Annotated in this window: 91 protein-coding genes and 4 tRNA genes (1 of these 95 cut by a window edge); 57 read left to right on the top strand and 38 right to left on the bottom strand. The window is 42.1% G+C overall.

The window, feature by feature from the left end; genetic code table 11:
* On the top strand, positions 1-1,352 hold the 3' portion of the coding sequence (locus IEX80_RS12635; protein ID WP_188833097.1) for a hypothetical protein. 754 nt of this gene lie to the left of the window's left edge; the window shows 1,352 of its 2,106 coding nt (coding positions 755-2,106); the start codon falls outside the window, past its left edge; the stop codon is at positions 1,350-1,352.
* 5 nt (positions 1,353-1,357) lie between these two features.
* Here IEX80_RS12635 and IEX80_RS12630 read toward each other — a convergent pair whose 3' ends face one another.
* Positions 1,358-1,807 carry a hypothetical protein gene (locus IEX80_RS12630; protein WP_188833096.1) on the bottom strand — a complete coding sequence of 150 codons (450 nt, stop codon included), beginning with the start codon at positions 1,805-1,807 and terminating at the stop codon, positions 1,358-1,360.
* Positions 1,808-1,913: 106 nt separating this feature from the next.
* Between IEX80_RS12630 and IEX80_RS12625 the strand changes: the two genes are divergently transcribed.
* The 13 genes from IEX80_RS12625 to IEX80_RS12565 all read left to right on the top strand — a co-directional run bounded on the left by IEX80_RS12625 (position 1,914) and on the right by IEX80_RS12565 (position 17,864).
* Positions 1,914-3,962: a hypothetical protein gene (locus IEX80_RS12625; protein ID WP_188833095.1), complete on the top strand. Its 2,049-nt coding sequence runs from the start codon at positions 1,914-1,916 to the stop codon at positions 3,960-3,962.
* A gap of 102 nt (positions 3,963-4,064) precedes the next feature.
* The gene (locus IEX80_RS12620) at positions 4,065-4,637 is read left to right on the top strand and encodes a hypothetical protein (RefSeq protein ID WP_176623305.1); all 573 of its coding nucleotides are present in this window, start codon (positions 4,065-4,067) and stop codon (positions 4,635-4,637) included.
* Positions 4,638-5,068: 431 nt separating this feature from the next.
* Positions 5,069-7,498 carry a hypothetical protein gene (locus IEX80_RS12615; RefSeq protein ID WP_188833094.1) on the top strand — a complete coding sequence of 810 codons (2,430 nt, stop codon included), beginning with the start codon at positions 5,069-5,071 and terminating at the stop codon, positions 7,496-7,498.
* Between the two features lie 154 nt (positions 7,499-7,652).
* Positions 7,653-7,892, top strand: a complete 240-nt coding sequence (locus IEX80_RS12610; RefSeq protein ID WP_112575215.1) for a hypothetical protein — start codon at positions 7,653-7,655, stop codon at positions 7,890-7,892.
* Positions 7,893-8,214: 322 nt separating this feature from the next.
* Positions 8,215-9,417: a head maturation protease, ClpP-related gene (locus tag IEX80_RS12605; protein WP_188833093.1), complete on the top strand. Its 1,203-nt coding sequence runs from the start codon at positions 8,215-8,217 to the stop codon at positions 9,415-9,417.
* Between the two features lie 114 nt (positions 9,418-9,531).
* Positions 9,532-10,740, top strand: a complete 1,209-nt coding sequence (locus IEX80_RS12600; RefSeq protein WP_188833092.1) for a hypothetical protein — start codon at positions 9,532-9,534, stop codon at positions 10,738-10,740.
* 107 nt (positions 10,741-10,847) lie between these two features.
* Complete coding sequence (locus IEX80_RS12595; RefSeq protein WP_188833091.1) at positions 10,848-11,435, top strand: hypothetical protein; 588 nt, start codon at positions 10,848-10,850, stop codon at positions 11,433-11,435.
* Between the two features lie 87 nt (positions 11,436-11,522).
* The gene (locus IEX80_RS12590; protein ID WP_188833090.1) at positions 11,523-11,771 is read left to right on the top strand and encodes a hypothetical protein; all 249 of its coding nucleotides are present in this window, start codon (positions 11,523-11,525) and stop codon (positions 11,769-11,771) included.
* Positions 11,768-13,051, top strand: coding sequence for a hypothetical protein (locus IEX80_RS12585; RefSeq protein WP_188833089.1), 1,284 nt, complete (start codon positions 11,768-11,770; stop codon positions 13,049-13,051). Before IEX80_RS12590 ends, IEX80_RS12585 begins: the two co-directional genes overlap by 4 nt.
* Before the next feature lie 177 nt (positions 13,052-13,228).
* Positions 13,229-13,843 (top strand): DUF6712 family protein, encoded by a 615-nt coding sequence (locus IEX80_RS12580; protein ID WP_188833088.1) that lies wholly within the window; start codon positions 13,229-13,231, stop codon positions 13,841-13,843.
* Positions 13,844-14,265: 422 nt separating this feature from the next.
* Entirely contained in the window at positions 14,266-16,713 is a 2,448-nt protein-coding gene (locus IEX80_RS12575; protein ID WP_188833087.1) for an SGNH/GDSL hydrolase family protein, read from the top strand.
* A gap of 21 nt (positions 16,714-16,734) precedes the next feature.
* Positions 16,735-17,457: a GDSL-type esterase/lipase family protein gene (locus tag IEX80_RS12570; protein ID WP_188833086.1), complete on the top strand. Its 723-nt coding sequence runs from the start codon at positions 16,735-16,737 to the stop codon at positions 17,455-17,457.
* A 155-nt stretch (positions 17,458-17,612) separates the two neighbouring features.
* Complete coding sequence (locus IEX80_RS12565) at positions 17,613-17,864, top strand: hypothetical protein (RefSeq protein ID WP_090523711.1); 252 nt, start codon at positions 17,613-17,615, stop codon at positions 17,862-17,864.
* Positions 17,865-17,883: 19 nt separating this feature from the next.
* On the opposite strand, the gene IEX80_RS12560 is transcribed toward IEX80_RS12565, so the two are convergent.
* A tRNA-Leu gene (locus IEX80_RS12560) sits at positions 17,884-17,967 on the bottom strand.
* 64 nt (positions 17,968-18,031) lie between these two features.
* Positions 18,032-18,115: transfer RNA gene (locus tag IEX80_RS12555), tRNA-Leu, on the bottom strand.
* A 140-nt stretch (positions 18,116-18,255) separates the two neighbouring features.
* Here IEX80_RS12555 and IEX80_RS12550 point away from each other — a divergent pair.
* The 4 genes from IEX80_RS12550 to IEX80_RS12535 all read left to right on the top strand — a co-directional run bounded on the left by IEX80_RS12550 (position 18,256) and on the right by IEX80_RS12535 (position 20,831).
* Positions 18,256-19,278, top strand: a complete 1,023-nt coding sequence (locus IEX80_RS12550; protein WP_090523709.1) for a WD40/YVTN/BNR-like repeat-containing protein — start codon at positions 18,256-18,258, stop codon at positions 19,276-19,278.
* Between the two features lie 133 nt (positions 19,279-19,411).
* A tRNA-Lys gene (locus tag IEX80_RS12545) sits at positions 19,412-19,484 on the top strand.
* A gap of 87 nt (positions 19,485-19,571) precedes the next feature.
* Positions 19,572-19,644: transfer RNA gene (locus tag IEX80_RS12540), tRNA-Lys, on the top strand.
* 158 nt (positions 19,645-19,802) lie between these two features.
* Entirely contained in the window at positions 19,803-20,831 is a 1,029-nt protein-coding gene (locus IEX80_RS12535; RefSeq protein WP_090523582.1) for a LacI family DNA-binding transcriptional regulator, read from the top strand.
* A 43-nt stretch (positions 20,832-20,874) separates the two neighbouring features.
* On the opposite strand, the gene IEX80_RS12530 is transcribed toward IEX80_RS12535, so the two are convergent.
* The 8 genes from IEX80_RS12530 to IEX80_RS12495 all read right to left on the bottom strand — a co-directional run bounded on the left by IEX80_RS12530 (position 20,875) and on the right by IEX80_RS12495 (position 37,386).
* Positions 20,875-24,108: a GH92 family glycosyl hydrolase gene (locus IEX80_RS12530; RefSeq protein WP_188833085.1), complete on the bottom strand. Its 3,234-nt coding sequence runs from the start codon at positions 24,106-24,108 to the stop codon at positions 20,875-20,877.
* 105 nt (positions 24,109-24,213) lie between these two features.
* Positions 24,214-25,341, bottom strand: coding sequence for an acyltransferase family protein (locus tag IEX80_RS12525; protein ID WP_090523577.1), 1,128 nt, complete (start codon positions 25,339-25,341; stop codon positions 24,214-24,216).
* A gap of 13 nt (positions 25,342-25,354) precedes the next feature.
* Complete coding sequence (locus IEX80_RS12520; protein WP_090523575.1) at positions 25,355-28,312, bottom strand: beta-galactosidase; 2,958 nt, start codon at positions 28,310-28,312, stop codon at positions 25,355-25,357.
* Positions 28,313-28,377: 65 nt separating this feature from the next.
* Positions 28,378-30,573, bottom strand: coding sequence for an alpha-N-acetylglucosaminidase (locus IEX80_RS12515; RefSeq protein WP_090523573.1), 2,196 nt, complete (start codon positions 30,571-30,573; stop codon positions 28,378-28,380).
* A gap of 74 nt (positions 30,574-30,647) precedes the next feature.
* Positions 30,648-32,126 (bottom strand): RagB/SusD family nutrient uptake outer membrane protein, encoded by a 1,479-nt coding sequence (locus IEX80_RS12510; protein ID WP_090523568.1) that lies wholly within the window; start codon positions 32,124-32,126, stop codon positions 30,648-30,650.
* A 4-nt stretch (positions 32,127-32,130) separates the two neighbouring features.
* Positions 32,131-35,499, bottom strand: coding sequence for a TonB-dependent receptor (locus IEX80_RS12505; protein WP_090523564.1), 3,369 nt, complete (start codon positions 35,497-35,499; stop codon positions 32,131-32,133).
* A gap of 195 nt (positions 35,500-35,694) precedes the next feature.
* Positions 35,695-36,762, bottom strand: a complete 1,068-nt coding sequence (locus tag IEX80_RS12500) for a FecR family protein (protein WP_188833084.1) — start codon at positions 36,760-36,762, stop codon at positions 35,695-35,697.
* A gap of 84 nt (positions 36,763-36,846) precedes the next feature.
* A complete protein-coding gene (locus IEX80_RS12495) occupies positions 36,847-37,386 on the bottom strand; it encodes an RNA polymerase sigma-70 factor (RefSeq protein ID WP_175489876.1) in 540 nt (179 codons plus the stop codon).
* A 391-nt stretch (positions 37,387-37,777) separates the two neighbouring features.
* On the opposite strand from IEX80_RS12495, the gene IEX80_RS12490 reads away from it, so the two are divergent.
* From IEX80_RS12490 to IEX80_RS12470, 5 genes are all read left to right on the top strand, one after another.
* Positions 37,778-38,800, top strand: coding sequence for a sensor histidine kinase (locus tag IEX80_RS12490; protein ID WP_090523546.1), 1,023 nt, complete (start codon positions 37,778-37,780; stop codon positions 38,798-38,800).
* Positions 38,781-39,542 carry a LytR/AlgR family response regulator transcription factor gene (locus IEX80_RS12485; RefSeq protein WP_090523543.1) on the top strand — a complete coding sequence of 254 codons (762 nt, stop codon included), beginning with the start codon at positions 38,781-38,783 and terminating at the stop codon, positions 39,540-39,542. Before IEX80_RS12490 ends, IEX80_RS12485 begins: the two co-directional genes overlap by 20 nt.
* A 309-nt stretch (positions 39,543-39,851) precedes the next feature.
* On the top strand, positions 39,852-40,652 hold the full coding sequence (locus IEX80_RS12480; protein WP_090523536.1) for a DUF1223 domain-containing protein: 801 nt from the start codon (positions 39,852-39,854) through the stop codon (positions 40,650-40,652).
* Between the two features lie 233 nt (positions 40,653-40,885).
* Positions 40,886-41,308: a hypothetical protein gene (locus IEX80_RS12475; RefSeq protein ID WP_090523531.1), complete on the top strand. Its 423-nt coding sequence runs from the start codon at positions 40,886-40,888 to the stop codon at positions 41,306-41,308.
* A gap of 27 nt (positions 41,309-41,335) precedes the next feature.
* On the top strand, positions 41,336-42,016 hold the full coding sequence (locus tag IEX80_RS12470; RefSeq protein ID WP_090523527.1) for a metal-dependent hydrolase: 681 nt from the start codon (positions 41,336-41,338) through the stop codon (positions 42,014-42,016).
* 97 nt (positions 42,017-42,113) lie between these two features.
* Here IEX80_RS12470 and IEX80_RS12465 read toward each other — a convergent pair whose 3' ends face one another.
* Entirely contained in the window at positions 42,114-42,590 is a 477-nt protein-coding gene (locus IEX80_RS12465) for an organic hydroperoxide resistance protein (RefSeq protein ID WP_188833083.1), read from the bottom strand.
* Positions 42,591-42,868: 278 nt separating this feature from the next.
* Here IEX80_RS12465 and IEX80_RS12460 point away from each other — a divergent pair, with 278 nt between their 5' ends.
* The 6 genes from IEX80_RS12460 (at position 42,869) to IEX80_RS12435 (ending at position 49,441) form a co-directional block, all read left to right on the top strand.
* Complete coding sequence (locus tag IEX80_RS12460) at positions 42,869-43,417, top strand: hypothetical protein (protein ID WP_139159899.1); 549 nt, start codon at positions 42,869-42,871, stop codon at positions 43,415-43,417.
* A 187-nt stretch (positions 43,418-43,604) separates the two neighbouring features.
* On the top strand, positions 43,605-44,165 hold the full coding sequence (locus IEX80_RS12455) for a carboxymuconolactone decarboxylase family protein (protein ID WP_090523513.1): 561 nt from the start codon (positions 43,605-43,607) through the stop codon (positions 44,163-44,165).
* 34 nt (positions 44,166-44,199) lie between these two features.
* Entirely contained in the window at positions 44,200-46,968 is a 2,769-nt protein-coding gene (locus tag IEX80_RS12450) for a TonB-dependent receptor (RefSeq protein ID WP_188833082.1), read from the top strand.
* A 6-nt stretch (positions 46,969-46,974) separates the two neighbouring features.
* On the top strand, positions 46,975-48,249 hold the full coding sequence (locus IEX80_RS12445; RefSeq protein WP_090523507.1) for an MFS transporter: 1,275 nt from the start codon (positions 46,975-46,977) through the stop codon (positions 48,247-48,249).
* A gap of 74 nt (positions 48,250-48,323) precedes the next feature.
* Complete coding sequence (locus IEX80_RS12440; RefSeq protein WP_188833081.1) at positions 48,324-48,869, top strand: carboxymuconolactone decarboxylase family protein; 546 nt, start codon at positions 48,324-48,326, stop codon at positions 48,867-48,869.
* 17 nt (positions 48,870-48,886) lie between these two features.
* A complete protein-coding gene (locus IEX80_RS12435) occupies positions 48,887-49,441 on the top strand; it encodes a carboxymuconolactone decarboxylase family protein (RefSeq protein ID WP_188833080.1) in 555 nt (184 codons plus the stop codon).
* A gap of 375 nt (positions 49,442-49,816) precedes the next feature.
* On the opposite strand, the gene IEX80_RS12430 is transcribed toward IEX80_RS12435, so the two are convergent.
* Positions 49,817-56,299, bottom strand: a complete 6,483-nt coding sequence (locus IEX80_RS12430) for an alpha-2-macroglobulin family protein (RefSeq protein ID WP_188833079.1) — start codon at positions 56,297-56,299, stop codon at positions 49,817-49,819.
* A 213-nt stretch (positions 56,300-56,512) separates the two neighbouring features.
* On the opposite strand from IEX80_RS12430, the gene IEX80_RS12425 reads away from it, so the two are divergent.
* Positions 56,513-57,853: a polysaccharide deacetylase family protein gene (locus IEX80_RS12425; protein ID WP_188833078.1), complete on the top strand. Its 1,341-nt coding sequence runs from the start codon at positions 56,513-56,515 to the stop codon at positions 57,851-57,853.
* Between the two features lie 77 nt (positions 57,854-57,930).
* Here IEX80_RS12425 and hmpA read toward each other — a convergent pair whose 3' ends face one another.
* The 7 genes from hmpA to IEX80_RS12390 form a co-directional block, all read right to left on the bottom strand.
* Positions 57,931-59,145 (bottom strand): NO-inducible flavohemoprotein, encoded by a 1,215-nt coding sequence (gene hmpA / locus IEX80_RS12420; RefSeq protein ID WP_229701615.1) that lies wholly within the window; start codon positions 59,143-59,145, stop codon positions 57,931-57,933.
* A 42-nt stretch (positions 59,146-59,187) separates the two neighbouring features.
* Positions 59,188-59,574, bottom strand: a complete 387-nt coding sequence (locus IEX80_RS12415; RefSeq protein WP_176623258.1) for a group III truncated hemoglobin — start codon at positions 59,572-59,574, stop codon at positions 59,188-59,190.
* Between the two features lie 369 nt (positions 59,575-59,943).
* Positions 59,944-60,381 carry an RrF2 family transcriptional regulator gene (locus IEX80_RS12410; protein ID WP_090523487.1) on the bottom strand — a complete coding sequence of 146 codons (438 nt, stop codon included), beginning with the start codon at positions 60,379-60,381 and terminating at the stop codon, positions 59,944-59,946.
* Between the two features lie 86 nt (positions 60,382-60,467).
* Positions 60,468-61,586 (bottom strand): PAS domain-containing sensor histidine kinase, encoded by a 1,119-nt coding sequence (locus IEX80_RS12405; protein WP_176623256.1) that lies wholly within the window; start codon positions 61,584-61,586, stop codon positions 60,468-60,470.
* A 22-nt stretch (positions 61,587-61,608) separates the two neighbouring features.
* Positions 61,609-61,953 carry a hypothetical protein gene (locus IEX80_RS12400; RefSeq protein WP_188833077.1) on the bottom strand — a complete coding sequence of 115 codons (345 nt, stop codon included), beginning with the start codon at positions 61,951-61,953 and terminating at the stop codon, positions 61,609-61,611.
* Positions 61,953-62,360 (bottom strand): hypothetical protein, encoded by a 408-nt coding sequence (locus IEX80_RS12395; protein WP_188833076.1) that lies wholly within the window; start codon positions 62,358-62,360, stop codon positions 61,953-61,955. The genes IEX80_RS12400 and IEX80_RS12395 overlap by 1 nt, the downstream gene beginning before the upstream one ends.
* Before the next feature lie 163 nt (positions 62,361-62,523).
* Positions 62,524-63,345: a sensor histidine kinase gene (locus IEX80_RS12390; protein WP_176623250.1), complete on the bottom strand. Its 822-nt coding sequence runs from the start codon at positions 63,343-63,345 to the stop codon at positions 62,524-62,526.
* A gap of 655 nt (positions 63,346-64,000) precedes the next feature.
* On the opposite strand from IEX80_RS12390, the gene IEX80_RS12385 reads away from it, so the two are divergent.
* The 3 genes from IEX80_RS12385 to IEX80_RS12375 are packed head-to-tail and all read left to right on the top strand — an operon-like array spanning position 64,001 to position 66,776.
* Complete coding sequence (locus tag IEX80_RS12385; RefSeq protein WP_188833075.1) at positions 64,001-64,873, top strand: AraC family transcriptional regulator; 873 nt, start codon at positions 64,001-64,003, stop codon at positions 64,871-64,873.
* A gap of 58 nt (positions 64,874-64,931) precedes the next feature.
* Positions 64,932-65,171: a hexameric tyrosine-coordinated heme protein gene (locus IEX80_RS12380; protein WP_176623248.1), complete on the top strand. Its 240-nt coding sequence runs from the start codon at positions 64,932-64,934 to the stop codon at positions 65,169-65,171.
* A gap of 57 nt (positions 65,172-65,228) precedes the next feature.
* The gene (locus tag IEX80_RS12375; RefSeq protein ID WP_188833074.1) at positions 65,229-66,776 is read left to right on the top strand and encodes an FAD-dependent monooxygenase; all 1,548 of its coding nucleotides are present in this window, start codon (positions 65,229-65,231) and stop codon (positions 66,774-66,776) included.
* Between the two features lie 23 nt (positions 66,777-66,799).
* Here the strand turns inward: IEX80_RS12375 and IEX80_RS12370 are convergent, their stop codons facing one another.
* Positions 66,800-67,240, bottom strand: a complete 441-nt coding sequence (locus tag IEX80_RS12370) for a hypothetical protein (protein ID WP_090523456.1) — start codon at positions 67,238-67,240, stop codon at positions 66,800-66,802.
* Between the two features lie 167 nt (positions 67,241-67,407).
* Here IEX80_RS12370 and IEX80_RS12365 point away from each other — a divergent pair, with 167 nt between their 5' ends.
* Positions 67,408-67,998: an HD domain-containing protein gene (locus IEX80_RS12365; protein WP_188833073.1), complete on the top strand. Its 591-nt coding sequence runs from the start codon at positions 67,408-67,410 to the stop codon at positions 67,996-67,998.
* On the opposite strand, the gene IEX80_RS12360 is transcribed toward IEX80_RS12365, so the two are convergent.
* The 5 genes from IEX80_RS12360 to IEX80_RS12340 form a co-directional block, all read right to left on the bottom strand.
* On the bottom strand, positions 67,995-68,576 hold the full coding sequence (locus tag IEX80_RS12360; RefSeq protein ID WP_188833072.1) for a Crp/Fnr family transcriptional regulator: 582 nt from the start codon (positions 68,574-68,576) through the stop codon (positions 67,995-67,997). The two genes, IEX80_RS12365 and IEX80_RS12360, sit on opposite strands and share 4 nt — an antisense overlap.
* 67 nt (positions 68,577-68,643) lie before the next feature.
* Positions 68,644-69,501 (bottom strand): SDR family oxidoreductase, encoded by an 858-nt coding sequence (locus IEX80_RS12355; protein WP_188833071.1) that lies wholly within the window; start codon positions 69,499-69,501, stop codon positions 68,644-68,646.
* 258 nt (positions 69,502-69,759) lie between these two features.
* Positions 69,760-70,809 carry a glycoside hydrolase family 43 protein gene (locus tag IEX80_RS12350; protein ID WP_188833070.1) on the bottom strand — a complete coding sequence of 350 codons (1,050 nt, stop codon included), beginning with the start codon at positions 70,807-70,809 and terminating at the stop codon, positions 69,760-69,762.
* Positions 70,810-70,917: 108 nt separating this feature from the next.
* Entirely contained in the window at positions 70,918-71,952 is a 1,035-nt protein-coding gene (locus IEX80_RS12345; RefSeq protein ID WP_176623234.1) for a LacI family DNA-binding transcriptional regulator, read from the bottom strand.
* Positions 71,953-72,139: 187 nt separating this feature from the next.
* Positions 72,140-73,237 carry a DUF922 domain-containing protein gene (locus IEX80_RS12340; RefSeq protein WP_188833069.1) on the bottom strand — a complete coding sequence of 366 codons (1,098 nt, stop codon included), beginning with the start codon at positions 73,235-73,237 and terminating at the stop codon, positions 72,140-72,142.
* 272 nt (positions 73,238-73,509) lie between these two features.
* On the opposite strand from IEX80_RS12340, the gene IEX80_RS12335 reads away from it, so the two are divergent.
* From IEX80_RS12335 to IEX80_RS12305, 7 genes are all read left to right on the top strand, one after another.
* On the top strand, positions 73,510-76,602 hold the full coding sequence (locus tag IEX80_RS12335; protein WP_188833068.1) for a tetratricopeptide repeat protein: 3,093 nt from the start codon (positions 73,510-73,512) through the stop codon (positions 76,600-76,602).
* 28 nt (positions 76,603-76,630) lie between these two features.
* Positions 76,631-78,502 carry a porin family protein gene (locus tag IEX80_RS12330; RefSeq protein WP_188833067.1) on the top strand — a complete coding sequence of 624 codons (1,872 nt, stop codon included), beginning with the start codon at positions 76,631-76,633 and terminating at the stop codon, positions 78,500-78,502.
* Positions 78,503-78,542: 40 nt separating this feature from the next.
* The gene (locus tag IEX80_RS12325; RefSeq protein ID WP_188833066.1) at positions 78,543-79,610 is read left to right on the top strand and encodes an HU domain-containing protein; all 1,068 of its coding nucleotides are present in this window, start codon (positions 78,543-78,545) and stop codon (positions 79,608-79,610) included.
* Positions 79,607-80,320 carry a MotA/TolQ/ExbB proton channel family protein gene (locus IEX80_RS12320; protein WP_090523416.1) on the top strand — a complete coding sequence of 238 codons (714 nt, stop codon included), beginning with the start codon at positions 79,607-79,609 and terminating at the stop codon, positions 80,318-80,320. Before IEX80_RS12325 ends, IEX80_RS12320 begins: the two co-directional genes overlap by 4 nt.
* Positions 80,317-80,718 carry an ExbD/TolR family protein gene (locus IEX80_RS12315; RefSeq protein WP_090523411.1) on the top strand — a complete coding sequence of 134 codons (402 nt, stop codon included), beginning with the start codon at positions 80,317-80,319 and terminating at the stop codon, positions 80,716-80,718. The genes IEX80_RS12320 and IEX80_RS12315 overlap by 4 nt, the downstream gene beginning before the upstream one ends.
* Positions 80,719-80,943: 225 nt before the next feature.
* Positions 80,944-81,762 (top strand): energy transducer TonB, encoded by an 819-nt coding sequence (locus IEX80_RS12310; protein WP_188833065.1) that lies wholly within the window; start codon positions 80,944-80,946, stop codon positions 81,760-81,762.
* Between the two features lie 152 nt (positions 81,763-81,914).
* Positions 81,915-83,225, top strand: a complete 1,311-nt coding sequence (locus IEX80_RS12305; RefSeq protein ID WP_188833064.1) for a bifunctional folylpolyglutamate synthase/dihydrofolate synthase — start codon at positions 81,915-81,917, stop codon at positions 83,223-83,225.
* A 135-nt stretch (positions 83,226-83,360) separates the two neighbouring features.
* Here the strand turns inward: IEX80_RS12305 and IEX80_RS12300 are convergent, their stop codons facing one another.
* Positions 83,361-83,852, bottom strand: coding sequence for a lipocalin-like domain-containing protein (locus tag IEX80_RS12300; protein WP_091163108.1), 492 nt, complete (start codon positions 83,850-83,852; stop codon positions 83,361-83,363).
* A 106-nt stretch (positions 83,853-83,958) separates the two neighbouring features.
* Between IEX80_RS12300 and IEX80_RS12295 the strand changes: the two genes are divergently transcribed.
* The 4 genes from IEX80_RS12295 to IEX80_RS12280 all read left to right on the top strand — a co-directional run bounded on the left by IEX80_RS12295 (position 83,959) and on the right by IEX80_RS12280 (position 88,570).
* Positions 83,959-84,306: a winged helix-turn-helix transcriptional regulator gene (locus IEX80_RS12295; RefSeq protein WP_091163107.1), complete on the top strand. Its 348-nt coding sequence runs from the start codon at positions 83,959-83,961 to the stop codon at positions 84,304-84,306.
* A gap of 80 nt (positions 84,307-84,386) precedes the next feature.
* Positions 84,387-85,379: an L-glyceraldehyde 3-phosphate reductase gene (mgrA, locus tag IEX80_RS12290; RefSeq protein ID WP_188833063.1), complete on the top strand. Its 993-nt coding sequence runs from the start codon at positions 84,387-84,389 to the stop codon at positions 85,377-85,379.
* Positions 85,380-85,501: 122 nt separating this feature from the next.
* Entirely contained in the window at positions 85,502-86,473 is a 972-nt protein-coding gene (locus IEX80_RS12285; RefSeq protein WP_188833062.1) for a Gfo/Idh/MocA family protein, read from the top strand.
* A complete protein-coding gene (locus IEX80_RS12280) occupies positions 86,474-88,570 on the top strand; it encodes a M48 family metallopeptidase (protein WP_188833061.1) in 2,097 nt (698 codons plus the stop codon).
* Positions 88,571-88,650: 80 nt separating this feature from the next.
* Here the strand turns inward: IEX80_RS12280 and IEX80_RS12275 are convergent, their stop codons facing one another.
* Positions 88,651-88,827, bottom strand: coding sequence for a DUF6496 domain-containing protein (locus IEX80_RS12275; protein ID WP_167516215.1), 177 nt, complete (start codon positions 88,825-88,827; stop codon positions 88,651-88,653).
* A 333-nt stretch (positions 88,828-89,160) separates the two neighbouring features.
* Between IEX80_RS12275 and IEX80_RS12270 the strand changes: the two genes are divergently transcribed.
* The 4 genes from IEX80_RS12270 to IEX80_RS12255 all read left to right on the top strand — a co-directional run bounded on the left by IEX80_RS12270 (position 89,161) and on the right by IEX80_RS12255 (position 93,420).
* The gene (locus IEX80_RS12270; RefSeq protein WP_188833060.1) at positions 89,161-90,255 is read left to right on the top strand and encodes an AI-2E family transporter; all 1,095 of its coding nucleotides are present in this window, start codon (positions 89,161-89,163) and stop codon (positions 90,253-90,255) included.
* Positions 90,256-90,604: 349 nt separating this feature from the next.
* Positions 90,605-91,567, top strand: coding sequence for an MBL fold metallo-hydrolase (locus IEX80_RS12265; protein WP_188833059.1), 963 nt, complete (start codon positions 90,605-90,607; stop codon positions 91,565-91,567).
* Between the two features lie 19 nt (positions 91,568-91,586).
* Complete coding sequence (locus tag IEX80_RS12260; protein WP_176623218.1) at positions 91,587-92,471, top strand: alpha/beta hydrolase; 885 nt, start codon at positions 91,587-91,589, stop codon at positions 92,469-92,471.
* A gap of 61 nt (positions 92,472-92,532) precedes the next feature.
* Positions 92,533-93,420 carry an alpha/beta hydrolase gene (locus IEX80_RS12255; protein WP_090523363.1) on the top strand — a complete coding sequence of 296 codons (888 nt, stop codon included), beginning with the start codon at positions 92,533-92,535 and terminating at the stop codon, positions 93,418-93,420.
* 303 nt (positions 93,421-93,723) lie between these two features.
* Here the strand turns inward: IEX80_RS12255 and IEX80_RS12250 are convergent, their stop codons facing one another.
* On the bottom strand, positions 93,724-94,293 hold the full coding sequence (locus tag IEX80_RS12250) for a tetratricopeptide repeat protein (protein ID WP_229701614.1): 570 nt from the start codon (positions 94,291-94,293) through the stop codon (positions 93,724-93,726).
* A 61-nt stretch (positions 94,294-94,354) separates the two neighbouring features.
* Positions 94,355-94,891 (bottom strand): GNAT family N-acetyltransferase, encoded by a 537-nt coding sequence (locus IEX80_RS12245; RefSeq protein WP_188833057.1) that lies wholly within the window; start codon positions 94,889-94,891, stop codon positions 94,355-94,357.
* Between the two features lie 204 nt (positions 94,892-95,095).
* Here IEX80_RS12245 and IEX80_RS12240 point away from each other — a divergent pair, with 204 nt between their 5' ends.
* Both IEX80_RS12240 and IEX80_RS12235 read left to right on the top strand, forming a co-directional pair.
* Entirely contained in the window at positions 95,096-96,166 is a 1,071-nt protein-coding gene (locus IEX80_RS12240; protein WP_188833056.1) for an NADH:flavin oxidoreductase/NADH oxidase, read from the top strand.
* A gap of 114 nt (positions 96,167-96,280) precedes the next feature.
* A complete protein-coding gene (locus IEX80_RS12235; protein WP_090523343.1) occupies positions 96,281-96,700 on the top strand; it encodes an OsmC family peroxiredoxin in 420 nt (139 codons plus the stop codon).
* A gap of 162 nt (positions 96,701-96,862) precedes the next feature.
* Here IEX80_RS12235 and IEX80_RS12230 read toward each other — a convergent pair whose 3' ends face one another.
* The 3 genes from IEX80_RS12230 to IEX80_RS12220 form a co-directional block, all read right to left on the bottom strand.
* A complete protein-coding gene (locus IEX80_RS12230; protein ID WP_188833055.1) occupies positions 96,863-97,228 on the bottom strand; it encodes a hypothetical protein in 366 nt (121 codons plus the stop codon).
* A 197-nt stretch (positions 97,229-97,425) separates the two neighbouring features.
* Positions 97,426-99,012, bottom strand: a complete 1,587-nt coding sequence (locus tag IEX80_RS12225; RefSeq protein WP_188833054.1) for an AGE family epimerase/isomerase — start codon at positions 99,010-99,012, stop codon at positions 97,426-97,428.
* Between the two features lie 4 nt (positions 99,013-99,016).
* Complete coding sequence (locus IEX80_RS12220) at positions 99,017-101,515, bottom strand: glycoside hydrolase family 9 protein (protein ID WP_188833053.1); 2,499 nt, start codon at positions 101,513-101,515, stop codon at positions 99,017-99,019.
* Between the two features lie 312 nt (positions 101,516-101,827).
* Between IEX80_RS12220 and IEX80_RS12215 the strand changes: the two genes are divergently transcribed.
* A complete protein-coding gene (locus IEX80_RS12215) occupies positions 101,828-102,988 on the top strand; it encodes a hypothetical protein (protein WP_188833052.1) in 1,161 nt (386 codons plus the stop codon).
* Between the two features lie 102 nt (positions 102,989-103,090).
* Here the strand turns inward: IEX80_RS12215 and IEX80_RS12210 are convergent, their stop codons facing one another.
* The gene (locus IEX80_RS12210) at positions 103,091-103,639 is read right to left on the bottom strand and encodes an inclusion body family protein (RefSeq protein ID WP_090523319.1); all 549 of its coding nucleotides are present in this window, start codon (positions 103,637-103,639) and stop codon (positions 103,091-103,093) included.
* A 412-nt stretch (positions 103,640-104,051) separates the two neighbouring features.
* Between IEX80_RS12210 and IEX80_RS12205 the strand changes: the two genes are divergently transcribed.
* The 5 genes from IEX80_RS12205 (at position 104,052) to IEX80_RS12185 (ending at position 107,718) form a co-directional block, all read left to right on the top strand.
* The gene (locus IEX80_RS12205) at positions 104,052-104,600 is read left to right on the top strand and encodes a hypothetical protein (RefSeq protein ID WP_139159894.1); all 549 of its coding nucleotides are present in this window, start codon (positions 104,052-104,054) and stop codon (positions 104,598-104,600) included.
* Positions 104,601-104,623: 23 nt separating this feature from the next.
* The gene (locus tag IEX80_RS12200; RefSeq protein WP_139159893.1) at positions 104,624-105,289 is read left to right on the top strand and encodes a hypothetical protein; all 666 of its coding nucleotides are present in this window, start codon (positions 104,624-104,626) and stop codon (positions 105,287-105,289) included.
* Entirely contained in the window at positions 105,273-106,079 is an 807-nt protein-coding gene (locus IEX80_RS12195) for a sensor histidine kinase (RefSeq protein ID WP_090523309.1), read from the top strand. The genes IEX80_RS12200 and IEX80_RS12195 overlap by 17 nt, the downstream gene beginning before the upstream one ends.
* Positions 106,080-106,105: 26 nt before the next feature.
* Entirely contained in the window at positions 106,106-106,753 is a 648-nt protein-coding gene (locus IEX80_RS12190) for a response regulator transcription factor (RefSeq protein ID WP_090523305.1), read from the top strand.
* 269 nt (positions 106,754-107,022) lie between these two features.
* Positions 107,023-107,718: a Crp/Fnr family transcriptional regulator gene (locus IEX80_RS12185; protein ID WP_090523301.1), complete on the top strand. Its 696-nt coding sequence runs from the start codon at positions 107,023-107,025 to the stop codon at positions 107,716-107,718.
* A 287-nt stretch (positions 107,719-108,005) separates the two neighbouring features.
* Here IEX80_RS12185 and IEX80_RS12180 read toward each other — a convergent pair whose 3' ends face one another.
* The 4 genes from IEX80_RS12180 to IEX80_RS12165 form a co-directional block, all read right to left on the bottom strand.
* Positions 108,006-108,947, bottom strand: coding sequence for a helix-turn-helix domain-containing protein (locus IEX80_RS12180; RefSeq protein WP_188833051.1), 942 nt, complete (start codon positions 108,945-108,947; stop codon positions 108,006-108,008).
* Between the two features lie 247 nt (positions 108,948-109,194).
* The gene (locus IEX80_RS12175; protein ID WP_188833050.1) at positions 109,195-110,724 is read right to left on the bottom strand and encodes a RagB/SusD family nutrient uptake outer membrane protein; all 1,530 of its coding nucleotides are present in this window, start codon (positions 110,722-110,724) and stop codon (positions 109,195-109,197) included.
* Between the two features lie 24 nt (positions 110,725-110,748).
* Positions 110,749-114,021 (bottom strand): SusC/RagA family TonB-linked outer membrane protein, encoded by a 3,273-nt coding sequence (locus tag IEX80_RS12170; protein WP_188833049.1) that lies wholly within the window; start codon positions 114,019-114,021, stop codon positions 110,749-110,751.
* A 378-nt stretch (positions 114,022-114,399) separates the two neighbouring features.
* Positions 114,400-115,278: a hypothetical protein gene (locus tag IEX80_RS12165; protein WP_188833048.1), complete on the bottom strand. Its 879-nt coding sequence runs from the start codon at positions 115,276-115,278 to the stop codon at positions 114,400-114,402.
* Between the last annotated feature and the right edge of the window lie 65 nt (positions 115,279-115,343).

Below are 115,343 nucleotides of genomic sequence, written 5' to 3'. Positions count from 1 at the left end.
CCAATTTTAAAGACACCAATACAGGTTTGGTTAAAGTCAAGGAAGGGGATAAAATCTATCTGAATACGAACGCTTATAAAGGAGTTTATACCATTGAAAAAGTAACCGGCACCAATAGCATAGTGATTGATACTTCCTTTATAAACGGTGACACTACCGGTTTTATTAATATCAACAGCATGTACCCGTATTATGAGCTACATACCCGCATTACCTATAACGATCCGCTTACCAATAACCTATCCGCTATAAAATCAGTAAACCGGCCGGATAATACCGGCTTAGTAAAAGCGGACCTGTCAAACTTTTTACAGAGTTTGCTGCGCCCGGCCGACAGCAGCGATTACAACCAGGTTGATCATCGCGATACCAATCTCTGCGCCGCTTATACGGTTGAGTACGCCCAGCATTATGATGATGGCTCAAACGAAGGATTTACAAGCAGCTTCAGTCAAATTCGGTATCCGTACTATGTGGTTTATGCGGCCAAACAGCTCGGGGATAAATATGGCGGCAACCTTGCAGCTTATGTACCAAACGTTAACTCACCTGCACAATGGATAACAGATTTTAAAGAACCTGTGTATTCGGCCGGGTACCCATTCGATATTGGGTTTATCTGCACCGATGAGATGGCCGGCCTCCAACCCTATTGCCTGCTTACTTTGCTTGATATTAACCGGAACCCGCTACCGGGTGGTTCACAACCCGATTATTTACAAAACGAAGATGATTCATGGATATTGAATGAAGATGGCAGCAAATTTAGTATTGGGAACCAGACATCTTTTATCATGCCTTTAACAGGTCCCGCCGGCCTGCACCGGCTTATGGTTAATGCAAACTTCCCGGCCGTGGCCTATTACTTCAATATCCAGATCAGGTATGATGATGAAAATGGCTCGCATTCGTTAACCAAAGCACAAACTATACGGATAGATGATGCTGTTGATGATAATTCAGTATACCTGAGATGGATCGGGCTTAGTGGTTCCTGGAATTACTATCGTTTTGTATTTAACCAGGAAATAAGCCTGGATGTTCAAAATGCTGTTATAATTAAAAACTTTGTACAAAACTGGCAAACCCAGGAAGGAATTGAAGAAGTGATCAGCAAAAGTGCAGGGCAAAAAATGAAGGTTATGGCCGAAGACCTTTCTGTAAATGATATCCGCGGGCTGCAGTCAATTAAATATTCGCCAAAGGTACAAATGCTGGTAAATAAAAATCCTGTCAGGTGGCAAACCATTGTGATAAATACGGCTACCTACAGCGAATATGAAACCCGCAACGGGCAGGCCCCGTTTAGCGTAACATTCAACATGCCGTCGATAAATATTCAAAGCCAGTAACCGCCCTATTCTTTCGTAAAACTAATGTTATCAATCCCATAGTAATAATCACCATCAACAGTTATACTACTTTCATAACTTACTTCAAGTGCATTTTCGCTAAGTGTATTAACGGTATAAGTGCCTTCATAAAATGCCGGTGTTGTTTTACTTATGGTTAATACTTTATCCTTCAAAGTGTATTGATATTTAATAAGCGCCGTTTCGCCCGACGGAGTGCGGTTTGACGTATAACCTGAACCATCATTATTAAAAATTTCAAAATCAGCAGCCGAGTAATCTGTACGGGCAGTATCTCTCAATAGTACATTGTTTTTATAACTGCGGGTATGATATTTTTTCAGGTACCATTTACCTGTAATAGTAACTACAGGGTTAGCAGCCTTATCATCTTTTTTGCATGATACCAGGCAACATACCAATATGGCAATTATCAAAAGATACTTTACATGCATTGAATGCTGTTTCAGGTTAATTGGTCGGGATCATAAACTTAAATAAATTATTGATAATAAACCAATTGTTTTAAACAACGATCAACAACTAACATTTGCTAATTTCATGAATCAGATACAACTTTATATTAATGACCAAGTGGTTGATTTAACTGATGACAGCCCTATTGCGCTTACCTTCCAGATCAATAACCTGGCCGAAGTTAAAAACCAGCAGGGCAATACCAGCAACCAGTTTAAGATCCCGCTAACACAGCGTAACCGTCAAATCCTGGGTTTCCCGGATGATATAGCTTTTACTACTATGCTCCCTTATGATAATTACCAGGCAAAAATCATCCAGGATGGGCTGGAGATTATTCCTTACGGGCTGGCTGTACTTAACAGCATTGAACAGGATATGGCCAACATCACCATACTAAGCGGTAACGTTGATTTTTTTGATGCGTTGGAGGGAAAAATCTATGACATGGGCGATAGCAGCAGCCCAACATCCAATTTGGGTAAAAACCTGCCGTGGCAGGCTTTTGACCACCCCTGGAATCTGGATACTATTATCGCCTCACAAAAAAAGGCAGACGGCTGGATATGGCCCGTTGTGGACTATGGATCGATAAACGAAGTTTATTTTGATAAACCTTTAGATGTGTACACCATGCGCCCCGGCTTTTTCATTAAAACAGCAATCGAACTAATGATCAAAAACACAGGTTATAAAGCAACAGGCTCCTTGCTTAAAAATGAGTTATATCCTAAACTTATTTGCCAGTTTGCCAATGACGAATTTGAGCATGGCTCAGATTTTCAAAATTCTGTTGAAGGCTTGAGTAAATCAGCATCGATGTTGTATGTAACAAATAACGACCTCGTAATAGATGGCGGGCAATTAGGCATGCATGCTAACAACAATACGGATAGAACATTACCAATTGGGTTTCAGGAATACCACGCAAAAGAGCGGGTTAACGGAACAGCAAGCCTGATATTGGATTTGGATATGCATGGTATTGCCAATACTGGCGATAATGGGTATTTTGAACTCATTATCAACTATCGCGATGCAAATGGGCATGAAAATGTTTCAACAAAACAAACGATAAACTTTACCGACAAGGCCTATCCGCCTAACACCAGGGAGCGCACAGAACCGGTTAAGAACTTAAAACTCACATACGATTTTGAACTTAATAAAGGGGATTCGGTTTTTATCTCTTATCACCTGCACCGTTACAATACAACGGTATTCATTCACAAAGGTGCTGCATTTAGGTTTGATGTTGACCAGAAACCAATTTTATACGGTCAACAGGTTCAATGCGAACGTATTTTTCCGGATATTAGTCAGAAGGATTTATTGAAGGATACGCTACAACGTTTCGGCATTGTATGCCAAACAGATAACAGTACCCGCACCGTGTCGTTTAACTCATTTGCTGATATTGTAGATAATATCCCAATCGCAAAAAACTGGACCAGCAAATGCATCGATCAGGGCAAAACTATTAGCTTCCAGCTTGGTGGCTATGCACAGGTTAACTACATGAAATACAAGGATGATGATAATGTACTGCCTAAAAAGTTTGCCGACGCAGAAATTGTGGTTAATGACAAAACCTTGCCGGCCAGTGCAGATTTGTTTGAAAGCCAATTTGCCCCTACCCTTAACCGGGCTTTTACTGGTGGAACCATAGCTCAAATCAAAAAACTCGATCCTGACAGCGATAACAACGATTTTAGTATCGGGACATCGCCAAGAATATTGATAGATCAAAAGTTAAACCTGCTTAGTCTTAAAAACTACCCTACTGTAAAATTTACCGATGGCGAGAAAACTGTTGAGGTAAATGACGTTGTATCGGTACCTTATTTTTATAAACCCGACGGTGAATTTAACCTTTGCTTTAGCGATAAACCGGGAGTTAACGGTAGCATACAGTCTGGCTTAAAAACAAAGTATTATCCGCAGCTCGAAAAAATACTTACGCAAACCAAAAAGGTAGTCAGATATTTTTTGCTTACACCCCGCGATATCCTTGAGCTCGATTTACTTATTCCTGTTTATCTTGAACAGGATAGTTGTTATTACTACATCAACAAAATTGATAGCTGGCGAAAAGGACAGCCGACGAAGGTTGAATTGGTGAAGTTGGGATGATAATTATTAATTGTTAAATAGCATTTGTATGATATTATATAAATGGTATATTTACCAAAAAAATTAGCATTTTATTGTACAATAAATCAATAAACCTACATCATGAAATTATCACGATTAATTCCCGTTTTGTTTTGCCTTGCTGCTTGTAGTGATAGTACACAACAGGGAGACCAATTGAAAAACATGCCTGCTCCGGAACTGGCCCTCATTAAAAGAGTTGAAATTGCCGACTCCGCTAAAGTAGTTAACGATAACCCAATCAAAAAAGGCGATGCCGTCAAATACCATAAAGCGGCTATTTTAAAATTTGTACAAGATACTTTGCAGGGGAATGTAAAACAATGGTTAGCGGTTATAGAGACAATAAAAACGACACCGCTTGTAGACGATGATTATGATACCAGCGTAAGATTATTGATTCCGAGGAATAATTATTTAGACGAAAAAGTTCCTGAATTTGGTACAATAATATTTGATGCTCAAATTGATAGCGCAGGCGCAGTAAAAAATGCCTTGAAAGAAATGAAAGACGGAGACAGAGTAATTGTTTCAGGAACCTTTGTAAGGGATATCGTAAACAATATTGATTTTGATAATATCATCGATTTACATGAAGGCTTTAACAGCCCTACGTTTAAATTTAATATTCAAAGCATAACCAAACGACCATGATTTAAACCGTTAAGAAAAACTGCTGGCTAAATGATTTAGTGTACGTAATTATAGGATATTACCTCATAAATAGTAAATGGCTATGGTCACACTACAGGTTAATCCATGCTATTTGTTTGTTCATTCCAATTTACTTCTTCCGTCAAATAAGCCATAACTTGAGATGGCAAATTTTCTAAAAAACCACCAAACCTGATGTATTTAACGGCGTAATAAATATGCCATATGGAACTACATTCATAAGCATAAAACCCGTTCAGTAGTCACAAACAATTGGCTTACAAGCAAAAACGACATTAACATCTTTAACTCAAACAGAAAACCCTCTTTCCATCCTGCAAAACGCATACCGACAGTAGCTCTTTCCAACACCTCCTACCCCTCATTCCTATTTCCAACAACGATCAACCAATTAAAACAACTTACATTATATGCCAGATGAAAAAAAAATAACCGTCGATGTTAAGGTTAACAGCGATGGACAAAGACAGCTCGACCTATATACCAAAGCCTTTGTCAACTTCCGCAATGCTATAGCTGATATGTCAAAACCTTTGAATACTTTAAGCTCCGATCTTCCTAAACTGACTGATGCCATTGACAAATTAAATACTCAAAATCTCAAACTGGCTGATTCAGGCGACAAAGTTGCCAATAAGATCCCTGATATGATTAGCGCGTTTCTTAACTGGAAAGACATACTGGACTTAATTAAAAAAGGCTCAGAACTGGCTGAGGGAGCATTCACACTTTTTGAAGGCGCATTAACAGGAGGTTTGGCTATCCTGGCGGTATATGGCCCCGAAATAATTAACTGGGCAATGGCTCTTTTTAAAGGAAAAGAAGCTATTGATGTTGCCACGCTTAGTTTAAGCAATCTTAACAAGGGATTAGCATCAACTGACTATTCACATGCTATCGAAAATGTTGATATGCTTCGCATCAAAGTGGGACTTGCAAGGAAGGAAATGATTGACAAATCAGAAGTTGTAAAAGAATATAATAGCACCATCGGGCAAACCATTGGGCAGGTTAAAACCCTTGATGAGGTTGAAACCATATTAAAAAACAATTCTGCAAACTATATTAAATCAATGATGTACAAGGCGGCAGCGATGGCCGCTGTTAAAGAAGCCGCTGAAAATCAGGTTTTGGCTGCAAAAGAAAGGGCAAAATCCGATGAAGAAAGCAGTAACTATTGGGACAGTGGGTTAGCCAACTCAAGTGACCCTAAAATAAAAAAGATTTATCAGAAACGTGCAGAAAAAAACAGAAACGACGCAGCAAAGCCTTATGAAGACAAAGCTAATGAATTGTTGGCAGCTGCCGCAGACCTTGAGACAAAATGGGCCAAATTTGATCAGCAAAGCCCAATTAATAAAATAAAAAAACAGATTGAGGAGTTAAAAAAACAGACCGATGCAGGTGTCATAGGTTCAAAGACATTTGTAAACTTGCAAAACTTACAAAAGCAACTTGATCAGTTGAATGGTATCGAAACAGATTCGGATAGTAATAAAAACTCGTCTAATTACGGTACATCTGTTAAAATACATATAAGCGAAGAAGAACACGCTAAACGAAGAAAAAAGACAGCATCTTCACGAAGTACTGAGATGCTACAAGCTAAAGCAATTGACTTTACCAAGCAAGTTGAGCTTGATAAACAAAATTATGATAGGGAGCTTAATCTGTTAAATGAACAACTCAATAAAAAATTAATCAGCCAGGAAGAATACAACAAAAAAAGTGAACAACTTCAGGAAAAACTTCACCTCGCTATTGGCGATAAGATCCAGTTTTTCAATAAGAATGATTTCACAGAAGCTCAAAAGCAAATGCAGGCCGTAATAGATGCCCATCAACACGAGGATACTATGGCAAAGGATGAGAAAAAGGTTGACAAGGCCTTGCTGCCCGGTCAGAAATTAGAAGCTGAAAAACAACTCATTGATGATAAATATAGTTACGAGATTAAACTGGCCGCCGGCAACGTCGACAAGATTAAAGAATTAGAAGATCAAAAGCAAAAGGATATTACAGCGTTAACTCAGCAATACGAGCAACAACGTAAAGAGTTTGCATTGCAAAGCGCACAACAAGTGGCCGATAAAGCTTTTTCTATCATTCAAAACAACATTAAAACTCAAAGCGATGCCAGGATAAGAGGGTTGGAAAAAGACAAATCAGCCGAACTAAGCAATAAAAACCTGACAAACACCCAGAAAAAAGCGATTGAAGATAAGTATCAAAAAAAGGAAGCTGCAGAAAAAGTCAAGGCCTTTAAGGCAGAACAGAAAGCATCGATATTACAAGCCGTTATTAACGGTGCATTGGCCATTACCAAAGCAACGTCACAAACGGGTATACTTGCTCCCTTTGTTATACCAGGCATCATCGCCTCTACAGCTATACAAGTAGCCACTATTGTAGCTCAAAAACCACCTCAATATGCTAAAGGCGGCTTACACTATCAGTCCGACGGTCGGGGGGCATTATTGCCCGGTTATAGCCGTACCGATAATACAAACGCATACCTCCGTTCGGGTGAAGCTATTGTTGTGTCTGAAGCCATGCGTAATCCCTGGGCCCGTAATTTGGTAAGTGCAATTAACGTGGCGCATGGTGGTCGTGACTTTTCGATACCCAATCCAAGCCGCGGTTATGCCATAGGAGGTATATTTACCGACGGAGGCAACGCTAACCGTTATTATAATCAACCAGTCAATGATGTGAAGGACCTGGCCAATACCCTCGCTTACCAAATGATCAATAACTTCCCTCCTGTTTATGTGGATGTTAAGGATATTAACAACCAGCAAAATATTCTCGCTCAAACTATAAACAGGGTAAATTTGTAGCAAACTATGCCAATTATCATAGTTAACATACCTCTAACCTCTAACCTCTAACCTCTAACCTCTAACCTCTAACCTCTAACCTCTAACCTCTAACCTCTAACCGCTAACCGCTAACCGCTAACCTCTAACCTCTAACCTCTAACCTCTAACCGCTATGGATATTCAAATCGCAAACACCCTGTTTGATGAAGGCATTTTCTCGGCCATGTATAAAGCAGGGTTCATCACTACTAAAGTATTTGTGTATCGTGAAATTTATTTATGGGTAAATGCCCAGCAACAAACGCGCGGTATTTCTAAAAATCAGGCAGTACTTGAAGCCGAAATCAAGTTTAATAAAGACGAACGCACGATTTGGCGGGCACTCAACTGTTTTTCTGAAAAAGCAGCTTAAAAATTCTTCCACTGACAAAACACTGTCACCAGATTAAAAGAAATTTGTATCGACATTTGTTATATCAATCAGCTAAACAAAAAATAGCCCATAGCCAGAATCAGCCGAAGCAAATTCAATTCATTCAAAAAATTCGGGGTCAGATAAACAACTGACAAAACACTGTCACCATCCAAACAAAAAATAACAACGACCTTTGATACATGCCAGCCGGCGTTATAAGACGTAAAAAAAACGGCCGCTATTACAAGCTAATTAACAATCCCCAGTCCATCTTCAGGACTTTCTGACTTCCCGACTTTCGGACAAAAACAATACCTATATGAGCTACAAAATTTATTTATACGATACCGAAACCGACTGCATTGGTTCGGGTAATTTATCATCAGTTTACATACAAACCCAACTTGGGGCGGCAGCGGGCGATGACGTTGAAGTACACATCAGTTCGGTAGGCGGCAGTGCATTTGATGCCATCGCTATTTATGATCTGCTTAAAAAGTATCCCGGTAAAGTTACTACCTATATCGACGCGCTGGCCGCCTCGGCAGCTTCAGTTGTTGCAATGGGCGGCAGAAAAGTGATCATGAGCAAATACGCATTGCTTATGATTCACAAACCTATGGTTGGCACAGGCGGCAACGCCGATGAACTCTTAAAAGATGTACAAATGTTAAATGTAGTTCAGGAGCGCCTGGCACAGATCTACATGGACAAATCCGGGTTAGACGGAGTTACCGTAAACAGCTTGATCAACTCCGTCACTTGGATGACTGCCGATCAGGCCCTTGATCTCGGCTTTATCAACCAAATAGAAGATTATCAAACAGAGATCACTAACAGCGCGCTTATTAAAAACTATACAAACGCTGCCCCAGCAGTTTACCAGCGATGCATCAACAAAATCTTAAACATAAATAACAACAGCATGAACATCGAAAACAAAGAACTCATTGAAAAGACCACATCGGTATTAGACAAGATCATGAACTTTTTTAAAAAAGTGGTAAACAAGCAAACCATCACCGATAAGGGAACGCTCCATCACGCAGGCCAAATTGAAGAAGGCGCCGAGGTTTATCAGGACGAAGACATGACTACACCTGCCATAAGTGATACTTATACCTGCGCCGATGGCAAACAACTGGACGTTAAACAGGGAAAGATTCAGACAGTAACACCTGCCGATCCCGAAAATGCACCGGAAGCAGAAGACGAAGACGAGGATCTGCCGGAAAGCAAATCTAAATCAGCTAAAAAGCCTGCCGATGTGCAAAACCGCATGCAACAATTAAAAGCCCGCTTACACGCGCAAAACGCACTGTTAACAGAAGCCCGTAGCGCGCTTGAGGAAGCCAACAACCGCCTGCAGAAAACACGTACTGAAGTAAAGAACGAAATCAAATCAACCTTTATACCCGAAAGCTCAAAGCGCAGCAATAAAACCCACTCAGAGCCCGCTCCGTTTTTTGCCCCGCAAACTGAAATCGCGAAAAACGCGGTTAAAAAAGCAATAGCTTCCTAAAGCTACTACCACATTACCTTATCCTTCTCATATCTAATTAACCCATTCTCACTATCCCTATACGTTTAAAACAATCAAAAGCTCTCCCTTTAGGGGGCCGGGGGGCTAAACTTTATGGCTCAATTTACATTTACAAACAACACCTACGCCGGCGAAGCGCTGGCAGGATTTATGGCAAGCACATTACTCGAAGCAGATTCGGTTAAGCGTGGCCTGCTCACCGTAATTAACGACGTAAAAGCCCGCAAGGTGATCCTTGATGTTGATGACGACGTTGTACTGCAAAACCCTTCGGGTATCTTTACCGATCAGGGTACAACCGCTCACCAAACCGAAAGCTATCTTGACCCCGTGGTTTACGAATTTATGAAACAGGAACAATGGGATAAGCTGGCCCAAAGCTGGGAAGCCCAATCCCTTAAACCAGGAGCCTTTATGGATTATGAAGGTGTGGTTGACCTGTCGGACTTTATGGTGCAGCGTTATTTAACAAAAATCCAGATTGCTAACGAACGCTTGTACTGGCTTGGCAAAGGTGCCACTAAAGAAGCAGCCTTTACCGCCGATTTCCCCGGCCTGCTCCCATCAATAGCTGCGGCTTCAGGCGTTTATAAGGTAGGTTTAAGTAAACCTGCCACCTCATTAGCAGCCACCGCAATTGATGCGAATGGCATTGTAACCGTGGCCGATACCTCAACCCTCGCTGATGGCGATGTTGTTACAATCACCGCGGTAACCGGCACCAGCAAGGATACTACCAATGGCGCGCCAGGTATCGCTGTTCAGGGCCAATCTTACTTTATTCAGGTAGCGAATGCCACCTCGTTTAAGCTGGTGCGTAACTACAACGAGGTTAACAGTCGCAAACCTGCAGCTTTTAGCGGCACAGCTACCGCGGCTATAGTAAACTACATTAACGTAAGCAATGTATTGCAGGTGCTGGGCAGCGTTTATGCCCAGCTTGACCCTGCCGATAGGATTCAGGAAGATTTTAACTTACAGATTCCTTTACATGTGGGTTATGCGTATGCCCAGGCGCAGGCAAACAAGGCATTAAACGTTATCAACGCCTTTACCGATATGAAAAAGATGGATTACCTGGGTATCCCGCTTCAGATCATGAACCACTGGCAGGCTAATACCATTTTAGGTGCAAGGTCGTCAAACCTGTTCCTTGGTGTCGACCTGTTAGGTGATGCTTCTGAGCTATCAACCGTTTACCTGAAGCCTTACACCAACGATAACGTGGTACGCATGAAAGCCCGTATGAAAGCGGCCGTAAATTTCAAATTTGCCAACGAACTGTTCTACCTCTCTGCTTAGTGAATTGTTGATTGGGTTGGTTAGGTGAGTGGTTATTAACTCTTTACCCTATCCCTAACTAACCCAATCAACTTAATCAACCATTAACTTAATCAACCAATAATAACATGTCAATTTATAATAAAATAAACGCAGGTTTTAGCCTGGGCACTGATGAACCTATTACCTCGGGTATTGAGGATGTGATCTATATTTTCAATGCGGATGATGTTGTGCTCACTTATGACACTACCAACCCGCTTATTGTTAAAGGATTAACCGCTGTGAGCAATGCCAAAGTTTACAAATTTGAAGGAACAAATAACAGTTTCAATACTACTTCCAAACAAACAAAAACACAGGTAGGCCCGCGTTATACCGAAGAGATAGATTTCAACATAGCAGGTTTATCTGTTGATATCAAAGGCCAGCTTATGGCCATGGGATATGGCCGTGTACGCGCCATAGCGGTTAACAATTACAAATCGAGTGATTCAGCTATTGAACTTTTTGGCGCGGTAAACGGATTGATACTAACCGATGCCGAACGTAATGCCGCAGACGAATCACTTGACGGTGGTTACAAACTGAAGCTTACCAATCCTGATAAAATGAAAGAGCCCTACCCTCCCCGCGCGGTATCTATTGCTCCCGGCACCGGCAGTGCCACTTATGCCAGCACTTTATCAGCTATCGAGGCGCTGGTTACAGCATAATCATTGTGTCATGAGGTCATTAGTCATTGTATAATGGCTAATGACCATTAAAAGATCTTTTTTCTATAACCTAAAACTAATGACCAAATGACTGATGACGCAATAACAAAGAAATACATGCTTAAACCCGACTTTCATCAATTTGTACCTGGTTCGGCAGCAATACATTGCAATGAAAACCTGAGCGATGAAGAAGCAGAATGGTACTTACAACGATATCCACATATAGAAGCGCTGTTTGCCCCCCGTCACCCTGAAGGGGGAGTTATAATCCAATCTAAGAATAGGCGCAAATCAATGGCTAATAAAGATTCAAACAAAGGAGGTTCAAAATGAAAACCTACCTTCCGCAAATTGAACGGCGAATACTGGTAAGGCCAAACCAAACCTATGGTATTCTTAATTATGACCTGGATAATGCTTATCCGCAGCGCATGCTCGAGTTGGTAGCCGGATCACCTACAGCAAAAGACTGCTGGAACAAACGAACAAAATTCATTGCCGGTAACGGGTTTGAACAAAGGGACCTCGGCAAACAGGTAATTAACTCTAAAGGCTTGACCCTTGCCAAACTATTAAAGGCATTGGCTACCGACAAAGCACTTTTCACTGGTTTCGGCATTCACCTAAATTACAATGCTGATTTTAAGATTGTATCAGTAAGCTATGTGAAGTTCGAAGATATCCGCATGGGTGATACTGATGCCCCGGAAACAGCCGATAAATACGCACTATACTCGGATTGGGGCCGCAAAACCTGGAAAAACATCATGCGCAGCAAGATCACGTTTTTAGACAGGTATAATCCTGATCCGCAGGTGATCCGGGAACAGGTATCCCGGGCCGGCGGATGGGAACATTACAAAGGACAGTTGTTTTATTTTAATCCGGAAGTTGATGATTACCCGTTAATTGAAGCAGATTCGGTATGGGAAGATTTTGAAACCGAGGCCGGGATCAAGATTTTCAACAACAGGGAGGTAACCACCGGGTTTCTGCCATCAACCATGCTTTTTATGCAGTCGCGCCGCGAGGAGGCCGAAAACACCAGGCCTGATGCCGATGAGTACTCAGCGGCCAATATCCCATCGCAGCTTGAAAAAGACCTCGGCGCATTTCAGGGTGCAAAAAGCGCGCAAAAGATCATCGTAATTGAATATGAAGATGAAAACTCAAAACCGGAATTCAAAGCCTACCCTATTCAGAATAACGATAAGCTGTTTGAAACGACGGAACGATCTGTCGAAGCCCGCATCATTAAAGGCTTTTCGGTACCAAAAGAATTGATTAACGCCGAAAAATCATCAGGGTTAAGCAACGGCAGCGAAAAGAAGCAGGCAATTCTTGAGTTCAATGACAATACCGCGGCCGACAGGCTTGACCTGTCAGAAACTTTAGCTGAAATTTTCAATCGTTTTTACAGAAATATAAATCCCGGTAATAACTGGAACATCGTACCCGTAACAGCGATAGCAGCCGATGATAGCCCGGGTATCAAGGCCGGAAACGCCATCAACGGGCTCCTGCAATCGGCCATTCCTCAAAAAAACAAAATAGCTGCGTTGATATACGCCTATGGTTTTAAACAAGCCGAAGCCGAAGCAATGTGCGCTTAATTAAGTCATCAGTCTTTAGTCGTAAGTTCTAAAAGCTGCTTAAGCCTTATCATTTTCATCATTCTAATTTAAACAAAAAACGACTTAAGACTTCCAACTCAAGACTTAGAACTAAGACTTAAACACAATCATAAACAACATTTTCAAATCCCGTAACGGGAGTTAGGAGGCCATGCTATGATCTATTTAATCAATCAAACCATATTTCAGCAATACGAAGACATTAACATAAATATTAAACCCGAACGGCTCAAAGTATTTATCAAAAAGGCCCAGGAGCTTGACCTAAAACCATTTTTAGGATATGCTTTGTACTACCAGCTAATAACCTATTGCAATGATGACGGCACTATAAAAGATGATGCGCCGCAGGCTTATAAAGATCTGTTAAACGGCAGCGAATATCTTGACGAGTATGGCCGCATCGTATTATACGAAGGCCTCGCTCCCGCCCTGGTTTATTTCACCTTTGCCCGCTTTATTGAAAACGACGCTGTACACTACACTGCAACTGGACCAGTTATTAAACGCCACGATAACGGCAATGCCCTTTCATCGCCCGAGATTGTAAAACTGGTGCAGCAGCAGCGCAGTATAGCCAATGCTTATGCCAATGATATAGAAAAATTTTTAAGAGATAACCAGGAAAACTTTCCGCTTTGGCGCTACAACGAAAAGAATAAAAGCAGCCGCCAGTCCGGTCCACGGATTCGTGGTATCGACAAAAATGATTTCAACTATCCGGGCACAATTAACAATTACAATTTACCAATAACCGAATTTTTAAACTGATGGCGAACGATAAAAAAATAAGCGAGCTCCCGATAGCAGAAACTATAAATACCGAAGACAGATCAATCCTGATCAGCAACAATGCCGATTATCAATTCGATTTTGCCACCCTGCTTCAATTTATCAATTCAGGGCTAAACGCCGGAGCTAACCTAACCTTCGGCCCGGTGCTTCCGCAAAACACAAGCGGTAAAAACGGGGACGTATTTATAAACACTGCAGCAGGCTCCTTTGCGCAAAAAATAGCAGGTGTTTGGACAATTGTTTACACCATAGCCACCGGAAGCAGCGGCGATACCACCGTGCTATACGGCACAACCAGCCCCAGTTCGTCAACCGGTAATAATGGCGATACATTTATAAACACCGTAAGCGGCATATTTTACAAAAAGACCGCCGGAGCATGGAACCAGGTATTCTCCATGCAAACAGGCCCGCAGGGACCACAAGGAGCAAGCGGAACGGATGGTACCAATGGTACAAACGGCAAAACCATATTAAACGGAACAACCAATCCGGCAAACAACCTGGGTACCGACGGCGATTTTTATATCAATACCTCCTCTTATTACTTTTTCGGCCCCAAGACCGCCGGTATCTGGGGCAGCGGAATTTCATTGATAGTTTCGGGCGCACAATTTGAGGAAATTGAAAACAAAAATACACCCAACGGCTATGCGGGTTTAGATGGCAGCGGAAAGATTTCGGCAGCCCAACTCCCCGGCTATGTTGATGATGTACTGGAGATTGCCAATTATGCATCCCTGCCGGCGCTCGGAGAAACCGGAAAAATCTATATTACTACCGATACCAACAATGAATACAGGTGGGGCGGATCGGCATACATCCAAATTGTCGCGTCGCCCGGTACTACCGATGCTGTACCCGAAGGCGCGACAAACAAATATTTCACGGTATCGAGGGTTTTAAACGCTGTACTTACAGGTATCGGATTCGGAAGCGCCTCGGCAATATCAGCAACCGATAGCATTTTACAGGCATTAGGGAAGCTGCAGGCTCAAATTACCGGTTTATTTAAGATTCCTTCGGGAGGGGCAAGTGGGCAGATCCTGGCAAAAAACAGCAATACTGATGGTGATTTGCATTGGATTAATGCGCCTTCCGGTAGTGGCGGGGGCGGCTCGTCTGAACCATCCGGGCAGATTAAATCTTTCAGGGTTGATTATGGAGCTGTTGGGGATGGTGTGACGGATGATACGGCGGCGGTTAATGCTGCTTTGGCGGTAAACACTGTAATTTTCGATACTGGTGACTTTTTAGTAACCAATTTGGTTAATAAATATGGATGTAAAATATTAGGAGGTGCAAGGATATTACAGCAAACAATTAATACAAAGCAGCAAACTAACACTGCCTACGCCGATTCTCCAATGATCTTTGGCGAAGAATATTTATCAGCTTTCCATAAAAAACTAATAGCAAAAACCGCTACAACAATTGTGTTGTCAGGTGATAGCACTACTTACGGTAATGGGTCAACAACAGGATATGACCCAGTTAGTTTATTAAGAGATATGACAGCTCGTCAATATGTTCAATCAGCAGTTACATATGTTAATAATGGGCAGTCAGGAAAAACGACACAACAATGGTTGGATACTTATTTAGCAGCGGACTTGGCAGCGAACCCAGATGTATTAATTTTAAGGTGGGGAATAAATGATGGTTGGATACATCCCGGAACATCAAAAGATGTCATTGATCGTATTGATACTGGCTTATCGATAATTAGGACAAATGCTAGCTTTACGCAGGATAAACTTTCCATTATCTTGCAATCACAAAACACCACGCAGGATGATAATATGGATCACCGCGGTCAAATATGGAATGAGGAGTTGAATAATGGCTTAAGGGCTCTGGCTCGTAAATATCAATGTTGTTTTATGGATATTTACGGGATACTTCAAGATAGCAAAAATTCTGATGATTATTTACTTGTTTATAGTAATGGTAATATCCATCCAAAAAACACGCTTTACGTAGAAATTGCAGCCAAAACATTTGAAGTTTTGTTTCCTATATATTATCGAAATGGCGGAGTTAATAACAGGGGAGCGACCGGAATTACAAATGCAGCAAAGCCGTCTACTTATCCATTAGCCATATCATTGGATTTTGTTTTAGTATCGAATGGCTTTCCCATCAATGGCCTTATGATGACAACAAGGGGTGGACAAGGAAATAGTCAAGTCATACAAAGATTGAATAGTTATGGAGGTAGCGAATCTGTTGAATATTTTAGAACTGGATTTGCTGAACAGGGTGATACTTTTACCCCTTGGGAAAAAGTACAGAAAGTTGTAACTCCCACGTATATTGACAGTGGTAATTCCGGGAAAACATTAACGACAGCGATGTCTACTTATCCGTTTGGTATATCGGTGGATTTTGTTTTTAATAGTGACGGATGGCCAATTAGCGGAATGTTATTAACAACAAAAGGGGCTTATGGAGCAGTTGCTGCTATTCAAAGATTGACAAATTATCAAAATCCTACAGTTGAGTACATACGGGTTGGTTCTTATGATAACTTCGGAACGAGTGGCTGGCAAGATTTTAAACCGGTTCAATTAGCAGCGCCTGTTCAGACGTATTTTGATAGCGGTATGTCAGGCATTACCGCTACAAAATTACCTAATCTTTGGCCTAACGGCTATTCAACTGATTTTGCTCTAGCAAGCGATGGCTTTCCTATAAACGGGTTGCTTACCACTGTAAAATGTGCTTCGCAATTAGTTAGGCAGGAGCTAACTACATATGATACCGCTACAGTTATGTATATCCGCGTCGGTTATACGGGTTTAGGCGGTAGTTGGCAGGCTTGGAAACAAATAACCTTGGTATAACAACGATTGTTATATTTGACTATGAAAAAAATGCTTTTGGCATCTATTGTCCTAAATATTATTTGCTTGCCTCTGGCCAGTATGTATCTAGTTAGGAAAATTCAATTCTATAATAGTTTAGCACCGAAGTCTACAAATTTTCCAAATGAAAATATCATTTGGAAAATTCGGAACTCTGAATTTAAAGCCTTTGAAATAGATAGTAATTCAATTGTTTTTATTGGTGATAGTCAAACTCAAAATTTTGAAATTGCAGAAGCGTTTAATGATATTCATGTTAAAAACAGAGGCATAGCTTTAGACGGCACCGCCTCTGTATTAAGTAGGATCAATTACATAGTCGATAAACACCCTCGAAAGATATTTATCCAAATCGGAATAAATGATTTATTAAGTGGTGTTCAGCCGCGGATTGTTACAAACGACGTTAACAAGATGATTAAGCAAATAAAAAGCGTGTCACCTCAAACGTTGATCTTTATTCAAAGTGTTTTTCCGACAAGCTGGAATAAGTATAAAGATCAGAAGCCTGTTTTAAATAATATAGTTGAGCTGAATAAGCACCTACAAGCGTTAAGTGATAAAAGTGATTGTATCTATGTCAATTTGTTTAGCTTGTTATTAAAAGGAAACGGATTAAACCCGCGATATGACTGCGGCGATGGTTTACACCTGAATGGGCAGGGATATCTTTTGTGGAGAGATTGTATTAAGCAATTTATTAATGGTTCAATTGCGTTTTAAAATACAAATACTTTTACTGTTTTAACATAGCCAAATTACCTCACCTACGGGTACAAGTCACAGGAATAAATGCCCCTCCAATAAATTCAGGGAGCATCCACAACCATTATAGCACAAATGCTGTGCTTCTTTAACCAATTTATAATATCTACATCATGACAACATTTGAACACAGAGAGATCAGGGGCATTACCATAAAGAATATGATAGTCACCATAGCCAGCACCGTAAGCATTGTTGTTTCGGTAATGACAGGCTACTTCCAATTGAAAGGCGACATTAAAGATATCCGTTCATCGCAGGAAACACAAAGCAGGATCAATGAGATCAGGTTGAAAGTACTGGAAGGACAAGTTAATGTATTACAACAGGAAGTCAGTGGATTAAAAGAGGGGAAGAGATCTTAAATAAATTGTTTAAGAGGTGTGCCCAGAACGAGATTCGAACTCGTACATCCTTACGAATGCCACCCCCTCAAGATGGTGCGTCTACCAATTTCGCCACCTGGGCTTTTAATAAAATGTGAGAATCTTTCAATTCTCACATTCTAATTTTTCTTACTTTAAAAAAGGCGTGCCCGAAGAGAGACTCGAACTCTCAAGAGACAATTCTCAACGGCTTCTGAGACCGCAACGTTTACCAATTTCGCCATCCGGGCTTATCGTTTTATTAACAAGCGTGCAAATATAATCGTTTCCGGCAAATTGCAACTTAATAAATTAAAAAATCAATATTATGTTGTTTAACGGCCTTTGAAAATCTAACTTAGGTTTCATAAAACTCTTTATATCAAACGTAATGAAACTAAACCGCATTTTTATTTCAGGCACCCTACTTTTTTCTTTGTGGTTCAATTCTGCCCTGAAAGCACAAACTATTACCGTTTTACAACAGGATAAGCCAACAAGCATCCGCGGTTTATCTGTAGTTGATGATAATATGGCATGGATAAGCGGCAGCAAAGGATACATCGCCAAAACAAACGACGGCGGCAAAACCTGGAGCTGGCAACAAATAAAGGGTTATGAAAAATCCGACTTTCGGGATATTGAAGCTTTCAACGACAAAGAGGCTGTAATCATGAGTTCGGGCACGCCGTCCCTCATCTTGAAAACAATTGATGGCGGACAAACCTGGCATGAAAAATATCGAAAAACGGATACTACCTATTTTTTAGACGCTATGGATTTTGCCGATAACCTTCATGGCTACATCTTGGGCGACCCGATCAACAATAAATTTTTATTGCTGGAAACCAAAGACGGCGGTGAAACCTGGAACGAGTCGAATAATGCCCCAAATGCACTGCCGGGAGAGGCATCGTTTGCCGCAAGTGGCACATGCCTCAGAGTATCGGGCAAAGAGGCGATATACATCGTTTCAGGGGGTAGTAACGCCAGGCTTATTTCCTTACAGCCTCACAATAATCAATGGCAGTATTCAAACCTTCCACTTACACATGGAAAAAGCAGTGAAGGCGCTTTTTCAATATCGATAGGGCAAAATGCCGGTATTATTGTCGGAGGTGATTATGCCAGTGATAAAAAAACAGATTCAGTGGCGACTATCCTGGCGGTTCACCCTGTCCTCACATTTACACCACCCCAAACAGGGCCGGCAGGTTTTCAATCAAGTGTTGAGCACATAAAATCCGGGATATTTCTTTCCACAGGCACACCCGGGAGTAATATTACTACTGACGGCGGCCAAACATGGAAACAAATAGATAGCACAAGTTTTAATGTTTGCCGCAAGGCAAAACATGGTAAGCTTGTATTATTAGCCGGGAATAGTGGTAAAATAGCCGTTCTAAAATTGTAGTTTACTGGTTTTTAACGGCTTAAAAAAACCTTAATATTAATTTAAAAAATAGCTTGCAGGGAATAATTAAGAACCCTATATTTGCACCACTTTAAACGGAAACGGTTAACCGAACCAAAGAAGTTTAAAGAATGATTCCGTAGCTCAGCCGGTAGAGCATAACACTTTTAATGTTGGGGTCCTGGGTTCGAGTCCCAGCGGGATCACAAAGCCTTTGAAAAGAGGCTTTTTTATTTAAAAACAAAAGCTGCCTTTAAACAGCCACGCCTTAGTAAGCGAAAAATTTAAAGAATGATTCCGTAGCTCAGCCGGTAGAGCATAACACTTTTAATGTTGGGGTCCTGGGTTCGAGTCCCAGCGGGATCACAAAAGGCGCAAGAAATTGTGCCTTTTCTCATTTAAACCGTACCCCGCATTGTTTTAACATATAAACGCCCTTCTTCCGTTCAGGTTGAGTCGCGTCGAAACTACTGAACATCTTTTTCGTTATATTGCTCCACAATTAAGCACAACCAATACTAAAAATGACCGGCGGTAATAAGAACGATAAGGTGAATATGAAAACGCTTGCGAAAGAGCTTAACCTTTCAACCGCAACCATATCCAAAGCGCTGCGCGATAGCTATGATATAAGTCCTGAAACCAAACTGCGGGTAATGGAAGCCGCCAGGCGTTTAAATTACGTACCTAACGCTTATGCCAGCAGTCTCCGCAAACAAAGCAGCAATACTATAGCCATCATTATACCCGAAATTGCCGACAGCTTTTTTAGCCAGGCCATTAACGGCATTGAAAGTATTGTCGCGCCAAAAAAATACCATGCGCTGATCTACCTTACCCATGACAGTTATGAACGGGAAGCATCCATGTTTAATGACCTGGCCAGCGGACGCGTTGATGGCCTCATTATGTCCGTAGCCAGCAGCACCCAGGATACAGGACATATTAAAACATTACAGGAAACAGGCATCCCCATAGTTTTTTTTGACAGGGTGTGCGAGGATATTACTGCGGATAAAATAGTAACCGACGACTATAATAGCGCTTACAACGCAGCCACACACTTATTGCAAGCCGGATGTAAAAACATCTCACTGGTTACCATCAGTGGCTATCCTTCTATTTTAACCGCCCGGGAACAAGGATATCGCAACGCTTTAACTGACAATGGGTTTGTAGTTAAAGATGCAGGAATAGTAACCTGCTCCAACAAATATACCGACGAAAATGTAAATATAATCAAAGCGCATTTGGCAACCGTTAAACCCGATGGTATCATAGCTACCGTTGAACAGCTGGCTACCGCAACTTATCTGGCTTGCGATGAACTGAAACTACAGATCCCTTGTGATGTAAAAGTTGCTTGTTTTACCAATCAAATTACCGCGGCCATACTTAATCCATCGCTTACTACTATTTTACAACCTGCATATGATATGGGAAAGCAAGCAGCGGAAATCCTTTTCGGCCGCTTGTCCGGGCGGCTTAATGAAGCCAAGCAGGAACTGATAATGCCATCGCAATTGATAGCAAGAGCATCAACAGCCAGTTAGAGATTGTTATATATCGTTCTTAAACGTAGGAGACACTACCAGCTTACTTTTTTTCTGACGACACTATATTTTTGATATCATCAGCAGATAATGCGGCTTTGAATACTTTCACTCTGTCCATAAAGCCGTGAAACACGCGTTCCGATGGAAACTCTTCGTTTCGGCCTAACGTCCATTTGTTATTTACCGACAGATCAGCGGTTACCTCTAACAGCGTGGTTCCGGCCAAAACACTATCGATATAAACATACAGCTTTTTGCCGTTGCACACGCCCGCAATGTGGTGCCAGTGTTGTTGCCAGTCGGCAGGGAGGTTTACAGTACAGTCGCCCCTGCCCCATCCGCCCGCAAAAAAAGTCAGGGTTCTGTTATCGGTCATTTGCAATACATCGTTATCGCCTTTGGTAATGATATCAACCAAACCTTTCTCATTGCCCATCGGGTAAACCCATCCCATCATGGTAATGGATTCATCCATATTGTCCAAAGATGGTGAGTTTGGGACTTCCAAATAAGTACTATCGCTAAATAATAGTTTATCATTAGTAGTTGTTACTGAAGATGAAATAACATTTCCGTTGTTATGAAAGCCCGAACTATCAGCTACTATCTTACCACGGGCTATCGATGCGAAATCAAGTAATAATGATTCTGTAGCATTTTCATAAACCTTGTAGATAGTTTTCGCCGTATCGACCCTCACATATTCAAATCCGTTTTTGGACGCTTTTATATGATGACTAATGGTTTTAACTTCACCGGCATCAAGTTTAATATTATCGGTAAAAACAACCGAATCATTCTGGATTACAGGTATAATAAAGGTTTGCTTTAATCCGCCAGTATTTTTTATCCGGTATTTTATTTCCTGGCTTTCATTCAACCTGATCATCGGTTTTACTTCCAGCCCCGATATTTTAAAAGCTTGCTCCTGCGGTTTTGCAGGCAGATTCACTTCGACAATCAACGGTAGTGTATTATCAAGCTTCAGTACCGTTTTTCCCACAGGGTAAAGGCGAAACTCAATAGAATCCTGAACAGTTTGTCCCGGCTCAACCAGGCAGTTTTTATAACTATATGGCTTTCCGTTAACCAACAGCTTTATGGTTTTAATGCCCTTGCTACCTGTATTTTTAAGTTTAAACCTTATCACAAGCGGCTCGTCAGGCACTGCATTTTTTTTATCGACCGAATAACTCGCTGTACTAAAGGCAGTATTTTTTTGTGTGGCCGATAGCTCAATCGGATCTTTATCGGTTGGCCAGTTACCTGGGGCTTTCCCCATATCAAAAGTCATTGCACCACCGTTAACCAACACCGAATGTGGCAGGGCCAATTGCTGCCAGGCTTTGCCATTCACATGCAGAGCCTGTACGTAATTATTTTTTTCAGATGAATTATTACTGCCGATGATGAACTTTTTGCCATTGGGTAAATGAAGCGTTACAGATTTGAACAAAGGCGCACCGATAGCGTAAAGCGGATTACCAGGACATACCGGATATATCCCGAGCGAGCTAAAGACATACCAGCTTGATGTTGAACCCAAGTCATCATTACCGGGTAAACCACCGGGTGTGGCGCTGAACCTGTTGAGCATAATATCCCTCACCCATTTTTGTGTTAACTGAGGCTTACCTGCCTGATTGAACATATAAGGCAAATGGAAAACAGTTTCGTTATCAAATAGAATAACATTATTGCGCAGGGCAGGGTCAAGCCGGGCGGAGAATTGTTCGTTGCCGCCGGTCATGTTAATAAGGTCTTTACCGTTTTGAGGTACAAAGTACGAGTACACCCATTTATCGCCCTCTTTATATCCTGATGTACCGGGCTGCAGTTTAAACTCATCACCATTACGCGGAAGCATAAAGAGTTCATCTTTATTTAAAAGATTACGGTAACTAAATCCCCTGTTTGCTAATAATTGAGCGGTTTGTTTATCTCCCATCGCCTTTTCGGCAAATTGCGATAAAGCCCAATCATCATAAGCATATTCTACAGTGCGGGTAACCGACTCAGGTTTGGTGAATGGAACGTAGCCTTTTTGATGGTACACTTCCATGTCCGATTGCACGAATGGGCCATCAATCAAATCCTTCTTCATAGCCTTGTAAGCAAGCTCTTTATCGAAACCGGTAATGCCTTTTAAGTATGAGTCAACAATGATAGGAATAGCATGATTGCCCGTCATGCTTTCTGTTGGCAGATGCCCGCTTTGCTTGTAAACATCAAGCATGGATAAGATCACATCCTGCTGCTTCTGTGGATAAAGCAGTGTAAGTAATGGGTGCAGCGACCGGAAAGTATCCCATGGAGAGAAAGCCCCGTACTGATTTTGCCCTGTTTTTTGATGAACCTCGCCATCATTCCCCCGATAATTGCCATCAGCATCATCAACAACCCAGGGCAATAACAGCGAATGGTAAAGCGCCGTATAAAATACTGTTTTGTTTTGCTCGTTACCGTCGATTATATCAACTACCGATAATACTTTAGCCCATTCGCCGCCGGTTTTCGCGCGAACCTCATCAAAAGTTAAGCTACCGATTTCCTGATCAATATTATGCTGTGCATTGAGATAGCTAACTGATGATTTACTTAAGCGCAAAGTAATCACTTTAGTCTTCGGGAAAGTGAAAACCCAGCCCCCTTTAACTTCCTTTTTTTCCGTATATCCTTCGCTAAAGTTTATCACAGCGTTTGCAACTGAAGTATGGATCACTTTACTTGATATCGCCTGGATTTCACCGGCATTTCCAACGAAAATTTGTGGATTAGTGCTTCCATTGAACATAAACCGAAACATGCCAGTTCTCGTAGTAGCTGTAGCTTCGGCGGTAATCCGCTGGTTATCAAAATCCACTTTATAATAGCCCGGTACGGCAGTTTCTTTTTTGTGCGAAAAATGCAGGCTTGACTTTCCCGGTTCAAAACTTTCACTACCACTAAACGGCATCACAAAAAAATGGCCTGATGATCCTTCAGGAAAACCGCTCATGTGGCCAAAGCAACTGAAATAATAAATTGAGCTATCGGTGTAGTTATATCCCCTTGTCCCTGTAGTCCTTGTTTCGGGACTTAGTTGTACGCTGCCCGACGGCGCAACAGCTCCCGGATAACAACCTCCATTATTACCCCATTTGGTAAGCACATTGCTAAGTGATGTACCGATAAACGGATCAACATATTGCAGATGGTCTGTATGTTGGGCATAGAGGTTGCTGCCCAATAAAACTGCGGCTAAGGCGAAAACGATATGGGATAATGACTTCAATTTAAATTATGTTTTGTAGAGATGCATCACATGCGTCTTCAGCATCTGATAATACAACGTTGACCTTTTGGTTGGAGACGCATGTGATGCGTCTCTACGTAGATATTATATTTTTATGTAGATCTTCTTTTTATCAAGCACCCAAGCCACCAGCCAGCAAAGCATCATATAACCTAGTGCAAATACCAGTGTACCAAATGCGCCGGGGAAGATCTTTTGATAAAGCACTTGGTTTATCCAGTCGTAAAAACTTAGCTGTGGTTTTACCCAAATGGTTTGGAACACGGTTAACAGCAATTCTGACAGCAGATATATGGCCAGTGAATTGCGCCCGAATATGAGAAAGAAGTTTGTGCTACTCTTTACCTTTTTTATTTCGATGGCAAATACCATAAAACCCAACAACAAAAGGTCGATACCAATGGTAAGCAGTGTGAACGAACTCGTCCATAGTTTTTTAGCAACCGGGAAAAATTGCGCCCAGAATAAGGAAATAGCAATCAGTAAAACACCGCACATAAACAAACGGGCAACCGACTCATAGTTTTTACCCTTACGCTGTATAAACGCTCCGGCCAGATAACCGCCAATTACATTCACAATGGCTGTCATGGTGCTGAGTAAACCCTCCGGGTCAAAAGCTATCGGACCGCCTTTATCGTGATATAAATGATCGTTTCCCATTAACACAATATCTAATCGGGTGCCCGCATTGCCAAGCATGGTATACTCTTTACCCTGTTCGCCGCAAAATATCAGGAATGCCCAGTAGCCCAATAAAAGCACAGCAGAGATAACGATGGCCGTCTTTTGCGAGCAATAATGAACTATCAGTGCGCCAAAAAAGTAGCACAGCGCTATTCGCTGCAACACGCCCATGATACGGGTATGGCTTAGTGGGTTAAACACCCAATTACCCGCTTCACGATGGAAGAAAGGGAACCAGTACATCAGATACCCCAGCAGGAAAATGATCACCGTGCGCTTAAAGATCTTGCCTATAAAAGCGGCATCCGTTTCAAATTTCTTTTTAGAGAAACTAAGCGCGTTGCCAACTGCAAAAAGGAATGATGGAAAAACGAGATCGGTGGGTGTAAAACCAATCCAGGATGCATGATCAAGCGGCGACCATACGTTTGCCCCCGAACCGGGGGCATTAACGATGATCATGAAGCAAATGGTCATACCACGGAAAACATCGAGCGCGGTAAATCTTTCGGTTGTTGCAGCCATTTTTGCAATTATATTAATTAAGGGGTATTGAAATTTCTTTGATTAACCGGCCTGCGGCTTCTTCGGCCACAATACGGGTTTTATTGATACTATTGCCGTCTTCGTCATAAACCACCACCTGGTTTACACCCGGTTTAAGCCAGCATTCGGGGATATAAAGGCTTTTCATATCCAGTTTTTCAGGGTACCTGCCTAAGTTGTGACCATTAACCCAAACGGAGCCATGTCCTAATCCATCGGGATCAAAACGCCAGATGAATGTACTTCTTGCTGATGATGGCAGACTGAAAATGGTGCGATAAAAGGCTGGTCCATTTTTTACTTGCTTAACTGCTTCAAGCTTCGTCCAGCCCTGAACAGCTTGCGCATCACCCGGACCACCTTTTAATTGCCAGTTGATTACCGCTGTGGCATCACCTATGGCATTGATTTTTACAGATTGATCGATGCCCCCTTCATTTGAGTAATTTTCAATAAAAAGGGTAAGATCAACCGGGTGTTTTAAGGTTTCTGCATCAGTAATGTTCACTTCAAATGGCTGGTTCCAGCCGTCATGATGGGCTACTTGTTTACCGTTAATAAATACGGTGGCGTTTTCGTCAACGCTTTTAAACAGCACTGCTAATTTTGAAGTCCCCGCCGGCTGCTGAGGAATAGTAGTGTGAAACCAGGCATAACCCTCTTTCAGGTTAAAAACATCCGCGCCTATTTTATATTTTTTGTAAACCGATGTATCAAATGCCGGTGGCCCCTGTTTTACATCGTCTTTTTTGTTTGCTTTGGTAAAATACCAGTCGCCAAGCTCAGAAATGAACGGTCCGCCTTTTTTAATGAGCGCATTGCCGAAAAGGCCTTTGCTGTCAACCTGGTCTATCGGCCCAAGATAAGCAGCTAACTTATCCCTGCCGTCGTGCGCGGCAAAAACGGCCAGTGTATGTTTGCCTTTGATAAGGTTAAGTGTTAATTCATTATCATTCAGTTTCCATTTAGCCGTGGGTTTGCCGTCAATAAAAGCTTGCCCCCTGCCGCCACCTTTTACCTGCAGGGTATATTTTCCGTTGGATGGTATATTTATGATAGTCCTATACCAGGCATCGGCAGTTATATCGTCATCCGCTCCCATTGGCTTCGGATCCTTTGATTTGAGCCAGCTGCTTGTGTTTACATTTGTTGCCGCGTTAACGGCTGCGTTTTTATATTGCCAGTTAGCTAAGCTGATAGTTGACTGCTGATTGCCTTTCTGCGCATCAAGGCTGAATGGTATCTCCTTGCGATCAGTATATAATACCGCTTTCTGAATTATGCTCTCGGTTAAAGGCGTTTCTGCTATTAATTTTAACTGGCCATTTTTAACCGATGCCTCACCAACATAGTTCAACCCAGTGATGATGTAGTTTTTGTCTTCGCTTTCGGTAATCCACGTTTTATCGGTTAAAGCACGATTCATGACTAAAACCCTTACAGTTTGCGAACCAACGTTAAAACTATATTCAACAACCTTTTCCGCGATTGCCGGCATTTGCTCATCGATAAGCACATTATTGTTATCGATTTTTACCGAAGACAATACCGACGAGGCTTTCACTTTTGTATTAAAACGAAGCAACAGCGGCTCACCGACTTCAGCATCAACAATTATAGTTGTGGTATTAGCCTGCTTAACAATAGCAAACACGCGGGTAAGTGCCCAATCAAGCGTAACCTCATCGTTAAGCCTATAATTGTGTACCAACGGATAAATCTCTTTGGGCTGTAGGCTGATCTTTTTTCCCGCAAACAGGTTCTCGTTACCCTTGATATTTAATGATGAACTTACCTTAGATGTACCCGGATTATCCAGGAATATCAGATCACCTGCCGGGCTTGTACGGGCAGATATTTTAACCGTTGTGTTAACGGCAATGCCTTTGTATGTTTCCGCAGCGTTAGTGCTGTTCTCCAATACATTCTGAAAACTGCGGGAGAACCATGCGGCGCGTTTAAAAGTGTAATAGATTGGTCGCAGATCACCGGCCTGGCCTATACCAGTGCCATAATCGTATGAAGCTGCGTCCTCATCATTATTGGTATAGCCAAAGTTTGAACCACCGTGCGCCATGTAGTAGTTATAGCCGTTGCCACCGTGAGCAATGATTTTCCAGGTGCGCCTATCGTAAAGTTCGGCATCACCGGGTTTGGCTCCATATTGTGAATACCAAACAGCCCAGAATTCGGTAGAGAACCATGGGTTTGGCCGCTCATCGTCATCCAGTTTTCCATCACCGGCCGGATCGCTGGCGTGATGTAATCCGCTGAAGAAATATGGTACCTGCATACCCATATCCAAAGCTTTTGCCTGCAGGTGTTTAAAGTAACCATCAGGCATTACTGTTCCCCAGCCGTTGGGGTGCTCATTCTCCAACTGAACCAAAATCACAGCGCCGCCTTTATTGATCTGCCTCTGGAATACCACCGGCAATAGATGGTCAAAAAAACGATCTACATATTGCTCAAAAGGCTTATTGTCCTCGCGCACCAGCAGTCCTTTTTTAAATTTAAGCCATATAGGGTAACCGCCATTATCCCATTCGGCACAATAATACGGGCCAACACGCACAATGGCATATAAGCCCAGTTGCTTAACTATATCCAGAAATTTACCAAGGTCATGGTCGCCGGTAAAATTGAATTTACCGGGCTGCTCTTCATGAAAATTCCAGATGGTATAGATCTCTATACAGTTAAAACCCGCCCGTTTTATCCGCAGTAATCTATCATACCAAAGTTCATGCGGGATGCGGGCGTATTCCAACCCGGCCGATGCGATAAATGTGCGTTTACCCTGAACAATAAAGCCTTTGCTGTCAAAATCAATATAAGGCTTTGCAACTGCTGTGGCTGGAAAAATATGATCGTTTGAGCTCTGGCTGTGGGCTGCTGTAAAAGCGGTTAGTAGTAAAATAAATGTAAATATAACGTAGCGTATTCTCATGATTCATCAAAAATCCAGACTTACGAAGTTTTAAAAACTTCGTAAGTCTTCAACTTCATATTTTTTTATCGCGTCCCCAAAATCATCGCATTATACTTCGCAAACAATTGCTTTGATTTTTCAATGGCATCACCTTTTGCTGTATCGGTATAAGCATTATCATGCTTGTTTACCCATTGCCACTCCCAATCCTTTACCTGCTTATCAAAGGCTTCGGCATTAAAGTCGGTTTTGGTTGATAACGACTTATCCAACTGCCCAAAGTACATTACCCAACGTGGTTTGTAATATTCCTTAATTAAGCCCGCCCATTGGCGATTGGAATATTCGCGCAAACCGCTTTCTTTATCGCCCCAAAGGGTAACCAAATCGCGGGCGTTAAACTCGTAAAGGTTTTTCTCCTTATCAGTTACGCCGTTAGTCCTTGCTTCGTTGATCCATTTGCCTAACAGGAAATCTTTGCGCGTGCTTAGCAGCGCGTCCATATCATCCATGAGCTCCAGGAATTGGCTGCTATATAATTTAAATTGTTGCTGATCCTTATTCTGATAAGCCTGAGCCATTTTCTGCTGTAGCGGACTTGCATAATTGGCCAACACCTGCCGGGTAACATCAACCAGGTCATACTGAAAACCATCACTTTGTTTTAGGCTGTCGGCAGCATTTATGAGTAGCGTCCAGGCTTTAACCAATTGCATAGGGTCATAATCCAGTTTGGTCAATACCCTGTCGATATATTTTTTTATTATCGGCCTTGCCACAATGATCGATTCTGGGCCGCCTTCGGTTAGGCCGCCTGAGTACACCGAATTTAACAGGATGTGCCATGCTTCATCTGCCTGATTGTTAGCTTGTCCGTAACGGCGCTGCGCATAGTTAGCTACCCATTTATCGGCATCAATCGGGGTATCGTTCCAAACGTTTTCCAACATTAGTGCAAACAGCGCAGGGTTTTGTTCGATACCTTCGGGTGTAACACCAATACCACGCATATTTTTTGATTCAGGATCATGCAGGGCCATGGCCGGATCGGCAGCTACATGGCGCATACGACCAAACAGGCTGATGTTCCCGCCAAAGTTTTGGAGCATACTCCAGATCCATGGTTTGCCATAGTAAGCTTCCGTACGGTTCCAAACCGGGTGGGCATCGCTGTACAAATCAAGCACGATCATCTGCTCGTTTGGCACAGCGTTAAGCAGCGCTTTAATCTGTTGCGGCTGCCAGAATTTGTTATTATAGTGAAACATCCAACCCTGCATTACCCAGATAGCTTTAGGATCGGCAGCAGCCATAGAGTTGAATACTTTCTTACTCATACCATCCAGGTAGGTTGAATCATTTGTTGGCGGCACGTTTTCATTAAAAGTATCGGCCGAGTACAGGTGGTCGGTACCGAACTCTTTTGTTTGTGCCTCTATATATTTTTTACCGATGGTTTCAAACATCGGATCGTCGGGATCAAGTATAAAAACATCTGGAAACCCGGCATCCCAGTTGGTTCTTTTAACCTTAGCAGCGGGGAATTTATCTTTAAATGATGGCGGCACATGGCCGGTAAATGACGACAATACAGGCGTCATCCCAAATGAGCGTTCGCGCTCTAAAATCTTTTTTTGTAATGCTTTATGCGAGTCCATCCAATGTTGCGGCAGCGGGCCGCCCCAGGCATCAATGTTCCCCATCCAAAACCATGAAAAATAAGCAGGGCCGCTAAAAAACTCATATAGTTGTTTATCAGTAAACCCCATGTCTTTGTAAACGGTTTGCCAAACGGCTTCTTCGCCGGTTATGGCCAGCGGCATATTGATACCGTTCAGGGCCATCCAGTCAATTTCTTTTTGCCAGCGTTCCCAATCCCACCAGGCCATGGTGTAATTAAACGTGCAGTAATTTAAGTAGTAGCGATATTGGTAAGGCGTGGTTTTATGGATGAGGCCTTTAACTGACGGCAAAGTAGCAGGCAAATTAAGGTTTGTGCCATTCCAGCCGATATCGCAAAAGCAATAATTTTTAAGATAGTAATTTAGTGCTGATGCTATAGAAAGGCCATTATTACCTCTCAGCACAATTTTACCATTACGGCTTTCCAATTCAAATACATCTTTGCCGTTTTGTTGCGGGATAGCCTCAACAACAAACAAATTACCTTTGCCGGGAATTACTCTTTCAATAAAATCGTACGAGGCTTTCTGATCAACCTGGGCACTGGCTTTAAAACCCAATGAAATAATAGCAACAACAAGTAAACACTTTCTCATCAACAGATAATTAAACGCTGGAAATAAATACCGGCAACATGAGGCTCTCCCCTATTGCCGGTATAAGGATATAATTATTTAAAATTAGGGTTCTGTACTAACACACCTTTACTCTTATCAATCTCAACCTGGGGGATTGGGAAGTAATAGTTTTTAGGGCGTACAAAGGTTACCGTTTTGTTTTGATCAAGCGGAGCTTTGGAAACAGCAAGGTTATAAATTGCCGCTATATCCACAATTTTAGCTTTATCCCAGCGCATCAGGTCCTGATGGCGTTGATCTTCACCCGCCAGTTCAACTCGACGCTCATGGATCAGCTCTTTCATGCCAGCTCCTGAAACAGGTTTTAACAGTGGAGAAGCCCTATGCCTGATCTGGTTGATCAAAGCGTCACCAGCTCCGGCACCTTGTGTACGGATCAAGGCTTCGGCAACTAATAAATAAATATCTGCAGAACGCATTAGAGGCACAGCATAACTGTGGTCAACTCCACCGCCATCAGCTTCAGTATTAAATACAGCGTACTTTTTAAATGCATAACCAGTAGCAGAAAGATCGGCGGTAAACGTTGTCAAGCCCTTGCCATCACCCAGATCAACCTTGTCGCCAACGCTTAATAAAGTAGCCTGTTTACGCGGATCACCTGCCTCAAACTCATTGGCAAGTCCCTGTAATGGCTGACTAAAGCCATAACCGTTCCATGATCTTGGAATGTAATAAACTGTAAAGTCATTTTGTACAACGGTTTGTACAGCCTGGATCGAAAAAAGCAACTCGGTGCTGGTTTCGTTAGCACGGGTAAAATTATCGGCGTAGTTAGCAGCCAACGCGTAATGTGAATTGGAAATCACTTTTTGACCGGTTGCAATTGCCTCAGGAAGTTTTTCCCAATACATGTAAAGCTTGGTTAATAAGCCCAATGCAGTTCCTTTGCTTACACGGCCGCGGTCGGCAGAGCCATAGCTTTCAGGCAAAAGATCCACCGCTTTCAACAAGTCCGACTCGATCTGTTTTCGTACTTCTTCAATTGGCGATTTTGGAACATTAAAAGTTTGTTTTGAGTAATCATCTTCGGTAATGATAGGTACATCGCCATGAATGATCATTAAACGCCAGTAGCCAAAGGCACGTAAAAAATAAGCTTCGCCCATACTCCGATTTTTAATATCGGCAGATATTGCGGTGATCTTTGGGATGTTAATGATGCAATTGGTTGCCCGGTTGATGGTTTCATACCTCCATTTCCATGGATACCTGATGGCTGCATTTGAAGCATCATAAGTTAAGTTCTCAATGCCCTCATCCTCGCTATGATCACCTGAACGCCAGTAATCGTCAGATGGAACATCAAATGTAGCCTCCGCGTGGCCAACATAATCCTCTTCTTCCAAAAGGCTATAAATACCGGAAACCGCATTTACAGCATCAACTTCGTTCCTGAAATAATTATCTGAGGTATAAACCCCTTGTTGTTTAAGATCAAGTGCTTTTTTACAGGCGCTGTTGAGTAACGCCAGCCCTATAACCATATATATTGTAATTTTCGATTTCATGATTTTAAAGTTTAGCAGTTATACCGAATGTAATTGTACGTACCGTAGGGTACTGGGCCACATCAACCCCACGCTGCAGGTTGCCATTAGTATAACCAAGCTCAGGGGTGTATCCTTTATAATTGGTTATAAAAAATATGTTTTGACCTGATGCATATAACCTTACGCTTTTCAGTGTCGCTTTTTTAGCCCAGCTTGCAGGTAAAGTATAACCTAAAGTGGCATTTTTGAGGGCAAAGTAATTCCCGCTTTCGACAAACAGGTCGGATGTGCGATAATTGTCGTTAGCACGATCTAATGACATACGCGGGATCGAGTTGCTTGTGCCCGGCCCTGTCCAGCGGTTCATGTCTTCGGCATAAAGATTAAACGGATAGGTTGGATCAATACCTTGCATCCTATCGGCATTATAAAGGCTTACACCAAATACGCCGGTAAAGTTTGCTGCAAAGTCAAAACCTTTGTATGAAAGACTGCCTTGCAAACCAACTGTAGCATTAGGATTTGGATTGCCCAAATTGGTGCGGTCATTACCATCAATCTGGCCATCGCCATTTAAATCCAGAAAACGCACATCGCCGGGTTTGATATTAGCCTTGCGCGAATCATTTTTAAGCGCCGGATCGTTATCAATTTCTGCCTGGGTTTGGTAAAGGCCATTTGTTTTCCATCCGTAAAAAGAAGCTATCGGCTGACCCTGATATGTTCTTGAGATTTCCTGGCTTGAACGCCCGTAAACTGTCGAACCAATGAAAGTACCTTCTCCATTAAGTTTAGTTACCTTATTTTTGATAAACGAAGCATTGGCACCGAATGAATATTTTAGTTTATCGCCGCCTTGATAGTTAATTTCAACTTCGACACCTTTGTTATTCATTGTACCGATGTTTTGATTTGGAATAGCTACCGAACCCGCTGAACCTACTACCGGCGGTGATATCAGCATATCTTTAGTATTCTTATTGAAATACGTAAGTGTGGTATTTAACTGGTTATTCAGGAAACCAGCATCAAGGGTAATGTTGGTCATAGCAGTACGCTCCCAAGTAATATCCGGATTTGCAATACTTGTAACAGCTGCACCACTTACTCCCGTGCCGCCAAAGGCATAACCACCATTTTCATAAGTACTGCCAATTTTGATCAAGCTTAGATACTGAAAAGGCAGTACATTTTGATTACCCAACTCACCATAACCACCCGTCAATTTCAAGTTATTAATCCAGGTGATATTTTTCATGAATTTTTCACTGGTAATTCTCCAGCCCAAGGAGAATGCAGGAAAGTACCCCCACTGTTTGCCGGGCGCAAATTTGGAAGAACCGTCTGCACGAAAAGTAACGGTTGCCAGGTACCTGCTGTCAAAATCATAAAATAACCTTGCAAAGCCCGACTGCAGTGAAGATGGCTGAGGCAAGATATTTGAATTGAATTGGCCATTGCCCTGGTTAAGCACCCGTTGATCGGGATCGGTGTCGTCATAACCAACCCTTTGAGCGTTAAAACCGTAATCTTTAAAGTTTTGATAAGAATAACCACCTGTAAAAGTTACGTGACTTTTGCCAAACACCTTATCATACGTAAGAAAAGATTCAAGCAACTGTGACGATACTTCCTCTTCAGATTGAGTTAAGGTAGAATTTGGGTTTGGCCTTGTTTGATTATTATCTGCGATACTAAAATTATAATTGCGGATAAATGTACCGTCAAAGGCATAGTTAACCTTCAATTTCAGCTCCTTTAAAAAGGTAATTTCAGCAAACGCGTTGGCCAAGGCCCTGTACTTTTTAGTGTACCTGTCGGCCATTTGGATAGTAGCATAGGGACTGTTGATATCACCCAACTGATTAGCAAAAGCCTTTGATGTACCGTAAGTACCATCAGGATTTACCAGCGGTATAGCCGGGTTAAAACGCAGAGCCGAAAATATCAAACCCGTTTGCGAATTATTGTTATCAAAGCCATTGTTATTACCGTAGGTCAGTTGAACGTTCTCTCCCAGTTTTAACCATGAAGTTATCTTATGCTCGGAATTGATACGTGTACTGTATCGTTTGAAGTTGGTTTTATCAATAATACCATCCTCGTTATAAATAGAGCTTGAAAAGTAATAGTTTGAAGCATCATTACCACCCTGGATACTAACATCGCCATTGGTTACACGCCCGGTACCCATAATAGCCCTTTGCCAGTCAGTTCTTTGAGTAGCATAATAATTATCATCCCATGGAGCATCAATTGCTACGCCGTCATTTGTATAACGTTCCCTTTTTAATTTAAATAAATCTGGAGCCGTTAGCAGATTAAGATATTTAGTTGTGTTGGAAAACCCGCTATAAAAGTTAACAGTGGTTGCCAGCTTTTGATTATAAGTACCTCTTTTCGTAGTTACTAAAACCACACCATTCGCAGCACGTGTACCGTAAATAGCGCTTGAAGAGGCGTCTTTCAAAATGTCGACGCTGGCAATATCGTTGGGGTTAATGTCACTTAACGCGTCAGGGTTACTGGTAGGTACACCGTCAATTACAATTAACGGATTGGCATCATTCACTGTACCTGTTCCACGGATCCTGATGCTCGGCGCAGCGCCAGGTGAACCATCGTTACGAACAATACTTACACCACTTGCACGGCCATCTAAAGCCTGGGCCGCTGTACTAACAGGCAAGTTTTGAATATCCGATCCTTTAACGCTTGCTACTGCACCCGTAACATCAACCTTTTTGCTGGTACCATAACCAACAACCACAACTTCGGTCAAGGCAGATGGCAGGGCAACGAGGGTGATATTTAAAGTTTGGCTTCCGGTTATAGTAACAACCTTCTTTTCATACCCGATATAAGATATTTCCAACACGCCGTTTACAGGGGCATCGATACTGAAATTACCATTTAGATCGGTAGTAGTACCCTGATTAGTACCTTGAAGCCTAATGTTTACACCAATAAGCGGTTCACCTTTGGCATCAACAACTTTTCCTTTTATAAGGGCAAGGTTTTTGGCATCCTCCTGGTTGGCAATGATCACTACATGATCATCACTCATTTTATAGGAGAGCTTATCATCAATGATAACGGCAAGCAGCTCATCAATAGTTGCGTCTTTTACATCCACATCAACCCTACCCAACTTTTTAACACTGGCATAGTTGTAAAAGAAACGGTAATCACTTTGTTTTTGAATTTTGGTAAGGACACTGCTTACTTCGGCCTGCTTTAGGTTAAGCGTAAATTTCTGCTGTGAGTACACTTTTGCAGAAACTTGCACACAGGTAACCATGACCAATAAAAATACTGCTTTCATCAGCAAAATAACTTTGAGACACACGGGCGCGCCACGAAGCGGGAACACCCTTCTTGTTTTTTTCATTACATTTGTTTTGAAAATAAATGGATGGAGTAAGTGCTGTGTTACAATAGCTTACTCCGTTAATAAAATCCTATTTGTTTGCGGGGAGGAGTGGCAGCTCTTCCCTTGTTTATTTGAGGATATTTCAGGAATCTGACAGGTAAGTTTTCAATATCATAAGCTGTTAATTAAGTGGTTAGTTAGTTTATTTTGTTTTTATTTATCTTTCTTTGACAGGTACACCGTTTGTCCATCAACCCTAAAATTGAACGGCGTGGTCAGTTCAATAATGCCTAAAGCTTCCTTCAACGTTTCTTTATCAAGTAAACCGCTTATCTGCTCGGTACGAAGCGCCCGATCTTCAAACACAACCTGCACGTTGTATTTGCGTTCAATTTGAGCAGCCACATCTTCAAACATCTCGTTGGTGAACAGGATGCGGTTATCAACCCAGGCTGTTTCTTTCACTTCATCCGGCTTAACATGAGGCAATTCGGTTACCTGGTATTCAATTTTACCTTCCTTGCTCTTTACACTTTTAGGCTCCCGGTTATTAACAACAATCAGCTTTTCATTAGGCAACAGGATAATCTTTTTTTCGGGATTGTTTTTTAATTCAACCTGTACCTTACCTTTTAACAGCGTAGTTTCAACTGTTTTATCATTATTATAAGCCTTAACATTAAACACCGTTCCTAATACCTTTACAACAAGCTTAGCAGTATGTACCAGAAAAGGTTTCTTAGCATTTTTGGTAACTTCAAAAAAACCTTCGCCGGTAAGGCTTACATCCCGGCTATTTTTTTCAAAAGCCTCAGGGTATGAAAAAGTACTGCCTGCATTCAGGGTAACCTGTGTTCCGTCGGGCAGTTTGAGCTTTTCGGTTTTACCGTAAGGCACACGAATTTCATGTAATATGTTTTCGGTGGTTAAAGTATCCTGCTGTACCGCTCTGTTATAAAATAAAACGCCTGTAGTAACAAGCACCAGTACCGCTGCAGCAACCCATTGCCACCTGAACATTGGTTTTATCTTAGTATCATTCGCCGAATTTTCGTTCAAGCTTTTAATCCGGTTCCAGATTTCCTCCAGGTTTCCGTTAATCTCTTCCGGTTTTGTTTCTGTTGCTTCAGTGCCGTTTCCTTTTAAAGCATTGGTAACATTGTAAGTTTTTTTATAGTCGGGAAATTGTTCAAGAAACATGTCGAGTTCGGTCAATTCTTCAGCACTGGCAGTTTTGCCCATGCTTTTGGCCATTAACTCAATAAACCTGGATTTGCTCATAGTAATTGGTATTCTGGCTTAAGGACACAGCAGTTCCCAGTTTTTCCTAAAAGAAATTAAAATATTTTTTTGAAGGGGATCAACCTATTTATTCCCAAGTGCCTCATCCAGTTTCTTCAACGCGATGGCCAGTTGGGCAAATACAGTTTTGTTAGAGAGACCAAGGATATCGGCTACCTCATTGCAGGAGAGATCATCCTCTTTAACCATTTTAAAAATGAGCTTACAACGGGGCGGCAAACTGTTTACAGCGTTTAGAACTCCGGCTTGCAGCTCTTTGCTGATGAGCAATTGCGCGGGATCCACCGATAAATGAAAATAATAGGTTTCGGCAAGTTGAGCGTCGCGGTTTCTTTTTGAGGTGTTACTTCGGATATGGTTAAGACAGGCATTTTTTATAGCCACATAAAAGTATACTTTAGGGTTCGAGATCTTGTTAAGCTTGTGGCGGCCAGTCCAGATATTTACAAAAAGATCGTTGATAATCTCCTCGCAAGCTTCCTTATCGCCCAAAAAGGACCAGGCAAACTGATTAAGATTATTGATCAGCAGCTTATACAATTCATTAAAGGCAGATTCATCATTATTATAATGAATAGAATCTATAAGTTCTTTAATCTCCAATGTTGAGCGGCTTGCTTTTAACGGGAACAGTTAACTGAAATAATGTACAATTTTAAGTAAAAAATCTTGATCAAAGCTATTTTAGGTTGATTTAAGAAACCCCTATCTGCTCATCGCCCAAAACCGATTGTCTGCAATTCTATTATCGTAATATTCGCGGTTTAAAATGTCTAATTCAGGTGATAAGATGTCCGCTTGTACCATAAACCCATATTTCCATATTGAAACCTGTTATATTTTAGCAGCAAACGGAAATAATTGGGGTGTTTGGTCAAAACAGATTAAAGTTTGACGGTGGTTTTAGTAACACAACAGCAGATTTGGCCTATAGGCCATAATTAACTTTATATTTGCCCGGCGACCATTTTATTTCCGCAAACCCTTGCAATAAATGAAAGACACAACATTTAAAATCTCTCCCGGAATTATATGGAGCAGTTCAATTTTCCTTGGCCTGTTGGCCTCCGTTCCCCAAATAGCCGAACGCCATTTTAAACCCGCTGAAGCGGCAGTGAATTCGGCGGTTACGGCAGCATTTTCATTGTTTGTATGGTACTATAATATCTATACGCTGCCAAAGCAATCGGGCAATAAACAACTGAATAAAAGCATCTCGTATTCCCGGCTCCTTACAACACTGCTGATAGGTATGGGGGTAATGCTGGCCTTAGCCTACATACAGCAACTGATACTAACGCATTTGAATTTTGGCCCGGTAATGCTGATGATCGAAGTAAGGGGCATACTTATTAACCTGGTATTTTATATGCTTATAAACCTGTTGTACCAGAACTACCAAAACCAGCAGGTTAACGTTGAGTTGGAACGTATTAAGGCCGATAACCTTGGCGCACAATATGAACTGTTGAAACAGCAGATCAACCCGCATTTCCTGTTTAACAGTCTCAATACCCTAAAGGCGATGGTTGAGACCAATGACCAACACTCGGTAGATTTCATCCTTAAACTTTCAAATTTTTACCGTTTTACGCTTGAGAGCCGAAAATTAGACCTCATTCATTTATCCGACGAACTGGAAATTGTAGAAGCTTACAATTTTTTACTTAAAGCCAGGTTTGAAGACGGTTTTATTTTCACTAATACTATACATGAACAATATCGCGGTACGCTAATTCCCCCATTCACACTGCAGCTATTGATAGAAAACTGTATTAAACACAATGTGGTATCATTAGATCATCCCCTGCATATCAAACTGTATACTGAGGGTGAAAACATCGTTATGGAAAACGAAATAAAACCAAAGCGCTTTGAAGAACCATCAACAGGTGTTGGGCTTAAGAATATCAATTTGCGTTACGATCACCTGCTTGATAAACATATAGAGATCATATCTGAAGATAAAATATTCAAAGTTAAACTACCTATTATACATGAACATTATCATCATTGAAGACGAATTAAAGGCGGCCCGTTCGCTTGAAACGATCATATTAGAATTAAGACCGCACTCAAAAATAATTGCCAAGCTTCAGAGTGTTGAAAGCTCGGTTGCCTATCTTTCAGAGAACAAGCAGCCCGATCTTATTTTTATGGATATCCAACTGTCGGATGGGTTGTGTTTTGAGATCTTTAAATCGGTAAAGGTGTCCTGCCCTATTATTTTCTGTACCGCGTTTGATGAATATTCGTTAGAGGCATTTAAGGCCAACAGCGTTGATTATGTACTCAAGCCTTTCTCAAAAACAGATATTGCCGATGCCTTTAAAAAAGTAGACGAGTTGCGTAATTTCTTTCAGCAGGGTTCATCTCCTGATATCAGCAGCCTGCTATCGCAGGTTACGCCTCCTGCCGGTAAAAAAAGCTTCCTGGTATTTAAAAATAATAAGTATATCAGCATAGCGTCCAATAATATAGCCTTCTTCTACATCCGCAATGAACTTTCGACCATCATGACTTTTGATCAGCAGGAATATGTGGTTAACCAGTCGCTTGATCAGATCAGCGGTCAGCTCTCGCAGGAGCAGTTCTTCAGGCTCAACAGGCAATACATAGTTAACTTCAGTGCGATAAAAGAGGTGGAGCATTATTTTATGCGTAAGCTGTTTGTGAAACTAACAATTCCAACTCCCGAGAAATTACTCATCAATAAAGAAAAAGCGCCGGTATTTTTAAGCTGGCTCGAGAATAGATAGTCTTTTAAGTTCGAAGTCGGAAGTGTTGAGTCAGAAGTTCTAAAAAGCTGTATAATTTTTTCAAGTAGAGACGCATAATTGCGTCTCCCGCAGGACAAGCGACTTTGCAGACCATTTGCTAAAGTAATTTGCATACGGTGGACGCAATTATGCGTCTCTACAATTAAAAACAACTGAGAACTTAAGACTAAAGACTTTCGACTCAAACAATGCCCAACTGAGCTTACAATATGTCCGGTTGGGCTTTTTTACGCTGTTTTAGCGACCATTTCGAGGCTAATTTTGATGTAAATTAAAATCGAAAGAAATATGAAAACCTTAAAAATTTTTAGCTTTTGTGTTGGTACCGTGGCACTGGCACTTGCTACCGCAGCTTACGCTAATCGTAAAATAAATGCGCCTAAAACCGAAAACAACACTACTCCCGGAAAAGGTTTTGCTTTGGTAGAATTGTTTACTTCAGAGGGATGCTCAAGCTGTCCTCCTGCTGATGAATTGCTGGCGAGGATCCAAAAAGAGTCACAGGAAAAGCCTGTTTACATATTAGCTTACCATGTTGATTATTGGAATAACCTCGGCTGGAAAGATGTATTCAGCAATGCCATGTTTTCAAAACGTCAAAAAGAATATAGTTACTATTTAAATGCCCAGGTTTATACACCCCAAGTTATAGTTAATGGTAAAACTGAGATGGTTGGCTCGGATGAGCCGGCACTTCGTGAAGCGATTTCGAATGCATTAACAACCGCACAAACTGCTCAGGTTTCCTTAAAAGCACAACAAACCGGCGATAAGCTTGCTGTAAATTACGAACTATCAGGCAACACTGATAACCAGCAATTGCTGATAGCCGTTGTGCAAAAAACAGCCATCAGCAAAGTTGCCCGCGGCGAAAACGAAGGCAGAACTTTATCGCACGCCCAAATTGTACGCGACTTAAAAACAGTTGCCCTAAGCCAGGTAAAAACAGGCCAAACCATTATTAGCGTTCCTAAAGAATTTAACCAGCAAGAATGGGAAGTAGTAGGCTTTATACAAAACAAAGATAATGGTGAGGTTTTAACTGCAACAAAAGCTGTTTTAACCAGCGAAGCCGTAGCCAAAATATAACCACCATAAATTCAAAAATCATGAGCAAGTTGAAACAAGGCCGGTTATTAATGGGATTCTTGTCACTGTTCTCTTTATCATTCCTGACAAGGGCACCGTTTGAACGTAACCCGCAGGATTGTGAATTGATCTGCGTTACGGGAAAGAGAAAAAAACCGGTGGAAAATAACTAAATCTAACATAAACAGGATCGGCCCTTCGCAGGGTCGATCCTGTTTTTAATAAATACTATCATGAAAACATTACTGCTAATTGCCATAGCAACATTTTTAAGCATTGTGGTTTATGCCCAGGCAAACGAACTAAATTGTACCGAGCAGGCATTTACTTTTAAAATAAACCTGCCGGCGGGTGGACGCAACTATTCTTCCCAAACAGGCCGCTTTGACGCTTCGCAATTATCACCGGAGTTCAGGTTGCCGGGTGCTAATACCAGTAAACAAAATCAAGCGGATAGCATTCTGCCTGCCGGCTTTAACAAAAAACCTGATCCATACACAGCTTATTCTTCGGCCGATAATATCCTGCTTAAAAAGATGACATTTCTACATCCTAAAATAAACGCTGTAACAGGTAAATTTACCTACACAGCCTACGATCATTTTAAGCTATTGCCAATGCCTGTCTTAAACGCCTTAACTCCGCTCTTAAACTAATCATCATTAACATAAAAAAGCAAACCAATGAAACTCAACTATTACGGTCACTCGTGCTTCTCGGTAGTAGCCGGAGGTAAACACATTTTGTTTGATCCCTTTATTACAGGTAACGAATTGGCAAAAGAAATCAACATTGATGAAATAAAAGCTGATTACATTTTTGTATCGCACGGGCATTACGATCATATTTTGGATGTAGAAACTATAGCCAACCGTACAGGCGCTATGGTTGTGGGTATTTATGAGGTGTATGATTACTTCAGCAAAAAAGGCGTTAAAAATGTGCATCCTTTAAACCCTGGCGGCAAGGTGACTTTTGATTTTGGCATTGCCAAATCATTCATTGCCCAACACTCGGCCAGCTTTCCGGATGGCAGCTATGCAGGCGTGGCCTGCGGTTATGCTTTAAAGACCGATGATGGTAATCTCTATTACAGTGGCGATACCGGTCTCACCTTAGATATGGAACTGGTGGCAAGATGGATTGATCTGGATTTCGCGGTTTTCCCGATCGGGGACATGTTAACGATGGGCGTTGAAGATGCCATTGAAGCGGCAAAGCTTGTTAAGGCCAATAAGGTTTTGGGGGGTCATTATGATACTTTTGGCTTTATTAAAATAGATAAGGACAAAGCTTTTAAACAATTTGAACAGGCAGGGATAAAATTGTTTTTACCAGCCATTGGCGAAAGTATAGAGATTTAAATCTGTGATTTTCCATACATAAAAAGGCCTGCTCTCTTTAACAGGAGCAGGCCTTTTTATGACTTTTAAAGTACCCCCTTCAGGGGGCGGAAGGGGTTTATACTAAATTGATCTCAACATTGATATTACCGTAAGTCAATTTTGAATAAGGACATGTTTGGTGTGCTTCTTCAATCAATGCTTTGGCTACTTCAACATCCAAACCTGGCAAACTTACATTTAAACGGGCTTGAAGGAAATAAGCGCCGATAGTGATACCCAAATCCACTTCTGCATCAATAGCCAATTCGGCAGGGAGTGCAATCCTTTTTTTAGCGGCAGCAATACCGATGGCGCCTTCAAAACATGCTGACCAGCCTGCTGCAAATAATTGCTCGGGGTTTGTGCCTGGTTTAGGGGTTCCGGGAGTTGAATGTTTGATATCCAACTGGCCATCGGTACTAACAGATGAACCACCGTCACGACCGCCAACTGTACGAACTTTACCGGTATATAATACTTTGTCGATTTTATTAGCTGAGATAGCGTTGATAACCTTGATCTTACTGATACCTGATTCTTGAATAGTTTCCATTGTGTTATTTATTTATTAATTTTTGTTTTTTGTATGCTCAAAGATACCCTGATATCGCCCGGTGCCCTATCACTAACTATGTGAACCGGACAAGCCATGTCGTGAACAAGACATTCTTTAAGCCGAAAGTTCAACCAGTACGAGAGCTATTGAAACTTTTAATCACAACCGGTAAAGAATAAGAAAACCAGCTACACATTACGCGTAATTATTCTAAATAAATTTGGATACTACGTTTATAAACAGCAATTTTAAGCAACTCATTGTTCGTAAACCAATTGAAGAAGTTTATTGCTCTAATGCTGCTCGGTTTTCACCTGCTTAATATAGGCGGGCAACTGGCATTGCATCAGTTCATGGTTTACAAAAGCAATAAATACTTTGCCGAACAAACTGCCAAAGGCTTTTACAATGTGAAAGACCTTACCGAGGTAGTAATCCCGGTAAACATGCCTGGCATAACCGACTGGAAAAACTACGAAAATATTCATGGGCAGATCCGGTTTGGCAACAACAGCTACAATTATCAAAAAATGCGCGTAACCAGTCGCGCAATTTATTTGATGTGCATCCCAAACTACGAAACCACCCGGCTGGCCGATAAGAACATCATTAACGCCAGGGATGTAAAAGAGAACCCTGTACCGCAAAAGGAGCATGTACCCTTTGGTAAGATAATTATGCAGGATAACCTCAATTTCACTTTTGTACATTTTGAGTTTGGCTGCCCTGTAAAATATACTCAACAAATTGTTGTTCACCCGGTTCAACAGTTAATTCCTGCTCACCAGGATATTCCGGAGCAACCGCCAAAGGCTGTTTGTTAATCTTCTCCCTGTTTTAATTCATTTTTAGGGTAGCGGCTGTGCCACTATACTGTTGTGTTATTATTTATTTCTGTCGATAGTTTATTCGTGGCTCAAGAGCTATGAAAATAGCTATATATCGATAAGATTAGTAATCTCCAGACAGGTACATCCCCTTCCCCAACCTACAAACATTCAAAAATTATTTATGCCTTATATTACCCTTGAAAGCCATTTGCCGGGCATTACCGGCCTGTTGGAGTATGCCAAAGAACCGGCACAACCTATCCGTAACCTTACGCAATTTTTATTGCGCGGCCCATCCACCCTATCCGAAGCTGATCGCGAGCTGATAGCCACCATAGTATCACACAACAACCAATGCACCTTTTGCACTACCGCTCACACCGCCGCAGCCGATCTGCTTGCCGGCGAAGCCGAAACAGCACAAAAGGTAAAGGAAAACATCGAAACCGCTCCGGTTACCGAGAAAATGAAAGCCCTGCTTACAATTGCCAAACTAACCGCACAAAACGGCCGGAATGTAACTACCGAAGCCATCGACCGTGCCAAAGCAGCCGGAGCTACCGACATTGAGATCCATGATACCGTGCTTATAGCTGCCCTATTTTGCTATTATAACCGCTATGTTGACGGATTGGCCACTGCCCTCCCAGCCGATGCCGGTTACTACAACGTACTGGCCGAACGCCTTGTTAACCATGGTTATACCCGCCTGCCGCAAGGCTATGATCATTTGAAAAAATAATCCTAATCCCTATTTAAAGTAAAACCCAATCACAATGAAAAAACTTTTATTCATCATATTACTGCTCAGCTCAATAAACCTGTTTGCACAGAAAATTAAAATAACGGGCAACATTACCGATGCAGCTACAGGCAAACCTGTATCCGGCGCAAGTATTTCCGTAAAAGGGAAACTCACCGGCACCACTACCGACTCAAAAGGTAGCTATACGTTAAACGCCAATAAATTAAAGCTGCCCTTTACTATCATTATATCGGCAGTAGGCTTTGAAGTGCAGGAAAGCCAGGTAACCTCTGCCAATAATGATATCAGCATAAAGCTAACCCAAAAGGCAATTGTGCTCAACGAGGTGGTATCATCTGCAACGCGTATCAACCAAAGCATTTTGCAATCGCCGGTAAGTATCGAAAAAATGAGCCTTAAAGCCATTAAGGACAACCCTTCGTTTACTTTTTATGATGGCTTGCAAAGCTTAAAAGGCCTTGAAGCGGTTACCAGCAGTTTAACCTATAAACAGATCAACACCCGCGGCTTTAACAGCACGGGTAACAGTCGCTTTTTGCAGTTGGTTGACGGCGTGGACAATCAAACACCAGGCTTAAACTTTTCAGTTGGTAACCTTTTTGGCGCTTCGGATATTGATATCGAAAGCGTGGAAGTTATTCCAGGTGCGGCTTCAGCTTTGTATGGCCCGGTGGCTTTTAACGGCTTACTTTCACTTAAAACCAAAGATCCTTTCAAATACCAGGGCTTAACCGTGCAGGTAAAAACAGGCCTTAATCACTTCGGCGAATCGGTTGTTAAACCACAGGGCTTGTATGATTTTGCAGCCCGCTATGCCAAAGCTTTCAACGATAAATTCGCGTTTAAAATCAATGCCTCATACCTGACCGGGCGCGACTGGTATGCCGATAACTATACCGACGTAAGCGCTTCAACACCGGCAGCACAACGTGGGCCTAACAACCCCGGGCGCGATGCGCTAAATATTTATGGAGATGAGGTTACAAAAACCTTACCCGGCATTGGCTTGGTTTCCAGAACAGGTTATGAGGAAAAAGACCTGATGAACTACAACGTTTACAGCCTTAAACTTAACGGCGCATTACAATACCGTTTCAGCAATAACCTGGAGGCAATCTACCAATACAACTACGGCCGCGGTACTGCAAGCTATACCGGCAGCAGCCGTTTCGATCTGAATAACTTTGTTTTGCAAACACACAGGATTGAGTTAAAAGGCAGCAACTTCTTCGTCCGCGGCTACTCGGTTGAAGAAAATTCGCACGACTCATATAATACCCGCTCCCTGGCCCAATTCATCAACCGCGACTGGGTAAAAGACCTGAACGGAAACACTGTAACACCTGATAAAGCCGATGATACCTGGTTTACCCGTTATGCGGCTGCGTTTAACGGTTCGGTAAGTGGTGTTACGCCAAATAGCAATTCTGCCGCAAGAACTTTTGCTGATCAGGGCCGTTTTTTACCGGGTACTGCTGAATTTAACAATGCCAAAAATGCATCTATCCACAATTATGGCTTGAGCGGAGCGGGTGTTTTCAGTAACAGTAAATTTTACCATGCCGAAGGCCAGTATGATTTTACCAGCGCCATAAAAGTGTTTGAGCTTTTGGCAGGCGGCAGTTTCCGCGATTACAGGATGTTTACCAATGGCAGTTTGTTTGATGACAAGGTAAATCGTGTAACCATTAAAGAGTACGGTTCGTTTTTACAGGCTGCTAAAAAGCTGTTTGATGATAATTTGAAACTGACAGCCTCTATCCGTTACGATAAAAACGAAAACTTTAAAGGCAGCTTCACCCCTCGCTTTTCGGCAGTTTATACGGTTGATAAAACCTCAAACTTCAGGGCATCATATCAAACCGGTTTCAGGAACCCAACCCCTGTTGATCAGTTTATCCACCTTAACGTAGGCCCTATCACTATTTTGGGCGGTGCGCCTAATAACAGCAAGGGCTTAAACGTTTATGAAAACTCGTTCACCTCGTCATCGGTAAGCGCTTTTGGCGCTGCGTTTGGCAAGGCGGTACAAAGCGGTACGTCATTCCCACAGGCTATCGAACAAAACAAGGGGCTGCTCCAAAAAGCAAGCGTAGCCTACATTAAACCAGAGCAGCAAAAAGCATTTGAAGTGGGCTATAAAGGCTTGATGATGGATAAATTACTGATTGACGTAAACTACTATTACAGCAGCTACACCAACTTTATTCTGAATACTGTGGTTATTCAACCCAGCAATCCAATTCTTGGTTCTGATGGCCAGATTACCACAGCCTCCGCAACTGATATTCCTAACGGTAAGGTTCACGCCTTCCAGTTGTATACCAACGCACCGGATAAAGTATCGGCCCAGGGAGCAAGCGCCGGTTTAACATACCTGCTTAACGGCGGTTACGCTTTGGGTGGTAACGCAACTTTATCAGTATTTAACCTTCGCAACGCTAATCCTAACAATATTGCGGCTTTCAATACACCAAAATGGGGCACCAATGCAACATTTGGCAACAGCAACGTAATCAATGATTTCGGTTTTAACGCGGCATGGCACTGGCAAACTGCTTACGACTGGTATGGCACATTTAACGGTACCCGCCCCGGTCGCGTTGATGCTTATTCAGTTGTTGATCTGCAGTTCAACAAAAAACTGCCAAAATTTAAATCAACAATTAAAGTTGGTGGCAGCAATATCTTCAACAACCGTATTTACCAATCATATGGTTCGCCGGCAATTGGCGCCATTTATTATGTTTCAATAGTATTTGATGACCTTTTAAAATAGAATAACATGAGCACTTTAGCAATTGAAGAACAGCAGCTTGCAAAACCTCAAACAAACCTCAGTGCCGCCTATAGGATGGTGCTGTTTGTGATCTGTTTTTTTAGTACTGCCCTGGGCGGTTCGGTTTCCACGCTGATGTCGGTTTACTTGCCTGTTGTGGTAAAGGATCTACAGGGTGCCGTTCCGGCCAATGAAATCAACGCCATCAGCGGGTATATCAATGCCATTTTTATATTCGGCTGGGCCTTTGGTGGTTTTACCTGGGGGGTAATCAGCGATAAAATGGGTCGGAAAAAAGCCTTGCTGCTCGCCATTGGCAGCTATGGCGTATTTACCATTTTAACCGGGTTAATGCCAACCTGGTGGGGCGTGCTGTGTTGCCGCTTTTTCAGCGGTTTTGGCGTAGGCGGCGTTTTGGTAACATCCATAACGCTGGTGAGCGAAGTCTGGCCGGCCAAAAGCAAAGCAGTGATCATAGGCATTCTTTCCATAGCTTTCCCGGTAGGTATTTTCTCTGCAGGGCTAATCAACTTTATTGTATCGTCATGGCGGTCGGGCTTTTTAGTCGGGGTAATCCCTCTTGCATTGGCATTGATAGGCGCTCTGGTTTTGAATGAATCTGAAAACTGGCTCAACTACCGTAACGATATCGCCAACCGCGAAAATCCCTTGAACAAGCTCCTCTCTAAAAGCCATCGCCGCGAGCTTATTGTTGGCTCCTTAACCTTCGGTACAATGCTGATAGGTTTATGGGCCATATTTTCGTGGCTACCTACCTGGGTGCAAAGCCTGATTACCGACCATGATGCCGCAAAAGAACGCGGCCTGAGCATGATGTGTATGGGCATGGGTGGGTTAACCGGTGGTTTCTTTTCAGGATGGCTTGTTAATTTACTATCTATAAGGCGCTCCATGGTGATCTGTTTTGCGGTTTGCGCAGGTATGTCATTCGTCCTGTTTAAAACTAATACTACATTCAGTACGGCAGTTTATATCGAGATAATAATACTGGCTTTATTCTTTGGGGCGAGCCAGGGCGTATTATCAGCCTATATCCCCCAATTATTTTCAACCGGCATCAAAGCAACTGCAACAGGCTTTTGCTTCAACATCGGGCGTATTTTTACAGCTACCGCGGTTTTATTTGTAGGCGTGCTGGTATCAACCCTGGGAGGCTACGGTAACTCGCTATTCATCTTTTCACTGGTATTTATAATAGGCTTGCTGGTAGTATTATTTGTACAGGAGAAAGCCGAAGGCGAGGAAAAAGCAAAAAGCTGAAGGCTTAAAGCCGAAAGCTTAGAAAATTAAAAAAATCACTAATTCAATAACTCACTAATTCACTAATTAAAAATATGGCACACATCAATGTACCCGAAGGCGTTCCGGGCATCCGTTCGCTGGTAATGTTCAGGCCCGAAACCGGTCAGTATTTGTATGAACTGGCTGAAGTATTATTACGCGGAGAGTCAACCTTAAGTCCGGCCGACCGCGAGCTGATTGCTACCTACGTATCCTATCGTAACAACTGCACATTTTGTTACAGCAGTCATGCCGCCGCTGCCCGTTGTTTATATGAGGATGACGCCCTCATTGTTAACGAAGTTTTATGCGATATGACCGAAGCGCCCATCAGCGCTAAACTAAAAGCCCTGCTAAATATTGCGGGCAAAGTACAAATCCTGGGTAAAGAAGTAAAACAGGAAGACGTTGACGCAGCCCGTGCAGAAGGCGCTACTGATCGCGAAATTCACGACGCGGTATTGATAGCAGCCGCGTTCAGCATGTTTAACCGCTATGTTGACGGGCTTGCCAGCCTTACCCCTACCGACCCGGAAGCTTATGCCGAAATGGGCAAACGTATGGCTAAAGGCTATGTATTACCACAACCGCAGCATTAATTTTTAACCAGACAGATATGGCACATATAGAATTAAATAACGACCTGCCCGGCATCCGCGGCCTGATGTTTTATAGTCCGGAAACAGAGGCCCCGTTAAATGCCCTTGCCGAACAACTGCTTCGCGATGACAACAATTCCCTATCGCGCGGAGAACGGGAACTGATAGCAACCTATGTATCCTACCTCAACGATTGTTTCTTTTGCCAAAATGTACACGGTGCAGTAGCCGGCTATTACCTTGGCTGCAATATTGATGAGATAGACGCCATCAAAGCCAACTTTTCGGCAACTGATCTTTCAGCGAAAATGAAAGCCCTATTGGCCATTGCCGGCAGCGTACAAAAAGGCGGTAAACATGTAACTACCGAGCAAATTGAAGCGGCCCGCTCGGAGGGAGCTGATGATAAGGAGATCCATGACACTGTACTAATTGCCGCGGCTTTTTGCATGTTTAACCGCTATGTTGACGGCTTAGGTACATGGGCACCACAAGATAGACAAATCTACATTGACCGGGCACCCGAACGCGCAGAGGTCGGCTACATATCAAGCATTTTTAAGAAAGTTTAATACCTAAGTTTTTATCACATCCACGGCCCGGAGTTAAAAGCTCCGGGTTTTTTTGTTGGCTTATCTGGGTACTTAAGCTATAATTGTGAGTTGCCTTTACTGACAAAAAGGGGTTTAACAGGGTTAACAGAATTCGGGGTTAACATTCACATATATAACTCATAATCAAATAATTGACACTTATTTATACAAAAATATGTTAACCCTCTTTTTGTATAAATATTATCAGCCAATTTCAATTCACAGGTAACACAACGTCATGGGTCGGTAAATTTGATTTATACAGCCTCGCTATTTGAACCACCGTAGTCTGAAGATTACAGGCATAATCATCCGAGGTCGGAGACTTCACTTTTTACTTTAAAGCTTATCATTCTACTTAAACACCACCCTGCTCCCCTCACTATGTGCATTAAACTCCGGCGCGTACATGCATTGGATACTGGTAATCCCCGTTGAATAATTGCCAGGCTGTACTACCCGCAATTCGTATTCAAACACATAATTGCCTTTATTTAAATTACTAATAAAAAAATTGGTAGCGACATCTTTATTTACCTGGTAATAGGATAAGCCATCCTGATATTTATATTCGGACAGAACTGATACGGGCTCTGCACCCGCCGGGCGAAGATCTTTCAACTGAACATATTCATAATCACGACCGGCTTTTAAATAAATCACCGCTTTGAGCAGATCGCCGGTTTTAGGCTGATGAGCCGCATCAACTGTCTGTAATATAGGCCCTGCATCTGTTTGTTTTTTAATAAAGTATTTACGTTCAAGGTGAATATCCGTTTGCGATGGGGTGATCTTATCCATTTGCTCCAGGTACTGCCAGTACATTGCACCGTAGCTGATGGATTTCCCCTTGTTTTTGATCTCCACCTTGCCTAATGACGGCTTTATTTGCTCGTCACCCCAACTGGCTTTGATATAGCCTGTACCTGCATCAGCCTTTACATCCGGTTTTAAATCGGCGACAGGCTTATTATCGAGCTTAATTTCAGATGCGCCACCTTGCAGCCAGTCTTCCTGTTTCAGCAATAGGGCATATACAGCAGCAGCAGTCGCTTTGGTGGTTTTCCAGTTATTGGTTTGCTTATTGCGCATAAGCCATATTTTCATTTCCTCAACCGCTTTTGCGTTATTACCAGCCTCAGTGAACAACTCAATCATTAAACTTTGCGTTTCAATCGGCGACTGGTACCAGTAATAACCAACCATGTTTTTACCCCAGTACATTCCCATCTCATCCGAAGTTTGTGTAGTTTCCATCAGCGATTTAATGATGGCCTTTGCCACCAATGGCTTGCCGTTGCGCAACATAGTCACGGCTATCATTCCCTGCTCATAAATGCTTTGCATTACCCATTGATCTTCGGCTCGTTTCAGATAATTATTGAAGATAGATTTTAACGCCGGTTCCATTGGCTTATCAGTGTAGTAACTCCGCACGTACCACGCATGGGCTTCATCGTAACCAATCTCTCTTTTTTGATAGTCCTTTTGTTTCTTCTCTTCTTTATCCTGTTTTACCAGCCCGGCATCCATATACCCAAGCGCTTTGCCGGCAATCTCTTTTAATATTTTATTATCGGCTGTGGCTATCTTCAGGTGATAAAGCTGTCCTATTCCTTCCAAAACATGGCGGGTGATGTAATCATCGGCATAATTGCCCCCAAACCAGGAGAAAGCGCCATTCGGTAATTGCTTTTGTTTCAGTTTATCCAGGTTAGCCTTCATTTCGTAGCTCATTTTATTGAGATCAAAAAGCTGGGCTATCCTTTTCTTTTGCTCCGACTCGCTAAGAGCATCCTGCAGCCATGGTGTTTCTTCGAGCAGTGTGGCTTTTAATTCCTGGTTCTTTTCGAGATTGGAGAGCAATTCTTTACTGTCGCCACTTTTCCATTGATCAAATACCTGCTTAATCAGCGGCATTTTACTGATCAAATCTGTCGACAAGCTATTGGCATAATAACGGCTAAACAATTGTTCCGAACACTCATACGGAAACTCCATCATGTAAGGAATGGCCTGCACAGCATTCCAGGCTGGATTTTGACTGTACTCCAGCGTGAGAGTTTTACTTTTTAACGTGATGCTGCTATTGTTAATTAGCTTATCAAAATTGAATGTTTTAGTTTGCCCGGCCCGCACCATCATCGGCAAACTTTCGGTAACCAACATACGGTTTGGCAATACCGGGATAGTATTTTCTTCGCCGTCGGTGTATTTACCCGCATCGGCAGTTAAGCGATAAGTAAGCGCATCAAGGCCAGACGGAATTACCAATTTGAAAGAAACTGGTTTTGTTGCAGAGCCATCAATCTCAAACTTTTGCTGCGCCTCGCTATTGTTTACCAATAATGAAACAGGCAGCATATTAATGCCGTTGAATAGTCGCAACTCAACATTCCCTTTCAGTGGTTCTGTATTTAAATTAGCCAACCTCGCGGAAACGGTCACCGTATCACCTTCACGTAAAAAGCGGGGCATATTGGCGTTTATGCTCAATTGTTTTTGTGTAACAACTTCAGCTTCTGTATATCCAAGCTGCAATTGTTTGTTATGCGCAAAAGCCCTGAACTTCCATTTGGTAAGCGCCTCGGGCATGGTGAACTCAATCAATACCTGTCCTTTTTCATCTGTACGGAGCTGCGGGTAAAAGAAAGCGGTTTCGTTAAAGTTTTTGCGGGTAGCGATGGGTTTAAGTGTACCATAACCAACAGATAGTAATTCTTTATCAAATTTCCCAACAGGCTTTACGGCTATTTCCCGCAAAACTACTTTATTGTTAGCATATTGATTTACCGATGCTACATCGTAAGCAACCTGTAGCCCGGGCGCTCTTCCCGCCAACGCGTACATTGCGTTAGGTTCACTTTCGACAACTCCTGTCATATCACTATTGCCAACCGGCTCACTAACTGCCATGTATCCATCCGTATCCGCAGACGTTTTCTTCAGATAATCCTTTCCGTTAAATCTTACACGAGCGGCATTTTTCAAACCCATCCGCACATACCCATTTACCGGCGGGTTCATATATAACGTAGCCAGGTACTTTCCGCTAAACACCAGTGTAGCATTTTTGGGTACTTTAATCTTATAAAAACCTAATGAATTGGATGTTGTACTAATATTTGTGCCTTTGATTGCGATCTTAACATCTGCTATTGGCATTTTAAACAGGTTAAGCACCCGGCCGCTTACTATTGAGCCGTTTTTTACAAGGGCTGAGTTTTTGATGAACAAAGCCTCTATCTGCCTGTCTTTAGCAGAACCATTTTTATAATTTGATACGGATGCGAGATAGTTGTTGTAACCATAGTTATAACCGCCAAAGTAATTGTAGTCCGCCCAATCCAACGTTTCATAATTAAAACTTGCAACAATGGGTGTTTGATAGTATCGGGAATAATCAAAGGGCGCAGTGCTAATTAACTCTACAAATTGATCATAATTTTCCCAACTGAAATAATAGATATTGTTGCCGTCATATGTTGGTAATTGCTTATCCCAGGTTTGCGGAATTGCAACGTCATCGAGCGAGGCATCATACATACCGGCCAATAATTCGGCTTGCTCCTTTTCTTTACCAGGCGCCGATACCTGTACTTTCCATTGTTCTTTTTCGCCGGGCTGTAACTTATTTCTGAAAGTAAGCAACCGGACCTTTAATGCCGATGTAATGTCTTTTATTTTGATGTGGGTATAGCTGCGGTACAAACGGTTATCGTTCAGCATTAAAAATTGCACCGCGAAATTGTTTTTAGCGGTTGCAGGCACAGGTATTTTTAAGCTCCGCTGCTGACCGCCGCTAACAGTAAGCCACTCTGCCGATAGCATTTTAGGCCCCTCATATTTTTCAACCAGGAGATGGGTTTCCCTGCTTGTGCCCAACCAAAATTCGGCAGTTTGCCCGGCCTTATCTATTTTATCATTAATGACAGTTGCCCAGCTATCCATATCTGGTGCCCTGCCAGCCTCAGCGTGAAATTTGATAAAATATGTTTGCGATGTAGTATCGCCCTTACCGCTCCTGGCATTTATAACCAATTTATAAACGCCGGTTGGCTGTTGTTTCATTGCCGCCAGATCAAGTTGGCTATAGGTACTATCTGCAACAGTTATGCGGTCGTCGATAATAGTTTTATCTGTTTGCCAGTTTTCCTGCTTGTCCTCTTTTTTATAGGCATAGCCCGGAAACAGCTTTTTAAACTCACCGGCATCCATCAGGTGTTGATCAGGCGCTTCCCATAACCGTTTTTTGAACACGCTTTCTGGTTGCCTTAACGAATACACCTTCACATTCAGCATACCGTTTTGCGGCTGGCCATTTATATTGTTAAGCTTTACCGGGATAGTTAATTTATCCTTGACTGAAAGTTCTTCAGGCACTGTCCCATCCAGATCGAGCACATTATCGCTTACTTTGACTTCGGTATTTGCCGACTGTGTTTCACCACTTCCATCAGTTACATCGGCGGCGATACTGTAATTATACATATCCGGAACTTTTCCGTTACCGGGTGAAGCTTTAAATGCAAACTGAAATTCGCCATTGGTATTTGTTTTAATGGTATCAGATGCTATCTCAGCCGGCGTGCCTCCTACGATGTAGTCGTTACCTCCCATTTTTAAATAATAAGGGCGATATGCTGGTGTTCGCCTAACGTGATAAGCTACTCCTGCGCCAGATAACCCGTAGCCAGAAAACGCGGTAACTTTACCTTTGATACGTACGGAGTCATTGAACCTATACGTTTCCTTTGCCGGCGAAAATGTTACCTGGAATGTAGGCCGTTTGTATTCCTCAACGCGGATCGTTACCGAGCCATGATCAGTAATTACAGACATCATTCCACCCAGCGTTTGCTGAGGTATAATAAATGAACCTGTTACGGTACCGTACTCATTGGTTTTAAGGTTCAGACTGCCCTGCTTTTGTCTGTTGGCATCAAACAAACTAACAATAATCTGCGCGTTAGGCACAATGCTGCTTTTATTATTCAACGTACTTATCTGCAACGCTTTAAAATAAACTGTTTGCCCCGGGCGATAGATCTGCCTGTCGGTAAATAAAATTGTTTTTTCGACAGGCTCGGCAGACGGCTGCGATGTTTCTACAACACCATAAACATAGTTTTGCCTGCCGGTTAGCCGATCATTGTCAGTTGAAAGGTCTACATTATAGTAATTGCCTCTACATGTAAAAGTGAATACTCCGTCAGCATCGGAGTTGCCTTTACTGATAGGGTTCCTTAACATTTTGTCTTTACCGTTATAAGTATTGTATACATCAACCGTTACATCCTTAAGCGGTTTTCCGCTATCACGATCAAGTACCCTGATCTCTTTTACTCCGTTAGGCCGTTGCCGTGTCACGTAGGCTAAACCACTTACCCTAAAACGCGCTAAACCGGTTAATGCAGGCTTATTTTGCAAAGCATCATCAACTACTATAAAATAATTGCCCGGCTGCAACGGTGCTATTTTAAATTCGGCATGGTGGCTTTTATAATCGTGCATATCAGGCAGCAAAAGTTCGCCGGTTTCCGCGGGCTTTAATTTGGTTACAAAATCATACACCTTTTTGCTGATGTTTAACTCCCATTCTTCATCCTGGTTATTGCCTTTTTTCAGCTGATTTATTTGCGCATCGGTAACCCTATAAATTGCAAACTTTGCCTGTTTAATATTAGCATACTGCAAGCTTGCTAATAATGGTTTGCCGGGAGCATATACCTCTTCAACCTGGGCTGATAAGGCCTGTTGCTCTAGCTCATGAATGTAAGCCTTCGCGTTTTTTCCACTTATACTGTTCGGAAATAACTCTTTAGCTTTTTCATAATAACTATGCGCTGTAACCAGGCTATCAATATTTTGATAGTAAAGCCCCATTTGTACTAAAGCTTCGGCACTTATCGGTTTAGCAGCATAATTGGCTGTTGTACGTTTTAAGCTCGCCAGATACAACGAGTCGGCATTGCTTAAAGTAGATTTTATATGCAGAAATTTAAGACGTTGCAGTTCCAGATCAGCGAGGGCATCTGTATTGTTTTCGTGCAGATGAAATGCTGTAACCTGCTGCAACAACTTAATTCCCTGATACCAGGACGAAGCGGTGTCGACACTATTGACGTTCAACTTAACAAATGAACCGGCATCTCCAAAAAAAGCAGGATCATTCACAGAGAACGCCATTTTGGGTTTGATGATTTCCGGTTCGTCAGCCAAAAAGAATTCAAAAGCCCGCTGTACCAGTAAGTCATAAAGTGTGGGCCGCAAATAACGGATGCTTTTATCGCCCTTTAAAACACCATCAAGAGTGCCGATTGGCGTGGCCTGTAACTGTTTTGTATCTGCAAGCGATAGCCGGTATTGTTTTGCTGTTTCTGAAATGATGGTTTGCAGGTCCCACTTGGTGTAATCGTTGCCGGGCGTTTCAAGGCGGCTCCGCTGGCTGTAATTGTAACGATTGTCCTTGTAATAATTCCAGTACATTTCGGCCAGCATTGATTGCAGCACCGGCTTTACGGGGAACTTCGCCTTATCAATATCCGCTTTTAACCGGGAGATAATGGCAGACAAGGCATTTTCCTCAATGTACGACTGAAATGTCATCCGGTAAATTACTGCACGAATTTGCTGCGGCGCATTACTTTCATCGTGGGCCAGCTTGTCGAGCTTATCAACCTCCTTCAATGCTGATTTAGGCAAGCCTACTGCGGCCAACGAATCGATCCGGAAATTGAGCACGTCATATTTAGTTTGTGCCCATATCGGGTTAACAGAAATAATTAAGCTTAAGACAAGCAAACAGGCAAGGTTTTTGGCAAGTTGTGGTAACATGCTGGATAATGGTTTTGGTTGATGTTTAAACGACGTACCAAGATATAAAATATCCATAGGTTAAAATTTAACGTTTTTTAACGGTTGATCAATCACTCTACCTTTAAGATGCAATTACAAATCTTTTTCCATAAATAGTTTTCAGACCTCATATCCAGCCAATTGAAACAGCAATATTACTTTGTAAATTAATTTAAAAAGTTAATTTTAGTTATGCTTACCACCAATCATAAACCAATTAAAACCCTGCTGCTCACAGCATTTATTGCCTTGCAAGGCTTGCAAAGCAACGCCCAAACCAAACCGGGCACAACCGAAATAACCAAATGGCAATACGGCAAAACCGGGGCTGTTTCCCTTACTTACGATGATGGCTCCATGAACCAGTTCAGGAAAGCCCTACCCGTAATGGAACGCCTTAAAATGCCAGCAACATTTTTCATCATTACCGGATCCATTCCTGGATCCAAATACCATGGGAAATTTATTGGCCGCCCGGTAAAGGAGATCATCAAAGAATCGGCAACTGTATCAACCAACGATCAAAACTTTTTTGAGCGGTGCTCGGCCACAGGGTATTTGGGTTATATGGGTACCATCGCTTCGCATACGCAGGCCGGAAGTTTGTACGATAGCGGTAAAAAGGAAAAAGCTTTTAAGGTGCTGGATGACATCTATGCTAAAGCCCGCAATGGCGAATTGAAACCGGGTTATGAACCTAATGATGAGTTTAAACAATCCATAGGTTCAACCTGGAATGATTTCAGAAAAGATGCAGCCAAAGGTTACGAGTTTGCCAGTCATTCTATCACCCACCCCAGTATGCCCGGACTTGATGAGCCAAACCTGCTTTGGGAACTGGAAAAAAGCAAGGCCGATATCCTGGCCCAGCTTGGCCCTAAACATACCTTTTCGGCCGAGTGCCCGTACGGTTTTGAAAACGACCGTGTGATGGGCTACGCACTCAAAATTTATCCAGCCCTACGCAATCGCATGCCCGAACCATGGTTAAAGGAAATTGATCGCGCCAGCAAACAAACACCCGGCTCAACAGATAAAGATTATATTCAATGGCAGCGCGGCGCAACTACAAAAACACCGCTACCTATGATGAAGCTTTGGGTTGATACTACGCTTAATCATACCAATACCTGGCTGGTACTTGTTTTCCATGGGGTTGACGGTATGGGTTACGAAGCCTTGCCAAGCACTCTGCTCGATGAATATTTCCAATACATCAAAAGCGAAAACGATAAACTATGGGTAGCAACTTTTGGCGATGTAACCCGTTATATGCGCGAACGTGAGCACGGCAAGGCCGATGCTTCAACTACAGGAAACATAATACAGGTAAAAGTAAGCCATAGCCTTGATGGCAAAATGTATTATCTGCCGTTAACGCTCAAAACCTACGTATCACCAGGCTGGACAAATGCAACAGTGACCCAGGGTTCAAAAAGCAAAAAGATTAGTACAGCTAAAGATCAGCACGGTACCTATGTACTCTATCAGGCTCAGCCAAATGAAGGCATAGTAACGCTAAAGAAGGGATAATTATATTGGATAGTTTAATTGATGCTGAAGTAGTTTTTGATAAAATAGCCTGCTTCAGCACCAATTAACAATTGCTTTTAGTTCAACTGCAAAGTTTGGGGGCCAAACTCTTCAAAATGGATCAGTTGCTTATCGATCCCTTTTTTAACCAATTCGCGGTAATGCAGTTCAATAAAACCTGCCGGTCCACAAATGTAATATTCGGTATTGGGCTCAAAGATCTCATCGCCCAGTTGGTTCAGGTCAACCCAGCCTTCATATAAGTCGTCAGAGGTTCCTTCCTCAACCTCATTATAAAAAATATGTTTTTTAACCTCTTCGTTTTTACCTTCCCAGTGTTCAATAACTTCTTTAAAAGCATGCACATTTTTATCGCGGCAACCGTGAACCCATGTTTTTGGTCGCTTACTGCCGCTTTTGATCAGGCTTTCCATCATGCTCATTAATGGGGTTTGGCCAACACCTCCGCTTATAAAAACTATCGGGTGGTCACCATCGCCATTTAACACAAAGCCACCTGCCGGCGCAGATACCTCGATGATATCACCTTCATTAACAAAATTATGCAGGCGGTTGCTGATCATGCCATCGGCAAGCAAAGCTGTTCCAGCTTCGCGTTTAACCGAAATCCGGTAATACTCGCCATTAGGCGCACTTGAAATACTGTACTGACGGGGTTGTAACAGGTTCAGCTCGGGCAAAAACAAACGCACGCTTAAAAACTGACCGGGCGTAAAATCCGGTACCGCTCCGCCGTGCGTAGGATAAAGGTAAAAGGAAGTGATTTCTGCCGATTCTTTTACTTTCTGTTTTACCACAAATGGCCTCCAGCCTGTCCAGCCACCTTTTTTAGCCACTTGTTTACTGTAAAGGTTTTGTTCATGGCCAGTCATAATGGCCGCCAGCTGATTGTAAGCAACAGTCCATGCTTCGAGCAGCTCGGGTGTAGCGGCATCGCCCAATACTTCGCTGATTGAGGCAATCAGGTGACCGCCAACAATAGCATAATGCTCGGGCCTGATATCAAGACTTGTATGTTTTTGACCAATGCCATCAAGCACGGGCATTAACACGCCCGGATTTTCTATATGCTCGGCATAAGCCAGTACAGCCATGGCAAGAGCGGTTTGTTGTTTGCTGTTTTGCTGATTGCCCATGTTAAACACATTTTTAAGTTCGGGGTTATGAGTAAACATCCGGTTGTAAAAATGAGTTGTTAATAATACTCCATGCTCTTTCAATACAGGCACTGTGGCTTTAACCAGCTCTTTTTGTTCTTTAGTAATCATCATTTTAACAGTATATATTTATAATTAATTACGCGGCTACGGGGATTACACAATAGTCCTGCCGGTCCCACCCTTCATATTAGCGAGTTTGCTCTGAAACATTACCGCCATCAGGCCCGCCCTGTTCTTAGCATCATCAGCCATTGGCCCGGCAAAGTGCGTATCAACCGTTTGGGTAAACAGCTCCAGCCAACGGTTAAAATGCTCGTCATTTATAGGCAACGGTGCATGTTTGGCAAAGGGATTGCCTCTGAAACCAGCAACGCCAAACAATGCAGCATTCCAGAAAGCGTACATTTTATCAAGGTGCGGCTGCCAGTCGTTTTTTATAACTTCGGCAAAAACAGGCCCCAATAAACCATCGAGGCGCACCCTGGTGTAAAATTCATCAACCAGTATTTTAATTGATGTTAGGTCTTCTATATCGTTCATTAGTTTGTTTATTTGTTGAAATACACGCTATTTAGCAGTAACCATCACAATTATTATTCCATTGAGCCTAACCACCTTGCCAGTATAAACCGGTCTAAGAATCGCGCGTAAAAAGACCATTTAGTGTATTTCAACCGGCTATTCGCGACAAGTTGCAGAGCCCAGACTTATGAAGTTTTTGAAATTTCGTAAGTCTTCTACTTTTCATATCACCTCAAAGTCCATCGGATTTCTTTGAGGTATTAACTTGGTTTTTATATAATATATTAATACCTTTTTATCCTTTAATTAACTACTTCAACATCCTCTTTTATTTAATTCATTAAAATTGGAATGCTTTGACCGCGCCTAACTTTTCGGGTGGGCGATTTATTTTTTCAGTACTACAATTCCCAGGTTCAGGTCTTCGTTGAACTGGCCTATGGTGATAGATTCAAGCATGTTTTGTAAACGGTTCCTTACATCTAAAAAATCATGATGCAAGGGACATGGATTTTTTGACGAACACTCTTTTAACCCTAAACCACAATCCCTGAATATGCCACCGCCATCAACCGCTTCTATTACATCTGATAGCGGGCGGGCCAGGCTTTGTGCATCAAGATAAAAACCGCCGTTGGGCCCTTTTACCGATTGAATAATACCTCTTCTACTTAAATCCTGAAGTATTTTAGCCAGGAAATGCTCGGGCGAATCAATGTTTACGGCTATTTCCTTTATGCCAACCCTACTGCCGTCGGCGGTGCGCTGGGCTATAAAAAATACCGCCCTTACCGCATACTCACATGTTTTTGAAAATATTCCCATTGCTTTATAAAGCAAAAGTAATTATTTAAATCAACAATAAAAGATATAAATATCTTTTATTGTTTCGTTTACTTAAACCTGACAGTTTATGCCATTAGTTTTATTGCTTCCGGGCTGGTGACGTTAAATTTATTTTGCTGGTTAAGCGGCAAGCTAAAAGAAAATACAGCACCTCCATCCTTTCCGTTTTCGGCCTTCACTGTACCGCCATGTTTTTGGATAATGCTTTTCACAATATACAAACCCAGGCCTTTGCTGTTTTTTTGCCTTATCGATTTTTGATTGCACTGGTAAAACTTCTGGAACAGCGCCTGGCTGCTTTCCTCATTAATCCCTACCCCCTCATCATGCACCGATACTTCAACATCATTTTCGTTACAGTCTATATTAATGTTAATGTGTGAGCATGGTGGCGAAAATTTGGCAGCGTTGGTTAAATAATTGATCAGCACCTGGATAATCTTGTATTTATCTCCCCTAACCAAAATGCTATCGGCAGTGGGATATTTACAAAAGCGGTGCCCGGGATAAAGGATCCTCATTTCACCAAGCACTGTATCAACCAGGTCGTTAATATCAAACAGGCTATAATTGAGCTGTGTTGATCTGTCCTCGCCGGTTGATGGTGATAAATATTCATCAATCAGTTTGGTCATCCCGTTAATGTGCTGATCAACCATGTTCAGCAACCTCACCGGTTGTTTATTGATGCTGAGTGCAAGATGGTTAATTAAAAACTGGGTATTGAGCTTTATAATAGTTAACGGCGCACGCAGTTCATGATTTACAATAGCCATGCTCAGGCATTCCTCGTTAACTTTCTGAGTAACATCTTCAATGGTACCAATCATTTGTTCGGCAGTACCCCACCTGCGTGAGTATAAAACACCTGTAAGCCGGATCCATTTTTCGGTACCGGATGGAGTTACAATTTGCACCTGCTTTTCAAATTTGGTACCATTAAAGGAGGCAACCTTAAACTCATGGATAAGTCCGCTCAACTGCCCGGGTTTAACCAGCCCAAAAAGTTGTTCGATATTTTCATCATATCCCTTTGATAGCTCAAGCATCTTGCGCATCCGCGGGCAAAAGGATACCCTATTTGACCGGAGCTGGATTTTCCAATTGCCTATGTATGCTGCTCCTATGGTATGTTCGGGCATTAGCCCCGCCCGGCTTTCCATATTTCTGATTTCCCTGTTCATTTGGATATGTTTTTCTTAAATTTTATTTTATTACTGATAGATTTAACCTGATTACATTATTAAATTTTGACCATAAGCTTAATGACATCCCTTTAATGTACACCCCGTAATCGCTCATTAATATGCCCTTCATGTCATGGTTAATTAACCGAATGGCATACACCAAACTACAATCATTATTCTTTCCCGATGATTTGCAGTGATAGGTTTCCAGGATATCAAAATCATCGGGCGAAATCAGTTCGTTGTATTGTAAGCACCTGATATATTCATTCTCAATTACAAAATCGTGATTAAAGCCCCGCTCCTGCAGATCAATAATGAGGTTAATCAATTGTTCATCATAGTGATGCATATTGTCATTCATTAAATAGGTGATGCCATCAATTCATTTTCAATAGTGTTTGCATTGGCCTTATAAAGCCATAAACCGCCTTGCAAAGTCATGTAAAAAAGCAGGAGCAATGCCTGTATTGCAATAAGCGGCACAGGTACGCTTATTGCCAAGCCGGTGACGCTGCCCGATAGCTGTAAAAACATATCGGCCGATATAAAACCAATGCTTATTTGCTTAAGCACGGGTTTGTCCGGCATAAGCATAATAACCAGCAAAGCAAATTTCAATGAACATATACTATAAAGCACGATTATGAAAAATCTGGCGGGCACCAGTTGTTCCATCAAACATGTGTTAAGCTTAATAAATAAACCTGTTGCTATAAACATCAACACACTTGTAAAGAAGGCAACTGCCAAACAAACAAACTTTTTCATAGCATGAGGGCTTTACACTTTTATCGCACAATTAATTAATGCTTAATTATTAACTGTTATTTAACAATGTAAAGTTCGGGCCGGAAATACCCGAAATCAATGTACTAATTATGGTTTCAGTAGTACAAATTACATATGACCCAAGACAAATAGGACGTTAATACTATATAGGATAGTATTCATTTTCGATATTCCCGAAATTCTTTTCGGCACGGAAAACCAGGGTTATTGACACGCCCTCGCTATTTTCCATTTTAAAATTCCCGCCAAGCTGCTTGCTCAGGGCCTTCATCATTTCCATACCCAATGACGACGCTTCTTTAATATCAAAACCTTGCGGCAGGCCAATACCATTATCGGCAATGCTCAACATGATATTATTATCATCAAGTGTACCAAGCGAGATGTTTATAAAGCCACGCTTGTGCGGAAAAGCATACTTAATAGCATTGGTAATAGCTTCATTGAGCATAAGGCCGACAGGTACGGCCTGGGCAACGTCTATTTTAACACGTTCAATTTGCTGTTCAAACCTGATTCCCCGTTCATGAGCGTCGTAACAATCGGCAAGATAATTAACCAGTTCGTTGATGTAAACAGCAATATCAATAAAGGCTACGTTTGAGCTGCTGTATAATTTTTGATGGATAAGCGCTATAGCCTGTACACGGTTCTGGCTTTCACGGATGGCAGCAAGTGCCGCGTTATTTTTTAAAAATGCCGATTGGGTGTTAAGCAGGCTCATCACTATTTGCAGGTTATTTTTTACCCGGTGATGCACCTCTTTCAGTAACCAGTCCTTTTCATCAAGCAAGCGGTTTTTATCCGCAGTTAAAAGCTGCAGCATTTGACTTTGCTCACTGATCTCCTTCTCCTTTAGCTGCAACCGTTTACTGTTTATTTGCTTTTGCCAATAACCAACATAAGCCCCCCCAAAAACGAAAAGCAACGCCACAATGCCGACAATTATAAGATCCCATCTCATAACAAACGCACTATTTTTTGCCCACAAAACAGCCTGGAAGATATGATCGTGACGCTGCGCCGGCGAGTTTGTGGATATCAAAAGCAAAATGCCCGTTAGTGTCAGCTTGCAATAAAACCGCGATAAGTTTTTATTGATATTCACTTGATATTATTTTTATGGTCAGCCTAAAACTAACAGGTTCTTGTTCGCTACACATAACTCCACACACATAAACCTGTACTCAAATTCAACTTATAAAAATAATATACTTCATAAAACCGGCCGATGTATTAAACATGGATTTTGATGTATAAATTACATATCGCATTTACCTGCCTGCAATAAAACCAATATTAATTTATATAATTAATACCCCGCGATATTATATATTATACTCCAACCTTAAGCCGCGTTCATGTCGGTATAAACGGTAAAATTGTTTTTCCTGATACCATTTAACAACCCGTTCTGTTGACAAGTGATTGCCGGCGAGTATGTGTTTAGTGACATAAAAAAGATGCGATATTTCGTTCCGTAAGTAGCAATATGATGATATTTCGTTAAGCTCCATCATTCAAAACACAATGCAAACAACTGACTATCAATAAAATAAAAACATCGGCACGAAATTAGAGAGAAGGCACATGCTTTACAAGCTTTAAACTTCGCAGCCATGAAACAATTTAACGATTTTGCACCGTTACATTTTGAGAAAGCATCTTATTACCTCCCTTTCAAAATCCATACTATCGAATGGATCAAAGAAAACGGCGTCGATCTTCCCAACAATTATTTCATGCTGATATGGATAGTTTCAGGCAACGGCTATTACAGGCTCAATTTGCAAAAGGAGGCGGTTAACACCAATCAGTTGCTGCTAATAAAACCCGGCCAGCTGCATGATCTTAAATTTAGCAATAGCCTGCATGGTTACGTAATATCGTTCACCGATTCGTTTTTGGATGTAGATGATTATGGCCGCGACCTTATATACAACCCTATCCATCAAATATTTAATCAAACACCAATCGTTACCATTAACAGCGAACTGGCCGATGATATGAATGATATTACCGAAATAATGATGAAAGAATATAGCCGGCACAATCTTTACCGTGCCGAAATATTAAAACGATATTTTAAGATCTTCCTCATCTATCTTTCACGCCAGTTGGAATCGATGGAACAAGCGCCGAAACAGTCGCGCAATACCTCCATATTACAAAACTTCATAAGCTTGCTCGATAAAAACTTCAGGGAGTATAAAATGGTGGCCGATTACGCCGACAGATTATCTGTAACCCCCAATTACCTTAACGAAGTGGTAAAAAAATTGACCGGACAATCGGCCGGCCATCACATCAGGCAAAGAGTTGCAGCCGAAGCTAAAAAACAAGCTATACACCCCGACAACTGCATGAAAAAAATAGCGTATGACCTGGGTTTTTGCGATATGGCCCATTTCAGTAAATTCTTTAAAAATGCTACCGGGATCAGCTTTTCTGATTTTAAGAAAAGGGGCACTGTATTGCAACCTGTTTTTTAATAAGCTATTCACAATCTTATTTAATCAACCTAATAACCAATTAATTAAATTTATCATCATGTCAGAAGAAGTACAATTAATCCCGGGCAACTCCTTAATCACAGCAACTCCACAGGAAGGCCGTGAACTTGCTATTAAAATGGCAAGGCTCATCATCAAAGTAACTCAGCCCGATGCCGAAATTCGTGGTAAGCTAAGAGGTGTTTACGCCGAAGACGCAGCGATGCTCATTGCCGTAGGGCAAACAGTGGCAACCGAATTTGCTACAATAGCTGCAGCTAATAATTACTGGCGATAGCGCAACAATGGCCGAGCTTTGCCAATTAATTTCATATTTTAAGCCCGGTAATACATCGTGCATACACAAGTAATTATTATCGGTGCCGGGCCAACCGGTTTAATGGCCGCCTGCCAGCTGGCCCGCTTTAACGTTGAGTTTATTATTATCGATACCAAGCCGGCACCTACCCATGAGTCGCGGGCTATGCTGGTTACGGCACGCAGCATGGAAATTTACCAGCAAATGGGCTTGGCTGATACTGTTTTTGAACAGGGACAGGTGATTGGCAAATTTGCAATTTACATGAATGGCCGGGAAAAAGCAGTACTTGAAACAGCCAACGCAGGCAACGGACTCACCGATTTCCCCAACCTGCAGGCATTTGAACAGTTTAAAAACGAGGAACTGCTTTACGAGCAATTAAAAGCTACAGGCCGTGACGTTTTGTGGCGAACCAGTTTGGTTAGTTTTGAACAGCATGATGATCACGTTGTGGCCAGTCTTTACGATAAAAGTGATCCGTTCAGGAAAATAAGTATTCAAGCCTCCTACTTGCTGGCTTGCGACGGTTCATCGAGCCCGGTAAGGCAGCAACTGGGATTAAGTTTTGAAGGAGGCACCTACCAAAATAAATTTTTTGTGGCCGATGTAAAGCTTAGCTGGCTGCAACCAGCAAACAAGCTCATTGCATCACTGTCGCATGTTAATTTCTGCGCCTTTTTCCCCATGTATGGCAACGGTAATTACCGCATTTTAGGTACCCTCCCCGAAGGTTTTGCAGGCAAAGAAAATGTTATTTTTGATGATCTTAAAGATGTGATCACGGCCAACATTAAGCTGTCGCTGAACATAGAAAAATTAAACTGGTTTTCAGTTTATAAACTACATCACCGCTGTGTTAACAGTTTCAGGATAAACCGATGTTTTTTATTGGGCGATGCCGCACATATTCATAGTCCCGCAGGTGGACAGGGCATGAATACCGGCTTGCAGGATGCACATAACCTGGCCTGGAAACTGGCCCTGGTGCTGCAGGGCGTTGCTGATGATAAACTTATTAATACCTATCATGACGAACGGTACCCTTTTGCCCAATGGCTCATGAAATTTACCGATAAAATATTTGCATTCATGACAAGCTGTAACTGGTTCTTATATCAATTACGCACCTACGTTATGCCCAATATTTTATGCCTCGTACTGTCAACCCAATGCATCTCAAAACGCATTTTCAGGATCTTGTCCCAAATTTGGTATTCGTACAGAAAAAGCCCGCTTTCCCTGCAGTTTATTAAACAGAAGCTAAAATTTAGTGCCGGCGACAGGTGCCCCTACGTTATGACCACTAACGAAGGCAAACTACAAAGCATCTATCATTTGCTCCTGGAACCCAAATTTCACCTGTTATGTATTGGCAGCATTGGGTACGACGGCCTAATTCCTGATCACTTAATAAATTATATCAAAGTAGTTAATTTACCCCTTAATGAAAGCTGGCAAAAATTAGGGGTACAATCAGGTTTATACCTGTTAATACGGCCCGACAATTATATAGGCCTGCTTAGCGATGAAATAAGCCCAGGTTTGATAAGCGGTTATTTTGATACCTTCAAAGGTAAATGAATACTAAAAGACCTTAACAAACACTAAGCTTCATCATATATAAAATCAATGCTCCAGCGATAAGTAGCTATACTTGCCAGTAATAAACTACCCGCGCTATCGGCCCAAACCGAATAGTTAAAAGGAGCCTTGATTCCTGAAAATATGGTCATGCAAAGGGCAAAAGTAAGCGTAAGGGCAAAACTTGCATAAGCCGCCGTACGAGTCTTAAAACCTACAATAAACATGATGGCTATTGAAACCTCGGCCACTGTTGCTAAAAAACCCATGACACCTGCCATCCACCGGCTCAAATATGGCATCAACGTATTGGTATAAACCACAAAATTATCCCAACTACCCCAGCTTACTGAATTTTGCCCTGCCGGCCCCATGAAACCCAAGCGATCTGCCACGGGCAGCAAAAAACCAATCGCTAAAGCAAAGCGCAAATAAAGTTGTGCTATTTGAAGTGTATTTTTCATCTATCAACATTTATGCACCTAAAATACAGGTTTAAAATCCTGCTTAAAAACGCAAAATCCATGTTTACACAAATAAGATAAAAGTGTCATCTTTTTGTTGAGAGGCATGCAGGCTATCATTTATCCAGAATTTCTACAGAATGTGAGGGTAGTATCGCATCACTCACATGTCTGCCATAAGTATTGTTAAAAGGACCGCTGCCTACGTTACCTCCTTAATGGAAGAAAACCTTCCGGCAACTATGTATTTTCATAATTTGGAACATACACAAAGGGTGGTAAACGCCGCCATTGAAATTGCCGGGCACAATAAATTAAAAAGACAGGAATTAACTATCTTAACAGTGGCCGCCTGGTTTCATGACACCGGCTACCTTTACCATTACAAGGGACATGAAGATACCAGCATGGTTATTGCCGGTACTTTTTTAATGCAGCACCATTACAATAATGATTTTATACAACAGGTATGGGATTGTATTGAAGCTACAAAAGTACCGCAATCGCCCCAAAATCTTATCCAGCAAATTATTTGCGATGCCGATATGCACCACCTGGCATCTGTAAACTACCTGGATTTTGCCCATGATTTAAAACAGGAATGGGAAGTACATCTGGATAAGCAATATAGCGACAAAGAATGGCATACCCTTAATTTAAGCCTGTTACAACAACACCAATATTTTACAGAATACGGTAAAACGGTATTGCAAGCCATGAAGAAGAAAAACATTGAACTGATGAAGTTTCAGGGTTAATGTTTCTTTACAGTTTCTTTTCGTACACGGCTTAAGGTTTCGGGGGTAATGCCTAAGTAAGATGCAATCATCGCCTGTGGCACCCTTAGCGAGAGATCGGGATATTTCTGCACAAAATCAAGATATTTTTGCTCGGCAGTAAAGGCAATGGCCGAGTGAATGCGGTTTTGACTGGTGATGAAACTTTTGTTCAGAATGGCATTAACCATATCGTTAAAAGCCTGTATATCACGGCAAAGCCTGTCGAAGTTTGTTTTGGTAATCAGTATCAGTTCTGTATCCTCAATAGCATCAATATTATTTTTAGAAGGCTCGCCGGTAAGCAGACTGGCACGGTCGCCTGTCCACCAGTTTTCTTTAGCAAAGCTTACTATGTTTTCGCGGCCATTTTCATCAACGCTGTAAAATCGAACCAAGCCTTTGGTTATAAAAGCGTTATACTTCCAAACATCGCCTTCCTGCAATAAATACTGCTTTTTACGGAGTTTTTTAAAAATACAAACTGCTTCAATTTTAGCATAGTCGGCTTCGGTGAGTGTTGCTTTCTGGCCAATGTACTCTTTAAATTGCTCAAACATATAAAAGCAAATATCTCCTTTATCCGGGGATATTTGCTTTTGTTCGGGTAATCTTTTTATAATTAGGTTATGCGGTGTATTTGCTTAACCATTTTGTTTTGATAGCGGCGCGGGCATCAATAAATTCCTGGTCGGTACCCTGCGCTACGGCATCAAGTGGATAACGCAACGGGCGGGTACCCTTTTCCATTTCAACCAGCCTCAATATACCATCGGCAATAGTTTGAGGGTCCATGTTAAACTCGGCCATTTTGCTGAAAAGCGCTGTGCCCATGGCGTTAAATTGCTGTGCTGAGGTCTCGCCGTATTCGGCCACAACTTCCGGTTTATCGGCATGGATGCCTGTTTTGCTGCCATTATTCATTTCGGTTGGATAAACGCCCGGCTGGATACTAACGCTCTCGATGTTGAACTGCGCAAGCTCATCCTTTAAACCTTCGGTAATACTTTCTACCCCAAATTTGGAAGCAAGATAAGGAATCATGAACGGCAGGGTATGACCACTTGCACCCGATGTAATGTTGACGATAAGGCCATTTTTAGCTTTACGCATCCCCGGCAAAACCGCAAAGATGGTGCGCAGGGTTCCATAAAAATTCACTTCAAACATCTGCCTGATCTGATCGAGCGAGTAAGCTTCCAGTACGCCAAAGCCTGAAACTGCGGCATTGTTCACCAACACATCAATATGGCCGTATTTGGTTAATGTATATTCAAAAGCAGCTTTAACTGAATTATCATCAGTAATATCTACCTCAACTACTTCAACATTTGGCAAGGCTGAAAGCTCTTTGGCTACAGTTTCATTTTTGCCATTTATTCCGCGCATACCTGCTATTACGGTATGGCCTGCATTTGCAAGGGTTATAGTGGTTAATTTACCAAATCCTGTACTTGTTCCGGTTATAAAAATTGTTTTTGACATTTTGTATCGTTCTTTTGTTGATACAAATCTACCGCGATGCTATAACCTGTACATTGACATTTGATAAGAAGGAAATTGACATTTGTCAAGAAGATGGAGCAGAGATTTAAATCAATGTCATTTCTCCTCGTTCCTCGTCGAAATCTTATACGTCCTGCTACAAACTATACAGACAGCTTGTATAAGTTCTCCTTCGCTCCGGCACACATTCCGAGCCTTCTGCTCTATCGAAATCACGACGCCGGTTATTCCCGAATGCTATTTCGTTCCTGAAGGTACAACCAAAGGCTGTCCATCTTTCAGTGGCACACCAAAATTGGGCGAGCCATCTTTATTCCATGTAAATTTTTGCGCGCGTGGCGAACGTTTATTACCGCAGCCTTCGTTAGGGTTTGAGTTGGCATGGTACAGGATCCAGTCCTCCCTTCCATCTGGCGATTTAAAGAATGAGTTATGACCGGGCGCGTAAACGCTGCTTTCAGGAGATTGCTTAAATACCGGCTCCTCTGTTTTGATCCATGAGTTAGGGTTCAACAGATCACTATTTTTAGAAGCGGTAAGCATGCCCAATGCATAAAAGTCAGTCCAGCAGCCGCTGGCCGAATAGATCAGGAATAACTTATCTTTATGTTTCAAAATTTCCGGTCCTTCATTTACGCTTACATGTGCCGGGTTACCGGCATCATGCAGATCGCCATTGGTTTCCCATTGATAAGCCGGGCTCGATATTTTCACGCGTTCGCTGCCGATGGTCATTGCGTCTTTCATTTTAGCAATGTAAATATTCTGTTGACCGTTATGGTCTCCTTCCCAGCCCGACCAGATCATATACCAACTACCGTTATTTTCAAATACCGAAGCGTCAATAGCCCATTTATCGGTGCTATCTGCTATTTTTCCTTTAAACTCCCAGGTACCTTCCATTGGGTCGGCCGAGCTATTTTCCAGTACATATATGCGATGGTTATTGTTATCGCCATTATCCGCGGCAAAATATACATACCATTTGCCATTTATAAAATGGAGTTCGGGCGCCCATATGTCTTTGGAATAAGCTGTACCAGGCGGCGGCGCCCAAACAGCTTTCTTAGGTGCAGTGCTCAGCTTGGTAATATCTTTTGTTTTCCAGATAACAATATTGCCCCCTGTTGAATTGGTATAGTAGTAAAACCCGTTTTTACAGATCACCCAGGGATCGGCGCCTGATGGCAGCAACGGGTTGGTAAAAGTTTTATTGCCGGTATTTTGTGCAATTGCCGTGCTGGAAAATAAAAGCAGCAGCAAACAGGCAGTGAACATTTTTTTCATAGAGCTGAAAGGTTTTAGCGTAGTTTATAATGCGCTAAAAATCTGTAAAAGTTTTCACAAAAACAACAAATGTTAAGCATACATTTATTACCAATCAGGTATTTAATATTAAGCTTTTACCGGTTGAGAGGAACTGCGGATAAAAACCCGGGTAGGCAATACGGTAGTTTCAAACTCTGTAACAGGCCGCTTGCTCTCGATAATGCTGATCAGCATTTCGGTTGCCTTTTTTCCCATTTCAAAACCGGGCTGATAAACAGCACTTAGCGGCGGGTTTAAAACTTCGGCCAGTTGGGTATTGGTGAAGCCGAGCAAAGCGATATCAGCAGGAATCCGGAAGCCTAATTTATGAAGAAGGGACAAGGTCGTAGTCGTGATCCTGTCGGAGGCTGTAAAAATAGCATCGGGCTTACTTTCAGAAAACAATTCACTTAGCGCGTTTTCGATCTCGGCAAGGTCTTTACCACCATGCGGGCAGTACTTGATCAATTTTTCATCAGGTATTATACCATGTTGTTCAAGTGCGCCTTTGTATCCCCTCAAGCGTTCGGCTGTGATAGATACATTTACCGAACTGGTGATATGCGCTATTTTGCGATATCCCGCATCAATTAACTGGGTTGTAGCATCGTAGGCGCCGGCAAAATTATCAGCTACTACTTTATGGGTATCAATTTCATCGCTTACCCTATCAAAGAAAACTATCGGTAATCCTTTTTTATGAAGCTCTTTAAGATGATCAATATTGTTGGTTTCGGTTGAGAGGGAGATCAGCAAACCATCAATGGAGCGAAAAGTCAGGTGACGTACATTTTGCATTTCAAGCTCATACGATTCATGGGTTTGTGTAATAAACACATTATATCCCTTACTGTGTGCTACTGATTCGATGCCATTGATCACCTGCGAAAAAAACTGGTTCTCAATAGTTGAAACTACAATGCCGATAGATTTGCTGTTGCCCCGTTTAAGGCTTTGGGCATTAAGATTGGGCTGATAGTTGAGCCTTTTAGCACACTCCAGTACAAGCGCCTTGGTTTTTTCGCCAATTTCATGACTGTCTTTAAGCGCCTTGGAAACCGCTGACGGTGAGATCCCTAACTCTTTAGCAATATCCTTTATGGTAACTCCGCCAAAATTCATTTCGCCCCCTTGCTTATGATCCTAAAATTAACAATCCAATTATATAAAGGAGAGTAAACATAAGAAAAATAAGTCCTGCACAGTATAAGGATGTATTATGCCATGTAACATTATGCTGACATCCACGAATTTAAATTCATATATGTGCTATTTATCCCCCGGGCTCGGGCGTGTTGAATCTCCTGTCTTAATCTCTTAAAAATCCATCTATCTTCATATTCCATTCCTGTTGGTAGTATTGGTTTGTACCGTGACTGGTTTCGTTATCATACTGATCTTGTAGCTGGTTCATTTCACGGTACGAGTCAAGGTATTGTACATTAATATAGCCATCATAGTTATCAACCGGGAGTTTCATAGTCATAAGGGCCCTCTTAAAATGCCGGGCTATTACCGCTACAATATCAAAATGCCGCTGCTCATGATTTAGAGCATAGTCTGTACGTCCTTCCGGCTTTACCCAGGCGGCACTTTTAGGCAAAAACACGCGCATGCTTATCTTCACTACCACTATCGACTTTACTACTTCTACCTGTTCTGTGTAACCAAAACTTGGCTGCACTTCGGCAACATACTTTTCGCCCCGGGCTTTATCCTGAAAGTCATTCCAGGTTAAAGGCCGCTTGGCCGAGTAGTAGATGGTATCGCCTTCCGGTTGTTCAGAATAATCGGTAAAGATTAATTTTACTCCTTTAGCCAATTTAATATTAGTGTCGGCTTCACGATTCATCCATCTGTTAAAATACATCAGGCCAGCTTCAAGGGCCCGGCTCAACAGCACCCCGGTATCATATTGTTGCCCTGCACCGCGATAGTATGTTGTAGCTGCCGGGTAATCAATCAAATGCACATTGTTCTCAGCTTTTTTCAATTCAAACCACAATTGTATGTCCAGCCGGCCTTCTATCCTGCCATCGGCCATTGCCGTTTCAGTAAGCTTTAACTTCTTAATGCGGATGACCACCGGGCGTAACATCTTATTAACAGGGATAGCATAATCAGCAAATTGTTTAACAGCTGTTGCTGCCCCTCCCTGTAAATCAACTTTATACTTTACTGCAGGCAAATTACCTGTGGCCGAAAATAACCAGGCAACAGCACTCCGGTCGGGCCGTTCATCAGTAACGCTTGCGATATAAAATTCGTTCGGCTTTTCATTTAACTGCCTGTTTGTTAAAACAATTTCGGCATTTGTTTTTTGTGCTTTTGAATTTAACGGACAAAACACCAACATGTACAAAATAACCGGTAACCACAATCCGCCTCTGTTAAGAACGCTACTCATAATTGGTAAAAATAATGGATGGGGCACGTCGCCCCCGGGGGTATTATAATGCTCAAAATACAAATAAATTGCACTGTTTAACGTGTAATTATTACTTTTGATTATCCATAGCCGGTACCACGGCAGTACTCAACAATTTTAAAGTTTTCCACATGGATATTATCTTAAGTATTACCTTCGTTAAAAGAAGTGTTATCCACAATTGTTAATTTCTAATGTGAAAAGCCTCTTTTTGGTTTAGCTATTTTCGCACTATCGTTAGTATGCGCTTTATGATCAAAACAAGATACATCACCCTGCTCATTCCCGTATTTTTATTTTCAGCTGCACGAGCCCAGCAAAATCCTTCCACTCAAATTTACCGCACTTATCACGCGGCTATTGATTTGATGGACAAAGGAAAATTTGCTTCGGCGGCCGAACAATTTCGCCTGGTTGAAGCTTACAAAATTAAAACAAGCACCCAGCCACAGTTTGAAACTGAGCTATCGCTCACTAAAGAAAACTGCCAGTATTATGAAGCATTCTGCGCCCTTAACCTGGGCAATGATGATGCCGAAAGCATGTTTCTCCGTTTTATAAAAGAACACCCTGAAAATCCGCTTACCAAACAGGCTTTTTTCCAGATTGGTAAATCGTATTTTAAACAAGGTAAATATGAAGACGCTATCCGCTGGTTTAACAAGGTTGAGGCAGGCGAGCTTAACGGCCATGACAATACCGAGTATAAATTTCGTAAGGGTTACGCCTATTTTGAGTTAAAGGATTACAAAAATGCCCAACTGCTTTTTGGCGAGGTTAAAAACAAAAGGTCGGAATTTACTGAGGATGCTACTTATTACTTTGCTTATATAGCTTATTTAAACAAGGACTATCACCTGGCACTGGTAAATTTTGAAAAGCTTAAAAACTCAAAAAAATACGAAAACAGCTACCCTTACTACATCTCGGCAGTTTACTTTTTAGATAAGCGTTACGATGATGTGCTTAACTACGCTGTGCCTATTGTAAATAAAACCCATCAGCAAAACGAAACGGAAATGCTGCGCATCATCGCTGCATCGTACTTTGCTAAAGCCGATTATGACAACGCGGTTAAGTACTATGGCCGTTTTGAAGACCGGGATCAGGGCCGTACCCAAAACACGCAGGACAGCTACCAGATGGGTTATACCTATTATAAGGTAGGCAACTATGCCAAAGCTGCCAGCGAACTGGAAAAATTGGTTGAACAGCACGATGTTTACAGCCAAAGCGGTAACTATACCCTGGGCGATGTGTTCCTGAAAATGAACAATAAACAGAGTGCCCGTAACGCTTTCCTCAATGCCTCCAAGCTTGATTATGATAAGCAATTACAAGAGGATGCCCTTTATGAGTACGCCAAACTATCATACGAGCTCGACTTTAACCTGCAGGCTTTAGGCGCTACAAGGTTATACCTGGCTACATACCCACGTTCAAAACGTATTGACGAGGTTAAGGTATTATTGGGTGAAGAATTACTAAACTCACGCAGCTATAAAGAAGCTGTGGAGATCCTGGAGCCCATCCCTAATAAAAGCCAGAGTGCACGTTTAGCTTATCAAAAAGTTACTTACTACCGGGGATTGGAATTTTATAACGAGCGTGCATTTGAGAATGCGATTGGTATCTTCCTGCGTTCGCTGAAAGATCCGGTTGATAGCAAAACTGAAGCCTTAACTACTTACTGGATGGCAGAGGCCATGTTCGAGGTTCGTAAATACGGCGAATCGGTAGAGAATTTCGAGAAATTCCTGAGCATGCCTGAAGCTAAGGAAACTGATGTTTCTAACTACGCCAACTATGCTTTGGCTTACGCGGCCTTTGGCGACGAGCAGTACAAAAAAGCAGCCAATTACTTCGAGAAGTTTTTACAAGGCGATGTAAAAGACGCCAACACCCAGAATGATGCCATCACCCGCCTTGCCGATAGCTATTTTGTGATGAAGAGTTACGGCAGTGCGATGACCTACTATAACCGCATCATAGCCATGCACAATCAGGGCGAAGATTATGCGTTGTTTCAACGTGGTATGATCCAGGGTTTACAGGGTTCATTGGATACCAAGATCAGTACATTGAATGATGTACTGAACAAATTCCCTAACTCTGATTATGCAGATGACGCTTCATTCGAGATAGCTTATACCTACTTCCTGAAAACAGACGGTGATAAAGCCAAAGCCGATCTGCAGGCCATGATCCAGAAATATCCGCGCAGCAGCTATGTGCCACGCGCACTGGTTACTATCGGTTTGATTGATTACAACGCGGGCAACGATGACCTTGCTATTGAATCATTCAAAAAAGTAGTACAGGATTACTCGTCAACCGATGAGGCCAAACAATCTTTAAAACAGATCGAAAAGATCTACACTGATAAAGGTGACGCCCAAACATTTATTAACTATGCAGGCACCACCCCTATCGGTAATTATACCACCTCCGATCAGGAAAGCATCATGATCACCGCAGCCAACAACCTTTACCTTAAAGGCGACTGGCAGGGTACTGTAAGCGCGGTAAACGCTTACTTCGATAAGTTTCCAAGCAAACAGATCTACGAAAAACAGGCACGCTTTATTCGCGCGCAGGGATTGGCCAATTTAGGTCGTACAGAAGAGGCTGTTGTTGATTATAACGTGATCCTGAACGACTGGACCAGCGCCTACAGCGAAAAGGCATTGATCAGCATGGCTAAATTATACATGCAGCAAAAGAAATATAACGAAGCTGTAGTGTTCCTTAAAAGGCTCGAAACCAATTCAGAATATAAAGCCGATTATACATTCGCCATTACTAACCTGATGTACTGCTATTCGGAAATGCAAATGACCGATGATGCCATTAAATACGCCGAGCTGGTTAAAACAAATGATAAAACATCGCAGGAAGATAAATTTAAAACCGGCTTGTACGAAGGTAAGGCTTATCTTTCAACCGGCGATACTACCCTGGCTGTTAAACAGTTCACCTATACTGCAACCAACACTAAAACCGTTGCCGCTGCCGAAGCCCGTTACAACCTTGCACTCATTGAGTATGAAAAAGGCCGTTATAAAACAGCACAAAAAATGTGTTTTGACCTGGCCAAGGAAATGCCAAACTATGATTACTGGGTAGCCAAAACATACATTTTGTTATCTGACACCTATGTAGGCTTAAAAGATACCTTCCAGGCCAAGGCAACCCTGCAAAGTATCATTGATAACTATAAAGCCGATGACGACATATTACCTACTGCTAAAGAGAAGCTGGATAAACTGAGCGGCCGCAAAACCAAAGCCCCTGCCGCAGGCACCAAAGAAACTGCCCAGCCCGATACAACTAACAAACAGTAACAAAGAGTAATATAAAAAAAGACAAGCAATGAACTCAAGATACACATATACGCTGCTTACCTTAATAATAGCATTATACTTTGTTCCTGCCCAGGCACAAACAAAGAAATCTACCAAAAAAGCAACAGTAAAAACTGCAACTAAAAAGCCTGCCGCTAAACCGGCACCCAAAAAGACCGCGCCAAAACCTATAGCTAAAAAAGCTACAGACAGCAAAAGCTTAGGCGATGCTGCTGCAAAAACAGCGCAGGATACAACTAAGAAGGGAGGCGGCAATAATCCCAACAACGCTGCCAATGGCGGTAGCTTATCAGAAGAAATTGTAGTGACCACTGCCTACAAACCAGTGCTGGCCGATGCGGTAAAGATCCGTCGTAACCCTGATTTGGAAGATAAAGTGCCGTTTAAAGCACCTTTAACCTATGCCCCGCTCGATAAACGCCAGGAGCAAAACTCCGAGATCAGGCAGCTTGACCCAATGAAAAGGCCGGCAGAACAGGATTCTGTTTTAACCAACAATTATGCTAAAGTTGGTTTTGGCAACCTGAAAACCATTTATGGCGAAGGCTATTTTGCCAACGGTCGTGATGAGGCTTTACAATTTGGCGGTTTCATTAAACATTTGTCGCAATCTGGCTCACTGCAAAAACAAACCCAAAGCCGTGATGACGTTGGCGTATTTGGCAAAAGTATCATTGGCGATAACAATATCTCAGGCCGTATCAACTACAATCGTTTAGGTACCTATTTTTACGGTTACAACCAGGATGCTCCCGACAACAATTTTGTACCGACAAAACAGCACTTCAATACCATAAGCGGCGAGGTTGAACTGGCAAAGAATTACAAAGACGTTGAAAACGACTTTACCTATGCTGTAAAGTTAAAAGGATACGCATTTAGCAATGCTTACCAGGCACGTGAAAACAATGTAGTTATTTCAGGCTTTCTAAATCAAACTGTTAAGCAGTTTTATGCAGGCTTAAGCGGATCGTTGGATCTGGCCAGCCAGAAAGACAGCCTTTACAGTCTTGGTAATAACATTGCACGTGTCAACCCTTATATTAAATTTCAGGGCGATAACTATAAAATAGATGCAGGCGTTAACATCGTAAAAGAGTTTGGCGATTTTGGTAAGTTTTACATTTTCCCAGCCGCTAAATTGGAGGTACAGGTAATCCCTAAATATGTACGCCTTTTTGTTGAAGCTAAGGGCGATGTAAACCGCTCTTCACTGCACGATTTTGCCATGATCAATCCCTTCATCGGCCAAAACATCAACATCAAAAACTCAGTTGATCAACTGGATATCAGTGCCGGTTTAAAAGGCACCCTGGCCCCCGGCTTAAGCTTCAAAGCTTCCGTGTACCGCAACAGCATTAAAAACATGCCTTTAATGGTGAGTAACTTCAACGCTGAAGGCAACAAATTCACTGTTATTTATGATGATGGCAAAGCCCGCGTAAACGGCTTTAATGGCGAGCTGGATTTTAAAGCAACAGACGATTTTAACATTTTCGGCCGCGTTGAAATAAAAGACTATCAAATGGCTAAAGAAAGTGAGCCATGGAATTTGCCTAAATTTTTATTAACTGCAGGTACTGCTATACATATCGACAGCAAATTGACCGTTACAGGTTCGTTGCTTATCCGCGGCTCAACAACCGACAGGTTATTGGTATTGGCACCAACTTCTACCCCGGGAAGCCCGGTTTACAACCAGATTAAACAGCCTATTAAGGGCTTTGGCGACCTGAGCGGCAGTGTAGAATACAGGATAAACAGCAGGTTTTCGGTATTTGCGCAGGCTAATAATATCCTGAGCAGTTCGTATCAAAATTGGTTATACTACCCTAACTACGGATTTAATATCTTTGGCGGGGTAGGGTACTCGTTTTAAGCCCTGTTTGATGTTTTAAAATTAACCGTATTTTTACCGGATGGATATAGCCAATTATTTAAGCGAACTACTCGGCCGGTACACCGAAATAAGTGTACCTGGCTTGGGCTGCTTTTCGCGCCTGCGCGTAAATGGCTATTATGATGATGTACAGGCAACTTTTTATCCGCCCGGTCATAAGCTGCATTTTGATCAGGAGGCTAAAGACGATGAGATCCTGACACGCCATATCGCCGAAAAGAAAAAAATCTCGCTGGCATCATCCAAATATTTCACCGAAAAATACATCAACAGCCTTAAGCAGGAGCTGGTGCTGCATGAAGTACCTTTTGCCCAATTAGGCTGGTTTTATATGCAGGAAGGCAAAATTGCTTTCAGACCGCAGGAACAGGCACCGGGCAGCGATCCTTTGTTTTTTGGCCTTACTCCGGTAACCATTAACAAGGTTAACTACGTGCCCCCGCCGCCACCGCCGCCGCCTTTGCCTACGGCTATATCTCTACAGCAAACCTATACACCGCCGCCTGCAAACGCAACCCTTGTTGAGCAGCCTGAGTATATTGATGATGAACCCGAAGTTAAGCGGGGTATCAGCATTTGGGTTATAATAGCAATTGCAGTGGTTATACTTGCCGCAGCAGCTTTTGGCGTATATAAATATAACCCCGCACTATTACATCTTAACAATGACAGCCCTAAAGAACAACCAAAGGTTGAAAAGCCCAAAGCTGCTCCCATAATTAAGCCGGATAGGATCCAAAAGGATTCCACTCCAACTGTTGCTGATACGGCAAAGGCAATTTCTAAACCTGTTGAAGCGTTAAATAATCCGGCAGCCAAAACAGATACCGTAGCACAGCCGGAGTTTGCGATATTTTTAGGATCGTTTAAAACGATAACCAAAAGCAATGAGGCGGTTAAAGATTATAAAAGCAGGGGGATTGATGCCCGTCTGCTGAAAGGCCCCGGAACCGGTCCGCGGATCAAGATCATAATTGGAGGGTTTTCCTCATCCGAGGAAGCAGAAGCCGTGAGAAAAAAACTCATATCACAAGGAAAAATAACTAAAGACACATACTCAAAACAAATTACTGATTCCACGAAATGACTTTATTATTAATTCAGCAAATTACAGATACCGCCAAACACCTGGCAGATACCGCAAACCACGCCGTAACAACCGCAGCACTGCCAACTGAAGAACTTCGCTTTGGCGACCTGCTGATCAAGGGTGGCTGGGTAATGATCCCGATAGGTATTTTAGCTGTACTGGGGCTGGTAATATTTTTTGAACGTTACTTTACTATCCGTAAAGCATCTCGTGATGAATCAAACCTGATGGTACAGGTACGTTCAAGTATCCACTCGGGCAATTTGGAATCGGCCATTGCTATTTGCCGTAACAATAACACGCCGCTTGGGCGCATGCTGCAAAAAGGTTTATTGCGCATTGGTCGCCCTATAAAAGATATCGAAGGGGCTATTGAAAACGTTGGTAAGCTGGAAGTATCCAAACTGGAAAAAAATATTGGAATTTTAGGTATCGTAGCCGGTATAGCGCCGATGTTTGGTTTCCTGGGTACCATTGCCGGTGTAATCAAGATCTTTTATGATATCTCAAAAACCGATAACATCAGCATGGGTGTAATCTCTGGCGGTTTATATGTAAAAATGGTAACATCAGCCGCAGGTTTGTTTGTGGGTATCGTAGCTTACGTGTGCTATCATATTTTGAATATGATGGTTGATAAGGTGATCCTGAAGCTGGAAACCGATGCCATTGAATTTATTGACCTGTTAGAGGAGCCGAGCAAATGAATTTAAGAAAACGACACAGGGGCGCATCGGCAGAAGTACATACATCGGCAATGAACGATATTATGTTTTTCCTGCTGCTGTTTTTCCTCATAGCCTCAACAGTTACCAACCCTAACGTTATTAAGCTGGTGTTGCCTAAATCATCAACAGGGCAGTCGGTATCTAAAAAAACCATAACCGTTTCAGTAACCAAAGACCTGAAGTACTACGTAGATAAAAAAGAGATCCCGGTGGATGCTTTGCAAACTACACTGGCGGGTTACAAAACCCTGGCTACCGAACTTACTATAGTTTTGTATGTTGACAAAACTGTAGCCATACAGGATGTGGTACAGGTGATGGACGTGGCACAAAAGTTGAACATTAAACTGGTTTTGGCGACAGAACCTAAGGGATAACAGTGGCAGTTGCAGTTTAAAGTTTATAGTAGATTATTGCAGTAAGTTACTGTAATCGTTTAAACAAACTGCCACTTTTTTTAGTAGTAGTTGTTCTTTAAGTAGCAGTTGCAGTTTTTAGCGGCAGTTTTAACAGATTACTGATAACAATAAAAAAGTGCTACTCGCTGCTGCCACTGCAACTAAGAAAATACTGCTAATTAAAAAATTGCACTAATTATAAAAATGGAGTACAGGGAAGAAAATAACTATCCGAAAGCATTTATAGCAACAGGCATTATTATGGCTGTGCTGATAGCGGCATGTTATTTTATAGTATTCAAAAATCCGCCGGTTGAAGAGAACGGAACAGGCGGCATATTGGTAAACTACGGTACGGTTGATGAAGGTATGGGCGATGATTACATGAGCACCGAAGAACCTTCTGTTGCCGAAAAAGCCAATCACACCAAACCGGACAAGGTTACCGAAAGTAAACCCACCGAAGAAAAACCAACGCCCGAAAGCAGCGAAAAAACGGTAGTTACCCAAAATAACGAGGATGCCCCAGAAGTGGCCGCGCCTACTAAAAAACCAAGTCAAAATGTTGCCCCTACTCCTCCGGTAAAAACACCGCCGGCAAAACCTACCGTTAACCAAAATGCTTTGTACAAAGGCAAAGCATCAACCGGTACCGGTGAAGGCGATGGCATAGGCAAAACTCCGGGCAATCAGGGTAAAACCACAGGCACAACGCTCACCAATAACTATAACGGAACAGGATCCGGCAATGGCGGTAGCCTGAATATGGCACAGCGTAACTTTGTGAGCCGACCCTCTGTAAGTGACGACAACCGTCAAAGCGGTAAAATTGTAGTTGATATCAGGGTTGATAAAGACGGCAACGTTACTTATGCCCGTGCCGGCGCCCGTGGTACTACGATATCAGATGCAGGCTTGCTTCAAAAATGCGAAGATGCTGTAAAAAATTCCAAACTCAACCCGCTTGATAATGCCCCCGATCAGCAACAGGGTACCGTTGTTTTTGTGTTTAAGGTAAATTAATTCGGGAAAAGCGAATGGATCATAGTTCATGGTTCATAGCGATGTCGAAATAATATTACATTTACCCGTTGTCTTTTAGTAAGCTTCAGTACTATTTTTGCCTCGTAAAGTAGTGGTTCAAACCATGAACCATGAACCATGAACCATGAACCATGAACTACGAACAAACCCTACAATATCTCTATACCCAGCTTCCCATGTTTACACGGGACGGGGCTTCGGCATTTAAGAAAGACCTTACCAATACGCTCGAGCTTTGCAGGCGGTTGGATAATCCGCAGCATAAATTTAGAAGTGTGCACGTAGGCGGCACTAATGGCAAAGGATCAACATCGCACATGCTGGCCGCCATTTTACAAACTGCCGGTTACAAAACAGGGCTCTATACCTCACCCCATCTCAAAGATTTTCGCGAGCGGATCCGCATTAACGGACAAATGATCAGCGAGCAAACTGTAGTTGACTTTGTTGAAGATCACAGGGCCGATTTTGATGAAATAGCCCCTTCCTTTTTTGAGATGACCGTTGCTCTTGCCTTTGATGTTTTCGCCAAAGAAAAGGTGGATATTGCCGTTATCGAGGTAGGTTTGGGCGGTCGGCTGGATTCAACGAATGTGATCACTCCGCTGCTCTCGGTAATTACCAATATAGGTTGGGATCACATGAACATGCTTGGCGATACCCTGCAACTTATAGCCGGCGAAAAGGCAGGCATCATCAAACCGGGCATCCCGGTGATCATTGGTGAACAACAATCGGAGTTATCAAACGTGTTTATCGATAAAGCTACGCAAACTAACAGCAGCATTCGGTTTTCATCAGAACAGTGGGTTGTTGAAAAAGTGAAAGGTGAAAGGCAAAAGGCGAAAGGTGATGCCGAATTATTGGAACTGCGCATCCAAAGTAAGGACTTTGAATTTAAGGGTTACGACTTAGCACTTGATCTCCCCGGTACCTATCAGCTTAAAAATGTAAAAACCGTTTTATCTGCCGTTGATGGATTACGCGAGCAGGGTTTCGTAATTACCGGTGAGCATCTCAAAACAGCCTTAAGGCAGGTCAAAAACCTCACCGGTTTGCATGGCCGCTGGGAAACCTTAAGTAAAAATCCCCTTACTATTTGCGACACCGGGCATAACCCAGATGGCATAGAGGAAGTATTGAAAAATATCGCATCTGTTAAATACAATCATCTGCACATGGTTATCGGGATGGTAAATGATAAAGACACCGGCAAAGTGTTATCGCTGCTGCCTAAAGATGCTACTTATTATTTCTGCAAACCAGACATTCCAAGAGGCCTGGACGCTGAAAGCATGAAAGCACAGGCGGGGGCTCATGGTTTAATTGGTGAAGCCTACCTTTCTGTAAAAGAGGCATTGTTATCGGCACAAAAAAATGCAGCTAATGATGATCTTGTTTTTGTAGGCGGCAGCACTTTTGTGGTGGCTGAAGTTGTCTGAATCAGAATTTACAGAATTTTAGGATTTTCAAAATTTTGATATAGGAATTGGCAAGGTTTTCTGCTAATTCAAATCCTGTAAAATCTGGGCTTGAAGTAAAACATGCTGTTAATTCTTAAATCCTGTAAATTCTGATTAAGACAGTTTCTTCCAAACCACCTCTCCCATTACCGCTCCTCCGGTAGTTGGCGCAGGTACAGTGTACTTAAAAATATCGCCCGAAATTGTAAAGGGGCGTTTTTGCTGTGTGCCCTCCCAGTTTGGGAACGATGCATGTTCGATATTGAAAATGATATTATTCCCTTCAACTTTATAGGTACCGTAATGAGCATTACATCCTTTTATCGCGGCTCTGTTCTCATCATCGGTACCCTTAGCTTTATCACCCGATGCAAATTTTAGCCGGCCTTCACTGTAGATCTGTAAAGCGTAATGCCCCATAGCGTCAACTATAAGGGTCCCCTTCGGCGAATCCCCGTAAAGATGGGTGCGGCTGCCGTCGGCGGCAATATTATCAACTGTTACCAATTCATAGGTTCCGGTCAAATTATGACCAGAGGGTTTGTTCTGTGCCAATGCTGCACACGTAGTGAACAATATTAGAATGAAAAGCAATTTATATTTCATGCAGCAAAGTTATATTTGCTATATTCCATTAACAATAAGGCACAAAAAAGTAGCCTGATTACTAAAAAGTTACCATGCTGTAAATCAGTTATATTATTTTTAATTGATGGATAAAAAATCAAAACACGAGGCTCCAAGATGCGGTATCGACTACGCTTTTCAGCGGATAGGCGGCAAATATAAAGGTCGCATCCTGTGGCGTTTACGCAATGGCACCATGCGTTATGGCGAGTTACGGCGCACTGTAACAGGAGTAACCTCTAAAATGCTTACCCAGGCCCTGCGTGAGCTGGAAGATGATTGCCTCATCGTTCGGCAGGTGCATGTTGAAGTACCTCCAAAGGTTGAATATACCCTTACCAATACAGGCCGGGAATTACTTCCTTTTTTACAGTTACTCCGCGATTGGGCCAAACATCAGATGCAGGTTAATGATATAGTAGCCATGCCATAATTTAATTTCAGTAAAGTCAAAAATACCTTTATTAATCTACCTAAAGTTCTATTTTTACGGCCCGATCCTCACCTAAAAATATGACATATATAGCATCTGCTGATAGGTATCAAACAATGCAATATCGCCGCTGTGGCAACAGTGGCATCAAACTTCCGGCTATTTCATTAGGCCTTTGGCACAATTTCGGTCACGTTGATGTTGCTGATAATTACCGTAAGATATTGCATCTCGCTTTCGACAGCGGCATCACCCATTTTGACCTGGCCAACAACTATGGCCCGCCTCCCGGCTCGGCCGAAGAGAATTTTGGAAAGATCCTGAAAGAAGATTTCCGCGATTACCGCGACGAACTTATTATATCGAGCAAAGCTGGTTACACCATGTGGCCGGGCCCGTATGGTGACTGGGGCTCGAAGAAATACCTGGTAGCCAGTCTTGATCAAAGCCTTAAACGCATGGGGCTTGATTACGTGGATATCTTTTACCACCATCGCCCCGATCCAAACACGCCGCTTGAGGAAACCATGGCTGCGTTGGATCTCATTGTTCGCCAGGGAAAAGCTTTGTATGTTGGTGTTTCCAACTATCCGGCAGAGCTGGCTTCAAAAGCTATTAAGATGTTGAAAGAACTGGGCACACCATGTCTCATTCATCAGCCCAAATATTCCATGTTCGAACGATGGGTTGAAGGCGGTCTGCTGAATGTTTTAGGTAACGAAGGCGTAGGCTGTATTCCTTTTTCACCACTGGCGCAAGGCTTATTGACGGATAAATACCTTCATGGCATCCCCGAAGATTCAAGGGCTGCGCGACCAACAGGTTTCCTTCAAAAAAGTCACATCACCGACGAACGCCTGAACCAGATCAGGGATTTAAACAGTTTGGCAATACAACGGGGACAGTCGCTGGCCCAAATGGCACTGGCCTGGATCCTGAAAGATGAGCGCGTAACCTCTGTATTGATAGGCGCGAGTAGGCCCGAACAATTATCCGATTCACTAAAAGCTTTGGATAACCTCGGGTTTTCGGCAGAGGAGTTAGCAAGGATAGAAGAAATTTTGGCCCCCTAACCCCCTAAAGGGGGAACTATGGTGGAGCGCCAATTTCTATTCTTTTCGACAAGTAATTTTAATATCTTTCCTTAAATAAAAATTAAAGTCTCCCCTTTAGGGGAGATTTAGAGGGGCTAACAATGATAAACTGGGGTATTATAGGTTGCGGCAACGTAACTGAAAAAAAGAGCGGGCCTGCATTTAAAAAAGTGGCGGGAAGTAATCTTGTGGCCGTTATGCGCCGCGATGCAGAAAAAGCGGCCGATTATGCTGCACGTCATGGTGTAGGCAAATGGTACAGCGATGCCAGTGAATTACTGAACGACCAGGAAGTAAACGCGATCTACATAGCCACCCCTCCCGCATCCCATCTCGATTATGCACTTACCGCATTAAAAAAAGGGTTAAACGTTTATGTCGAGAAACCGGTAACCCGCAATTCGGCCGAAGCAAGGGCTATGGCGGAGGCAGTAAAGGAAAGCAATTCAAAACTTACAGTTGCCCATTATCGCCGGGCTTTACCTATGTTTTTAAAGGTTAAAGAATTGATTGATAACCAGCTTATTGGCGCGATCCGTACTGTACAGATCAGGATGTGGCAAAGCCGCAAACCAACTTTGATTGCCGATGTGGAAACCAACTGGCGTGTACAGCCCGAATTATCAGGCGGCGGCTACTTCCATGATCTTGCCCCGCATCAGCTCGATTTGATGCTGTATTATTTCGGCGAGCCTGAAATGTATCATGGTTTTTCGCTCAATCAATCAAACTCAACACCTGCCGACGATCATGTTTGCGGACAGGTCCTATTTAAAAACAAGGTAGTAGTTAACGGTTCCTGGTGTTTTAATGTAGCCGAAAGCGAAACCACCGACACCTGCGAGATCATCGGGACAAAAGGAAAAATCACCTTCCCGTTTTTTGGCAATTACATCAGTTGGAAAACTGATACTGAAGAAGACACCATAGCTTTCACTCATCCCGAGCATATCCAGCAGCCTTTCATAACAAAAATAATAGCTTACTTTAATGGCGAAGGCCCTAACCCCTGCTCCATTGAAGAAGCAGTAACGCTGATGGATATCATCGACGCGTTTACATTAAAAAAATAAATGAAAAACCTAACCTTATCGTATCCGCTCATGCCGGCAGGGGCGGATAAAAATGTAGTTAAACCCTCAAAGGCATTTAAAAATCGTGTATATATCGCGGTAAGCGCTATTATATTATTCATCATTTGCTACCTGCTTTTGTTTTTGGGCTCGCTGGCAATAGCCATAGCATTTGGATACATAGGCGTAGCTTTTATAGTGCTTCATCCTGCATTTATAACGTTGGTAGTTGGAGCGGCGCTAATACTTTCGGGCCTTATGCTGGTTTACTTTGTGATCAAGTTTATCTTCAAACGCACGCGTGTAGATTATTCAGACATGATTGAAATTACCGCCGATCAGCATCCCGCATTGTTTGAATTCATATCTAAAATCACCATCGAAGCGCAGGCACCCAGGCCAAAACGCATTTACTTGTCTGCTGATGTAAATGCCGGAGTGTTTTACAGTTCAAGCTTTTGGAGCATGTTCCTGCCTGTTAAAAAAAATCTGAAAATAGGTTTGGGCCTGATAAATTCTGTGAATCTGTCGGAGTTTAAAGCAGTGATGGCGCACGAATTCGGCCATTTTTCACAACGAAGCATGAAAGTTGGCAGCTATGTATACAACTTTAATAAGGTACTTTATGACATGCTATATGACACCGAAGATTATAGCAATCTTATCAGCAGGTTTGCACGTGTGCACGGCGTTTTTAGCATGGCAGCATCTTTAAATATCAAGCTGATACAGGGGATGCAATACGTTTTGCGCAAAATCTATATAGTGGTCAATAAGGCCCATCTTGCATTATCACGGGAAATGGAGTTTCAGGCCGATGCTGTGGCTGCCTACGTAAGCGGATCAAACCATATCATATCCTCGTTAAAACGCATTGATATAGGACAAGCTTGTTATGAAAACCTTATCAATTATTCGCGTGCAAACCTTAAACAAAATAAACGGGCGGACAATCTTTATCCCCAGCATCTGGAAATGATCAGGCATTTTGCCAACTATCATAAGATTGAGATTGATGCGGCTGCGTTACCGATCATATCAGATGGCTGGAATTTGCCGGAAAGCAGCGAAATAGTAATTAAAAATCAATGGTCATCGCACCCTACCAACAACGAGCGCGAATTACATGCTAACCGCATCAACCTTACAACCACAACAGTAAACGAGCCCGCGTGGGTGCTTTTTGAAGATCCGCTACTGGTACAAACGCAACTTACCAATCACCTTTATGAAATTGTTAACACTGATAAAAATGCTGAAAGAGTTACAATCGAAGCTTTTAAACAGGATTTTTATGGTAAGATCGCTGAGAATTCATTTGATCCGCGATACAATAACTATTTTGATGACCGGTTAATAACTACGTTTAATATCGATGATGCATTAGCAAATCAGGATTACATCCGCGATCAAACTACCTTTGAGGAACTGCTGAATGCGGAAAACAGCAATTTGCCGGCGAAGGCCCGCCGCTTACAGGGGGATATCGATATATTTGATCAGCTTAATACGGCTGATCAAATCAAAACTTTTGATTTCCGCGGCACTAAATATCACCCCAACGATATTTATAACCTTCAGACATTGCTTAAATCGGAATATGAAACTGTGCAAAAAAGAATAGAAGAGTTGGACAAAAATCTTTTCTTATTTTTCTATATGCGCTCAACCGATACTCAACGCGAAATGCTAATTGCGCAATATAACAACCTGTTTAACTATCAGCAGGAGGCAGTAGCTGACTATGAAATGTATAATAATATTATGCGTGCGCTCGCGCCTGTTTATAATAAGATGACTGTTGAGCAAATTCATGACACCCTTGCTGAAGTTTATAAACAGGAGCGCTATGTAAAAAAACGCATGCACGAAACTATTACTGATGAAACAAGCAGGAAATATTTTAACGAAGAGCAGATCAAAATTTTAGAGGATTATCTCGCTGCTAAACATACTTATTATCTTGAACCAAGATACGATAACCAGGCTTTACAAAATTTCAACGAAGCTATGGAAGTGTATGTTTTGGGCATTGCCAAACGTAATTTTGAGATAAAGAAGGACTTGCTCAATTTTCAACTTCAGCTTGTTAATTAAAAAACCAGTGATGGTTTCTAAAACAGGCTCATTGAAAGCAGTTATAAACACTTCAATGAGCCTGTACCAGAGGCCTTTTATCAACTTTTCTTCTTCGGCACTTTGGCGCCTTCTTTTCGCGCTTCGGAAAGCCCTATAGCTACCGCCTGCTTTTTGCTGGTTACTTTTTTGCCGCTGCCGCTTTTCAGCTTGCCTTCCTTCATTTCGTGCATGGTTTTCTCAACCTTCTCTCCGGCTTTTTCTGAATACTTTGCCATAATGTTACTTTTTAAGTAAATGATAATATTACAATGCAAAATATTTGCCAAAACATACAATCAGCGGTAGTTTTTTAATAGTAGCAGCGACAATTTTAGTAGCAGTTACTGAGTGGCAGTTGCAGCATATATGGTAGCAGTTTTAACGACTATAATAGCAAGTACACCAAACTACGGCTGCTGCTCCTACTTAAAACTGCAACTGCTGCTCAATCCGGCATGATTTAAACCTTTCGCATTTTTCACCCGGTCTGTTCCCGATTATTACTTATCTTCAAACTTCTGAAATAATTACGTGTTAAGCCATCATAAATACCTCTACATTTGCCCTGTATGCCAACAAAAAAACTCATCGCTCCATTTTACGAACGTCTTGCTTTAGTACTTATTGGTTTTATGGCCCTGGGTTACCTGATTATTATGGGTAAGGATCTGCTTGATCCCATGATCTTTGGTTTCATATTCGCCATACTGTTGCTTCCCGTTTGTAATTTCCTGGAAAATAAGCTGAGATTACCCCGCAGCATGGCATCGCTGGTTTCTATATTATTATTGGTTGGTGTTGTTGGAGGGATCCTCTACCTGGTAGGGTCACAGATCTCAAACATGGCTAACGACTGGCCGATGCTTCAAAAGCAGGTAAAACAATCAATACAGGACTTGCAGCAATGGGTTCAACATGCTTTTCATGTTAACGCTGCCAAGCAAATGGCCTATGTTGATGACACCGCCAAAAAACTCATGGAGTCGGGCACTGATGTACTGGGCACTACTTTTGGTGCCATCTCATCGATCATGCTGTTTTATGTGTTCATCCTGATCTTCACCTTTTTTATACTGTTATACAGGCGTTTGCTCATCCGTTTTATGGTATGGGTTTTCAGAGATGAAAATGAGCACGTGGTAATGGATATTGTTGAAAATATTCAAAGTATTTTGAGGCAATATATATTGGGGTTACTGTTAGAAATGGTAATAGTAGCCGGAGTAGCCATTACCGTTTTTTGGATGATTGGTATAAAATATGCCGCTTTGCTGGGCATTATAGTCGGTCTTTTCAATATTATTCCATACATCGGGATCTTCACCGCCTTGCTTTTAAGTACTGTTATAACTTTTGCTACCGGCAGTATCAGCAACACTGTAGCGGTGGCTGTTAGTGTTATAGGTATTCACGCAGTTGATGCCAATTTTTTGCTGCCCACTATAGTCGGTTCAAAGGTTAGGCTCAATGCCCTCATCTCTTTTATAGGCATTATTTTAGGCGAAATGATCTGGGGCCTTTCGGGCATGTTCCTTTCTATTCCTGTTATTGCCATATTCAAGATCATATTTGACCGCATTGAAACACTTAAACCATGGGGATATCTGTTAGGTGGCGATTATGAATATAAAAAACCTGCTGCGAAGGCCATGAAAACAGAATAAATTCTCAAAAAAAGACAAACCTAAACCTGTAAACTTTCGTTTAAATATACTGAACTTTAATTTTGCAGAAACTGTTGCTCCCCCCCTAACAATGGAAATTGTAAGAGATACGCCACGTGCTATTTACAGGTGTAAAAAATGTAATGAGCCTTTAAAAACCAGGCGTAGGCGTAGCCTTGCATTAAAAATCACCCTGTTTTGGCTTCCCGTTCGCAAATTTTTTTGTGAACGATGCCTTAAAACCCGTTATGTAATGTAACTGTTCATAAAAACAGGCGGCATTTACTTTAATTATTTATGCATATCCTTAATTTAGTAGCGTAGCATACTAAAGCTAAATCTGCCTAAAATGAACCTCAAGTATAAATTACTGCCATTTTTATATATTTTCCTTTTCCCTGTAATTTTGGTTGCACAAACTCCAAAGGCCTCAACTTTCAGGCTGGTACCCTTAGGTGTGCTCGGAGGTATTGATGAAAGTAACCTATCGGCTTATATGCTTGCACCCAAAGGCAGCAATAATTACATCTGCCTTGATGCGGGCACAATCCATTATGGAATTGAAAAAGCTGTAACGTGTAAAAGCTTTAATGTACCCGGCAATGCTGTACTCAGGCAGTACATTAAAGGCTATTTTATATCCCATCCACATCTTGACCATATTGCTGGGCTTATCATTAATTCGCCCGAAGACAGCATCAAAAACATCTATGCACTTAATGATTGTATTGAAACGATAAAGACGCACTATTTTACATGGAAAAGCTGGGCCAATTTTGCCGACCAGGGTGAAACACCAGCACTGAAAAAATATCACTATAAAGTACTGGAACCCGGTACCGAAACAGCTATCGAAAATACCGAGCTTAAGGTCCGGGCTTTCCCGCTCAGTCACTCCAATTTAACCAGTACTGCTTTTTTGGTGAATAGCAATAACAATTATTTGCTTTATTTAGGTGATACCGGCCCCGACGAGATAGAAAAAAGCAGCAACATGCAAAACCTGTGGCAGGCCGCTGCTCCGCTGATAAAAAGTAAAAAATTAAAGGCTATTTTAATAGAGGTATCTTTCCCTAATGAGCAGCCGGATAAAACATTGTTCGGTCACCTTACGCCAAAATGGTTAATGGCCGAGATGGATAAACTGGCCTCGTTTACCGGCACAGATGCTATAAAAGGCTTAAACATTGTAATAACTCATTTAAAGCCGCCAATGACCAGCATCAGCAAAATCAAAACTCAGTTAAAAGCTGCTAATAAATTACAGCTAAACCTGGTATATCCGCAACAGGGAAAGGCCCTTAATTTTTAAACCTGAAACATCCATTACCATGAAAATACTTAAACCTGTTTTTTTATTCCTGTTGCTGGTAAGCAGCTTCAATTTATTTGCGCAGCAGGGCAAGGTACTTGAAGAGCAAAGCCTCAAAAGCAAAATTTTAAAGCGCAATGTAAATTACGCGGTTTATCTACCTCCGGATTATGAAACGGCTAACCGCACCTACCCTGTAGTTTACCTCCTGCACGGCTATACCGACGACCATACCGGCTGGCTGCAATTTGGCGAAGTTAACCGCTATGCCGATAAAGCTATTAGCGATGGCACTATCCCGCCCATGATCATTGTAATGCCAAATGCCGATTCGAGCTGGTACATCAACTCTTATGACAGTAAGGAAAAATATGAAGACTTTTTCATCAAAGAGTTTATGCCTTATATTGAAAAGGCATTGCGCATCAAGGCTGAAAAAAAATACCGGGGAATTGCAGGCCTTTCAATGGGCGGTTATGGAACGCTGATCTATACACTTAAACATCCCGATCTGTTTGCAGCCGGTGCGGCCTTAAGTGCCGCTGTATTTCCCGACGATCAGCTCGTAAGCACTCCTGATGATACTTATGAAAAAATATTTGCACAGCTTTACGGCCGGGGCTTAAAGGGGAAAGACAGGGTTAACAATGCCTGGCAAAGTAATTCGGTTTTAAACCTGGTGCAAACCAAAACTACCGATGAGTTAAAATCTGTAAGATACTGGATAGATTGCGGCGACGACGACTTTTTGAGCAAAGGCAACTGCCTGTTGCATATTGCCCTTACCGAAAAAAATGTACCGCATGAATTTCGCATGCGCGATGGCGCCCACACCTGGACCTACTGGCGTACAGGGATCACCAACGCACTGCAATTTATTGGTGATAGTTTCAGGCAAAAGTAGCAGATGCGCTGTTTTCAGATATGCGGATGTGTAAATGACGATTAATTGAATCAATTAGAATATGAGTATTATAAAAAGGATTTTGCTGGTTTGTTTATTGCTGATTTCGGCAAATGTATTTCCGCAAACTACCGGTAAGGTGATTGAAGAGCAATATATAAAAAGCGATATTTTAAATCATAATGTAAAATACGCAGTATACCTCCCTGCTGATTATGAAACATCAAACCGGACCTACCCCGTAGTATACCTGTTGCATGGTTATGGGGATGACCATACCGGCTGGCTGCAATTTGGTGAAGTTAACCGCTATGCCGATAAAGCTATTGCCGATGGTACCATTCCACCGATGATCATTGTAATGCCCGACGGGGGCACAAGCTTCTTTATCAATGCATACCAGGACAAACTAAACTATGAGGACTTCTTTTTCAAGGAGTTTATACCATCTATCGAAAAAGAATACCGTATAAAAGGTACTAAACAATACCGCGGCGTGGCGGGCTTATCCATGGGAGGCTTTGGCACACTGGTATATAGCCTTAAACATCCCGATATGTTCTCAGCAGCGGCGGCTTTGAGTGCTGCGGTACGTAGCGATGATGATTTTATGGCGATACCCGACGAGCGCTGGAAGGATGTATATAGCAAGGTATTTGGCCCCGATCTTAAAGGAAAAGAACGCCTTAATGCTACCTGGCAGGCTAACTCCATACTGGGATTGGTACAAAGCAAAACAACCGATGATCTGAAAAATGTGCGCTACTGGATAGATTGCGGTGATGATGACGCGCTAAGCAAAGGGAACAGCCTGCTGCATATAGCCCTTACAGAAAAGAAAGTGCCACACGAATTCCGCATCCGCGACGGAGCCCACAACTGGACCTACTGGCGCACCGGCATCACCGATGCATTAGCATTTATTGGTGATAGCTTTAGGCAAAAGTAGGACGTAGGAATATAATAAAATAGCTATTAAATCCTGAGGCCTCTGAAGATTGTTTCGGCCCCCCACAGGTCAGTCAACGCTTTGATCAGCACGCCCGGAGGCATAACGAGTGCGGTGTTGAAGCAAGTTACCCATGACAACTTAAAAAATGGGTGTCATAATGAGCCCGTCGAAGTATGGCGGGCAAGCCTCTGCACACGAGTCTTCGACAGGCTCAGACTGACAGGCCCTCTTTTGTCGTTTCACCTTCAGAGGCCCCTGGATTTAATCACTCAGCATTACTCTGGATGGAGTAATTTGACGCTAATCACTCAAAATATCTTCACATTTCTCTTTCAAAACCTTCAAACGGTTATTCAGTTCGGTCAACCCGGCATCATTACCAATGTTCTTATAAAGCGTTTTTATCAGGGCCAAAGTATTGTCGTCAGCATCGCAGGCCTGTGCCTTCTCCAATTGCGGCAGGGCTTTTTTAACAGCTTTAATGTATTCGGCATCTGTAGATGGGCTATTCAAAGGCTTATCAGCATCCGGGATATTTTTGAGATACAAGTACCCCAAAGCCCGGTGGGCCACATAATAATCAGGTTCGGCAGCAACAACGCGCTCGTATAGGGGTATTGCATTTACACTTTGATTATCATCTTCATAAAGCCTGGCCAGTGAATTGAAAAAATTGATCTTCACTTTGGCTGATAGTCTGGCTGTATCCTGCATAATTTGCCGGGATAATTCCATTGCCTTATCCTGTTCACCCTGCAAACGCGCCAAATTAAAGTCGAGGTATTTGTTGTAGGTATCTTCAGCAGTTTGGGCCTGTGTTAAGGTAACAGCCATTAATAAGATTATTACCGTCAGTATTTTCCTGGGCATGATTGCGGGCTTGGTTCTGAGCTATAACGCTGAAAGGGAGTGTTTAATATGAAAACCAAAACTATAAAACCTTAAACATTTTAACCAAAGGCAATACCACCCCATCAGGCATCGGCTGATCTATATTTTCCATGGCTTTGTATCCCATAGCTTCGTAAAGCGGCACACCGGGCAACGTAGCTCCTAATTGCAGGCTCTTAAAGCCGTTGTTTTGTGCAGCAGTTTCGCAAACCTTTATGATATAACTACCTATACCCCTCCGGGCATAGTTCGGATGAACAAAGAAAGCCCTGATCCTGGCAGCATCATGATTGGGATCAAGCAGCGGGTCTTCAATTTCTTTATGCTGATCGCCGCCGTAAAGGGTGTTGCGCTTACTCCAGCCTCCGCATCCTACAGTTACTCCGTCTATTTCAGCCACGTAATAAGTACCATCGGTAACCAATTGGGTATCCACTCCAAAAATATACTTAATAGCGCTTTCAATCTGCTGCTGATTATAATAATTAGTGCTTAATCCACGAACAGAAAGAGCGATCAGCCCCTGCAATTCGGGGATATCATTAAAAGTTGCCAGGCGGGCCGTAATAGTAGACATGGCGGTAAATGTAACGTTTTAGTAAATACCTCAACCCGCGCCATTAAAGAATTACCTTATTCTGAAAATTGAATAATTCTGTAATTCTGATTGGGACAGTTCCCCCTGGCGCAAAACACCTCTCTCCTCACACTGCAATATCATTTTACAAAAACAGTACATACACACTGCTTGTTAGTACGCATATTTGCAAAAACAAAAAACATGTCTACACTATTCTCTCCCCTCAAAATAAAAAACATCGAACTAAAAAACCGCATCGTAGTATCGCCTATGTGCGAGTATTCAAGCCAGGATGGTTTTGCCAACGACTGGCACCTGGTACACCTTGGCAGCTTTGCCACAGGCGGTGCAGGATTAATCATTACCGAAGCCGCCGCAGTATCACCCGAAGGCCGTATTACCTTTGCCGACCTGGGTTTGTATAAAGACGAACATGTTGAAAAACTAAAACAGATCACTGATTTTATAAAGGCACAGGGTGCTGTTCCCGGTACACAGCTGGCGCATGCAGGACGTAAGGCAAGTCACCAGGAACCATGGAACGGCGGCAAACAGGTTCCTGCCGATCAGCCAAATGGCTGGCAAAGTGTTTCGGCAAGCGCCATTTCTTTTTTTGAAAATGAAGAAGCACCGATAGCTTTAGACAAAGCGGGCATTGAAAAAGTAAAAGCCGATTTCAAAGCCGCTGCTAAACGGGCTGTTGATGCCGGTTTTCAAGTGATAGAATTGCATGGCGCACACGGATACCTGATCAATCAATTTCTTTCACCGTTCAGTAACCAACGTACAGACGAATATGGCGGAAGCTTCGAAAACCGTATCCGTTTACTCCTCGAAATAATTGAAAGTGTTAAGGAAGTTTGGCCCGAAGAGAACCTGTTGTTTGTACGGATTTCGGCAACGGAATGGGTAGAAGGCGGATGGACAGCCGGTGACTCGGTTGCATTAGCCACTATTTTAAAAGGCAAAAGTGTTGACCTCATTGACTGCTCAACAGGCGGCAACATACCAAATGTTAAAATTCCATTAACGCCAGGTTATCAAGTTGAATTTGCCGAAAAAGTTAAAAAAGAAAGCGGTATACTTACAGGTACGGTAGGTTTGATTACCAAATCGGACCAGGCTAACGAAATTATAGAAAACGAACGCGCCGATCTTGTGTTTTTTGCAAGGGAAATGCTTCGTGATCCGCATTTCGCCCTGCGCGCTGCACATGAGCTTGGCCACGAAATAAAATGGCCTGTTCAGTATGAACGCGCTAAATGGCATTGATTGGTTAATGGCTAATAGTTCATGGTTCATAGCAGTACCTGAAACTATTTCCCAAACTAATCCAACCATGAACAATGAACCATAAACTATGAACTAATATAAAAACCACACGCTATGAAACGTACAGCAAACGCCCATTGGAATGGTACATTACAGGCTGGCCAGGGAGAGATCACTACCCAGAGCACTGTATTAAACAAAACCCAGTATTCATTTAAAACCCGCTTTGCCGACGGCATCGGTACTAACCCTGAAGAGTTATTAGCTGCTGCTCATGCAGGCTGCTTTACTATGGCTGTTGGTGCTGCTTTAACCCAGGCAGGCTTTACTCCTAATGATTTAACTACCGATGCAATCCTTGACCTTGACATGCAAGCCTTAGAGGTTACAGGCATTCATTTAGAAATAAAAGGATCAGCAATTGATGGTGTTTCTGAAGAGCAATTCAAAGAAATTGCCGAAGGCGCCAAAGCTAACTGTATTATTTCAAAAGCGCTGAGCGTGCCAATTACTTTAAGTGTTACTTACGCTTAATCACATTTTATAAAATGCAAAAAGGGGATTGTGCTATGCATAATCCCCTTTCTATTGACACATCTTGTCATCCCCCTATCCACTCCTTTTTTTTTAAAAAAAAGCCGCCGGCAAACCGACGACTTTTCAGCACATATTAAATCAGGGGGTCAATAAGCTATATTACAGCATAAATACAAGCAACATGGTAATATGGACCAAAACGCTGAACGCGAAAAAACCAAGCAGTGTACGGATACCGGAGCCGCCCATGCCGGCTATAATGTTGGCAAAGAATAACACAAGAGTTACTGCCAGTACTGCTATCGGGGCATTGTAATAATACAGCAGAAAAGCAGGTACAGGCAAAAAGAGCACGCCTTGTGAAACAAGTGAAAACATGAACCAAACTGTTTTATTAGGGGCCTGGCTATCGGCAAAGGCCATTAACTTATTCCAGGTATTGTTGCCGGCTTTAGTATTGGCGGTGTTAACGGTATTGGTATTTGCAGCGGTCCATTCAGGAGCATTTATTTTTAAAGTTGCCATGATTGTTATCTTTTAATGATACAAAGATGGCTGGTACCGCTTACCTGTAACATGACCATGGCGCGTTAAAAAAATGATCGTGGTCACTTTCAAAAGCTGAAGGCTGAGAGCAAAATGCACCCTAATAAAAACCGGGTTAAGGCATTTGAACATTAACCAACTCACAATAGCATTACCATAAGCTATTGATTACTAATTTAAAAAGCTTTATTCAAAGCAGACTGATTACCCTCTAAATCAACCGCTCTCACTGTTAACTTGCCTTTACCAGCCGCACTCCTATCCACCACAAAATAATTTAACGGCGTAAAACCTATCCGTTTGCCATTATTGTAAATATTATAACCCAACACCCGCTTATTATCCTTAGATGCCTGCCATTTTAAGGTACCGGTAGCTTTGGCCAGTTTTACCTGCTTTGGGGCAGTGGGTGGTATTTTATCCGGGTCAAGTTGCGTCACACAGTTCATCAGCGCGCGGAAAGTGTGGTAAGTTCCCTTCCAGATCTGGCCTTTGAGAGCTGTTTTATACTGTGGTTGTTTATCTATGCCGCCCTGGTACCAGTCGCCATGTTCATGGTCAATGAGGTAGGTTTGCGTGTATAGCCACAGGGTTTTAAACTTTTCAAAGTACTGGTGCTTATCCTGCGGATACCTGGCAGCCATAATGAGCAGCGTGTTGAGCCCTTCTGCCTGCGCCCACCAGTTCTTGGTATCCTCAGTAATGGTAAGTCCGGGCTTATCTTTAAAGTAATAGCCCTCATCGTAAAAACCGCCCACTTTATTATCCCAACCATTATCCAACGCATCATCAACCATTTTTTTGCCCACCTGCAAGGTTTTGATATCCCCTTCAATACCTAAAGCATGTGAAGCTTCGAGCATCAGATAAGCCGTTTCTACATTATGTCCGTACGAAATATGGTCAAGGCTATGATGCTGCTTATAAACGGCAAGGGTAGAATCGTGGTAAGATACCGGTGTCCAATCGGGTTGAAAAAACAGGATAAGATTTCCCTTATCATTAGTGATCTTATCACGCACCAGCCTTAACATTTCTTTCAGGCGGATTTTAAGCAATTCATCCGGCCACACGCTGTATAATTCAGTAAACGCCTCCAGCAGATGGATGGATGAGTTTTGATCTTTATAACCCGTTTCGGCAGTAGATTTTATGGTTGCATCCCTCACAATTGGTGTTCCATCACGCTGCATATGCTGATAGTAACCCTTATAAACCGGATCGTGAGCGTGTTTTTCCAACCACCAAAAACATTGCTTAGCCAAATTTAATGCACTGGTATCGCCCGAGGCCTGGTAATATGCTGCAAGCGCGTAAATTGCAAAAGAATTACCATAAGCTTCTTTAGGAGCAAAACCACCCTGTTTGGGATTGCCTTGTTTATCCGTAAAAATGTAAAAGCCACCGTATTGCTTATCCCACAGCTTATCCCTCAAAAATTCATAGCCATGACGGGCTCCCGCTATGTAATATTTTTTTGCGGGGAAAAGTTCAGCGGCTTTGCTGTTGCTCCAAACGTGGCGTGCCTGGGTTACTATCATTTTATCCTGGTTACCTGTTGGCTTGAAATCATAGGTGAAAGCACTTAAAAAGCCACCATCGGCAGTATCAACAGCGGCCGGGTACCAGGGCTTAAGCAGTTCATCAACCATGGATATTTGCATTTCATGGGCTATCTTTTGCTTTTCGCTCTGATTATTTTGGGCAAATACAATCGACACTGCGCTGGTTAAAGCCGATAGCAATGTGATCTTCAATTTCATAAGCTTACTTTTTATTTAAAACATGATCGGCCGCTAAAACTAAAAACAGGTAGTCGGTTGTGCCACCGCCCAAAACGTATTCGCCCTGTTGCCATAGGTAAGGCCAGTTAAGCAGTTCGGGAAAATCAGGCCGGATAAGCGCCGTGCCGGAGGTGATACCACCGGGAATATATGAGCGGTCGGCCCGGTTAAAGCCGTACGCAGTTGTCATTGATTTTGAACCCACGCCCGATACAAACGAAGCTGTATTGGAGCCCGGATGGCAGCCCAGCACAAAATCAATGGCGTGCAGCATATAGTTATCACTAAAAACAGACGGAAAACCGGAGTATAAAAAGTATTGTTTATAACCAAAATTCTGGATACCCCATCCCGCTCCCCAAATATTGGGTTCATACGGAACTCCATAAGGGGTTTTAGTTCCCTGCTGCTGAATTTGAGCATATAGTTTTTTTACTGCTTCGGTTATTTTATCATGATAATTTGCATCATTGATCAACCCCATGGTGCGGCCAACCAGCCAGCCGGTGTTATCAATATTATTGGCTATCGCATCGGTATTGTTTACCAGGTAATCGGCATAGGTTTTATCTTTTGTGGCGATGAATAATTCTACCGCCAAAGCAACCCGATGGAGCAAAGTCTGGTCAGGTGTGTTTTTCCAAACTTCCTGTGCTATTTGCAGGCATTGCGTAGCAAGTGTATCATTATATCCCTTCATTACACGGCTTGCAGCAGCCAAGGCGGCGGCTGTTTCTAACGAACGGCCAGGGTTTTCCTCGGTAAACACCCAGCGGTCATCAGCCGCCGCAGGCGTTTTCAATACAGGGTTAGTATTTGAAGCATTGGTTACAAAAGATTTGTTATCGGTGATATTGGCGGCATCACCCAAAATGGTGTACTGCCTGATGGTTGGCTCAATAACTCCACGGTAAAAACGTCCCAAGGCCTGGTAGCCTCCTGTAATGGCTAATAAACCGTGCTCAATCTGTTGCAGCATATCCGGTTTGCCATCGGGCTGGTGAATTTCAACGATGTGGTTCTTTTGGTCGATAGTTGTGTTATCATATCTTACGTCGAAAGCCTCATAAGCTAATGTAAGTCCGTGAACCGTTTCTGCCTGCGATTCAACCCGCAGGTCAAAATCTCCGGCATCATGCCACGCACCACGGTCGAGAAACGGTACGTTATCGCCCGGTTTATATTTATTGAGTGTACTATGCCCCTGAATATAGCCGTCGAAATGGTTGGAATCAACCGGCGCCATTCGGGCATCATCCATATGGCATAAGCCATGCCATACGCGGTATTTTTCGTTAACACGCATATGGCACATCTGTATAGGCAGGAAATATGAAAGCGTTGGCTGCCATACATCGTTTCTAAATACATCAGTGCCGATCTGGAATGGCTCCGTTTGATAATTGCCATATTTTACTAAGTACATACCCGGTTTGGTGATCTTTGTAAAATCAAATTGCAGGTAATGATACCTTAAAAAATCCCCCCAAATGGTGGGTGTGGCTTTCAAAGCGGTTATTAGTCCGCCGTTTTCATTTATTCTCATCAGGGAAACCGGCAATACTTTTTTATCATTTTTATCCAGTTCAATTACTGCAATTTTTTGCTGCGCGGGATGATACCCTACCTGCGATACCTGCACTACCGGTTGCGATTGCCAGCCCTCTACAGCATTTGGGGTTACCCGCCATTCTACAGCATCTTTTGACGCGCCTTTAGCCACTAACGAACGTACCACAAACCAGCCATTGTTATGCTTGGCCCGGCCATCCAACAATTGCAGGCTGCCGCCCGAAAGGTTTTCGATAGTCATGCGCTGTAAATCGGTTTCGGGCGTAATAGTGAGCTTTCTGCCTTCGGCCATGGGCATAACCTGGGTTTCACCTTCTTTGTCGATATAAGTTTGTCCATCGGCCTGTTGAGGGAATATGCCAAATTGCTTATCCATGTAATAAGATTTGCCAAACAAAATCCCCGGGAATAACTCCAGGTTAAAACCTACTTTACCTATCCAATTATCGGGCAATGGCTTATCCAAATCAACAATGATCCTGAACGCCTTTCCCACAGGGACCACCCGAATATTATAAGCAAAATTCAGATCCGGATAGATAATTGGGTTAAAACCATGGCGGTTCATATCCGGGTTGGGGAACTCCATGCGTACGCTTACTTCACCGGTAGCTTTATTAACCACACGCTTACCTACTTTGGGTATAGGCGACCATTGACCCGGCGTAGGCTCCAGCCTGATATCACCATTGGTAGCTACACGCTGTCCGTTTTGAATAATGCCTACCCCACCCTGGTGCCCCTCGGGGTAAAAATCATGTGCAAGCATTACGTTTACGCCCTTATATTCAAGATATTCCTGCGCGTTAAGCTTCATTAAGTTTGCAGCGGGCTTAACCTGTGCATACAAAAAACTGGGCAGTAAACAACAGGCAGCAATAATCGCGCTGAAGGTAAATTTAGATCTCATCAGGGTAATGGATTAACCGGTAATATGCAACAAGATATTTGCACGGCTAAAAATACCTCTGTGACAGGGGCTCAGTATAATGATATATTAACCTTTTGTTGCCGATTTTATACAATAACGGAGATTTTACATTAAAAATCACTATTAATAAAACCAGCCAATAACACTGCAATCAACTTATTACCAATTAATTAAAAATAAAATACCTGATATTAGGTATTCATTTTGTTCAGTAATTAATTTAAATTTGATTACCAGTAATACCTGTGTGCCGAAAAAGGGATCAAAGAGTAGGCAACAATTATTAAACCGATGGCCTTCCTGTTATGCTTAGCTGTAATAGCTTCACTGCTGTTACTGAACCCCTGTTTAAAAAAACAAGTTTTTAAACTATTTACAGCTGTTTTTTTTATTCTTACTTTCTCTGAAGCAGTTCATGCTCAGCCTGCAAACCCCGATAGTGTAACAAATAACAGGGTTAAAAAAGATTCAGTAACTAAAGCCCTTCTTCCTGATTCTATATTAAATATTTACAACCTAAGCGGAAGAAAAGATTCGGCCAAGTTAAATGAGATCATCGCTATTAGGCTCAAAACTACACTCCCAATCGATTCGTTCAAAACCCTGTATGTTGACGACATCAAAGTAGGAGAAACTGCTTTTTGGGGCAGTAACGACTATGAAAAAATAATTTATTTCAAGATAGATGAATCCGTACAAAACCTCGCCGTGCAGTTTTTAGCCAGCAAATCCATTGATAAAGCCCGTATCCCGGTGTATTTTTCTGTAGGCTATTCAGGTGGCTACATAACCAAAGGATTAATAAAAACACAGCTTGAAGTTAAACAAAAAATAAGCCGGATATGGGTATGGATAATGGCCGTTGTAATGGCCGGTTTCCTGGCAATGGGCCTAAAAAATAACATCTTAAAGGATGACGCCAATTTATATTACAGCCTAAGCCGCACACAACTCCTGTATTGGACGGTTATTTTTTCCGTTACTTACCTGTACATATGTAATGAAACGGGCGCTTTGCCGGATATCCCAGGCTCACTGCTGGCTATCCTCGGTATCAGTGCCGCAACAATGGCCACAGGTAAGCTTATAGAAAACGACCAAAAACCTAAAACGGAAATTGATCCTAAAGCACATAGCGAAGGTTTTTTTCACGATATCCTCTCCGACCGAAGCAGTATTAATATCCAGCGCCTTCAAAATGTACTGTTCAATATTCTGTTCGGACTGATCTTTATACAAAAAACAGTTTCATCAAATTTGTTACCTGATTTTGACAACAACATTTTACTGATGATGGGTATTAGCGCAGGCACCTATGCCGGTTTAAAAGCCACCGAACCCACCAAAGACCAGGTAACGGAACAACATGATTCAACAACTATTGGAAACGAAAAACCGGTCGATAAGCCCGACGGAGATGACAGTAAGGGAACCGGAGGCAAAACAAAATAAGCAATGCATTTAAAGCCTTTTAATACAAACAGGCACAAACCCGGTATCATTACATGACAAACCGGATCTATGCCTGTTTTTTAATTTAGGTTTAAGCTGGAATTAGCTTTGTACGGTAACGGTTGGATCCCAGTAATAGTAACCAAATAATACCGGATCGTTAACGCCTCTCTGGCGTACATAAAGTGCAAACTGAACGTTGTATTGTTCGGTGCCTTTGCTAATTACAGTAGCCTGGTTAAACCAAAAATATTGATCTGAGAACCCAACAGGAAGTGCAGTGCCATTAGTAGGTAAAATACCTGTGCGTTTATATACACTGAAGGTTTCACCATCAAACACTACATCTTGTGCGTACCATGCTAATTTGTAAATAACCACGGCCGAATCAAAATTACCATACTCTGATACCGCATACCAGCGTATAACGTCGCCTACATCAGCTTTGATGTTAAGGTCGGCCCCGCCCGAACCGGTAATGGTATTGCCACGGGTAGCAACCATATACATATAGTTATGAGGCAAACCTGTTGGATTGTTAGGATCCTGGCTTGGGTTTGGATAATCGGTAGTAATTGCATCGGTATCGATAACTACCTGGATGTTGATGATCTCCTGCGAGGTGGAGAGAAATTCACTGTTAATTGCCATGACTAAAAAGGGTTATTAGGATAAATAAATGCCCCTACTCTTTAAAGGATTTTCGGGTTAGCTCCTTTGATCAGAGCGAACAGAACCGAAGCGCTTCTTAACCGGTTTTTCTTATTCGCTTATCACAATACAAACCTCCGCTTATTTAAACGGGCTTATTAGAGAAAAAATACCGAATAAAAAAAATAAGTATTTATACGTATACAAACCATAAAAACACCCTTTCACACTATTTCACACCTACTAACTTTGCGGTATAGGAAAATCAGCAGAAAACGAAGCGAACAATAAATAATTAGTGAGAAATTTTTTCACAGTAGTATAAATAATTTCTCACTTATATAATTTATTATTACCAACATAAAATACAAATAATACAACTATATTACCTGCATATTAAACCTATTATATCATGAAAAAACGACCTTTTAACTTATTCAGACCGATCGCTGCCGCGATTACTATTTTCTTGTTTTTTGCCATGACTTCATGCAGGCAGGCTACCAAATTTGCCCAGGTAAAGTATACCGCTACGCAGGTTAATCACTGGCTCGACTCGGCCAAAACTGACAATTTTGTTTTTCAGTTTTACAGCCCCCAGGTTGATGACGTTAAAAAGCCATATCAGCTTGTATCATATATTCTGGATACAGCCGGAGGCTATCTTAACCCGATGCATCCCGATACACTGGCTATTGCAAAAGATACACTGGTTAACTTAACCGGCCCGGTGGTTTTAGGCAATACGTATCTAACCAAAAAAGCTATTATGGCGATTATCTCAACCGATAGCGGAAAAAAACGTGATTATGACTTCCTGGTTTTTACTCCTAAGATCATAGCTTCCAACCAGCACCTTGTATACGCCATCAGCCTTATAAAAAACGGTGTACCTATTGATTACCGCGACTCAGACACCGGGGATGTTGATTCAAATCCATCACCTCCGGCAAAAATGTAATAGCGTTACAAAACTGCTGCAAAGTGGAACAGCTAATAAAAGGTATATCTGACTGGTCGGAGGTTTGGGCGTTGCTCATTCCCCTGGCCATTCTTTGTTTGAAGAAAAAACAACCAGTTTTTAACAAACCTGTTGTTATATATTTATGGACAGCGCTGGCAATTAATGTAACTATTGATGCCATATGGAAGCTTAAAACAATTTTACCGCACCCATACAACACCAATAATTATCTGTATAATATACATTCCATAATCAGGGTGTTATTATTCAGCTCTTTTTTTATAAAGTTAAACCAGCAGTTTTTGTCCAAAACAAAAAGGATAGCACCGTATATTTTTTTAGGGTTTGTACTTATCAATTTCAGCTTTTATCAAAACTTTTTTGATTATGGACAATTGAGCAGCAGATTACTATCATTTGAGGCGGTAATTATGATGTTTTATTGTATGCAGTATTACCTGTTTAAAATAACCGACGATGAAGAACCCGGTAAGAAACAGCCCGACTTTTGGATAGTAACCGGCCTGGGTATTTACTACACTGTAAATTTTTTTATTTTTCTGTTATACAATGAACTCACAATACGCCTGCACAATTTTGCCATAAACCTGTGGAATATCCACAATTTCACGTATACTATTTTATGTGTATTTATAGCGAAAGGGTTATATGAAACAAACGAATGATGATATCAGGCTCCTGCTCTTTATGGGCATTGCGGTTATGCTTTCCTTATTCGCGAGCATATTGCTCATTTTTATATTTTTTCAGCGTAAAAAATACCAGTATCAGCAAAAAATACAAAAGCTGCATCAAACCCAGCAAAACCAGTTGATAGAGGCAGCTGTGCGCAGTGAAGAAACTGAACGTCATCGTATTGCCGAAGAGCTGCATGATGAAGTGGGCGCCATTTTATCGGCATCAAAGCTGCATCTACAAGGAGTAAAGATCAACGTTATTGATAAAAACAATGAGCCGAGGTATGAAAAAGGACAGGAGCTGCTTGACATGGCCATTAAACAGGTGCGTGGTATTTCGCACAATTTGCACTCCAGTATTCTGAAAGAGTTCGGGCTAAATGAAGCAATCAGGCATTTTGTTGAGAAAATAACAAATAACGACCTCATATTTATTACCACCGATCTTGATGATTCATATACAACCCAGGCTAATGAAAATGATATTAGCATATACCGCATGGTGCAGGAGTTAATGAACAATGTACTTAAACATGCCAGACCTAAAAAAATACATATCACATCAACTTATAACCACGATGCTTTAAACATTAGTATTTTTCATAATGGGAAGGGGCTCAGCCATGCACAATATGAAGAACTGAAGTTTAATAAACAGGGCCTTGGCCTCAAAGCTATCCAAACCCGCATCATTTTGCTGAAAGGCGAGGTATCATTCAATCACAAGCCCGAAGGATACTACATTAACATCAGTATCCCCCGAACAATTACTATTTAACCATTATAACAATCAAAAAGAAGGCGATGAAACCTATTAAAATTGCCATAGCCGATGATTATACCATATACAGGGACGGCCTCAAAATTGGACTTACCCAGGATGAGAACCTGGAAGTAATGCTTGAGGCCGGCGATGGTGAAGACCTGATAAAAGGCATTGAAACCAATATGCCCGATGTAATTATCATGGACCTTAAAATGCCTGTTATGGATGGCATGGAAGCTACCAAACACATTAAAAAGAAGTATCCTGATATGAAAATTTTAGTGGTGACGATGTACGATGACGAAAAGTTCGTAATTCATTTAATGGAGATTGGCGCCAACGGGTATCTGCTAAAGAACGCGGAAGCTGAAGAAATCAGGAAAGCGATATATTCGGTACACGAAACAGGCTATTACTTTAACAATATAGTAAGCAACGCACTTTTAAAGAAATTGGTGATAAAAGGCAATATCAAACCATCCTTTAAAGAAGGCGTTGAACTCACCGAACGGGAACAGGATGTACTGAAATTAATTTGTGCCGAAAAAACTGCCAATGAAATGGGCAAACAACTGTTTCTTAGTCCGCGCTCGGTTGAAGGGATCAGGCAGCGCCTGATAGATAAGGTGGGCGTACGCAACACCGCCGGGCTGGTAATGTTTGCAGTAAAAAATGGGATAATATGATGCTTTTAAATTAGCCATGCCATTTTGCATGTCATCTTAAGACGAGATTTCTTTTTTTTTAATAAATACACAAAATACAAACTTCAAATAAATCGTAAAAGCAAACAATTGGTCTTTTCATCCAACAAAAAACCTGATTTATCGGGTTTAAAATCAATTAAATCAATAATAGCAAAAAACTATTCAATGAAAATTCAATTTTTTGATAAAAAATACAATTTTCATTGATATTTTTACAACAAAACGTTGACTGATTGATCAAGATTTGAATGAAAAGAAATATCCAGTGCGATAATCAAACCTGTCTTTTATGTAAAGGCTGTATAAAAGAGTGGCTGCCGGCAATTGCAGCCAACAAAAAAAACTTTAATGTAAAAAAAGGACAGGTTATTTTCAGTGAAGGCGACCCGGTGAAAGGAATTTACTTTGTTTATGAAGGCAATGTGAAAGTTCATAAAAAATGGGGGGCAGATAAAGAGCTTATTATTCGCTTTGCCAATAAGGGCGCTATTTTTGGTCACCGCGTGCTGGGTAAACATGCCACCCACTACCCTATTTCGGCAACAGCCTTGGAAGCAGGCATTATATGCTACATTGATATGGAGTTTTTTGAGGCTACTTTAAAAGTAAACCCTCAGTTTACCTACCAGCTAATGTTATTTTTTGCCGACGAGCTGCAGGAGGCTGAACGCAAAATGCGTAATCTCGCACATATGCCGGTAAAGGGCCGCGTTGCCCAGGCACTCATAAGCCTCAAGAATCAGTTTGGTACAAACCCGGAAGGCCATATTGATGTAGAACTTACCCGGCAGGACCTGGCCTCATACGCAGGTGCTACTTACGAAACTGTGTTCAGGGTAGTTAATGAATTGATACAGGAAAAACTAATTAACACCAACGGTAAAAAGATTAGTATTATCAATTATGATAAACTTTTTCTTTTAACTCAGGATGATGAGTTGTAAATGGGATAATTACTTCAAAATATTATTATCCTTTTGCCTTAAATGGGTTTATTATTTTTAGCTTTTGGGGTATAAAAATCATCTAAGGCGTAAAGCAGAATATTGGTATCAATTGCGATATTATTCATAATCATTAGCTTCACCCCTGTCAAACCTATACCCATTATTCAAGGTAAATTCATTTAATCTGTCGTTCAAATGATCAACGGTTTTTTATATAGACTCAGTTTCTCTTTCAATTAACGACAATCATTTTTAACATTTAGATAATTATCGGCAGCCAGCCCTCACCCAACAAAATTCCGTACTTCAGCCGGCGATAACGATGTTTGCTTTTTAAAGAAGTTTGAAAAATGTGACAACTGCTCGAAGCCCAGGCTATAGGCTATTTCCGAAATATTCCAGTCGGTTTGTTTAAGCAGGATGCGGGCCTCCTGGATGAGCCTGTTGGCTATATGTTCGGTGGTTGTTTTTCCAGTGCTTTCTTTTAATACCTTATTGAGATGGTTACTATGAACAGCGAGCCTGTCGGCATAGTCCTTCGCAGTACGCAGGATAACCCTTTGATCGGGTGATGCTATTGGAAACTGCCTCTCAAGCAATTCAATAAACAGGGATGATACCCTTGCCGATGCATTATGAATATTACTGTAATTGGTAAGCGGTTGCAGTTTCTGACCATAATGAATTAGCTCCAGCACATAGTTCCTGAGCAGGTCATATTTGTACAGATAGCCGGATGCTATTTCCTGCTGCATTTTTTTAAAGATGAACGCGATCTCATCGGCCTGTTCGTCGGTGAGCATAAATACAGGACAGCCTCCGGGACTGAAAATAGGAAGTGAATCCAGCACCACACCGCTTTTTGATTTCACTAAAAAGTCATCGGTAAAAATACAGAAATAGCCAGACTGGTCCAGATCCTGTGGTTTCCAACTGTAAGGGATTTTTGGGGTGCCAAATACCAGCGCATTTTTTTCAATATTGATTACTTTATCTGCGTATTCAGCTATGTTTCGGCCCCTCACCAGGTTTATTTTATAATATAACCTGCGATTGTAAGGCACATGGGTAGGATCCTTCTTTATTTTAGCAATGATATCGCTAAGGTTGAATACATTAAAATGCCCTATCTGGTTATTGATATCAGCCGGAAGCAGGTCTCCCACCGTGCTGTTGGTACGCTCGGCGGCGTTTTTATAAAAATCCTCTACTGTTACTGTTTTCACCTTTTGCTTTAATGATCTACACAAACTTAATGATAACTACATCACTATTTGCTTCAGGTAAATCAGTTCTTACAAAACCCAAACAAAAGTTTTCAGTAGATCAACACTTTATATTTTCCGGAGGCAAAACAAACTTAATACATAACAGAAATGTTATTTGAATTTAATAAATACCACTAACAGATAATAAAAAGAAACCGCCTCATAATTGACTTACGAGGCGGCTTCTTTTTATTTAACACCGGTATTAATAACCCGGGTTTTGGTACATCTTAACAGGATCAAGCTTGTACTCATCAAACGGAATCGGGTAATAACGATCTTTAGTAGTGAAGTTTGCTAATGAAGCCAAACCAAAATCAGTTTGCTTTTTGGCGTGGAAATAAGCTACCAGTTCAGCATCGTTAAAGGTACGCAACAGGTCATACCAGCGGTGATGCTCAAATGCAAGCTCTACGCGGCGCTCGTGCAAAATAGCCAATTTAAGGGTTGGGTACCTTGTAGCATAATCACTGTTAGTTATTGATACCGCGTAAGTTGGCATACCTGCACGTACACGCACCTGGTCAAGCAAATTGATAGCTGCAGCCTGATCGCCAAGGTAATTGTCAACTTCAGCCAATGAAAGCATTACATCAGCAAAACGCATCAAGATCCAGTCGTTACCACCGTAACCTTTGTCGGTTGCTTTATCACTGTTATCTCTGAATTTGGTTACAAACCAATCTTTTACAGTTGGATCGTTTGCGAATTTTACCGAGAAAGCCATACGTGGGTCATTTGCTTCATACTCATTAATCAAATCGTGGGTAACATTATAACCCGCACCTGAAGATTTAACCCTGGAATTTATAGTTTCGCCTTTAGCCTGAAAGTTGCCGGCTATTGCCGAACTATAATTAATATCTCCCTGGATGTTCGCGATCTGGAAGATCAGTTCAGGACATGTGGTTTTCTTGGCTACGTCAAAAACATCAGTATAAGGAATGGTACTCAATGTACCGAAAGTACGCATGTTGTAAGCATTCGTTAAATATGTTTTAGCGTTGGTTAAATTAGTTGTGCGGTTTGCCTGATCCTGAGTAGTTGCCATAGTAAGATACACCTGCCCTAACAAGAAATTAGCAGCGGCTTTTGAAGTTCTGCCTGTAGAAGCCTGCAGGTTAGGTAGCGGGCTGTTATTGATAACATCGAGCAAGTCGGCCACTATTTGCTGATAAACCACAGCTTGTTTTTCGCGAAAAGTAGCTGCAGGCAAATCAGCATAACCCAATTGTTTGGTAACCAATGGCACATCACCCCAAAGGCGTACTAATTCAAAATAGGTAAACGCACGTAAAAATTTAGCTTCTGCAATATATTGCAACTTTACTCTGTTATCGGGGAATGGCACAGCATCAATATGCGATAATACCACGTTGGCCCTGGTAACTGTACCATATAATGATACCCAGTGAGATTTCAAGTAGGTATTACTCGGAAGTATTGAAAAGTTACCGAACTGGAATGGTTCGCCTGCGTTTGACTGGTTATCCTGCGTACCGGTATCGTCCGAGCGCTGATCTGTCCATAAGTCGCTACTTTCGCCAACGTTGTTACCGCTGCGTAATGATTGGTAGATGCCGTTTACTGCTAACAACACATCGTTAGGGGTTTTATAACTCGCATCAACCGTTATAGCGTTGGGGTCACTCTGATTTAAAAAGTCTTTTTTACAAGACGGGCTTATCGCCACAGCCGCCGTAAGGCAGGCAATAGCTACAAATTTTTTATTCATCTCTATATCTCTTTAAAAAATTCATTAAAAAGTAACATTAACACCTAAGTTGTATGACCTAACCAGCGGGTATGTACCATAATCGATACCTGGTGCAAGGTTGGCAGGCTGGGTATTGTTTGACGCAGCGCCTGAATAGTTATAATCCACATCAGGGTTATAACCTTTGTACTTGGTGATTGTGAAGGCATTCACAACACTGGCAAAAACGCGTGCTTTGCTTAAACCTAAAGTTTGCTGTAAAAAATTAGGCAGTGTGTAACCTAAGGTAAGGTTGGTACAACGCAGATATGAGCCGCTTTGCAGGTAGAAAGTTGATAAACGGGTGCTGTTACTTTGTGTACCGGCACGTGAAGCGCGGTAAAATGAACCATCTCCCGGTTCAGCTTCATTACGGTAACGTTGTGCAACATTAGCGTATTGGTTACCGGAACCTTCGCCGTTGTACAAATAGTAATCCTGTCCGTCAAGGATCTTGTTACCATATGAACCATTGAATGACGCACCAAAGTCAAAGCGTTTGTAAGTACTGTTAAGGGCAAAACCGTAAGTAAATTTAGCATATGGCGAACCGATTATGGTTTTATCAGCGTCGTTGACAATACCATCTTTATTGGTATCTACAAACCAAAGGTCGCCGATTTTGGCCGGGTTAGTTTGTGAAGCAGACGGAGCAGTTTTACCTACGTTAGAGGCATTGATTATGCCACCAACCTGGAAACCATAGAACATACCGATAGGCTGGCCCTGGGTAGTTATGCTGGTAAGGTACGAACGCTCGGCACCGTTGATGATCAGGGTGTTTTGAGCAGGCAGTTTAACTACTTTGTTGCGGTTTAATGAGATGTTGCCGCTTGCACCCAAGGTGAAATCTTTAGTGTTAACTATCTTGCCATCTAACTGCAAGTCAAAACCGGTGTTACGGATCTTTGAATCGCGCAGGTTAGTTAAGATAGTGGTACTGCCGGATATTGCCGAAATTGGCTGGTTATACAACAGGTTATATGAATAACTTAAATAATAGTTGGCAATGATCTGTAAACGGCCGTTAAATAAACCGATATCGGTACCAAAGTTATACTGCGATGTAGTTTCCCAGCTTAATTTTGGATCCTTTAAACCACCAGGATATGTAGCAGTTGCAATACCACCGTTTAACACCGCGCCAACGGGACTGGCCAATGTTTGGGTGATAGCATAGTTAGGGATATTGAAGTTACCGCTTTTACCCCAGCTTGCACGGATCTTAACTGTTGACTGATCGCCAAGGAAATTGTGGTAGAATGACTCATCAGATAAATTCCACCCGGCGGCTACCGACGGGAAATAGCCATACCTGTTTGTTAAACCAAAACGTGATGAACCATCCGCACGGAATGATGCGGTTAAGAAATATTTACCGGCGTAATTATAATTTGCACGACCAAGATATGATAATAAAGTGTAAGTACTTTTAGAAGCTGAGTTTAAGCTAAAGAAAGCCGCATCTGCACCTTTGCCTGAAATTTCGGGCACGTAATCACTTTGGAAACCGTTTGCTTTTACACTCGTGTAATCGCTTGTAGTTTTTTGAGCAGTGTAACCGGCCAAAGCATCAAAATGATGTTTGCCAAATTGTTTGGTATAGTTTAAGGTAAACTCGGCCAGCCTGTCAACATTGAGCAGATACGACGCCTGCGCGTTGGCCGCGTTGATAGCCTGCGACGATCCCGGAGGGTTAGCACCCGAGCTTAAAGTAGTTGGATAGTAATAATCGTATTTTTCAGTATAAGCCTGCGTACCCAAATTGGTTTTGAAGTTAAGACCAGGTAAAATGTTATAAGTAACATTTGCATTATAAGTGCTGCGATAACCTTTTCGGGTTATTTTAATACGATCGGCAAGGGCAAGCGGGTTTTCAATACTTTGGTAGCCATATTGAGATGAACCTGCTGCTTCAACGTTGGTTTGGTATGAGCCATCAGCATTATAAGCAGGCAGATAAGGCATATAGATCAAAGCCCCTAAAATTGGGCTATGGTCAAAACGGCCTTCCTGTGTTTCCTGGTTGGTATTTTGAGTGTAAGATATGTTTGCGCCAATGTGAATACGTTTGCTTACATCACCATCGATATTGGTACGGAAGTTATAACGTTGCTGGCCTGTATTTAAAATAATACCCGGTTGATTTTGGTATGCACCGCTTACATAATAACGAACACCATTTGAAGCACCTGAAAACGACAAAGTGTGTTTTTGAAAAAATGTGTTGCGGTATAACTCATCCTGCCAATCGGTATGTACTGTTTGTTTAATAGGGGTTTGCGAAGCAAAATCATATAAGCCATTAGGAATACTTACACTGCCCGAGTTACCAACGTTAGTAACGCGGGTTGCGTTGTTATCAGAATACATGGCGTCGTTCCAGGTATGGCCTGAGTTTATCCAAAGGTCATGATAAGCGTTGTTACGACCGTCGATAACCAACAGGGCTGCCTGATCTGCGTCAAGCAGTTTCACTTTGTGGGCAAGTTGGTCAACGCCTGTTTGCACGTCATACTCAAAACGGCCTTTACCTTCTTTACCTTTTTTAGTAGTGATCAATACCACACCGCCAGATGCGCGTGAACCGTAGATAGCGGCAGATGCAGCATCTTTCAAAATATCGATGCTTTCGATGTCATCAGGGTTAATGAAGATATCATTACCGGCCGGGTAACCATCAATTACATATAGGGGATCAGAGCTGGCGTTGAATGAGCCAACGCCCCTTACCCTGATTTTAGTGCTTGTATATGGTGCACCGCTGGTTTGGGATACTTGTACACCTGATACCTTACCAGCAAGGGCCTGCCCCAATGAAGGTGCAGAAAGATTAAGATCACTGGCTTTAACGCTGGAAATAGAACCGGTAACATCACTTTTACGAATAGACTGATAACCGATGGCCACCACCTCGTTAAGCATGTTTGATTTTGGTTTCATCTTAACGTTAATGGTTGATGAACCGCCAACAGTTATTTCCTGCTGCTCATAACCAATAAAGTTAAAAACCAGCACGGCGCCTTCATCGGCCGAAATGGTATATTTACCATTTGTGTTAGTTGCAGTACCTTTATCAGTCCCTTTGATCCGAACTGATACGCCGGGTAACGGAAGATTAGTTTCGTCGGTAACAATACCGGTGATTTGGTTTACGTTATATATAATATTTTTTGCCGAAGCGTTTGAGATAAAAGGTTTTAGCAAAACCAGTAAAAACAATACAGGAATTAAAAAAAACCCGCTCAAAAGATTTGGATTAATCTTTTTATTCATATTTTTAAAATTGATTGTTGAAAGAAATGACTTAAAGCCTTGGACCGCTTTTGAGTTATTTGACAATTATCCCGGACCAGGTGAGTGTTAGCGCATTCACCGGTTCTTAGTTTTATCGCCGGGCCCGATGTTAAGTTGAAGTTATGTTACATAGGCGATATTTTTAAAGACGTGAGCAAAAAATTAATAATTTAATAATTATTATTGCGTTATCATTAAATAATATTAATACAGAGTTGTTAATATTGTAATAATGACAGCAAAGCTAAACCTGCTATCTTAACCAAAGGATACCTTAGTGTTAAATTTACATTAAACAAAAAATAGAAAAATACCTGCCTCTTTGCAGGATTTTTTACTTTAGCCAGTTGTTTAATACTACCATGAAGTAGTGGTAAAATTCACGTTATTTTTCGGTGGTGAGGTTACGGCTATCCCTTTCTCCCCACCACCGAGCAAGGAAAAACCTTCCAGCTCATCGTCCCTGTCAATACCATCAACCTGACTTAGCACCACCTGTTTACCGGCTTCAATTGATTTTTTAAGATCAACATAAGTAAACCGCCATTGCCTGCCCTCAAGCTTATTCTGGATCAGCATTAAAATGCCTTTATCAGCTTTCCAAAACAGATTTTGTACCCAGGGTGTACATGTAAATTTTTTGTAAAGCACGCCGGGTTCCTTCGTGCTTTTGGCTTTGGCCAGTTTTTCTGGGTCGTATAAACGCACTTCGTTGCCGTGATCACCATAATCTGCAGTGGCTACATACCACTTATTATTATATTTTACATATTCCGGACGGGTGCCCTGGATACAGGCATCATCCTCAATGGTATTAATTAAATTACCATCAAGCGTACCGGTTTTAAGCAGGCCCTTCCAGTTCACATTATAAATTACTGCCCTCCACTGGCTGCCCGCTGCATTAAGGCGGATGGAATTACCTATAAATGTCGGGCCCTTATCATTGTTATAAGCTATACCGGTAGGGTGGTTAATAATATCCTGCCCGTTTTGGGTTAGCTTATATTCCTTATGCAGATATACCAGGCTGTCATTTTCCAGCTTAAACTCCCGGATCATTCCAACTTCCCTGTCACCATATAAAAATATGCGACCGTCTTGGTATGAAATGCCCTGGCAGGCGCCCAACGAGTCGATTGTTATGGCACGGTTAAGTTTATGATCAATCGTACCGGTGGTGATGCTGACAACACCTAAAACAACAGCTATTATAGTTAAAGTAAGCTTTTGCATAAGTTTAAATAAAGTAATTACATTAGTGATCAGGCGATAACTTTAAGCTTTTCGCGTTCTGCCTT

Source organism: Mucilaginibacter rubeus (assembly GCF_014643835.1).
Lineage (GTDB): Bacteria > Bacteroidota > Bacteroidia > Sphingobacteriales > Sphingobacteriaceae > Mucilaginibacter > Mucilaginibacter rubeus.
This window is presented reverse-complemented; position numbering and strand designations above follow the sequence as displayed.

Bases quoted from the DNA above. Each gene is read 5' to 3' on its own strand.
- IEX80_RS12630 (WP_188833096.1), bottom strand. From the start codon at position 1,807: ATGCATGTAAAGTATCTTTTGATAATTGCCATATTGGTATGTTGCCTG.
- IEX80_RS12625 (WP_188833095.1), top strand. From the start codon at position 1,914: ATGAATCAGATACAACTTTATATTAATGACCAAGTGGTTGATTTAACT.
- IEX80_RS12620 (WP_176623305.1), top strand. From the start codon at position 4,065: ATGAAATTATCACGATTAATTCCCGTTTTGTTTTGCCTTGCTGCTTGT.
- IEX80_RS12615 (WP_188833094.1), top strand. From the start codon at position 5,069: ATGCCAGATGAAAAAAAAATAACCGTCGATGTTAAGGTTAACAGCGAT.
- IEX80_RS12610 (WP_112575215.1), top strand. From the start codon at position 7,653: ATGGATATTCAAATCGCAAACACCCTGTTTGATGAAGGCATTTTCTCG.
- IEX80_RS12605 (WP_188833093.1), top strand. From the start codon at position 8,215: ATGAGCTACAAAATTTATTTATACGATACCGAAACCGACTGCATTGGT.
- IEX80_RS12600 (WP_188833092.1), top strand. From the start codon at position 9,532: ATGGCTCAATTTACATTTACAAACAACACCTACGCCGGCGAAGCGCTG.
- IEX80_RS12595 (WP_188833091.1), top strand. From the start codon at position 10,848: ATGTCAATTTATAATAAAATAAACGCAGGTTTTAGCCTGGGCACTGAT.
- IEX80_RS12590 (WP_188833090.1), top strand. From the start codon at position 11,523: ATGACTGATGACGCAATAACAAAGAAATACATGCTTAAACCCGACTTT.
- IEX80_RS12585 (WP_188833089.1), top strand. From the start codon at position 11,768: ATGAAAACCTACCTTCCGCAAATTGAACGGCGAATACTGGTAAGGCCA.
- IEX80_RS12580 (WP_188833088.1), top strand. From the start codon at position 13,229: ATGATCTATTTAATCAATCAAACCATATTTCAGCAATACGAAGACATT.
- IEX80_RS12575 (WP_188833087.1), top strand. From the start codon at position 14,266: ATGCAAACAGGCCCGCAGGGACCACAAGGAGCAAGCGGAACGGATGGT.
- IEX80_RS12570 (WP_188833086.1), top strand. From the start codon at position 16,735: ATGAAAAAAATGCTTTTGGCATCTATTGTCCTAAATATTATTTGCTTG.
- IEX80_RS12565 (WP_090523711.1), top strand. From the start codon at position 17,613: ATGACAACATTTGAACACAGAGAGATCAGGGGCATTACCATAAAGAAT.
- IEX80_RS12550 (WP_090523709.1), top strand. From the start codon at position 18,256: ATGAAACTAAACCGCATTTTTATTTCAGGCACCCTACTTTTTTCTTTG.
- IEX80_RS12535 (WP_090523582.1), top strand. From the start codon at position 19,803: ATGACCGGCGGTAATAAGAACGATAAGGTGAATATGAAAACGCTTGCG.
- IEX80_RS12525 (WP_090523577.1), bottom strand. From the start codon at position 25,341: ATGGCTGCAACAACCGAAAGATTTACCGCGCTCGATGTTTTCCGTGGT.
- IEX80_RS12520 (WP_090523575.1), bottom strand. From the start codon at position 28,312: ATGAGAATACGCTACGTTATATTTACATTTATTTTACTACTAACCGCT.
- IEX80_RS12515 (WP_090523573.1), bottom strand. From the start codon at position 30,573: ATGAGAAAGTGTTTACTTGTTGTTGCTATTATTTCATTGGGTTTTAAA.
- IEX80_RS12510 (WP_090523568.1), bottom strand. From the start codon at position 32,126: ATGAAATCGAAAATTACAATATATATGGTTATAGGGCTGGCGTTACTC.
- IEX80_RS12505 (WP_090523564.1), bottom strand. From the start codon at position 35,499: ATGAAAAAAACAAGAAGGGTGTTCCCGCTTCGTGGCGCGCCCGTGTGT.
- IEX80_RS12500 (WP_188833084.1), bottom strand. From the start codon at position 36,762: ATGAGCAAATCCAGGTTTATTGAGTTAATGGCCAAAAGCATGGGCAAA.
- IEX80_RS12490 (WP_090523546.1), top strand. From the start codon at position 37,778: ATGAAAGACACAACATTTAAAATCTCTCCCGGAATTATATGGAGCAGT.
- IEX80_RS12485 (WP_090523543.1), top strand. From the start codon at position 38,781: ATGAACATTATCATCATTGAAGACGAATTAAAGGCGGCCCGTTCGCTT.
- IEX80_RS12480 (WP_090523536.1), top strand. From the start codon at position 39,852: ATGAAAACCTTAAAAATTTTTAGCTTTTGTGTTGGTACCGTGGCACTG.
- IEX80_RS12475 (WP_090523531.1), top strand. From the start codon at position 40,886: ATGAAAACATTACTGCTAATTGCCATAGCAACATTTTTAAGCATTGTG.
- IEX80_RS12470 (WP_090523527.1), top strand. From the start codon at position 41,336: ATGAAACTCAACTATTACGGTCACTCGTGCTTCTCGGTAGTAGCCGGA.
- IEX80_RS12465 (WP_188833083.1), bottom strand. From the start codon at position 42,590: ATGGAAACTATTCAAGAATCAGGTATCAGTAAGATCAAGGTTATCAAC.
- IEX80_RS12455 (WP_090523513.1), top strand. From the start codon at position 43,605: ATGCCTTATATTACCCTTGAAAGCCATTTGCCGGGCATTACCGGCCTG.
- IEX80_RS12450 (WP_188833082.1), top strand. From the start codon at position 44,200: ATGAAAAAACTTTTATTCATCATATTACTGCTCAGCTCAATAAACCTG.
- IEX80_RS12445 (WP_090523507.1), top strand. From the start codon at position 46,975: ATGAGCACTTTAGCAATTGAAGAACAGCAGCTTGCAAAACCTCAAACA.
- IEX80_RS12440 (WP_188833081.1), top strand. From the start codon at position 48,324: ATGGCACACATCAATGTACCCGAAGGCGTTCCGGGCATCCGTTCGCTG.
- IEX80_RS12435 (WP_188833080.1), top strand. From the start codon at position 48,887: ATGGCACATATAGAATTAAATAACGACCTGCCCGGCATCCGCGGCCTG.
- IEX80_RS12430 (WP_188833079.1), bottom strand. From the start codon at position 56,299: ATGTTACCACAACTTGCCAAAAACCTTGCCTGTTTGCTTGTCTTAAGC.
- IEX80_RS12425 (WP_188833078.1), top strand. From the start codon at position 56,513: ATGCTTACCACCAATCATAAACCAATTAAAACCCTGCTGCTCACAGCA.
- hmpA (WP_229701615.1), bottom strand. From the start codon at position 59,145: ATGATGATTACTAAAGAACAAAAAGAGCTGGTTAAAGCCACAGTGCCT.
- IEX80_RS12415 (WP_176623258.1), bottom strand. From the start codon at position 59,574: ATGAACGATATAGAAGACCTAACATCAATTAAAATACTGGTTGATGAA.
- IEX80_RS12410 (WP_090523487.1), bottom strand. From the start codon at position 60,381: ATGGGAATATTTTCAAAAACATGTGAGTATGCGGTAAGGGCGGTATTT.
- IEX80_RS12405 (WP_176623256.1), bottom strand. From the start codon at position 61,586: ATGAACAGGGAAATCAGAAATATGGAAAGCCGGGCGGGGCTAATGCCC.
- IEX80_RS12400 (WP_188833077.1), bottom strand. From the start codon at position 61,953: ATGAATGACAATATGCATCACTATGATGAACAATTGATTAACCTCATT.
- IEX80_RS12395 (WP_188833076.1), bottom strand. From the start codon at position 62,360: ATGAAAAAGTTTGTTTGTTTGGCAGTTGCCTTCTTTACAAGTGTGTTG.
- IEX80_RS12390 (WP_176623250.1), bottom strand. From the start codon at position 63,345: ATGAGATGGGATCTTATAATTGTCGGCATTGTGGCGTTGCTTTTCGTT.
- IEX80_RS12385 (WP_188833075.1), top strand. From the start codon at position 64,001: ATGAAACAATTTAACGATTTTGCACCGTTACATTTTGAGAAAGCATCT.
- IEX80_RS12380 (WP_176623248.1), top strand. From the start codon at position 64,932: ATGTCAGAAGAAGTACAATTAATCCCGGGCAACTCCTTAATCACAGCA.
- IEX80_RS12370 (WP_090523456.1), bottom strand. From the start codon at position 67,240: ATGAAAAATACACTTCAAATAGCACAACTTTATTTGCGCTTTGCTTTA.
- IEX80_RS12365 (WP_188833073.1), top strand. From the start codon at position 67,408: ATGTCTGCCATAAGTATTGTTAAAAGGACCGCTGCCTACGTTACCTCC.
- IEX80_RS12360 (WP_188833072.1), bottom strand. From the start codon at position 68,576: ATGTTTGAGCAATTTAAAGAGTACATTGGCCAGAAAGCAACACTCACC.
- IEX80_RS12355 (WP_188833071.1), bottom strand. From the start codon at position 69,501: ATGTCAAAAACAATTTTTATAACCGGAACAAGTACAGGATTTGGTAAA.
- IEX80_RS12350 (WP_188833070.1), bottom strand. From the start codon at position 70,809: ATGAAAAAAATGTTCACTGCCTGTTTGCTGCTGCTTTTATTTTCCAGC.
- IEX80_RS12345 (WP_176623234.1), bottom strand. From the start codon at position 71,952: ATGAATTTTGGCGGAGTTACCATAAAGGATATTGCTAAAGAGTTAGGG.
- IEX80_RS12340 (WP_188833069.1), bottom strand. From the start codon at position 73,237: ATGAGTAGCGTTCTTAACAGAGGCGGATTGTGGTTACCGGTTATTTTG.
- IEX80_RS12335 (WP_188833068.1), top strand. From the start codon at position 73,510: ATGATCAAAACAAGATACATCACCCTGCTCATTCCCGTATTTTTATTT.
- IEX80_RS12330 (WP_188833067.1), top strand. From the start codon at position 76,631: ATGAACTCAAGATACACATATACGCTGCTTACCTTAATAATAGCATTA.
- IEX80_RS12325 (WP_188833066.1), top strand. From the start codon at position 78,543: ATGGATATAGCCAATTATTTAAGCGAACTACTCGGCCGGTACACCGAA.
- IEX80_RS12320 (WP_090523416.1), top strand. From the start codon at position 79,607: ATGACTTTATTATTAATTCAGCAAATTACAGATACCGCCAAACACCTG.
- IEX80_RS12315 (WP_090523411.1), top strand. From the start codon at position 80,317: ATGAATTTAAGAAAACGACACAGGGGCGCATCGGCAGAAGTACATACA.
- IEX80_RS12310 (WP_188833065.1), top strand. From the start codon at position 80,944: ATGGAGTACAGGGAAGAAAATAACTATCCGAAAGCATTTATAGCAACA.
- IEX80_RS12305 (WP_188833064.1), top strand. From the start codon at position 81,915: ATGAACTACGAACAAACCCTACAATATCTCTATACCCAGCTTCCCATG.
- IEX80_RS12300 (WP_091163108.1), bottom strand. From the start codon at position 83,852: ATGAAATATAAATTGCTTTTCATTCTAATATTGTTCACTACGTGTGCA.
- IEX80_RS12295 (WP_091163107.1), top strand. From the start codon at position 83,959: ATGGATAAAAAATCAAAACACGAGGCTCCAAGATGCGGTATCGACTAC.
- mgrA (WP_188833063.1), top strand. From the start codon at position 84,387: ATGACATATATAGCATCTGCTGATAGGTATCAAACAATGCAATATCGC.
- IEX80_RS12285 (WP_188833062.1), top strand. From the start codon at position 85,502: ATGATAAACTGGGGTATTATAGGTTGCGGCAACGTAACTGAAAAAAAG.
- IEX80_RS12280 (WP_188833061.1), top strand. From the start codon at position 86,474: ATGAAAAACCTAACCTTATCGTATCCGCTCATGCCGGCAGGGGCGGAT.
- IEX80_RS12275 (WP_167516215.1), bottom strand. From the start codon at position 88,827: ATGGCAAAGTATTCAGAAAAAGCCGGAGAGAAGGTTGAGAAAACCATG.
- IEX80_RS12270 (WP_188833060.1), top strand. From the start codon at position 89,161: ATGCCAACAAAAAAACTCATCGCTCCATTTTACGAACGTCTTGCTTTA.
- IEX80_RS12265 (WP_188833059.1), top strand. From the start codon at position 90,605: ATGAACCTCAAGTATAAATTACTGCCATTTTTATATATTTTCCTTTTC.
- IEX80_RS12260 (WP_176623218.1), top strand. From the start codon at position 91,587: ATGAAAATACTTAAACCTGTTTTTTTATTCCTGTTGCTGGTAAGCAGC.
- IEX80_RS12255 (WP_090523363.1), top strand. From the start codon at position 92,533: ATGAGTATTATAAAAAGGATTTTGCTGGTTTGTTTATTGCTGATTTCG.
- IEX80_RS12250 (WP_229701614.1), bottom strand. From the start codon at position 94,293: ATGCCCAGGAAAATACTGACGGTAATAATCTTATTAATGGCTGTTACC.
- IEX80_RS12245 (WP_188833057.1), bottom strand. From the start codon at position 94,891: ATGTCTACTATTACGGCCCGCCTGGCAACTTTTAATGATATCCCCGAA.
- IEX80_RS12240 (WP_188833056.1), top strand. From the start codon at position 95,096: ATGTCTACACTATTCTCTCCCCTCAAAATAAAAAACATCGAACTAAAA.
- IEX80_RS12235 (WP_090523343.1), top strand. From the start codon at position 96,281: ATGAAACGTACAGCAAACGCCCATTGGAATGGTACATTACAGGCTGGC.
- IEX80_RS12230 (WP_188833055.1), bottom strand. From the start codon at position 97,228: ATGGCAACTTTAAAAATAAATGCTCCTGAATGGACCGCTGCAAATACC.
- IEX80_RS12225 (WP_188833054.1), bottom strand. From the start codon at position 99,012: ATGAAATTGAAGATCACATTGCTATCGGCTTTAACCAGCGCAGTGTCG.
- IEX80_RS12220 (WP_188833053.1), bottom strand. From the start codon at position 101,515: ATGAGATCTAAATTTACCTTCAGCGCGATTATTGCTGCCTGTTGTTTA.
- IEX80_RS12215 (WP_188833052.1), top strand. From the start codon at position 101,828: ATGGCCTTCCTGTTATGCTTAGCTGTAATAGCTTCACTGCTGTTACTG.
- IEX80_RS12210 (WP_090523319.1), bottom strand. From the start codon at position 103,639: ATGGCAATTAACAGTGAATTTCTCTCCACCTCGCAGGAGATCATCAAC.
- IEX80_RS12205 (WP_139159894.1), top strand. From the start codon at position 104,052: ATGAAAAAACGACCTTTTAACTTATTCAGACCGATCGCTGCCGCGATT.
- IEX80_RS12195 (WP_090523309.1), top strand. From the start codon at position 105,273: ATGAAACAAACGAATGATGATATCAGGCTCCTGCTCTTTATGGGCATT.
- IEX80_RS12190 (WP_090523305.1), top strand. From the start codon at position 106,106: ATGAAACCTATTAAAATTGCCATAGCCGATGATTATACCATATACAGG.
- IEX80_RS12185 (WP_090523301.1), top strand. From the start codon at position 107,023: ATGAAAAGAAATATCCAGTGCGATAATCAAACCTGTCTTTTATGTAAA.
- IEX80_RS12175 (WP_188833050.1), bottom strand. From the start codon at position 110,724: ATGAATAAAAAATTTGTAGCTATTGCCTGCCTTACGGCGGCTGTGGCG.
- IEX80_RS12170 (WP_188833049.1), bottom strand. From the start codon at position 114,021: ATGAATAAAAAGATTAATCCAAATCTTTTGAGCGGGTTTTTTTTAATT.
- IEX80_RS12165 (WP_188833048.1), bottom strand. From the start codon at position 115,278: ATGCAAAAGCTTACTTTAACTATAATAGCTGTTGTTTTAGGTGTTGTC.